A 115,343-nucleotide genomic window follows, 5' to 3' on the forward strand; every position below is an offset into this window, starting at 1 on the left:
AGTAGGGTATCCGGCGCTCCGTGATTGATGTAATCAGAGTGCGACGTACAAATCTCAGTACAGAAATCATCGTCGAACCCAAACTGTGAAATCAGCTGATCGTTGTTATTGTTTTTCACTCTGAAGTGAATATGTATAGCTCGGCTGGCATACCAGCCAGGGAAACAAGTGGCAAAGTTAACCCGGCCACTGCTGTCTGTCACAGCAATTCCCCGGAACCAGCGTGCTTGCAGCGCTTCGGCATCATTACCGGTACAAAACGAGGAATTAAAACCGTTGGTATCGGAGCTACCCGTTGTATCACCGGAGTAGATACCTTCCACATCACAATGCCAAACCTCAATTTCATAACCTACCAGCGGATTACAGCTGGCGTCGGTGAGTTGCAGGCAAAGCTGCATTGGCAGACCGGTTTGCCCTTCTGAAATATCATCCAGGTAATCAGAATCGAAATAGCATGGACCTTCTGTTTGCTGCCCGGTGAGTTGCACCGTACAGCTCGCGCTATCTTCAAATATGCTGTCGTCAGGAAAACTGGCGGTCATGGCATCGGTACCACCACTCAGCCAGCTACCGTTGTCTGCCGTTACCGTGGTGCCCGTGCTGGTTCCTCCGGTTCCTGTGCTTGTGCCACTTGACCCCGTTGCTGTAGAGCCCGATGAAGATGCGGCTGTAGAGCCGCTACCACCGCCACATCCTGCAAGCATCATTACCGGTGCCGCAGCGGCAAAAGACGCCAGTTTTTTTAGTGTCTTTCGTCGTTCTGTGAGTATGCCTGACGAGGGTTTAGTAAAATCTTTAGATTGCGTCATGGTGAAGTCCTGCCTGTATATAAATACGCTTGAATATACTGTGTTCGACAGGAATTTCGCGCTGTTGTCCGAATTTTTACCAAACCTTTACCCAGACTGAATGCGTCTTTACCTGTATCGCTTACACCCTTATAAACCAGCGTTTTTTATACAACCACCAGGTTGGGATGAACATCACTAAAAGAAAACAAATGGCAAACACCAACGAGGCATTGTAGGGGGAGAAATGCGACAGGAAATACTGCTCGAAAAAATAAGATTTAAGCGGTTTTCCGTGAACAGGGATCATAAACAACAAGCGAGCGACAATGCCCGAGAGCATAAAGAAAAACAGGCTGTTGCAGCCAGCAATCAGGAAGGGTTTTGTCCATACGTGCTTGCCGGAACGGTTCAGTGCCACCTCAAGCAACGCCAGCAGTAACATAGAAAGCCCGGCAGTAATCAACACGAAGCTTGGGCTCCATAGTGCTTTATTCACTGGGATCCACAGTACCGCAACTAACCCAAGAACCAGAGTTGCGATTGCGGGCAACCAGAGCGATTTTCTGCCAGCGCCATTCACCTGCGATTGCTGTAACCAGTTACCGCCTATAACCCCGAAAAGACAACTGGCCACCGCTGGAAGCGTGCTTAGTAAACCCTCCGGGTCGAAGGGAAACGGGGTGGCACCGCCATAATAAACATGATGCACACCCAGTACATTGGCATCCAGCCAGGCAGCAAAACTGTTTCCGAACAGCCAAAGCCCCTGATACACCTCGCCGTCGTTACCGTGGTAAGGGATAAACGTCATCATCGCCCAGTACAGCAGCAATAAACCGATGCACCAGACAATATATTGACGAGCAGGCACATACAGCACCAGCAAAGCGGTAAGCAGGTACACCAGCGCCAGGCGCTGCAGTACCCCCATCACCCGAACATTCATAAATCTGTCTGCGAACCAGTTAAATTCACTGCTGTAGGGGTTATAGAAGAAAAGTGCGAGAAACAATCCGCAGGCAAACAAGATAGCACTTCGACGGAGAATGCCTGGAATAATGGCCGTTCGCTCGCTGCCAAGTTGTCGTCTCACACTCAGCGCCAGCGATGCCCCCATCGCAAAAATAAATAATGGAAACACCACGTCAGTGGGAGTTAGCCCATGCCACTGCGCATGTTTCAGAGGCCAGTAAATGGTCGCCCAGCTTCCGGGGTTGTTTACCAGCACCATCATCACAATGGCTATGCCGCGAAATACATCCAGCGATTTAAGTCGGTTCATGGGTTATCTGACTGCCTTGCCTGCCGCGCACCGCAGTGGGCGGAACTTCCTGTTTACATCAAAAGTCACTGTGATAATTTGTTGATTATCTTTGTGTTCGTTATTGGTTTGAATCGATGTCGCTTCCGCTCTGGTTTTCCCGCTCCCTATTTATGCTGCTCTCAGCAGTGGCCATGTTCGGGTGTGCGGGGCAATATCAGCAGATGCCATCGAAAAACGTCGGAGAGCGAATAAAACTGGTGGTCATTCACTATACCGCAATAGACTACCAGAAGAGTGTACACACCCTTGTCGACGAAGGCGGCCTCAGTTCGCACTATCTGGTTACCGACCCTAACGATGCCAGTTTCGACGGCGATAACGCAAGCGTTATCCAATTGGTGGATGAATCCCGGCGCGCCTGGCATGCAGGAAAAGGACAATGGCAGGGCCGCAACCATCTTAATGACACCTCAATAGGCATTGAAGTGGTTAATGTGCCGCACTGTGAGATCTCTGCCGAATACGCCAATGCCCCCGGTGAACACCGCCGACATCGTTTATGCACTTATCCGGATTATCACCCGCAACAAATTGAACAAATCATCTCCCTGATGCAGGGAATACTTCTTCGCAACCCCGATATTACCCCCACCGCCATTGTTGGTCATGCTGACATCGCCTTCAGTCGTAAAAGCGATCCGGGGCCGCGTTTTCCTTGGTATCAGCTTTACCTTGCCGGCATAGGTGCCTGGTACGATACCGCCGAATTAAAGCAACACTGGGAGCAGTTTACCCCTGCATTACCCTCGGTAGGCCTTATGCAAGCTGCACTGCAAGCCTATGGCTATGGCGTTGTAGAAACCGGTATTGCCGATGAACAAACCATTGATGCGTTATTCGCTTTTCAGATGCATTTCGTACAAGACAACGTGAGCGGCACCCTCGACAGTGAAACGGCAGCTACGCTATTTGCACTGCTGGAAAAATACTTTCCGCAAAAGCACCGCAAGTTGATGGCACGATATACCAACGAACAACAACGACTGGCCGCGGGCGCGGCAGAACCGCAGGTAAAGCTGGGGCAAATTGATGCCGTGTTCCCACAACAAGATCGCTCTACCCGCACCGAGGTGAACGACAAGCTTGGTTTTAAAGCCTTCAAAGGTCGGGGCGAAATGCTACTGACGCCTGCCTCCACAACTCAGGCGCAGATAAAGATAAACGGGGAATTGCTTACCCTCGACGACCCGCTTGAAGCCGGACAAACCTATGCCTACTCGCTGCAGCGACGCACGCACACTGGCACGAATACCTTTGAGCTTGTAGCCCTCAGTGCACAAGACGATACCCTGCAAGTTGTCATTCCCTGGCCCGTGCTTACCGATGCCACGCAGAAATGGCAAAGCAAATTTACAGAAGTCGATAAGCTGATTAATCAGGATATTGAAGACGGTTTTCCTGGTGCCGTTTTACTGGTTATAAAAGACGGCCAAATAGTAAAGCGCACGGCCTACGGCAACGCACTTAAGTTTAATGAAAATGGGCAGCCACTCGCTAATCCGCAGCCTATGATGCCAGGTACATTATTTGATGTGGCTTCTAACACCAAAATGTTCGCCACCAATCTGGCGCTAATGAAGCTGGTGAGTGAAGGCAAGCTGAATGTGGACACGCCGCTTTATCATTATTTACCGGAATACACCGGTGATGGGCGTGAAGCGCGTACTGTACGGGATTTACTCAGTCATCACTCTGGCTACGGCCCGGAGGTGCGCTTTTTCGAACCCGGTCCAGGCCGGATGGCGAAATTTAAATCCAGAGATAAGCAGCACACCTCAACATTACTGACCACCGCTGTGCCGTTTCGTGAAGGCAATCGCCAACACACCGCTTATAGCGACACCAATTTCATGCTGTTGGGATTACTGGTTGAACGCATCACCGGTATGTCGCTCGACCGCTATTGCGAGCAATTTATTTATGCGCCACTTCGACTGAACCACACCCTGTTCAACCCGCTGGAAAAAGGCATACTGCCATCCCAGATTGCCGCCACAGAAATCAACGGCAACTCACGCAGTGGCCATATTACCTTCCCGGGTATTCGCACTCACACACTCAGAGGTGAAGTGCACGATGAGAAAGCCTGGTACAGCATGGGCGGCGTGTCGGGTCATGCCGGGTTGTTCTCTAACGTAGACGACTTCGCCGTGCTCATGCAAATGCTGATTAATGGTGGTGGCTACGACAAAGTGACCATGCTGGATAAAGACACCCTGTCGCTGTTTACCGCACCGTCTTCAGCAAACCCGGGCTTTGGCCTGGGCTGGCGCCGGGCAGCAGACGGACGTAACCGCTGGCATTTCGGCCCGTATGCCAGCAGCACGGCCTTTGGACATACCGGTTGGACTGGCACAGCAACCGTTATAGATCCGGCACAGAATTTAGCCATTGTGTTGTTCACCAATGCCCGTCACACACCGGTGGAAAGCACTGCTAATGGCGGACTTACATTTGCTGGCAGTCAGTTTGAAACCGCAGGCTACGGCAGTGTTATCACGCGCATTTACGAAGCCTTGCTGAATCACTAAGTAAGGAATGTGGGCGTTCAGAAAGACTCACCAATAAAAAGACTGGCGATAGTCACCAATTGTCAGGTACGCTAACTCTATTCCGTAAAAGGAAATATTCACTCTGCCCGTGGGTGTGAAAACACGCTCTGTGTTCCCCGCGTTCGGCAACACATATAAAAACGAAAATAATTGCAGGATCACATATTCATGGATTGGGTTTCAATCATCCCTCCTCTTGTCGCCATCTTGGTGGTGTTCTGGAAAAAAGAAGTCATCATGGCGTTGCTGTTGGCTGTACTTTCAGCCGAAGCGCTAATCTTACTGAGTGTGACCGGCGATACATTGGCCTTGGCGCCGATTCATGCCATTGAACGCACCATTGATGTGGCTTCCAGCCCGGGGAATACCCGCATATTGATTTTTTCTGTACTGGTGGGCGCCCTACTGGCTTATATCCGTGATTCTGGTGGTGTTACCGCCACCGTGGAGTGGCTAACCAGCCGAGGCATCGCTAAGAACAAACGCCAGGTGGGTGGGCTTACCATGTTTACGGGCATCGCCGTGTTTATTGAATCAAACCTGAGTGTACTTACCGCTGGTATCTTTGCTCGGGGCCTGTTCGACAAGTACAAAATGAGCCGTGCGCGTTTGGCCTATATTATCGACAGCACCAGCGCCCCCGTCTGTATTCTGATTTTACTGAATGGTTGGGGCGCTTTCGTGCTCAGCTTGCTTGATGGTTACGAACTCGAACAAAGTTCAGCAAGAATTCTGTGGGGTACGGTGCCACTCAACTTTTACGCCCTGATTACCCTGGCGATTGTGGTGTACACCATTGTAAAAGACAAAGTGCATGGTCCCATGGCAAAAGAAGAAAAAGCCATGAGTCACCTTGATACCGTGCTCAACAGTGAGCCGGCCACCAAAGCCCGTTTCATGGTTGTGCCATTGCTCACCATGGTGGTAAGCATGGTGGGCTTCATGCTCTGGACCGGCAACGGCGTACTCGCCGACGGTAGCGGCAGTAAATCCGTGCTATATGCCACGGTATTGGCAACCGCGGTGGCTTATTTCCTGTTAATTCTGCATAAACGTTTTAACCATCACCAGGCGGTTGAAATTGGTTTTAAAGGAATGGGCGAGCTGCTGCCACTGGTCACCATAGTGTTGCTTTCGCTAACATTAGGAGCCAGCCTGAAAGTACTGGGTACCGGCGTATTCGTAGCGGGACTGGTTGGTGAGTACTTACCGCTGGTACTGATTGTACCCATGCTTTTCATCGCGGGTGCCATTATGTCGTTTACCACCGGCACTAGCTGGGGTACTTTTGCGATTCTGATCCCCATTGGTGTGCCTTTGATCCAAAGTCTGGGCCTGCCACCATCACTTGTGATTGCCGCCATTCTCGGCGGTGGCGTGTTTGGCGACCACTGTTCACCCATTTCCGATACCTCTGCGGTATCTTCCCTTGCAGCTGGCTGCGATTTGCTCACGCATATTCGCACTCAATTGCCCTATGCACTCACCGCTGGCGCGCTGACACTGTTAGCCTATGTTGTCGCCAGTATGATTATGATTGGATAACTTCATGCGAATAGTTCTGTTAAGTCTTCTGCTGTGCGTCGTCACGGCCTGTTCCCAGGAAAAAGTGCCCGCGGCAGATATCACGCCACCGGTTATTACGAGTCAACAGGCGGTGTCGATGCCAGACACCTTCGCCGCTGACGCCGCCATGACGGTATTAAATGAAGGTGGTACAGCAGTTGATGCAGCGATTACTGCGCAATTCGTGCTGGCGGTCACCTTCCCTGAAGCTGGCAACATTGGCGGTGGTGGCTTTATGACCATCTACATGGACGATGAAGCGGCGTTCATGGACTACCGTGAGATGGCACCGGCTGCGGCTCACCGCGATATGTACCTGGATGAAAATGGTGATGTGAAAACCGAAGAATCGCTGTTTGGCGCTAAAGCGTCAGGTATTCCGGGTTCTGTAGCTGGCATGTGGGAAGCCCATCAACGCTTCGGTAAACTGCCGTGGAAACGCCTAGTACAACCTGCGGTTGACCTCGCTAAAAACGGTTTTAATGTACCTGAGAAACTCGCCGACCACATTACCCGTTACATGGCCCGCATGGAAGAACAAGGGATCAGCAGCAACTTCGAGCAATTCTTTGGTGAAGCAGCGACAGCGGGTGTGCTGTTTAAACAACCCGAGCTGGCTGCCGCCATGGAGCGTATTCGCGACCAGGGTAAAGATGGCTTCTACGAAGGTGAAACGGCGCGCCTAATCGCTGAATTCATGGCTGCCAACGGCGGGCTGGTCACAGTGGCCGACTTACGTAGCTATCAAGCTAAATGGCGCTCACCAATTGTCTATCCATGGCAAGACTACAAGCTCATTACTGCGCCACCACCCAGTTCTGGTGGTGTAGCGGTTGCGCAGTGGATCAGCATGCTTAATGAAGTTCTGAAGCAACAGAAACTGCCAGACCAAAATAGTACTGCGTACATCCACTTGATGTCTGAAATTGGTAAGCGGGTTTTTGCTGATCGCGCTGAGTACATGGGCGACCCGGATTATGTTGAAGTACCCGTTCAGGCGCTGATCGATCCTGAGTACATTCAGGCCCGTGCCAGCGAAGTAAACCCTGACGCTATATCAGTGACTGAAGAAGTAAAGCCCGGTTTATATGAGAGCCCGGATACCACGCACTTCTCGGTGATGGATAAATGGGGCAATGCCGTGGCGAACACCACTACCATAAATCTGTCTTTCGGTTCAGGTGTCGTGGTGGAAGGCGCTGGCTTCCTGCTCAATGACGAGATGGATGATTTCAGTGCTAAAGCGGGTGTGCCCAACTTCTTCGGTGCCATTGGCGGTACCGCGAACGAAATTCAACCCGGCAAGCGCATGTTGTCGTCGATGACGCCGACCATTGTACTAAAAGGCGAACAAGTGAAGCTGGTGACAGGCTCGCCTGGCGGTACAACCATTATCTCATCGGTGGCACAAAGTATTCTTAATACGCTGTTTTTTGATATGACAGCGGAAGAAAGTGCCAACAGTCCGCGCTTTCATCATCAATTGTGGCCAAAAGACACCATCGCCTATCATGAAGGTTTAGATGCTGCTGTTGTTTCTGAACTTGAAGCCATGGGTTACACCATGAAGCAAAGTAACTTTGGTGATGTACATCTTATCAAGCGCACCGATAACGGGCTGGAAGCGGCGTCTGAGGCACGCGGACGCGGAAAGGCGATGGTAGAGGAAGCGCCTCTCGACTGAGAAGGCGCTAGCAGCTTTTTGCCTTACACAGCAAACAGCTGTGATAACGATTTAAACGCCTTAAATTCCAGCGCATTTCCGGCGGGATCGTGAAAGAACATGGTAGCCTGTTCACCAGGCTGCCCTTTAAACCGCACGTAGGGTTCAATAACAAACGCCGTACCCGCAGCTTGTAGCTTATCTGCCAGTTCCTGCCAGTCTTCCATATCCAGCACCACGCCAAAATGCGGCACCGGTACAGCATGACTGTCTACTGGGTTATGTTGCGGCGCAGAAGGCATTTCATCAACACAATGGGTTACCAACTGGTGGCCGTAAAAATTCCAGTCGATCCAACGTGTATCACTACGACCACGCTCGCAGCCCAAAAGCTCACCATAGAAAGCGGCAGCAGCCTCGAGATCGTTCACAGGAATAGCCAAGTGAAAGGGTTGTGGCATATGAGTTCCTTATAATAATTTCTTTAACAGCCAGAGTTTCCAGCTTGAATACGGCGCATAGCGAACTTTCACGTCCATCTTTGTTGAGCGGTGCATAACGCTTTTTAAATGCGAAAAAGTATCGAACCCGTACTGGCCATGATAGCGCCCCATACCACTGGTTCCAACACCGCCAAACGGTAACTTCTGGTTAGCCATAAACATCATGGTATCGTTCACGCACACGCTACCCGCGGTGGTTTTTGCCAGTACGCTGGCTTCGGTTTTATCGTTTTGCGTAAATAAGTAGAGTGCCAGGGGTTTTGGGCGGGTTACTACGATGTCGCAGGCCTCAGCCATATCCTCTACGGTAAGCACCGGCAGAATAGGACCGAAAATCTCCTGCTGCATCAGGTCACTGTCGTAAGACGGATTTAATACAATGGTGGGCGCGATTTTAAGCCTTGTGTCATCGGTTTCGCCGCCCGCCACAATTTGCATTTCATCGAGAAGTTTGCTCAATCGCTGAAAGTGGCTCGCGTTTACAATTCGCCCGTAGTCGTTACTGTTTATCGGCGTTTTACCATACTGATTTTCAATTTCCTGACGCAAGGCAACCATCAGTTCATCCGCCACTGATGAAGCCACCAGCACGTAATCTGGCGCAATACAGGTTTGCCCGCAGTTCATCCACTTGCCCCACACAATGCGTCGTGCGGCAATAGCAATGTCACTTTGCTCATCGACCAAACAGGGGCTTTTGCCACCAAGCTCTAACGTTACGGGCGTAAGATATTGGGCAGCAGCCGACATGACAATTTTGCCAACCACTTCACCGCCAGTATAAAAAATATGGTCCCAGCGCATGGCTAACAAAGCCTGAGCTGTCTCTTTTCCACCTTCCACCACAGCAATGGCTTGCTCGTCGAGATACTGAGGTATCAGCGTTGCGAGTAAGGCAGAACAGGCGGAAGACAACTCACTGGGCTTGAGTATCGCGCAGTTACCTGCTGCCAAGGCAGCGATAAACGGCGCCAATATCAACTGAAGCGGATAATTCCACGCCCCGATAATCAACACTGTGCCCAGTGGCTCCGGCAACAGATAGCTTTGACCGGGTTGCGCTGCCATCGGCGTCGAAACCGGTCTGAGCTCAGCCCAGTGTTGCAAATGCTTGAGGGTGTGGCGAATGTCTGACAACAAAAAGCCTATTTCGGCTGTCCAGGCTTCCGTTTCCGACTTATCAAGATCGTCATTCAGTGCCTGGATAAGCGCAGGTTCATTGTCGCGAAGCATTTTCTCAAGTTGCTTAAGCTGTGCTTTCCTCCATGCCAAATCACGGGTTTTACCATGGCTGAATGTCTTCTTTAAACGGCTGTACACCGCGTCGATATCTTGAGCGGGAAATGAGTAGGCACTTTCGGTCATGCACAATTCTCCGGTTTCAGACTTTTCGTTGTTTCCGATCCCACTTTACTGTATCGGGAAATTGTCTTTCCAGTTAATTTTATTGGCGCAGAAACAACAAAGCCTGCTCGATGAGCAGGCTTTGACTATTTACATGACGTTTTTCGCTTACGCGTCATATGGGTGACGCAGAACGATTGTCTCGTTACGATCAGGTCCTGTGGATACGATATCTACCGGAACACCGGTGATAGCTTCAAGACGAGCGATATAGTTTCGCGCTTCCTGAGGCAGCTTGTCATAATCAGTTACGCCAAACGTGGTTTCTTTCCAACCCGGCATTTCTTCATAAACAGGCGTTACCAGGTCGTAACCATCGGCAGCCATTGGCGGTACGTCTTTCACGTTACCGTCGGCATCTTTATAACCCACACAAATTTGCAGCGTATCGAGGCCATCCAGTACGTCCAGCTTAGTCAGACAGAAACCGGTAATGGAGTTAATTTGAACGGCGCGTTTCATCGCTACGGCGTCAAACCAACCTGTACGACGCTTACGGCCGGTGGTCGCGCCAAACTCGTGACCTTTCACACCAAGGTGCTCGCCTACATCGCAATCAAGCTCGGTAGGGAAAGGACCAGAACCTACACGTGTAGTGTACGCTTTAACGATACCCAGTACGTAGTCTAGTTTCAGTGGACCAAAACCCGCACCCGTCGCAACGCCACCTACAGTGGTGTTGGAAGAGGTAACGTAAGGGTAAGTACCGTGGTCGATATCAAGCAGTGTACCCTGTGCACCTTCGAACATGATTGGCAAGCCAGCTTTATGGGCTTTGTCCAGTTCGTCAGTCACATCAACAACCATCGCTTTTAAGATGTCGGCTACAGCCAATGCTTTTTCGAGGGTTTCGTCGAAATCAACAGCAGGTTCGTTATAGTACTGCGTCAGTGTGAAGTTATGTACATCCAGCACTTCTTTCAGTTTGGCAGCGAAATCTTCTGCATTAAACAGGTCGCCAACGCGCAGACCACGACGAGCAACTTTATCTTCGTAAGCCGGACCAATACCACGACCGGTTGTACCAATCGCTTTCGCACCACGCGCTTTCTCGCGGGCAACATCAAGGGCAATATGGTAAGGCAGGATAAGCGGACAGGCTTCGCTGATTTTTAAACGTTCACGCACTGGAACACCACGCTCTTCAAGCATTGTGATTTCAGTCATTAGTGCGTCCGGGCTAAGTACCACGCCGTTACCAATGATGCAGGTAACGTTATCACGCAGAATACCGGAAGGGATTAAGTGGAGGACAGTTTTTTCACCGTCAATAACCAGTGTATGACCGGCATTGTGGCCGCCCTGATAGCGAACCACGTATTTTGCGCGATCTGTTAACAGGTCAACGACCTTACCTTTACCCTCGTCACCCCATTGAGTGCCGAGTACCACAACGTTCTTTGCCATGAATCTAGTGTGTAAAAAAATTAGGCGGGGATTCTACCAAAGATCTCGCCTGTTGATCATCTGTTTTATGCGCAAAAATAAGACAAGCTGGCTCTTAGCCATATTATTTTTGTATAAATTAACCTAAGCTCAATGGGATAAGACCAAAAGAGTTAATTTGTAAAGCGGGGAAAATCTGCTATATCAATAGTGTAGTTCACCTTTAAAGGACTAAATCATGAGATTCCCGCTACAGGGCCACTATGCCCTGGACATTTCCGGTAATCTACTCGAAATATTCGCTACCGGCGCTTGGAATAAAGCCACTGCCGAGGCGATGACAGAAGATATGCACCGGCTTGCGCAGACAATGCGCGGTGAGCCCTGGGGGGCAATTATTGATGGACGGCGCTGGGTGTTATCTACGCCCGATTGTCAGAATGTGCTGGCTGCTGCCATCAAGAAGAATATTTCTATGGGAATGACACATTCGGCTTATGTGCTAGAGCCGGGTATGGTCAAACGCGCTCAGATTGAACGAACGCACCCGCACCTTAGAACCGAACTGGCCGATCCTGGCTACGAGCGCGCTTATTTTACCAGCTACTTTGAAGCATTGTGTTGGCTGGAACGCAATGGCTTTACACCTTACCAACCAATAAACGATAATCAGTAAAGTAAGCTGTAGACTTTTCTGCGATACTCAGACTTCAAGCTGTCGCCATCGGGCAATGCATTCACCATATCCAGCATCAACTTTTTCGCTTCACCGAAATTCAGATCCTTTTGCAATACCGAGAAAAGCAGCGACAAGGCTTCAGCCGATTTATGTGCCTGTTGCAGTTGAACCGCCAGTTCAACTTTAACCTGCAGATTATCTGGCTCCGCTTCTACCTGCGCGGTGAGCTGCTGAATTTCCGGCGACTCTGCCGCCTGTTCTGCCAGTTCTACTTTACCCAGCATGGTCTGGTAGCGGCTGTCTTGATCCACCATGGTGATGGTTTCCAACAGGGTTTTCGCCACATCAATTGAACCCGTTTCGATTAAGCAATCGATATACATGTACTTCGCATTCACGTTGCTTTCGTTAAGCTCGAAAGCCTGTTTCGCAAACGGAAATGCAGCGGCATAGTCACCTTCATAAATGGCTTCACCGGCTTTTGCCAAAAACTCGTCTTCCGGATTTGGCAGATACTTACTCAGGAACTCGCGAATTTGTTCTTCGGCCTGGGGGCCTGCAAAACCGTCGACTGGCTGGCCGTCTTTAACCACCATCACGGTTGGTAGGCTGCGAATGCCAAACTGCGCTGCCACTTCCTGCTGACGGTCACAGTCAACGCGCGCCAGGATTAAATTATCGCGATGTTCGGAAGCGATTTTGGCGAGTATCGGAGACACCGCTTTGCTCTCTTCACTCCACTCGGCCCAGAAGTCGACCAGGACGATTTTCTCTTTGGAATCCATCAGGATCACCTGCTGAAAATTCTCCGGAGTAATATCAACTGTATTGTTCGCTACTAAATTATCCATGCGTATTTCGCCTGTTAAAACATTTGCTCAATGATATGGGTGCGCAAGTCACAAAAGCAAGACTGACAAGCTTGCTCATCGGCGTTACACTGAGAATCTTATTATCTCAAACGGTACTTGCCTTTATCTATGTTGCCGCAACTAAAAATTCTTATCATTGAAGATTCAGCAGAACTGCTGGAACAACTTGCCACCAGCATTCGCTCTACCACGGAACTGTTCGATCGCCCGGATATCGAACTCACGGTTGTTGAGGCTGACAGGGTCCAGAGCGCACTGGAAATTGTTCACAATGATGGTGATATTCAGGCTGTTGTTTTCAGCTGGGACACCGAGGTGAAAGCCTTCGAGATTGGCGAGAGCGGCAACGGCAAGGTGCAGAACAATGCCGTAGTGATTGAGGCGATTAAAAACATTCGCCCTGAACTGCCGGTTTACGTGCTGGGTGATGCCATCAAAGGCCTGGACATTGTAAACCAGACCACGGGAATGGAGTCGTTCTTTTACCGCAACGACATTATTTCCGATCCGGAATCTATTTTAGGCTACATCATCAACGATTTTGATGACCGCAACGAAACCCCGTTCTGGACCGCCTACAAAGAGTATGTACTGGAAGCCAACGATTCCTGGCATACGCCGGGGCACAGCGGCGGCGCGAGTTTCCGTAACTCACCGTATATCAGCGATTTTTACCGCTTCTTCGGCCGCAACGTGTTTGTCAGCGACTTGTCGGTGAGTGTGGATTCCCTAGGTTCACTGTCAGACGGCACCCATGCGATTGGCCGGGCCCAGTCGGCATTGGCGACGACCTTTGAAGTACGCCACTCTTATTTCGTCACTAACGGCTCGTCTACGTCGAACAAAATTATTCTGCAAACCCTGCTGCGAGAAGGCGACAAAGTAATTGCCGACCGTAACTGTCACAAGTCGGTGCACTACGGCATTGTGCAGGCCCGCGCCATGCCGGTGTATCTGGATAGCGTATTTAATCCGGATTTCGGTATTTTCTCACCGCCGCGTTTGTCTCAGCTAAAAGAGCTAATTGAAGAGAACCAGGATGCCAAACTGGTGGTGCTTACCGGTTGTACCTATGATGGCCTGCTCACAGACCTGCGTCAGGTGGTAGAACTGGCACATTCCTACGGTATCAAAGTATTCATCGATGAAGCCTGGTTCGCCTATTCGCTGTTTCATCCGCAGTTGCGTCCTTACTCCGCCATTTACGCTGGCGCGGACTACGTGACGCACTCGGCACACAAAGTGGTTTCAGCGTTTTCTCAGGCCTCGTTTATTCACGTGAACGATCCAGATTTCGACGAAGACTTCTTTAAAGAAATCTACAGTATTCATACCAGTACCTCGCCGAAGTATCAGCTAATAGCCTCGCTAGACGTGTGTCGTCAGCAACTGGAAATGGAAGGCTACAAAATTATTAACGAGTTGCTGAGCAATGTGGCGGAACTGAAAGAACAAGTTGCACGCTTCAGCCGCATTCGCATTCTGGAAGCCAAGGATTTTGCCCAGGCATTTGATCATTTTGAGCAGGATAACATTGGTCATGACCCGCTGAAGATCCTCATCGATGTGTCTGCGCTGTCGTACTCTAACCAGGAAATTCATCGCTTCCTGATGGATGAAGTGGGCCTGGAAATTGAGAAGTTCACCCACAGCACCATTCTGGTTCTGCTGACCCTTGGCGGTATGCGTTCGAAGATAGTGCGTTTGTACAATGCACTGAAGAAGCTGGACCAGGGCAAGGCAAGCCTGAATCGTAGCAAGAGCCGACCGGCTATCCCTTCGAGCATTCCTGCCATCAGTCTGGAAATGCTGCCTTCCACGGCCTTCTTTGGTAAGCGCGAACCAATCCCCTGGCAAGAGAGTGCGGGTCGCATCGCGGCAGGTCTGGTAACGCCTTATCCACCGGGCATTCCGCTTATCATTCCCGGCCAGCGTATTTTACAGGAACACATTGATTATCTGCGTTCGCTGGCCAGCCAGAAGCTGACCATTCAGGGGCTGTACGACGGCGAACTGTATGTGCAGGCGAAACCTGAGTAACGACTCAATGAAGTCAGTACAAATAAAAACACCGCTCAATTGAGCGGTGTTTTTTGTATTTTCCTAGCGAGTTATTTCGCTGGACTCACTTTCAGCAGTTTGCCATCTGGCGAGTCTGTCAGCATATAGATATACCCTTTAGGACCTACAACCACATCGCGAATGCGCTCTTTACGGTCGCGGAAATACTCAGTTTGTTCACCAGGTTTACCGTTATCCATATCGACATGGCGTAAGTGGGTGAATTTTAGCGAACCCACTAATAAATCCCCTTCCCACTCAGGAAACTTGTCACCGTGATAAAACGCCATACCGCTGGGTGCGATAGATGGGTCCCAATACAGCACAGGCTGTTCCATGCCTTCCATTTCAGTTTTATCAGAAATAATGGAGCCGCTGTAATCGATACCGTAAGTGATCACCGGCCAGCCGTAGTTGTTCCCCTTGCCCAGCAGGTTGATTTCGTCGCCGCCCTTCGGACCATGCTCCATTTCCCACACCGCGCCAGTCTGCGGGTGAATAGTCAGGCCCTGCACGTTGCGGTGGCCGTAGCTATAGACTTCAGGCGCTTTACCGTCGGTAAACGGATTATCTTCCGGCACCGAACCATCAGGCCAAATCCGCACCACTTTACCCAGATGATTATCCAGATTCTGGGCTTCTTTCATATGTGCATAACGCTCGCCCAAACTCACGAACAGATGACCATCGGCATCGAACGCCAGTCGGCAGCCAAAATGGAAACCGTTATCCACCAGCGGATACTGGGTAAAAATATCTTTTACGTCGGTCAGTGCATCGCCCTTGAGTACAGCACTGCTAACACCAGTACTGCTGCCGCCGTCGCCCGGTTTGCTGTAACAAAAGTAAATTTTATTGTTCTCGGCAAAATTTGGATCTGCGGTTATGCCAAGCATTCCGCCCTGCCCCGATGCAACCACCTCAGGCACGTTTTTTAGCGGTGCACTCAGGCCCGCCTTGTTATCGTAAGTGCGGATATTGCCTGGTCTTTCGGTGATAACCAATTTTCCGTCAGGTAAAAACACCATGCCCCAAGGGTTTGTCAGCTCGGTAGACAGTTCTTCGATTTTCAGATCTGCTGCCTGAACTGAAAAAGCTGTGCCCAGCACAGAGGCCAGGCACAGTGAATATTTCCATGTTTTTTTCATGTACTGTTTCTGTCGTTTTACGACAGCCTTATTGAGGTAGCGTCGCTCGTAACATCCATGCGGTTTTTTCATGTACACGCATACGGTCTGAAACAAGGGCAACCGAAGATTCATCATCTGCATCTTGTGCCAGTTTCAGCACACTGCGACACGTTTTTACAACAGCCTCATGGCCTTGTGTCAGTAAGCGTACCATTTCAGTGGCTTCAGGCACACCCTCTACCTCAGCAATCGAGCTTAGTTCGACAAACGCCTTGTAAGTTCCTGGTGCGGCCACGCCCAGCGTTCGAATACGCTCTGCAATATCATCAACTGCTGTCGCCAGCTCGGTATAGTGTTCTTCAAACATCAGATGCAGTTCGCGGAATTGCGGACCGGTTACGTTCCAATGGAAATTGTGAGTTTGCAGATACAATGTGTACGAGTCAGCTAATAACTTTTTTAAGCCTTCCGCAACTTCCTGACGGTCGCTTTCTGAAATACCAATATCGATTTTGCTCATTTTGATCTCCTGACCAGTGCTTAAATTTGATGCTTTGAATTTGATGACTGAATTATAAATCCAAATTAAAGATTAAATCACGCAGAATTAATCGATTAAAAGGATTAAAGAATTCAATCAGTGATGATGCTTACCCATTGCGTCATCGTCACCACTGTCGTCTTTAACAGGCACTTCCAGCGATTGCTGGCTGCCATCACTAAAATGCAGCGTAAGGGTAAATGAGGTACCTGGCTCAAGACCTTCTTTCAACCCCACAAGCATAATGTGCTGGCCGCCGGGCTGCAGCGTGGCGTGTCCGTGAGGTTTCAGTTCAATGCCGTTTTCCAGCTCACGCATTTTCATCATGCCTTCAGACATCGTGGTGGAATGAATTTCAGCGCTGGCAGCAACGGCCTCAGGCACGCTAACGGAAACCAAAGTAAGCGACTGCTGTGAATGATTCATCAAGGTGGTATACACAGCCCCGGTTTCAGCCATGGGAAAAGTAGCTCGGGCCCAGGTGTCGGTAAAGTGAATGGAAGCGTTTGCCAGCACCGGCAAACTTAATAAAAAAACAAAAAAGCCTGTAATTCCACGATAGGTTAACGTCACTATGCACTCCGTGCGTCATAACAAAGTTATTACATCATAGATGAATAGCGATTTTTGGCAATGTATGGGGTTTGATTTACTGCAAGGAATGCAAAGATAGAAGCAATGTTGCGATTTGAATACACGCTCAAGTCTTTTTTTAAGATAGGGGGTGCGCTTTAGCTTCCCTCAACCTATTATTCAGAGGAAAGCTAGGCGCACTGCTGGACTCAGGTTATAAGAAAAGAAAAATACCAGTCGTTTTCCAGCGGCATATCGAAGGCGTGTTGTCCTTGCTGCTTCATTATTTCTACTGAGTTCTCGAATGTGTCCCTTTGCTCATCGTAAGGCACAACCTGCTCTTTGCGATACGTGTATTTATAGGAAACACCGTCACCACCTAAAACATTTGCATAAAAGCCAACGATCAGTGAACACTGTCCCGAAGCGTTGGCTTTATACTTGAGATCATAAGCGCCCATTTCGCTTAACAAATTATCTAAAGTATCAAGTCGGTATTCTGCGGCGATTTTTTCAGGATTATAGTAATAACTGCCGTCAGCGTATTTTAGCGGCGTATCAGTTTTACCCAATTCACATGCCGCAACGGCCGTTTGCCGGAATGCATCCTTGTGTGCATAGAAATTCTCTTTCATCTCGGTGAATGACGGGTTTCCCTCACAAGCAATGAGACAGAATGACGCGCTCAACAACAGTATTTTTTTAAAAATATTCATATCAGATTCGCTTAATATCAGTGCGGTTCAAACCAGCAATATGTAGGAAAGCCAGATTGTCTAAAGCACCAATTAGTGCCGTTTATAATAACGCCAGGTGTAAATGTTGACGGTACAGGCGTGCCTTCACCTCCTCCACCAGTACCCGGATTCTGAGACCCGGAAGATCCGCCAGTCGTTTCCATATCAATACATGAAAGCGACGACGATGAGGACTGGTTATTCAAGAAGACTTCATCATGATAACGAATCGCCCGTGTGAGCATTGCTGTATCTTCGGGTGGATCACCTTCGTTCATGGCAAAATTGACTGCAGCTTGTGTCGCCGACTCGAAATTCCACTCACCTATGGTCGTTCTAGCTTGATAAGCTGCGGAAAGCCGATGTATGGCGCTTTCACTGTACCCCATAGCTCGCAAACTGATGGCGTACAAAAAATTTCCCATCTCGGCATTCCCTGAGTATCTGGAGTTTTGACCATGCGCGAGATCGAGAGCCCCCCCTTCTTCATGCAAGCTTATCGATCGAAAGACGGTCGCAGCTATATTTGTTATTGGGTTAGGCAATACAATGTCAATCTTTTCCTTCCACAAGTGAGTATCGCGAAGAAATTGATTAATATCCATCTCATTACCCTGAGCATCTACAGGCGGAGATGTAGGAGGTCTGTTGCCATCATTACATTGACTAGCCTCAGAAACACTGTCTACTGAATAAAAATCATAATTAAAAGAGTTAGCTGGTGAAGGCTCAGATTGAATAACACAAGTTCGGCATATAGGAGGTGGAGTAATCTTCTCTTCAGAAAAATGAGATATATAAATTAGTGATTCTTCTGCTTCGTAATTGTAATCACTAAAAATTTTAAATTTATTAATAACCCCTTGGGTGAAAGGGATGATCTGGATATCAATACTTGTACTAAAACGTGTATTGAGAATTTCTGCAATCGGCGGCGAATTTGCTAAAACACTTTTTTCCAGAATCACTGTTCCATCCGGAGTTTTAACTATGACCTTATAAGCTGAATTGTGAAAAAAACTTGGGTCAGCTATAAAACTCGTTTTTTGGGGATTAATATTGCTTATTCTCACACACTTCGCATTCATTTCTGTTTGAAATTTTGCAGATGTGTTTGGAACAACATTATCACACGCTTCGGTAAATCCGATTACACACAAATACAATACAATACAATACAATACAATAAGTTTCTCATAACTAATCCTTGTTTCTAAATCCTAGAATTAATATATTGGATTTAATTTTTAAAGTACACAACTATTATTCTAGTGTTTACTTCCTATTCCCATGGGGGGGATTAAATAGAAGTACGGGTAAAAAGCATAGAATCGTTAATTAAATTGCAACTGGACAGTTGTAAGTGTGTGCGTTGACAGGAGCTAGTGGGGAATAAACTCGTCCGCTAGTCAGAGGGAGCAAATGTGCTTATGAAAAACCAGGAAGTGACAGGGAGAGAATGGTGCCGACTGCCGGAATCGAACTGGCGACCTACTGATTACAAGTCAGTTGCTCTACCAACTGAGCTAAGTCGGCACACTCTCTAAAACTCGCTGCGAACAGCGGATGCGTATTCTAGCGATAGAAGCCCGGCTGTCAAGCTTCTATCTGTTTTAATTTACGCGCTTCTTTACCCAGCTTAGGAAAATACTCGTTTGGCACGTACTGACACAGTGCCTCAAGTTTCTCGCCCAGCGCGTGATAAGAATCAGCAGTCACGTTGATGTGACCCATTTTACGCTTCTCACGCACTGTTTTACCGTACCAGTGCAGATGACACCCAGAAATTTTCAGCAGATCCCGGGAGAAACTACTGCAACCGATAATATTCACCATAGCACTCGGACCACGGGCACTGGTATCACCTAATGGCAAGCCAACCACTGCACGCAAATGATTTTCAAACTGGCTGGTATCGCTGCCACTCATACTCCAGTGACCAGAGTTGTGCACGCGAGGCGCTAACTCATTAACCAACAATTCGTTGCCACACTGGAACATTTCTACCGCCAGTACACCCACGTAGTTCATGCCTTCTGCCAGCACCCGGAAAATCTCTTCGGCTTTTTTCTGCAGGGCTTCCGATACATGAGGTGCAGGCGCAACAGATACATGCAGCTGGCCTTGGTGGTGCAGATTTTCTGCCAGCGGATACACTTTGATATCGCCGTCTTTGTCGCGCACGCCAACTAAAGAAAGCTCGCGGTCGAAATTCACCATTTGCTCAACCACCAGCGGTACCGCGGTTAGATCCAGGTTGCTTAGCGCCTGCTTGATTTCTGGTAACTGACCTTCATCCAACAAACGCCACTGGCCGTAACCGTCGTAGCCGTCACGGCTGGCTTTGATAATCAGTTTATCGCCCAGTGCAGATACACAATCTTCCAGCTCATCGATGTAAGTCACAACCTGATGGGCGGCATTAGGCACATTCAGCGCGTCCAGCAGGCGCTTTTCGCGCACTCGGTCGGCCCCCACCAGAATGGCATTCATTGAGGGATACAGTTTTTCTGTTTTACTGGCTTCTTCCAACAAACGCTCGGGAACGTGTTCAAATTCCACCGTCAGTGCATCAGCCGACTCAATTGCCTGTGCCAGACTGGTGTCTAGAGGACGCTTACTAACAGGGTGTACCACGGTATCGTTACCGACATCTACAGCCTGCACTTCAATACCTAGCGGGCAACCCGCCAGATACATCATTTGCGCTAACTGACCTGCGCCGTATACCAATACTCTCATGCATCAAGCTCCAGATTACCGTTGCTCAGTACTGTTTCTGTTTGTGTTTTTCTAAAGGCAATAACCGCATCACGCACAGCTTCGTCTTGCAGTGCTACAACCTGCGCTGCTAACAGACCCGCATTCGCCGCACCCGCTTCGCCAATCGCCAGCGTGCCTACTGCAACGCCTTTCGGCATTTGTACAATAGACAGCAAAGAATCGATACCGTTAAGGGCTTTGGATTTTACCGGGCAGCCGAATACAGGCAGGTGAGTGTGAGCGGCAATCATGCCAGGCAAGTGAGCAGCACCGCCCGCTCCTGCAATAATACAGCTGAATCCCATTTCATGGGCAGTTTCTGCGAAATCCACCAACAGGTTTGGTGTACGGTGAGCAGACACCACTTTCGCTTCGAACTCAACGCCAAAAGATTTAAGCATTTGTGCCGCATTTTGCATCGTCGGCCAGTCAGACGTAGATCCCATGACAATAGCAACTTTAGCCATCGTATGACTCCCCATGGTTTTAGACTTTGAATAGACCCCTACCGGTTATTTTTCAGGCAGCTGGATCAGAAAGCACGCGATTTTAGCACAAAATCTGATAATACCCACTAAACCTGCGACGATAAGGGTTTAATAAATGAATCCATAAGGATATTTTATTACTATAAATAGTTATTCTGTCTTCTAAAGCAAGAACCGTGGAGTTTAAATGCAATCATTAACGTTTCGTCTGCTGGAAGTATTTCAAAGTATTGTAGACCACGGTTCTATCACTGCTGCCTCTTCTGCGCTTTCACTTTCTCAGCCTACTGTATCTCTGCAATTAAAAAAGCTCAGCGGTATTGTGGGTATGCCCTTATTCGAACAAACCTACGGCCAGCTTAAAATGACCGAGGCCGGTGAAGCGGTGTATCAATGTGCGCAGGAAGTGCTGGGCTCACAATCGCGACTTGAAAGTCAGATTCATGCGCTTAAAGGGGTAGAAATCGGCACATTAAAACTGGCTGTCGTCACCACAGCAAAATATGTGGTTCCGCCTATCCTCAGCCCGTTTTGCAAACAGCACCCCAATATTGAAGTGCGTTTTATTGTGGGTAACCGCGCGGATATTATCGATCGCATGCGCCACAATCGTGATGATGTCTATATTTTTAGTCAGCCACCGCAGGATGACAACCTGGTTTGTACGCCATTTTTGCAAAACAAGCTGGTTGTTATTGCTCCCCCCGACTACGACGGGCCTGATAACTGTGATCTAAAAGCCCTTATGGCTCATAAATTCTTATTACGCGAATACGGTAGCGGAACACGTCGCGCGATTCAGGATTACTGTGATTCCAAAGGACTGGTATTTCCCAACTCTATGATTATCGAAAGTAACGAAGCAATTAGACTTGCCGTTACCTCCGGGCTGGGACTTGCCATTTTGTCTGAACATACATTGGCACACACACCGCCAGACAGTGTGAAGGTGCTGAAGGTAAAAGACTTTCCTCTGGTGAATCACTGGCAAGCTGTGACGGTAAAGCACCGTCAAATTAGTCTCGCGGCACAGGCATTTCAAAAGGCATTACTTAACGTGGAGTAAGCAAATGGCAAAAACCGGGGTTGAAGAGGTTCTCGGCGAACTCGTTTCCGACGTACAGGATTTTCTTAAACGAGACGCTTCAGCAGGTATCATTCTCATGGGCGCTACGATTCTCGCCCTGGTTATCGCCAATACCGGCCTGTATGGTCAGTACAACGATTTTCTGGCCATGAAAGTCACCGTTGCTGCCGGTAGTTTCGAAATTGATAAGCCTTTGTTGTTGTGGATTAACGACGGCCTGATGGCCATATTCTTTTTCCACGTAGGGCTGGAATTAAAACGGGCCGTGACTGAAGGCGGTCTATCACACCCTAAAGACATTGTCCTTCCCGCCGCTGGCGCTATCGGAGGTATGGTTGTTCCGGTGGCTATTTATCTCGCGCTCACCTGGGGCGCAAAAGATGCCATGGAAGGTTGGGCCATTCCCGCTGCCACTGATATCGCTTTTGCGCTTGGCATCATGGCGCTGCTGGGCAGTAAAGTACCTGCCAGCTTAAAAATATTCCTGGTTACATTGGCCATCATCGACGACATTGGCGCCATTGCCATTATCGCGCTGTTTTATACCGATAACATTTCTGTTTCGGCGCTCATTGTAGCTGCGGTTTGTATCCCTATTTTGTTTTGGATGAATCGTCGCAACGTTACTGACATTCCCCCCTATGTATTGATTGGCCTGGTATTGTGGGCGGCCATGTTGAAGTCGGGTGTTCATGCCACATTGGCCGGTGTTGTTCTGGCGGCTTTCATACCCATGCGAGATAAAAAAGACGCGAGCTATTCACCGGTAATCCGACTGGAGCATAGCCTTAACAGCAGCGTGAGTTTTGTGATCCTGCCACTCTTTGCGTTCGCAAACGCCGGGATTAATTTCGCCGAGATGGAAGCCGATGCACTCACCCACCCGGTTACCATTGGTGTGTTCTTTGGTTTGATTATTGGTAAGCAACTCGGCGTGTTTAGTTTTTCATGGCTATCGGTAAAACTTGGGTTTGCAAACTTGCCCGATGATTTAGATTTTAAACACATTTATGGCTGTGCGTTGCTTTGTGGTGTGGGCTTTACCATGAGTCTGTTTATTGGCTCTTTGGCATTTGGCGGCACCGAGAAAGCGTTTGATGAAAGGCTAGGTATTCTTGCTGGCTCATTGGTTTCTGGCCTACTAGGCTACCTGGCGCTTTATTTTATGGGCAACCCCAATAAGAAATCAGCCAAAGATGTTCAGCCACCGGTAGAACCGCAATAAGTTTGGTGAACATAGGCCAAAACGTTCGTCAACTCCCGGCGCTTGACCGGTTTACTTAAATAAGCATCCATTCCGGCCGCCAAACAGGCGGCCTGATCTTCAGCAAACGCATTTGCCGTTAATGCCACGATGGGAGTGCCGGACTTTTCGCTGGTCCAGCTTCTGATTTGTCGGGTCGCCTCGAAACCATCCATTTCAGGCATCTGGCAGTCCATCAACACAATATCAAATCTCAGTTGCCTCAGCGCCTTGAGTGCTTCGAGCCCATTTCTCACTCGTACACACTTCACTTGCTGACGCTTAAGCATGTCGATAACGATTTGCGCATTAATATCATTGTCTTCAACAACCAGAATACGCAAGCCATCTGGCAGTTGTAGCTCCGTTGCAGCAGATGGGGCGACCTCGCCTTTCACTGCGGTTAACGGTAGCACTACCGTAAAGCGAGCGCCCTCACCCGGCGTAGAATGCACCGTTATCTCGCCATCCATTAGCTCAACCAGTTTGCGCGTAATGGCCAGCCCCAACCCCGTGCCGCCATATATGCGGGTAATCGAGGAGTCGGCCTGCGCAAACTGTTCAAACACCGTTTCAATTTTATCTTCTGCGATGCCTACCCCGGTATCTTCCACAGACAGTGTAAGGGTATTTTCATGGAAACCAACATGGAGATTTACCGACCCTTTGTCAGTGAATTTCACTGCATTGCTGAGCAGATTATTCACGATCTGACTCAGCTTACCCATGTCACCCGACACCGCTTGTGGCAGCGGGCTGGTACAAATAAATGACGAAGACAGCCCTTTTAACTCAGCAGAGGTTTGATGCAAATGGAAATTCGCTTCGAGCACCGCCTGAACCGAAAACTCCACGTTCTCTACCTGTAGTTTGCCAGCCTCAATTTTAGACCAGTCGAGAATACTATCGAGGATCATCAGCAGATTGCTGCCAGACTGGGAAATTAACGAAACACGACGTTGAATATCGTTAGTGAGATCTCCATCGAGTAAGTTTTCACAAGAGCCAATAATGCCGTTCATGGGCGTGCGAATTTCATGGGACATATTCGCCAAAAACTGCGACTTCGCCACGTTGGCTGCTTCGGCTTCTCGCAGCGCCAAAGCAAGATGGCGAGTTTTCTCTGCCACACGACTCGACAGAGTTTTATTCATCCCCGCCAGTTCATCGTTGAGATGGCGCTGAGTCTCTCGGGCGGTATCCAAATCAAGATAGGCATCGAGTAGGCGCTTTTGCATGCGCTCGAATGCCGTTTCAAGGGATTTGAGCTCAACAATGGGTAGCCCTTCATGTTCACGCTGTACAAGCGATTTTTGCTTAAGATCAAAAGCCTCGAATTGCCTGACCAGATTTAACAACGGCTTATTCAGCATAATTGAAATCGCCGCGCCCGCTATTAGCCCGATAATGGCGAATATCAGCAGCAAATTCACCACCGTCACCAGAGACTCGTTGGTCAATGCGAGGAAATTTTTGTAGTTGAACAGTAACCGTACGCGCCAACCAAACTGTTGTACGTCGCTGGTCTGAACTAACCATTTTTCATTGTTGAAATGCACAAATTGCTGACAACTTTCAGCACACTGCGCTACCAGCGAGCGACTTAATACATCGAATTGCAGAGCAGATGAGGCATAAACAATATTATTTTTACTGTCTTCAACCACAATATTGAAGCCGTTAATGGTTGTCGCCTCAAATTGATCAAACGCGTTGAGTGACAACGACCCTTCAACGATACCCGCCATGCCGCCTTGGGAATCTAAAACTGGGGCCGACATCGCAACAATGGGGTCGCTACCAAAACCTTTACCAAGAAATGCATTGGAGACGAAAGGACGAGGATCGCGTTGTACCGCCATAAAATAAGGTCGGCCAGACACATCGACCATACCAGACGCCGCGGCCTTCTCTACTAATCCCTCTGGCCAAGCGTGAGTAATGATGCCGCGACGGTCGGCGGTGAGAAACGTGAGAAACGCACTGCGCGAGTCAGCCAAAGAAGACAGGATTTTATCCGTTTGCTGATTACCTTGTTCAAGTGGAGAAGGGAATACTGTTAACGCCTTGCCGGCAAACGCAATGGCATCAAGATTGTCTTTCAGGAAATCGTTGACCTGTGACGCCATGACATTGGTGCGCTGCGTCATGTAAAGATCGATACGATATTGCTGCCTTAACTGCTGTTGATGAATAAACGCATAACTGACGCAGAGTACCGCGAGAAAGAACAGCGCACTGAAGCAGTAAGCCAAAAAATATTTGAAGTTGATGTGGTTGCGAAATGCCCCCGCTGCCGATTTCATGTGCACAAAAGCAAACACCAGATGAGCACTGAGAATAGATGCTAATAAGCAAAAACAGGTTACCGATACTGCGGTAAACGCAACGTTGGGCAGTTGTTGATATACGAACCAATACTCGGCAAGCAACACCAATACTGCCGCAGGAGTGTATACGCCAATACCGATTTTGAGAGGGGTGAATAGGTCGCGCTTTGGCGATGCGGCAAGCACCACAGGCAGCCCCATCACAATTAACAGCGCCGGCGTAATCGGATGAAGCACCAATAATGGTGCCACCACCAACACGATGGCCGGCAACGCAACCGTGAAGGGTAGACTTAAAGCAATAAACGCAGCAATAGGCAATCCTAATGCTGTCATTCCATCACTGATAAAGGGTGCAGGTAAACAATTGAGGCCAGCACCAATCACTATCAGTGCTAACCATTTTGCAATGTGAGATAAACGCATTTACCAATGACTCTACTACTTCGTCAATGAAACCTAGTTGGCTTGATGCATGTAATCCAGTGTCATATTTGTAAGCAATTTAACACCTAATTTCATTCCCTTGTCATCAACGTAAAACTCTGGCGTGTGGTGAGCAGGCGCATCGGCTTCCGGCACATCCAGAGGTTTACCCCCAACCCACAGAAACAATCCCGGCACCTGCTCCTGGTAGAAAGAAAAATCTTCCGCACCCGTCACCGCTTTTGCCAACACCGCACCGTCTTCTCCGGCAGTGCGCTGCAAGGTGGGCAGCATTTGTATGGTCAATTCAGGATCGTTATAAGTAATAGGATAGCTGTAATCCAGCGGCAGTGTTAACTCGGCTTCGGCGCCCATGCTGTCGGCGATGCCTTTTACCTTTCGCTCCATGGCTTCGTAAACATGTTCACGGGCTTTTTTATCTAACGTGCGTATTGTCCCAACCAACTCGACTTCCCTTGGAATAATATTAGAGCGGTTGCCACCGTGGATGGAGCCCACCGTCACTACCGCAGCATCGTCGATAAGTTTAATCTCTCGGCTAACGATGGTTTGCAGCGACATCACCATTTGCGCCGCGGTAACAATGGGATCAACACTTTTCCACGGATAAGCGCCGTGGGCCTGTTTACCATGAATAACAATTTTGAACGGGTCGACGGCGGCCATTGCACCGCCGGGCTTGTAGCTTACTTTATCAATATCAAGGCCGGCGCTGATATGCAGACCAAATACCACATCCACATCAGGGTTCTTCAGCACGCCTTCTTTCACCATTACTTCCGCGCCACCCATCTCTCCAGGAGGTGCTCCCTCTTCAGCAGGCTGGAAGATAAATTTAACCTGTCCTCGCAGCTCGTCTTTCATATCGGTAAGAATTTTTGCAGCCCCCATCAACATAGCCATGTGGGTGTCGTGGCCGCAGGCATGCATCACTGGCACTTCCTTACCGTTGTACTCCCCTTTCACTTTAGAGCGCCATGAGAGATCGTTTTCTTCTGGCACAGGTAATCCATCCATGTCGGCACGCAAAGCCACAACCGGACCGGGCTTACCACTATCTAACACAGCAACCACACCGGTTTTTGCAACGCCAGTTTGAACCTTAAGCCCCAGCCCCTTCAGATATTTGGCCACATATTTTGCGGTGTCGTACTCGCGGTTAGACAATTCAGGATGTTCATGAAAATGATGACGCCATTGAATGACATCTTTTTCGATTGCATTCGCGGCTTCGGAAACATCCGTTTTAGCGTGAGAAAATGAAGACAGTGCCAGAAGTACGGCAGCAGAGAGAAGCTGAGTTCGCATATTATTATTCCTTTTGTGTGTGGAATAACCCTATCTCAGTCAGGCTTATTTTGGAAATAAAAAAAGCGGGATATCAATCCCGCTTCTTGTATTCGATTAACCGTTGGAGTTAGCTTTTTTGGCGCTTCATCGCATCGAAGAATTCGTCGTTGGTCTTCGTCATCGACAGCTTGTTGATGAGGAATTCCATTGCGTCGATTTCTGACATTTCGTGAACAATCTTGCGCAGGATCCACATTTTCTGCAGTTCTTCCTGGCTGGTAAGTAACTCTTCACGACGGGTACCTGAACGGTTGAAGTCGATAGCAGGGAATACACGTTTCTCTGCAATCTTACGGTTCAAGTGCAGTTCCATGTTACCTGTACCTTTAAATTCTTCGTAGATGACTTCGTCCATCTTCGAACCGGTATCGATCAATGCCGTGGCGATGATGGTAAGGCTACCGCCTTCCTCAACGTTACGTGCAGCACCGAAGAAGCGCTTTGGTTTATGCAGTGCGTTTGCATCGACACCACCGGTCAGTACTTTACCAGATGAAGGAATAACGGTGTTATAGGCACGCGCCAAACGAGTAATCGAGTCGAGCAGGATAACAACATCCTTTTTGTGCTCTACCAGACGCTTGGCTTTCTCGATAACCATTTCAGCAACCTGTACGTGGCGGCTTGCAGGTTCATCGAAGGTAGAAGCAACCACTTCACCACGCACCAGACGATGCATCTCGGTAACTTCTTCCGGACGTTCGTCAATAAGCAGAACCATCAGTTCACATTCAGGGTGATTCGCCGCAATAGATTGCGCGATGTTCTGCAGTAACAGTGTTTTACCGGCTTTAGGCGGTGCAACGATAAGGCCACGCTGACCTTTACCGATAGGTGACGCTAAGTCCAGAACGCGAGCAGTAATATCTTCTGAAGAGCCATTACCACGTTCCATACGCAGACGATCGGCAGCATGCAGAGGTGTAAGGTTTTCGAAGAGGATTTTATTGCGGGAGTTTTCTGGTTTGTCGAAATTGACTTCACGGATTTTCAGGAGGGCAAAGTAGCGTTCGCTATCTTTTGGCGGTCTAATTTTCCCTGAAATCGTATCACCGGTGCGGAGGTTGAAACGTCGAATCTGGCTCGGCGATACATAAATGTCATCGGGGCCGGCAAGATAGGAAGAATCCGCTGAGCGCAGGAAGCCAAAGCCGTCCTGCAAAATTTCAAGCACACCATCACCGAAAATGTCTTCGCCGCCTTTAGCGTGGTTTTTCAGAATTGAAAAAATGATGTCTTGTTTTCTGGCGCGAGCCATGTTTTCCAGGCCCATTTCTTCGGCCAGGGCAACCAACTCGCTGATTGGTTTATTCTTAAGTTCGGTTAAATTCATACTGGTGGGTCTTTGTGCTTGAACTTCGCTTATGGGACTTTAGCCCCTAAATTAAAAAAAGTTGGAATAGAGTTTGTCCGGAAGAGGACATAAGCAGAACGCTGCTCGGTATGAGCGTATATGCAAACGTTAGCACCTTAACGAAGAAGCGTCCACTCTTTTTGCCCTAAATGTTAAAAAAACTTTAAATCTACATCTAGCGCACATTTGGTGAGAATATAGCTTAGCCTATCGCTGTAATTTCGCTATTGATATACATCATATTTACGTTGGCTGGATCAAAGCGATGCATCAGAAACAAAAAAACCTGCTACATGGTGCAGCAGGTTTTTAGCTTTTCCTGTGTGGAAAACGCGCTTACAGATTTTCGTTCAGGAACTCGGTAAGTTGCGTTTTAGACAATGCACCTACTTTTGTTGCAGCTACATTACCGTTTTTGAACAGCAGTAAAGTAGGGATGCCACGAATGCCATATTTTGGTGGCGTTTCATTATTTTCATCGACATTCAACTTACCAACTGTTAATTTGCCATCAAACTCGGTCGCAACTTCTTCGAGAATTGGTGCGATCATTTTACAAGGGCCACACCACTCGGCCCAGAAGTCAACCAGCACAGGGCCGTCAGCATTGATTACATCTGCTTCAAACTTGTCGTCAGTTAACTTGATAATTTTGTCGCTCATTCTTTTCTCCAATATTTGGTCTGCTGCTGATTTGTCTCAGCTTTACCATTAGTGTTATAAGAAACCGTTTTTTAATGCAAGCACAGATAAGCTATAAGCTATGCAAACAACACATTTAACCGAAACACATTTTTCCGACTTGCCCATCAATACCAAAGTTGTTGAGGCATTGAAGTCAGCAAATTTCACGCATTGTACGCCTATTCAGGCTCTTGCATTGCCCCCCCTTCTTGAAGGTCTGGACATAGCAGGTCAGGCGCAAACCGGGACCGGCAAAACAATGGCATTTCTTGTCGCAACTTTCCACCATCTGCTGGAAAAAGCGCAAAACGACGCCAATAGTCAAGCTGGCCCACGAGCCATTATTATGGCACCTACCCGTGAACTTGCGGTTCAGATTTATAATGATGCCAAGCCGCTCAGTGAGCACACCGGACTTTCACTTGGTCTCATTTATGGGGGCGAAGGATATGAAAGTCAACGTGAATCACTGCAAGAAGGGGTAGATATTATTATTGGTACGACAGGGCGCATCCTCGACTACTATAAACAGGGCGTGTTCACTCTCGAGAATATTCAGGCCGCAGTGCTTGATGAAGCCGACCGCATGTTCGACCTCGGCTTCATTAAAGATATCCGCTTCTTATTCCGCAGAATGCCTGCCGCCACAAAGCGTTTGAGTATGCTGTTCTCTGCCACGCTGAGCTACCGTGTGCAGGAATTGGCGTATGAGCACATGAACAATCCCACCCATGTGCAAGTTGAGCCAGAGCGCAAAACAGCCACACGGGTTTCTGAAGAATTGTTCTACCCGTCAGACGAAGACAAAATGTTACTGCTGCTCACGCTTTTAGAAGAAGAATGGCCAGATAAAGCTATTGTTTTTGCTAATACGAAAAGTGGCTGTGAACGTGTAAACGACTGGCTGGCTGCTGATGGCCATCGTGTTGGTCTGTTAAGCGGCGATGTGCCACAGAAAAAGCGCCTGTCGATTCTGGAAGATTTCACCAAGAATAACCTCGACATTCTGGTTGCAACTGACGTTGCTGCCCGTGGTCTGCACATCGATAAAGTGACACACGTTTTCAACTACGATTTGCCAGACGATGCGGAAGATTACGTTCACCGTATTGGCCGTACAGGACGCGCAGGCGCCAGCGGCACGGCGATCAGTTTTGCTTGTGAAAAGTATGCGCAGAATCTGCCTGCCATCGAAGCATACATCGAGCATGCTATTCCGGTCACTGAATTCGACCGTACCGCATTGCTAGACGATGTCACCACGCCGAAGCCTCGTCGCCGACGCAATCCGGGCAACCGCAACAACTCCCGTAGAGGCAATAATCGCCGCGGTGGGAATAACAGCGGTAATTATAAAAAATCTTCGAACTAAGTGTTTATGCAGCCAGAACTTCAACACGATACTACGGTTGACGGCGAGTATTATGCCGCTGTTGATTTAGGCTCAAACAGCTTCCACATGGTGGTGGTGCATGTCGTTAACGGCAGTGTGCAGATCATCGGAAAAGTGAAGCAGAAAGTGAGACTGGCTGCAGGTCTTAATGACCAAATGGAGCTGGATGACGTTAGCATGGAACGGGGCTGGCAATGCTTACAGACCTTTGCAGAACGGCTCCAGGACATCCCTCGCTCGAATATTCGCGTTGTCGCCACCGCTACCTTGCGACTGGCTGTGAACGCCGCCGACTTCATCCTTAAAGCCGAAGAAATTCTCGGCCACAAGCTGGAAGTGATCAGTGGAGAAGAAGAAGCCCGTCAGATTTATCTTGGCGTGGCATACACCTCTGCAAATCAGGGCAATTCCCTGGTTATTGATATTGGCGGCGCCAGTACTGAAATTATCATTGGCAACGACATGCACCCCATTCATCTGGTGAGTCTGGATATGGGCTGTGTCACCTTCATGGAGCGTTACTTTCCAAAGGGTGCAATTACGGCTGAAAATTTCGAAAAAGCGCAATACGAAGCAAACAAGCTGCTTGATACGGCAGCAGATACCTTCCTGTGTTTCGACTGGCATAATTGTTTAGGCGCTTCGGGGACACCCCAGGCGATCACCGAAATTCTGGTGGCCCAGGGCATCAGTGACGCCATTCGTCTGGATTATCTCTACGACCTTCGCCAGCAATGTATTGATTGCCAACACATCGACTCCCTTACCATTAAGGGCCTGGAAGATGCTCGTAAGCCTATTTTCCCCAGCGGCCTGGCAATACTTATCACGTTGTTCGAACGCTTGAAAATTCGTGACATGAACATTTCCGGCGGCGCACTGCGGGAAGGTTTAATTTACGGAATGTTGGATAATCTGCAGGAAAACGACCGTCGCAGCCAAACCCTCAACAGCACCATGAAGCGATATCATATCGATCGCCATCATGCTGAGGCGGTACGCGGGTTAGCCCTTCGCTTGTGCCATCAGTTGTGTGCCCAAACCAGTTTGTGTCACCTGGATACCGAAGCCGTACTGGGTGCGGCAGCAACGTTGCACGAAATTGGCCTGCACATCGAATTCAAAAAGCACCATGAACATGGTGCCTATATTCTTTCTTACATCGATTTACCCGGCTATACCAAACTTCAGCGGGTTGCTATTCGTGACTTGGTGAAATGCCACCGCCTGGCTATCAAATCAGAGACGTTTACGCACTACCACGAAGAAGTCCGGCCGATGCTAGAAGGGCTGCTGAGGGTGTTACGAATTGCGGTCGTGCTGTGTCTGCGCCGTCAGAATAAACACATTCCGGAAGTAGAGCTAAAAGTGACAGAAGATAGCTGGACCCTGCTGTTTCCAGATGGCTGGCTAGCGGCGCATCCGTTAATCAACGCGGAACTGGCCAATGAAGTGTGGCTACAGCACCGCGCTGGCTGGAAGTTAATTTGTAAGTAAAGGCGGGCGCCTTTACTTACTTTCCAGTTTATTTATTTTGTAATAGCTTTGCCGCTTGCGGCGCAAAGTAAGTCAGAATCCCGTCTGCACCGGCACGTTTAAACGCCAACAACGATTCCAAAATAACCAGTTCTTCGTTTAACCAACCATTGGCAAATGCCGCCTGATGCATGGCATACTCACCACTGACCTGATAGGCAAAAGTAGGCACGTTAAACTCGTCCTTACAGCGACGTACAATGTCGAGGTATGGCATACCGGGCTTCACCATGACCATGTCAGCCCCTTCCTGCAAATCCATCGCGATTTCATGCAAGGCTTCGTCGCTGTTGGCCGGGTCCATCTGATAGGTTTTCTTATTGCCACCCTTGATATTTGCAGCAGAACCCACCGCATCTCTAAACGGCCCATAATACGCAGACGCATATTTTGCTGAGTACGCCATAATGCAGGTATTGTGATAGCCATTCTCTTCCAGAGCAGCACGTATAGCGCCGATTCTGCCATCCATCATGTCTGAGGGTGCAATCATGTCTGCACCCGCCTCAGCGTGCGACAGTGCCTGTTTGACTAACACATCAACGGTGACATCGTTAATCACGTAACCAGCATCGTCGATAATGCCGTCCTGACCGTGCACAGTGAACGGATCGAGTGCAACGTCAGACATCAGCATTAACTGAGGAAACGCTTTTTTCAGCGCGCGCATGGCTTGTTGGGCAAGTCCTTCAGAATTATATGCCTCGCTGGCACACTCCGTTTTCAATTCCATAGGTGTTACCGGAAACAATGCCAGCGCAGGAATGCCCAACGCCACCCACTCTTCTGCCTGTTCAACCAGCAAATCAATAGACAAACGATCGACGCCCGGCATGGATGGCACGGCTTCTCGTTGGCCCTCGCCCGGTAACACAAAAACCGGGTAAATAAGATCGTGAACCGTGAGTTGGTTCTCTGCAACCATATCCCGTAACGCGTCCTGACTTCTTAGTCGACGCATTCTCTTTGCCGGGAAAGGTGAAAATGTCATGATTGTTCTCCAATATATGATTCAGCGACCACCTGATTACGGCCATTCTCTTTGGCCTGATAAAGCAGATCGTCAGCGTACTTCAGCAGTTCAAGTTCCTGCGCCTCGCGCTCGATGATTGCACTTGCCACACCGGCACTCACCGTAATGGGAATGGCTTCCCCTTCAACATAAACCGGCTTTTCAGCAACCAACATGCGCATGGTTTCGATAACCTGACGAGCGCCTTCAGAATCCGTGTTTGGCAAAATAATGCCGAATTCCTCGCCGCCATAGCGGCACACATCATCCGACGAACGCCGCAGTGCTGATTGCAGCAGGTTCGCCACGTGACAAATACACGCATCACCGGCGGCGTGCCCGTGGCGGTCATTAATGGCTTTGAAGTGGTCGATGTCAATCATTGCGAGACTGAGCACCGTTTGTTCACGACGACTGCGCCGCCCTTCAGCGATAAGTCGCTTATCAAACTGCCTGCGATTTCGAATGCCGGTAAGAGAATCGATACTGTTCAGTCGCTCCAGTTCCTGGTTCGCTTCGGAGAGTTCCCGTAACGCGATTTCAAGTTCAAGGGTGCGCTCTTGCACCTTGTATTCTAATTCGTCAGCGTACTGCTGCTGAATGGCAACCAAGTCTTCCTGCGCCTGAGCAGAAACTTTCTGCTGCTCAATCAAACTTTGCTGAGAAAAATCGGCCTGCTCTCTTTGTATTCGGTAGCTGATAGCCACGATGAATGTCAATAGCAGGGTTTCTACTAACGCCCCTAGCATTAACAGATAATTGGATAGCACCGGGGCACTGAAAAGGCCCAGATTGTCGAGACTGGCAGAGAAGCCGCTGACCAGCAATATGCCCCATGCGAATGAATAATAGCGCGCAATGATATTACCCTGACGCGCCAGTAAAATTCCCACCACAAAGATGAACGTTACCACCACCGCCAGCATCACCAGGAATACCTTTATGAGATAGGTATAGGGCAAAATCAGGCTTATAAATATATTCAAACCAAACAGCGCACTCATGATTTTTAACGCCCTGTCCATCCAACCGGAATAGTCTTTCACCTTCATTAGCAGTCGGGAAAACAGAATTGCGAACATGATGGCGGCATTAGCGAAAATCGCCACGGCTCGTTGTTCAAACCATTCCCAGTGTGGCCACAAGTAAGCAAACGCCTGACCGTTGAGTGCCGCCAGCGTGAGCGATAACGACACCACGTAACAGGTGTACAATAAAAATGGTGCGCTGCGGGTAGTCAGAAACAAGAAGAAATTTGTCGCGCCGATGGCCAACAAGATACCGTAAAAGCAACCTAACAGGTGACTCAACATTGAGGTATGTTCAATAAACTCTGTTTTGTGCCACAGCCTGACCGGCAAACGCAGTACGCCAGACGTTCTGACTTCGAGATACACGGTGAGCGCATCATAGCCATTTGGCACAGGAAACAGCAGGCTAGGATGCTGAATCACCCACTCATCGAAGGGCAGCGCATCACCGCCATTAAGTTCGAGGACGGTGACACCGGTTTGCGGTACTTCGTAGCGCACCGTAAGGTGATCGATCAACGGATAGGCCACTTCCAGTAACATGCCTTCAGAATCGGCCTGTAAGTCACTCAGCGTAAAGCGAAATTGGTGGGGGCGATTATCCATGCCCAGATTGACCGGATTCGCTAACGGCGTCCACTCTGCATCAACACCGGGCTCATAGGGGGTCGTTGTGGTGTAGACGAGGTTTTCGATACGCGATTGCTGCGCATCAACATTGGTAAAGGGTTTTACAACAACTAAAAACAGAACAACAACGACCAGCGTTATAGCGATAAGCCACGCGTCATTTCGGCGGTTCGTTCCCACGTCTATCTGCATTCGATTTATTACCCGGCTATATTAAACAACCTGCAAGTATTAGCATAACTGGTTTGAGCAATGTCTTCAGCGCTAATTTCCAGCAAATCAGATAAGTAACAGCCAATTGACGGCAGAAAAGCGGGCTCATTATTTCGTGCCCGAGGACGATGATGCTTTGGAAACAGGTACGGCGCGTCAGTTTCTACAATTAATTTTTCCAGCGGCAGTGATTTCACCGCTTCGCGAAGCGCCTCTCCGCGTTTCGGGTCACAAACCCAGCCGGTAATGCCGATATGAAGCCCACGTTGTAAATAGGCCTGCATGTCTGAGGTTTGCCCGGTAAAGCAGTGCGCGATACCCTTCACCCCAGCCGCCTCTTCATCCAAACACTGAAGCTGAAGTGCATGGGCATCTCTTTCGTGCAGGTAAACGGGCATTTGATGTTTTACAGCAATTTGTAACTGCCTGCGGAAAACCCGTTCTTGCACGTCTCTTGGTGAAAAATCTCGATTGAAGTCGAGCCCGCATTCGCCAACAGCCACAACACCTTCACCACCAAGATAATCCTCTAGCCTGAGAAAATCATCGTCTGTCATTACCTTTGCATTATGTGGGTGACAACCAATGGTATAAACAACATGTTCGGGGAAACGGATATGCAACGCACGGGCTGCGTCCCATTCGGCGGGTTCGGTGGTAATAGCACAGAGTTTATCAACGCCAGCGTCAACAGAACGAGCTATTACCTCTTCTGCGTTGAATCGCCCATCGAGCAGATTCACGCCAGCGTCGAACCACTTCATGTTACTTGATTCGGCGAACGTTTACGCGGCCACTTCGACCTTCTTTAGTGAGGTAAAACGCGTTCATAAAGCCACGCTCAATGGTGATGCCATCGCCAACTTTCATTTTATAGTTCGCTGATTCACCGTTTTGACGCCATACCATGCCGTTATCCAACGTAATGATAAAATCACCGCGCGGCGAGCTAGACACTTCGGTCACAGTGGCAGACATGGATTTTTGCAAACTTTCGGTGTTCATTTCCATGCCGAATGATGGGCCTTGCTGGGGCGCACTGGCAGCTTGCGTGTTGCTGCTAGCGGGGGCGCTTGTAGACGCAACAACCGGCGCCTGAGCCGGTCTTGCGTTAGCCACATCGTCGACAGACTGGTCAGCACCAGCAAAAATGTTCATTGACTCTGCTACGTTATCAAAGCAGATCAAACGCTTCAGATCGTTACTTTCATTGCGACATTCCTGCATGGCTTCAACAACAGTTTCAGCCTGAGAAACAGACGATACGATGGTCAGTAATACGGCGCCAGCAATGCGGACGGTGTTTTTCATTGTTATTCCTTATTCTGTCATCAAAATATTAGGCGTTTTGTTTGCGAAACTTACGCTGAGCCAGAGGTGCTTTCTTCTTCGTCTTCTTCATCGCGGTCAGCTTTGCCCGCATAGAACGCGCCGAAAATTACGCCCACCTCAAACAAGATCCACATTGGAATAGCCAGTAGCGTTTGAGAAATGACATCGGGCGGCGTGAGCAACATACCCACCACGAACGCAGCAACGACCACATACGGACGTTTCTCTCGTAGCGTTTTGGCATCAGTGACACCCGTCCAGCACAGCAAAATAATCGCAATAGGGATCTCAAACGACACCCCAAACGCAAAGAATAATTTTAGTACGAAGTTCAGGTAACTAGAGATATCGGTACTTACAGTCACCCCTTCAGGGGCCACGCTGTTAAAGAATGCAAAGGCAATGGGGAATACCACGAAATAGGCAAACGCCATACCGGCATAAAACAACATTGTGCTGGAAAACAACAAGGGAGCGACTAACCGCTTTTCATTTTTGTACAACCCCGGTGCCACGAATGCCCAGACTTGATACAACACATAAGGGATAGCAATGAAAAACGACAGCACCAAGGTGAGCTTAAACGGTGCGAAAAACGGTGATGCTACATCCGTTGCAATCATCGAGGCGTTTTCCGGCATGGTTGCCAGCAGAGGATCGGCTAACAGACGGTAGAGATCCTGGGCAAAATAAGCCAGACAAAGAAACACCAACAATACACTTGCCAGTGCGCGCAATACGCGACTACGCAGCTCTATGAGGTGCGAAATGAGAGAGTTAGCGTCAGACATTTACTTCTTTTTATATGGTTCCTGCACGGACTTAGCAGCGTCTTTGAGTTCATCAACGCTTTCTTTCAGTTCCGGCGATAAATCTTTCAGGCCCTGTTGCTCAGCCTTTTTCAGATTTTCATGCAGTTCATGGACACGTAACTGATGCTCAACTTCCTGTTTAAAGCCGGTTGCCATGTTACGTACGCTTCGTACACTTTTGATGGTGGAGCGCATTGCACCGGGAAGCCGCTCAGGCCCCAGTATCAGGAGCGCCAGCACTCCAATCACCAGTAGTTCCCAAAAGCCAATGTCAAACATTAGGATTTTTCTTTAACGTCTGCCTTGGTTTCTGCTTGCACAGACTTCGCGTCAGTTTTTTCTTCTACGCGCTTTTCCTGTGTAAAGTCAGCATCAGATTCTTCGTCTGTCACCGCCTTTTTAAAACCTTTTACGGCACCGCCAAGATCAGAACCGATACTCTTTAAACGCTTGGTACCAAATAACAGAACAACAATTACTAAAACAATCAGCAACTGCCAAATACTAATTCCACCCATAAAAATCTCCTTTACATCAAGGCGTACAGTATGCCACCGCAATAAGAACCTTTCACGACATTATTTTCAATTGTGAGGTGAACCGTTTCATCTTTACGTTTTTATACCTACAGCAAACAAATTAATCCCTCACAAAGCTTTGACGGCAAGCACTTTTCGCTTCATGCTTAAATTACAGGGATAGCAACAGAGACAATTTATGTCGTGTTTAGTTCTGCTTGTAGGAACTGCAATGGCAAGTGTGAGTGCCACTGATGTTGAGCGGCCCGACACAGCATCAACCACTCAGGCTGACGTACAAGACGAGCAATTATGGATAGACGACTGGCAACAAAAGCTCACGTCTTCAATGGATTATACCGCCGGACAGCTCGACAGCTTCTTCGCACTTGAAGGTAACGACGCGTACAAAGATGCCAGAGCATCTGGCAGGGTCAGTCTTGGCTGGGAACCGCGCTCCAGGCAGCTTGACGATATGGAGTTACGTTTTCGCGTACGGGTAAAACTACCGGCATTACAGGATCGGGTAGACCTGGTTCTCAGTGATAACGAAGATACCGATAACGAAACCACCATCAGAGCAGCCCGCGACCCGATTCAGCGGAATCGCGACAATACCACTATCGCCTTACGCTACCGCACCAGTGACAATTCCAGAATCTCATACCGTCTTGGTACTGGCAGACGAGGGCAAATTTATGCCAAGGCCCGTTATCAAGACGTGGCACCCATCAATGACAATTTGGGTCTGTTTTACGATGCAGAAACCTATTACTACAACCGTGACCAACTTGGTGCTGAGATAGGCGCAACCTTTCAGTACTTAAGCGATGAAGACCACGTTTTTCGTTTCAACAACCGCTATTACTATCGTGACGAACATCACGAATGGCTGTGGCGCCATGAATTCCAGTACTTACAACCGCTCACCACACAATCTGCCGCCATTTACACCTTGTTCACTGAAGGTATGAAAAGACCTGACGACGAACTTAAAGAAGTGTACGCCAGCTTTAAATACCGTACTAACCCAACACGGGATTGGCTTTTCTATGAAATCGAGCCCTTTGTGTTGTGGCTCAGAGATGAAGATTTTAAACCGTCATGGGGACTGGCTATGCGTGTTGAAGTGTATTACGGGCGCGGCACCTAAACACCAGGCACAAAAAAACCGGCTTGAGAAAGCCGGTTTTCATCTGCTGTGAAGCGGGTTTATGGTCTTAACGCACGCTCACCACGAGCCAGACCACATACGCCAGTACGTGAAGATTCGATGATCTCTGCACATTCCGCCATGGTTGAAGCAAATGCATCTAACTTGTCGGAGGTACCGGTCAGTTCAATGGTGTAATTACTGCCGTTCACATCAATAATGCTGCCACGGAAGATGTCGCTGGTGCGCTTTACTTCCGCACGGATGGCATCGGTGCGGGTAGCGACTTTAATCAGCATCAGTTCACGCTCAACATGAGCGCCGTCGGTTAAATCGACAACTTTAAGCACATCAATAAGCTTGTTTACCTGCTTAGTAATTTGCTCAATAACTTTATCATCACCATGAGTCATGATAGTCAGACGTGACAGGCTTGGGTCATCAGTAGGCGCTACGCACAGCGAATCTACGTTGTAACCACGTTGAGAGAAAACACCCACGATACGTGACAGTGCGCCCGGCGCGTTTTCCATAAGTACAGATATAATTCTTTTCATTAGGTTCGCTCCGTTTTGCTCAGGCGCATGTCGTCCATTGCTCCGAATTTAACCTGCATCGGATAGACGTGCTCGTTCTGGTCTACTGCAATGTCCATGAATACCAGTCTGTCGGTATAGCTGAAACATTTTTCCATCGCGGCGTCGAGTTCATCGAGGCGATCCACTTTAATGCCCACGTGACCGTAAGCTTCTGCCAACTTCACGAAGTCCGGCATTGAATCCATATAAGAATGTGAGTGGCGACCTTTATAAATCATGTCCTGCCACTGACGAACCATGCCCAGTGCGCGGTTGTTCAGTGAAATAATCTTAACTGGCAGGTTGTACTGCAAACAGGTGGCGAGCTCCTGAATATTCATCTGAATACTACCGTCGCCGGTAACACAAACAGACACGGCATCAGGATGCGCAAACTGTACGCCCATAGCAGCAGGTAAACCAAAGCCCATGGTGCCCAGGCCACCAGAGTTGATCCACTGGCGAGGCTTTTTGTACGGATAGTACAGCGCAGCAAACATCTGGTGTTGACCAACGTCAGAGCTCACATAAGCATCACCATTGGTGTGCTTATACAGCGCTTCAATAACCTTCTGCGGTTTGATTACCGTATCGCCCTGCTCGAACTTCAGACATTCGCGCTTGCGCCACTGAGTAATTTGCTGCCACCAGTCGCTAAGCTTTTCTTTCTGACCAGAGAAATCTTTTTCAGCCAGTTGCTCAAGGATTTGATCTAACACTTTATCTATGCTGCCAACCACCGGAATGTGCGCATTCACGGTTTTAGAAATCGACGCAGGGTCGATATCAACGTGAATAATTTCAGCGTGAGGACAGAACTTAGAAACGTTGTTTGTTACGCGGTCGTCAAAACGCGCACCCAGCGCAATAATGCAGTCTGAGTTGTGCATAGTTTTGTTGGCTTCCAGCGTACCGTGCATGCCCAGCATACCCACGAATTGTTCGTGTGTGCCTGGCATCGCGCCCAGACCCATTAAGGTACAGGTTACCGGTGCATTCAGCTTTTCAGCCAGTTCAATTACTTTACCAGACGCGTCACAGGCAACTGCACCGCCGCCTACATACATCACTGGACGCTCAGCTTTCAGCATCGACGCGACAGCTTTCTTAATTTGCTTCATATGACCCTTTTCGGTTGGGTTATATGAACGCATTGCAACGGATTCAGGGAAAACATAGGGATGTGATTCCTGAACGTTAACGATATCTTTTGGTAAATCCACTACAACCGGACCCGGACGGCCAGAGTTAGCGATGTAGTAAGCCTTAGCGATGGCTTCAGGGATATCTACGGCGCGTTTAACCAAAAAACTGTGCTTAACAATTGGGCGCGAGCAACCCACCATGTCAGTTTCCTGGAAGGCGTCTTCACCAATCAGTGAAGATGGCACCTGGCCAGATAACACAACCATCGGAATAGAATCCATGTAGGCTGTGGCAATACCGGTAATGGTATTCGTTGCACCTGGACCTGAAGTGACGAGGACTGTGCCGGTTTTGCCAGTTGAACGTGCATAACCATCCGCCATGTGGGCGGCCGCCTGTTCGTGACGTACGAGGACATGCTTGACACTATCCTGCGCAAACAGCGCATCATAAATGTCGAGTACGGCACCACCGGGGTAACCGAATACATGTGTGACTCCCACATCTTTTAGCGCTTCAACCACCATGGCAGCGCCTGACATCATTTTCACAGTCAAATCTCCTGTTTTATTGGATTTGTGTCTCGAAACCTTTCTTAAATTGTGTGCGGATTATACCGTAGCGCGGACTATAACGAAGGAGTTAGAAAGATTAAACAAAAAAATCGACAAAAGTGAGATATATATCCCAATATATAGAATAAATAGGATGAATATCCGCAAATAGGTTAAATTGCGGCCAAATATAGGATATTAAGCCGCATTTTTAGTACTTAATCGTCATCGATGACAATGTCGTCGTCATTCGACGAATTATTATCATCATCCGAATCAACCAAAGCGAGTTTCTTGGAGCCATAAATAGAAGCGGCTTTTGGACGGTTAATTCGTTTCTGATATTTCAGCCAGACTTTCTCTTCTGAAGATTCTGGCTCTACCTGACCATGCGCCACTGCAATATAACGTATATCCTGATCGGTTTCCGGCGCAATTTTGCCATCAACCAGTGCGGCGATCACACTACCACTTTCGGACAGAATTTTCGCTTCTTTTATCGAAAAATCCCCCGAGCGCGCAAAACCATACGGATAATTTCTTTTGTCCATAAATGGCTTCTTCACCAGACTTTCACGAGATTCGTTGGTCATAATAAAACCTGTTTGAAAATATGCTTAACGATGTCGACAACCTGCCTTTCAGCGGGTGTGAAAAACTACAATAAAAAATGCGTGAACACGCTACACAAGAAATAGATTTTATAGCCCCAGATGTCAAACAAAAAAAGCGGCAAAAGCCGCTTTTAGCAATATCTTCATTTAACTGTCATTTTTTGTGTGGGATCCAGGCCCAACACATCTCGCAAATCACCGGTTCGATGCCATTTTCGTCAGTCACTTTAACCGCAACCATCACCTCCCCCTTCTCTTGCGAGTGCATGAGTGCAATTTGTTCATCAGTTAGCATCGCTTCAGCCTGCATATCACCTTGCGCTCGCTTCACATATTGGAGGTTCATCGATTTGATTAGCGGCAGCTTATCACCGGGTAAGTTAACGCCAACAATAAAACCCGTTGCCGATTCGGCTAGCAATGCCATGGCTGCCGCATGAACACTTCCAATATGGTTTTGGACTTTTTTGCGATTTTTAACGTGAAAGGTGACCGATTTGAGATCAGAGCCAAGAATATCGAGCTTCGCCGTGCCGGCCAATTTAACTTTGTGGCGGAACATGGTGGTCATTAGCCAACGACTAACGCCAGCAGGAAAGCGGTTGGCTTTTAAAGCAAATTCACGGAGGGCATTTTTTCTCATAGTTCTGACTTCACGATCTGGTTAGACCAGTAAGACTACATGAAGTCAGAACAAAATCAAGTCATCCGACCAGACGAAACCTGTTCAGAGAAATTGCCGATTAGGAGCCAAAAATAACAACCAGCAATGCAACCACTGCCCCAACACCCGCAATTTTAAGCCCTTCTTTAAACACAGGCACTTTTGGCAGAAACATCAGAAACGCCGACACAACAAAGAACAACAGACCTAATCCAAAGAAAATGTTGAGTAAAAACAGCGGACTATTAGTGGTGGCTTTGTGCAATTTCACTAGCTTGCTAAGCACCAACGGATAATCTTTCTTAGTGACTTCGGCGTTACCGGTTTGCTTATCGTAATAACCTCCCGGAAATTCAATACGATCTGCAGTCTCAGCAGCGACGCGGAAGCGCTTCATTCGCAACTGCTGACCCAGCGCATCACCGTTCAGGCCCGGAGCCAACTGATGCTGCTCGGTTTGTTCATATTTGAGGAAATCTGTAGTGCGGAATATCAACAGTACGCCACTGACGGCGTAAATAAACATGATGCCTGCCAGGAAAAATCCTAACCAACGGTGATATTTGCGAAATGCGTTATGAAACTTCATCGATGCCATAGTGTTATTCTCTCAAAGGGTCAGCTGCAATGCTGCCTTCGTTATTATTGTGAGTTCGCCTGACTGGTCTTGGCCAGCGCTTATCAACGTGTAACGACATAAAAAAAGGACCTGACAGGTCCCGGTGATACGCGCTACTTTATTTATATTAATCTAATTGCATGTCTGAACCCAGCACAAATATGCGATATACAGACTGGTGATAACAACAAAAACATGCCAATAGCGTAAAAGCCATCTGGTAAATGCAGTGTAGACTTCGATGAAATTTTAAGAGGTATTACAAAAGAGAGATTGGAGCGGGAAACGAGATTCGAACTCGCGACCCCGACCTTGGCAATCACTTCGTGACGAGGTACGTGCTCTACCAACTGAGCTAATTTATTCTGATATTGAATTATCTGGAAGAAATTGGAGCGGGAAACGAGATTCGAACTCGCGACCCCGACCTTGGCAAGGTCGTGCTCTACCAACTGAGCTATTCCCGCGTAAAGATTGGTACGACTGAGGGAGAATTTGGAGCGGGAAACGAGATTCGAACTCGCGACCCCGACCTTGGCAAGGTCGTGCTCTACCAACTGAGCTATTCCCGCGTACATATGCAGTCTAACTTAAGAGGTAGTTAGTACTCAATCTCGACTTGCCAGAAATTGGCAATCACTTCGTGACGAGGTACGTGCTCTACCAACTGAGCTATTCACGCATAACAAATTTTCAGTCAACTTCCGGTAAGAGGCTGTGCCCTTCTCGAAAGTGGTGCGCATTTTACAAAAATATTGGCAATGCGCAACACCTATTTTGAATTTTTTTGCAGAAAGTGGATTGTTTGCTTAAATAGCAAACACCTTTTCCCGATAGTACTGCAATTCCGCGATAGACTCACGAATATCGTCGAGTGCCAAATGCACGCCTTTTTTAGTAAATCCGTCGAGTAGTTCTGGCTGCCAGCGTTTTACCAGTTCTTTAATTGTGCTCACGTCGATGCTGCGATAATGGAAGTACTCTTCCAGCTCCGGCATATACTTCACCATAAAGCGGCGATCCTGACCAATGGTGTTGCCGCATAAGGGCGATTTACCCGCATCAACGTACTCATTCAAGAAAGCAATAGTCTGGCGAGCAGCTTCTGCTTCACCCACAGAACTGGCGCGGCAGCGTTCGGTTAAACCACTGTTACCGTGAACACGTGTGCACCACTCATCCATACCATCTAAGATCGCATCTGGTTGATGAACAGCGATAACCGGACCTTCAGCCAGAACGTTTAATTGCGCGTCGGTTACAATAGTGGCAATTTCCAGCACTTTACAGGTTTCCGGGTCGAGTCCTGTCATCTCCATATCAATCCACACCAGATTGGTATCGCTTTTTGTCATTCTAGTTTCCTCGTCTTTAACATGGCACAGCGGCCAGACACACGGTATCATTGGCCAAGTATACGTTAACTTTGCAGGAAATCGTGGCAAAAAAACCGAAACTGACACAACGGCAGAAGCGACAGGTTGCAGCCAACCGCGCCCGCCGTCTAAATGATAAGGGCGGCAATCAGAAAAACGCGATTGATGCCAGTAAACTGATCCCCGGCCGGGTTGTTGGTCGCTTTGGTAAGCATGCCGATGTTGAAGATCAACAAGGTAATGTTTCCCGCTGCCATATCCGCCGTACCATCGAATCCGTGGTATGCGGTGATGACGTGCTGTTTGACGCCGGTGACGATAACGACAGCGGTGTTAGCGGCGTTATCGAAATTGTACAGGACCGTCGTTCCATACTCACACGTCCCGATTATTATGATGGCGTGAAGCCCATTGCTGCGAATATTGATCAGATCATTGTAGTCAGTGCGGTAAAACCAGAACTGTCGACGAACATCATCGACCGCTACTTGGTGGCCTGTGAAGAAATTGGCATTCCGCCGATCCTTATCCTGAACAAAATCGAATTGCTCAGTGATGAAGAATTTGAAAGTGTGAAAACCCAACTCGCGGTTTACGAAGAACTTGGCTACTCGCTGATTTATACCAGTTGTAAGCGCAGTGATGGACTTAATGACCTGAAAGCCTGCCTGAACGACAAAGTCAGCGTGTTTGTAGGTCAGTCCGGTGTAGGTAAGTCGAGCATCATTAACCAAGTATTGCCTGATGCCGATGAACTGGTTGGCGAAATCTCCGATAATTCTGGCTTAGGTCAGCACACCACCACGGCTGCGAAACTATTGCACTTCCCTGAAGGTGGCGACCTCATCGACTCGCCTGGAGTGCGGGAATTCAGCCTCTGGCACATGCCGGTTGAACAAATCACCTGGGGTTTCGTGGAATTCCGCGACTACCTGGGCGGCTGTAAATTCCGTGACTGCAAACACATGAACGATCCCGGCTGCCTTATCCGTGAAGCCGTGGAAGAAGGCAAAATCAGCACCGCCCGCTTCGGCAGCTATCATCGAATCCTCGCCACCATGGATGAACAGCGCCCCAGCTATACCAATCCGTTCTGATGCAGGGTTGGAAACGGGAAGCCCGCGGATAGGGGACGGTGCTGCCTGAGTGAACCGTCTGCCGCAGGGATGCGGCAGCCGAGGCCCCATGGATGGGTTTACGCCGTGTTCGCGAAGGCAGCACCGTCCTCTGTCCAGAAGGGCTTTCCGTTTCAAATCCTTTGCCGCTTATATCAAACACTGATGGTCAATAACGGGAAAGTGCATCCACTTGTTAACAACCTGGTGTACAATCCCACGCGACAGAAACTAGATAACTATTATTTTTCGGAGTGCCCGTGCTGGACTGGTTCAAGGTTAACCTACAATATATTTTGCCCAAGCATCTTTTATCCCGCCTGGTTGGCAAGTTTGCCGCAGCTGAGGCCGGTGGCGTTACAACGGCGTTTATCAAATTCTTCATCAAGAAATATAACGTTGATATGAGCGAGGCGCTGTACCCGCATCCTGAGCACTATAAAACCTTCAACGAATTCTTTACCCGTCAGTTGAAGCCGGAAGTTCGTACCATTGCTGAAGGCGATGACGTTATCATTCAAGCCGTAGACGGCGCAGTGAGTCAATTTGGCGATATCCGTCAAGACAGCATTTTTCAGGCAAAGGGTCACGACTACAGCCTGACTACCTTGCTCGGCGGAAAACCTGAACTGGCTAAGCAGTTCAAAAACGGTAAGTTCGCCACCATCTATCTTTCACCAAAAGATTACCACCGTATTCACATGCCTGTTGAAGGCACGCTTACCGATATGGTGTACGTACCCGGTGAATTGTTCTCAGTAAACCCACTGACAGCAGAAAATGTTCCCGGTCTGTTCGCCCGCAACGAACGTGTGGTTGCTTTATTTGATACGCCAGTGGGTAAGATGGCTATGGTGCTTGTGGGTGCAACCATTGTTGCCAGCATAGAAACCGTGTGGTCTGGTACCGTAACACCGCCTACAGGTCAAAACGTGCAGCACTGGCAGTACGACGATGAAGCTGCCGTTACACTGGCGAAAGGCGACGAAATGGGTCGTTTTAAATTAGGCTCAACCATCGTGGTGTGTTTCGAAAAAGACGCCATCGATTTTGAAGATATGGAGCCGGGTATGACTACCCGACTTGGTGAAGTATTTGGTTACGCGAAGGCAGGCAAATCCGCTTAAGCATGGATCCTGTCAAGCGAAGTCTGATAACGCTTCATATTACCGTTATCCTGTTGGGAGGCACCGGCCTCTTTTCAAACATCATTCCGCTGAGCGCTACCGATATTACTTTCGGGCGCTCGGTTTTCGCCTGTATCAGCCTTGCTCTGTTCATGCGCTTCGCTGGCGAAACCTTTGCGCTGAATAATAATAAAGACTACGGCATCGCACTGCTGCTGGGCGTATTGATGGCCGTGCATTGGGTGACTTATTTTGCCGCCATGCAGTATGCCGGTGTTGCCGTAGGCATGATTGCGCTATTTACTTTCCCGGTGATTACCGTACTTATCGAACCGTTTTTCGAGAAAATCCGCCTGGTATGGCAGGACTTTTTCAGTGCAATTACGGTCTTCATTGGCGTAGCACTGCTGGTTCCAGAAATCTCGCTGGAAAACGACACCACCTTGGGCGTGGCTATTGGAATTTTCTCTGCAGTGCTCTATGCCTTGCGCAATCTGATTCACCGCCAGCATTTCTCTCATTATTCGGGCGCTAAAGCCATGTCCTGGCAAATACTGGTGGTCATCGCCTGCTTACTTCCGGTAATCAGTGATGGCCTGCCAGAGGCCTCCGGTAGCACCTGGCTAATGCTGATGATACTTGGTTCTATGTTCACCGCGGTGCCTCACGCACTGGTCGCCAACGCACTTATTCACCTGCGGGCAAAAACCTTTTCACTCATCGCCTGCATGCAACCAATGTATGGTGTTGTGCTGGCTATGCTAATCTTAGACGAATCTCCAGGCATCAAAGCACTGATTGGCGGCATTCTGGTTACGTCGGCCTCTGTTTACGAAACCATGAACGCCAGTAAGCTGCACAAACAGGAAGACTAAATGTTAGTACTCGCACATCGCGGGGCCAGCAAAGCAGCACCAGAAAATACCCTTGCCGCATTTCGTCTGGGGTTTGAAATGGGTGCTCATGGCCTGGAATTCGACACCTATCAGGTGGATGGTGAAATTGTGGTTATTCACGATCGCTGGCTTAACCGCACCACCAATGGCTCCGGCCGGGTGGTGGACCAAACGCTAAGCTATTTACGCTCATTGAATGCAGGGAACGGCGAGCCTATTCCGTTGCTGGTTGAAGCACTTCAGTGCCTACCTGAATCCACGTTATGTAATGTGGAAATTAAAGGCATGACAAATCCCGAAAGCTGGCTTGCACGCCTGCTGAAATGTTGTGACATCGCCCAGATAAGTCCCGACAGCCTGCTGATTTCATCATTTAATCACCGCTGGTTACTTAGCCTGAAGCAACTTCGCCCTACCCTCAAATTAGGTGCTCTCACCGCCAACATTGAATTAAACAGCTTGCGTTTTGCCAGTGAGCTCGCGCCGTGGTCGGTGAACTACGCCCTTGATACTATTGAAGAAACGGAAGTGAAGCGCGCCCATGAAGCGGGCTATAAAGTGCTGGTTTACACTGTGGATAACCCTGAGGATATGCTGTTATTGCAATCTTGGGGCGTCGATGGGATTTTTACCAACAAGCCAGACTTGGCATTGGTAACATTAAAGTAAATAGCGGTTTGGCTACTTAGCCATGTGCTGAGACAGCACCGTATTTCGACAGCAACGACACTGACGACATAAACGCATGTTGATCCAGTGCCCCGCCACAATTAACGCAGCACCCACGGTTATCGTCAGTGGTTCAAAATCATGACCAAACATGTCTTTAAACCAATAAATAACGCCGCCACAGAACAGTAAGCCAAGCGGATAGTATTGACCGTGATAGCGAACAGCACCGTTTATCAGCGCCACAGCACCAATTAGCATTGAGATGGTAAGAATGGTTCGCTCAAACCAGATCTGCGCGAAGATCGATGAACTTATAAGCGGAATTAAAGGCAGCAGCAGAGGTAGCGCTAGACAATGCAACGCACACAGGCTCGAGATCCAAATCCCAAGCCTGTCTAATTTTGTCGGGTTGTCGTTAACCTGAATTCGGGACATGTCGCCACTCGCCATCAAAAGGGACGTTATAATATAACAACCATGGCAAAATGCAAAACACCAATCCCGAATTTAAGATTAATTCGGCGCGACCAATGTGGCTTCCGTCGATGTTTCGGCTGCTTGCTGGGCCATCATCGTCGGTTCAGCGGGTTCGAATAGCGAACTGACTGTCGCCAACTCAATGCCCATTTCTCGCAATTCCGGTAACCGTCGCTGCAGAATCTCCATTGTCACCTTATGAGGATGACCAATGGCAACCGCTACGCCCTGCTCTCGAGCCAGCAACAACATGCGATCAAATTCCTTTTCGATGGCCTCATGTTGAATCACGTGATCAAGGAACACATGCCGCCTGGCCACAGGAATTCCCGCGTGTAATGCCGCTTCTTCCGCCACGGTTTTTACCGACGTGCGACTATCGACGAAGAACAAATCCCGGTTTTTAAGAATATCCATGAATGCGCGCATAGGGTTGAACATACTGGTCAACCGACTGCCCATATGGTTATTCACACCAATGGCATAAGGCACACTTTGCAGCGCCTTATCAAACAACACTTCCATCTGGTTTTCGTACATACCCACACGTAATCCGTCGACGCCCATGTCTTGGCCGTCAAAAGATTCCATTGGCATGTGTAACATAATATCCCGCCCCTGGGCATGAGCCAGTTCGGACATTTCAGTTGTCAGGGGAGCATCAGGTAGAATCGAGAACGTCACTTCTCTGGGGAGCTTAAGCGCCCTGTGATCAGAGTAGCGATGACCGATATCGTCTATGATCAAGACGATTTTTGGTTGGACACTAGCAGCCGCGACTGGAAGACAGAAGAGTGTAAACAGCACACCCCAAAACAACGCAAACCAATCACAAAACTGACGGTCAGTTCTTTTGAGAAAACAAATTTTTAGCAAGCGCACGCCTATTATAATTTTATAACCCGGGTAATCAGAATCACCGGTTGACAGCAATGGGCTTGTGGCTCACGTTTATTATTTTCAGACCGTGAATCTCACCTGCGCAATGCCTGGCGGCGGCACTAATTACTTCAGGTTTGGTTACCCGACTTCCATTTGGGCTGTATTAGTATTTATATCCATACATAACGAGCATAACAGCGATTTTATAAATTTGAAATTTCTGAAGCGATTTTTTTGCTATTTTTTGAACATTTTTTTATTGAAGAACAAATGACTAGGCCGGGAACTACAAATCCAACCAGCCTGCAGGACTTAAGGCTTTGCCTTTATGACGGATTTCAAAATAGAGGTTGGGGTAATTCTGTCCGCCACTCTGACCTACCAGAGCAATGGTTTCGCCATCGGCCACCCGATCACCGGCTTGTTTCAGAAGCGCCTGATTGTGGCCGTAAACACTCATATAACCTTTGCCGTGGTCGATAACAGTAACCAACCCAAACCCGCGCAACCAATCTGAATAGAGTACCCGGCCGTGGGACACGGCACGAACAGAACTGCCTTCGGCGCCTTCGATGATAATGCCTTTCCAGCGTACCTGCCCCTGACGACGAGAACCAAATAAATTACGCACCCGTCCAGATGCAGGTTTCAGTAGCTTGCCTTTAAACCCAGACAAACCTGCCAGTTCAGATTTTGCAGATTCAGCGCGGCGACGAGCATCTTCGATAGCGCGTACCAGGGCTTCCTCGTTCTGACGCAACTCATCGACTTTTGCAGCATCGGAAGCAATCTTCTTATTGAGCTTTGCGAGTGTTTGGGCGCGATCGTCTTGTCGCGCTACCAACACATTTTGTTGGGCTTTTTGTTCATCAAGCAATTTCGCCAGGGTGCTGGCCTTTTCTTCCAGTTGTTGATTTACCTTTATTAACCGCGCCACGTTTTCACGAAAACCATCAATCTCTTTGGCTCTGGCTTTACTCAGGTACTGATAATAGGTAAGCACACGTTCGAAGCTGCTGGCTTCGTCTTGGTAGAACAGCATTTTTGCGTAATCGTAGTTGCCTGCCATAAATGCACTTCGTAATTGGCTAGCAAGCATGGACTGTTGTTGCAGTATGGCTTTTCTAAGCTCGCCCTGTTCAGCTTCCAGATTGGCCTGCTGACGGCGATTATCTGCCAGTTGGGTGGTCGTATTATTCAGCGCCTTCGCCGTTGCGGCAATTTCAAGCTCTGACTTTTTTAGCGCATCACGCAGCTCATCGGCATCGGCTTTGTTGGCGGCTAGCGTTGCCTGACGGGCTTTCAATTCAGCCTGTAGCTCTGCCAGTTTTGCCTGCTGCTCCTGGGCCACTGCTGACAAACTGAAAAGTGCCATAAGTAGGGTGGCTACCTGCAACAACAAACGCAGCCGCCGGCGCGAACTCGGGGCGGTTTCAGCAAAAAGCAGACTAGGTTTTAGGGCGTTCAGACTCATTCTCACTTCAGGCCAATGGCGACATACTACAAACTCAAAGGCCATACTATATCAACAAGATAGAGGATTCATCTATCCCGATGCAATGGATGTCGCCGATGCAGGCTGGTTTCTACGTGTTTTTTCTATATACTTTGCAGTCGATTTTTAGTCTTCCATGTAACAAAAGGGTACGCTTAAATGGAACAGCTCGTAGAATTTGCCGGTAATAATATGCTGTTAGCCGGTGCGTGGGTCGTTATTGTCGCCATGTTGATTCTTAGTTATATCACCACTTTTACTTCTTCGGTTAAAGAGGTAAACACCCACGAAATGACTTTGCTGGTTAACAAGGAAGACGCGGTGATCTTCGATACCCGTCCGCAAAAAGAGTTCAAGGCTGGACACATTGTCGGCGCTCGCCAAATTAAACCGGAAGAAGTCCGCGCGAAAGATTTTAAAAAGCTTGAAAACGTGAAAGACAAACCCATTATTGTTGTATGTGCAATGGGCAACAGCGCCAGAGGTATTGCTGCGGCAATGGCTAAAGAAGGCTTTTCAAACGTAAAAGTGCTTCAGGGCGGTATGAACTCATGGACGTCTGCTGGCCTGCCTGTTAGCAAATAAACCGGCAAGACACAGGAGTTAACTGTGAGCAAGGTAGAAATTTACACAAAAGGGCATTGCCCTTATTGTCATCGCGCCAAAGCTTTACTGGCGCACAAAGGCGTGGAGTTCGAGGAAATTGCCATTGATGTGCAGCCTAAACTACGCGACGTAATGATCGAACGAGCAAATGGCGGCTGGACCGTACCACAAATCTTTATCAACGATACCCACGTGGGTGGATGTGATGATTTGTTTGCTCTGGAATCGCAACAAAAACTCGATGCGCTTCTTGCGCAATAATTAATAACTCGTTTCAACAAGAACGTAATAAGCATTCAGGAATTATCATGGCTGAAGAAAATCAGAACACAAACGGCGCAGAGGCAGGCCAGCAAGCCCCGGGTCCTCAATTAAACATCCAGCGTATCTACACAAAAGATATCTCTTTTGAGTCGCCAAATGCACCGGCAATCTTCCAGAAGGAATGGAAGCCTGAAGTTAAACTTGATATCGACACCTCAACCAACGTTGTGGGTGAAAACGCATTTGAAGTTGTACTGTCAGTAACGGTTACTGCGTCTATGGGCGAAGAAACTGCGTTCCTGTGTGAAGTGCAACAAGCAGGTATCTTCGTACTGGGCGCCGAACTGCCAGACCAAGCTAAAGCACCTATGCTGGGTTCTTACTGCCCTAACCTACTGTTCCCTTATGCTCGTGAAGCAATTTCAAACATGGTTAACCGTGGTACATTCCCTCCACTTAACCTGGCTCCGGTTAATTTTGACGCTATCTTCGCTGCTTACATGCAGAAACGTGCACAGCAGGCGCAAGAAGGCGGTCAGCAGCTAGACGCATAAGTCAGTGATGAACTCAGGTTCGGTAACTGTATTGGGGGCGGGGTCTTACGGCACCGCCCTCGCTTTTTGTTTAGCCCGTAATGGCAACCCAACGCTGTTGTGGGGACGAGACAAATCGCACATGGATGCATTGGCAAACGATCGGGAAAATGCCCGTTATCTGCCAGGCGCCACATTTCCCGATGCGCTCACCGTTGAGTCTGATCTGGAAACGGCTGTTGCAGCCAGTCGCGATATTCTTATCGTGGTACCCAGTCACGCTTTTAAGGCCCTGCTGGAAACCTTAAAGCCTATTTTACAGTCACAGCACCGTATTATCTGGGCCACCAAAGGTTTGGAACCCGGTTCAGGCAGACTACTACGTGACGTAGCTCTCGATGTGTTAGGCGAACAATATCCGCTAGCCGTGCTGTCAGGACCGACTTTTGCCAAAGAAATGGCTGCTGGCTTACCTACGGCTATTTCTCTGTCTTCGACCTGCGAAACGCTGGTTGATGATTTTGCCCGTAAACTCCATTGCGCCCGGTCGTTTCGTGTTTATAAAAACCCTGACTTCATCGGTGTGCAATTGGGTGGTGCGGTTAAAAACGTCATTGCTATCGGTGCTGGCCTGGCAGATGGTTTAGGTTTTGGTGCCAATGCCCGTACGGCGTTGATAACCCGTGGTCTGGCCGAGTTAACCCGGCTTGGGGTAAAAGTGGGCGCGCAACCTGAAACCTTCATGGGAATGGCGGGCCTTGGCGACTTGGTGCTTACCTGTACCGACAATCAGTCACGTAATCGCCGGTTTGGTTTGGCTTTAGGTCAGGGTAAAGACGTTGAAACGGCAATGACTGAAATTGGTCAGGTGGTAGAAGGCTACCGCAATACCGAAGAAGTGCATGCGTTGGCGAAAAAATACGAGGTAGAAATGCCCATCTGCGAGCAAATCTACGCCGTGCTTTATCATGGTAAATCGCCGAAAGAAGCGGCCTTTGCGTTGCTGGGAAGAGATTTAAAAAGCGAGTAATGACTCGCTTTTTTATCTCTTGTATCTGCCTTTTGCTTACTACAAGAAAGTAACTGCAAGTGACACTATGGGCGATTGGTAAGCTGAGGGCGTCCGCCTGCTTCTAAGTACACCGTTGATGCAGCTGCAAGGGATTGCTGATAGCTGGTGATCACAGTCAGTTGAGCCGAGAACCAACTACGCTGAGCACTCAGTAGATTCAGAAAATCAGTATCACCCGCTTTGTAGCGAATTTCCGCCAGCTTGTATAATCGCTCGTTATTTTCCAACGATATCAAATCGAGTTCATACGCAGCCTTTTGATACGTAAAGTTATCCAGCGCATCCAGCAACGACTGAGAAGCAGTGATGGTCGTAGCTCTGAAGTTATTCCAGGCCAGCTCGCGGTCGGTCGCCGCAATCTTTTTGCCCGCTTCAATTCTACCGCCATCGAATAATGTGGCCGCACTGCTCAGCGCCGCACCTACACTCCAGCCAGAAGCCAAATCGAGCAAATCATTCACCGACAAATCAGCACTAAAACTGAGCCCGGGTAACCCCTGAATGCCGGCCTGATACACGGCAATATCTGCTTGCTGCAACGTTACATCAGCAATTTGTACATCAGGGCGTTGCTTTAACACACTGGCGGGCTGATATAGACTGATTTCCGGCACTGCCATCGCCAGAATTGACTCTTCACTATTCACAGGTGTGAGTACCGCATCACCCAGTAATACAGCAATGGCCCGACGGCTCAGTGTCGCCTGATTGTTGAGTCGAAGTAGTTCGCCACGTGCAGTGAGCAGAGTATTCTGTTGCTGACTCACCTCAATACCCGATGCATCACCTTCTTCAAAGCGAATACGCACTAATTCATAGAGCTGGTCTGCCGCCTCGTAGTTCTTACGTGCAATTACCAAACGCTGCTGTAATGACAATAGGTTGAAGTACTCACTGGCTAAAAGGCCCTGAACCTGCAGAGCCGCGCTCCGTTGGGTAAAACGCTGACTATCAATGCCCAACGAGAGCCCTAACTGTGTTGCTTCACGACTTCCCCACACATCGAAGGTATAGCTCAGCCCCACGTTTCCTGAAGAACTACTAGAGGTATTTCCATCATCAAAGTCCTTGCCGGACCGCCCGCTAATACCTGCACTCACATCGGGAATATTATCGGCACGACTTTGTTCGAGGAGTAAAACCGCCCGGTCCACCCGCATACGGGCTTCTTCCAGGCTCAGGTTGTCAGCCATCAGCCGCGTCATGAGTTCATTTAACGGCGTAGAGCCGAACACCGTCCACCAGTCCTGCTCAACCGCAACCTGGCTATCCTCATCGGTGTAAAATTCGAAAATGTCCGGTGTTTGAATGTGCTCACGATAAGCCTGCTCGTTTGGTGAGTAAGCACAGCCCGAAAGCATAGCGGCCACTAGCAAGCCGACAGATTTATTGTTCATATTAATCCTCTGACAAGGCTTCTATAGGGCTAAGACGGGATGCTTTTAGTGCGGGCGCATAGCCGAACAATACGCCAACCAGCAATGAGGTAATGAATGCCAGCACGGGCGGCATCAAGGTATACGCAACGGAAATCGAAAACTGGGAAACGATGAGAATGACACCATAGCCCAGTACAATGCCCACAGCACCACCCAGAATACACACCACCCACGCTTCAATATTAAACTGCTTGAGAATATCTGCAGGCTTGGCGCCGGTAGCCATTCGCAGGCCTATTTCCCGCTTACGCTCTGACACGTTTACCAGCATGATATTCATTACGCCAATACCGCCTACAAACAGCGAGATTGCCGCAACTGAAGCTAACAGCCAGGTCAACGTATTTTGGGTTTCCGTTACCGCTTCCACGAGAGAATCAGTGGTGAACACCATCACATCTTCTGCTCCATGACGCTGTTTAAGCGTTTCCAACACCGCGTCTTTCACTTGTGAGGCAACATCAGAGCCCGATGCCTTAATGGTAATACCGCTTAAGTAATCACGGCCGAAAACTTTCAGTCGTCCGGTCGTTACCGGGATCAGTACTTCATCATCCTGATCGCTACCACCAGCGGTTGCGCCTTTTGATTTTAATACCCCAATCACCTGATACAGCGAGTTTGACATAAGTATGTACTTACCAACTGCTTGCATTTTATCTTCGAAAAGAGTTTCAGCAACGGTGTCACCGATCACCACGACGGGTGCGTAATTCCTCACATCTTCCTCAGTGAAAAATACGCCTTGGGCTATTTCCCAATCTTTTACGTGAAGGTAATCCGGCGTGGAGCCTTTAATCCGACCGGAAAAGTCGTTTTCACCATAGCGCATGGTATTTCGGGAAGAGCGCTCGGGAGCAACGTACATCACTCCAGGGATGTCTCTCAATGCATCCGCATCGGCCAGCGTTAACGTGGCAACGTCGCCCGAGTTACGCATATTTCGCCCACCCGGACGCACAGAAATAAGATTGGTACCAATGGCTTCAATGCGCTTGAGTACATCTTGTTTACCGCCCTCGCCTATGGCCATCATCGTCACCACGGCAGCAACACCAATAATGATGCCAAGTAGTGTTAGCAGAGTACGAAACCAGTTAAGCCGCAAAGAAGAAAATGCCATGCCGAGCGCGGCAGCGCCGGAAATACTTCGAAACGCCTGAACAGCGCCCTGCGTGCTCTCTTGGGGTGTCTCTTCCGGTACAGCTTCGCCGCTGTCCGATACGATTTTTCCATCCAGCAAATGCACCTGACGTTCGGCATGTTCTGCCACGGCAGGATCGTGGGTGATAAGAATTATGGTAACGCCTTCACCATGCAGCTCTTTAAGCAACGCAAGCAATTGCTCGCCACTGGCTGAGTCGAGGGCACCGGTTGGCTCATCGGCAAGAATAACCTCTGCACCGTTAATAAGCGCCCTGGCAACGGAAACCCGTTGCTGTTGCCCCCCCGACATCTCACCAGGTCGGTGCTCAAGGCGATCGCCTAAGCCCAATCGGGTCAACAATTCTGCGGCCCGCTTTTCACGTTCTTGCTTGTCGGTATTACTGTAAATGGCAGGCAGTGCCACGTTCTCAATGGCGGAATGGCTGGCCAGTAGCTGATAACGCTGAAACACGAAGCCGAAGGTTTTTAAGCGCAGCGCCGACAGCTGTTCCTGCGTCAGTGAATTAACGTTGTGCCCGTTGATGGTGTAACTACCCGCAGAAGGTGTATCCAGACAGCCGAGAATATTCATCAGCGTGGATTTCCCTGAGCCAGACTGACCCATAATGGCAACAAACTCGCCCTTACGGATTGTCAGTGAAATTCCATCCAGTGCACGAACTTCAGTGCCTTCCGTTTGGTAGCTACGCACCACATTATTGAGTTCGATGAGAGAAGGCTTACCCACGAGGCATCCTCGGTGGTCCGCCATCCGGGCCGCCAAAACCGCGCTGGCGTTCCTCACCACTTACCGCAGCAGAGCGCTGACCGGAAGCGATTTCGTCGCCTTCGTTGATACCGGAGAGGATTTCAGCCTCGGTACGAGTTGTCACGCCCACAGTCACAGGCTTGCGAACCATTTCGCCATTTTCCCTGACAAGGACAAATTTTCTTCCCGGTGGTCCTCGCAGCGCCCCTAGAGGCACAACTAAGGTATCCTCCTGCTTTTCTTCAATGAAAAACACCTGAGTGGTCATGGAATCCATAAGCACGCCATCGGGGTTTTCAATATCAATGAGTACCTGATACAACACAACATCGTTAATAATGGTTGGGGTAGGAAGTACCTGACGAACCGTAGAGTGATATCGTTTTTTGGTGTTGCCAATTGTCGAGAAGTAAACCGGCATGCCGCGATAAATTGACTCTACATCGGCTTCTGACACCTCGGCCCGCAAGGTCATGGTAGTCAAATCTGAAATTTGCAGTAGTTCCGGTGCATTTTGATTGGCGTTCAGGGTTTGGCCCTGACGCACGGCGATGGAAGCAATAGTCCCGCTGATAGGTGCATAGATACGGGCAAACCCTAATGTCACTTTGTCCCCCGCCAGCGACGCCTCGTTAGAGCGAATTTGTGCAGAACTGGCTTTAATCCGTGAATCCAGTACTTTCACATCAATGCGACTACTGATAGCCACATCTTCACTTACCGCATTTTGTTCGAATAGATTGTTGTTGCGTTTCTCTCGCAGAATGGCCAGTTCACGTTCCGCCTCAAGCTGGGCTAACTGCGCTCTCATCGACTCGAGTGCTGCTTCAGCATTCTGTACCTGCGTTTCGAAAACGGTAGCATCAATATCTACAAGTACCGCTCCCTCTTTAACCACATCGCCTTCTTCAACGTGAATTTTTTCAACCTGACCCGAAACCTGCGCACCGACTACTACATAATGCTTAGGTTCTAATTGGCCGGTAGCAATAATGCTTTTTTCGATTGTGCCTTTTTGGGCTGTCGAAAACGTTGTTGATTCAGTAGCACTGGAAGATCCAGAAAGGGAAGTCCAAAGTTGATATGCAGCCGCAGCGATAATAATGGCTGCCAGTAACCATATTAGCGACTTGATGGATCCTTTTGAAAACACAGTCTTTCCTTATAATTAAAACTCTAAAATACAAAAGCCCGCAGTCATATACCACGGGCTTTGCACAACTTAACATTTCCAAACATTGGTTGTAGATGAATGCACTATTATAAGTGTTTTACTATCTTGACCTGCGTGGCATTTAATACTTCGAATATCTTTTGCTTGGCTTCTAATGTGTCTTCCAGTTGCGCACTTAGCGCCTGGAGCACTGCTTCTCTGACCTTATTTTTGTCGTTTTCATAACCCGGTTCATCAGGGTTAAGTGATACCAATAGTAATTTGGAATTATTGACATCTTTTGAGTGTGCCATATAGCTTTTACGATACGTCAGTAAAATACTGCGCACAGATGCTTGCTGCTCTGCATCCAGGGCAAGCTTAACTGTCATATCTAGTAAACTGCTTTCTGTATCTACAGGGTTAAATCCGGCGATAAGAGGGAGACGCTCACCATTACCTTTCCGGTTCTGACCACGAACAACCGCGTCGCCATCTTGACGCTGATTCCGCCCTCTTGCTGCCCCACTCTCGCTTGCAGACGAAATGCTCTGGTTTCTTCCAGCGTTATTCCCTGCTTGCCCGGAATGATTGCCAGTTGCTGCATTGGTTGCGCCATGCTGCCCTGTAGCGTTTGCCGATACCGGTGCCAACCAATTTATTGCTATCACACTGCAGATTACACTGACCAGTGCCGATAAAATTAAATGCTTCATATTACTTCCTAAGATCACCTTTGGGTATGGCACTGCCCCTAGCACTCAGTGCCGTTACATTTTTCTTCAGCTTTTTTTCGTATTTGGATTTTTTCATGACAAAACTGGTTACCCCGGCCACGGTCATTATCAATGCCAGGCTCATTATCAAAAGCATAACCAGCAGGTAATAAGGCGTGATCCCCCGTCCGGTATGCAAAGGCAATATCATCTGATAAATCTTCTGCCCCAGAGTGTGATCAGCAAACGTTTGTGTAGCGACCACTGCAGCCGAGCCGCTATCAACAAACACATAACTGCCGGCAAGACCAAGCCAATCGCCTTCGGTTGCAAATCTGAATTGCATTGTGCCAGCCAGGCTGGCGGCAGCTCCACGAGCCCGGGTCGCCCCAACACTGACTAACTCTGCTCCCGGAAATTGCTGCTTAGCCAGAGTAAGACTTTGTTCCCAATTACCTCCCGTATATACAGGCGCATGAACTACGGGTTTGATGGGGGAATCGGTAAGCAAATTCTGCGCTACGCTTCGATACGTGATAGCTGCACCGGTTAATGTGAAGAGCAAAACAAAAACAACGGTAACGATGCCAGAAGATAAATGGGAAAAGTACCAGGCTGATATTTTAGTCGATGCTGGCACCAGCCTGGAAAATTTGAATGTACGACGTTGAAACCACCACATATAAATGCCGAGCACACTGATCAGTGCAGCGCCAAGACCACACCATGCAACCCATTCTGCGCCGCTAAGCCCTGCATATTCAGTTCGACCAAGTAGAAAATTCCGATGTATTCTCAGTACAAACGGGAAGAATCCGTCGCGGTCTGAAACGTTGTGAGCGACTTCCCTGAGTGTAAATGGGTCATACCAGTATGTCTCTCCCCGAAGCACCACCCTGAATAACGGTGACGACTCAGAAGGGAAATATATTGACCGGGCCTGCGGATGCTGTGTGATAAGCGCAGCAAGCCCGGCAGACAAAACTGAGTCGGTGATTTTAGTATACTCATACCCGAAGGTCTTTTCAGTTTCGAGGTAATCGTCGAACCCAGTTAGTAATCCAGTAAAAAGGGTGACGGCAAAAAATACGCCAAGTGGAAAGCCAATCCAGCGATGGAGCGTGGTAATAAGTTTGTGCATTGTGGTGTTATGCCTGCTTTAAGACCATGCGGTAAAGTCGGCTTTTTCAGAGTGAAGAGCCGACTTTACCTTTCAGGGAAAGAGCGTAAAGGTATTAAAAGCTGTACTGCACAGTGAGCTTAATATTGCGCCCAGGCTGATACGTGGTCACATCAATCGCATCTCCGTTTTCATCAACCCCCTCGGTTATTGCCCGTTTGGCGTACAATTTATCGAACAGGTTAGCTACCCGCAGTTGTACCAGAAAGTCATCGGTAACCTGATAGGAGCCAAACAGGTCCACAATGGTGTAACCTTCGCGACGGCGTTCAATGTTACGTTGCACGTACTCTCGATCATCACGGTTTGTGATATCGACACCAACACGTGACTTACCATCGAGCAGGTACATACCTGCTGATGCATTTATAGATGAAGGAGCGATATCTGCAAGCTTGGCTCCTGTACTGTCTGTTCCGTCCATATTCTGCGCAGTCAACGCGGCAAAATAGTCATTGCTGGTGTAGTTCACAGACAATTCAAAACCATCAATTTCTGCGTTGTCGATGTTCTGAAACTGGCTGACAATGACAGTATCGATAGTGCCATCGTTACCTACATCGGTTTCGTACGTCCCGGTCTCCTGTGAGCTAATCAGATCTTCAACATCATTGCGAATATAGCCAAACTGGAAGTTAAACTGATCTTCAGAAGAGAACAAACCGCTACGGTTATAGCGAACTCCGGCTTCCCAGCTGTCAGATGTTTCACCTTTCAGTGATTCGTTGGGCAGCAGTTCAGAACAGCTTCGACGACCGCATATCGCTTCAGGGTCACCGCGTCCGTAGGCTTCGTGAACAGAAGGACTACGGAAGCCTTGACCAACAACAGCATATAACGTGAGTCCTTTTGCTGACGTTTCTTCAAGTGGAGCCCAGCTCAGGCTCACTTTTGGTGAAATTGCAGATTCATCAATGGAGGAACCGTCATTTTCATTTTTAAAGTTGTCGTAACGAACACTCCCGACGACTTCAAGGGTTTCTCCAATGTATACCGTATCGCTCAGGTAAATACCGTACTGGGTGCGCTCCCGCTCAATTGGGTTACCATCATTACTGGTATAGGCGGTCAGTACATCATCATTGGTGTAATCCACGCCGTAGCGGAGCTGATGAATCACGTCATCACTCTGAATAAAGTCGCTGATATTTTCGAATTCGAAATACGTTGTATCTACGCCCCACTCTGTCGCGTCATCGCCACCCACAGTCTGCCTCCAGCGATTGGTCGATGTTGTTGAAAAGCGGGTTCTGAGGTTCAGGTACTGATTATCTTCAGGATTAAACGCGTACATCACGCTAGACGTTTCCTCCGTTACCTCTGTCTCACGCGGGTCGCTGTATGCGCCACTGCCTGACGTGGTGCGAGCAATGTATTCTTTTTCGTTACGCTGGTACGAGGCTTCTAAGCGCTGCTCATCAGTTGGAGTATATACAGCCTTAAACAGTCCGTTTATATCTTCAGTACCTGTTGAACCTTCAAGGGTTTCACGTCCTTCGCCGTCTTCGTATGGGTCTGTATCACGACGAACGAGAGTCGTAGACACTGCAAACTCTTCACTCAGACTCTTTGCCGCATCAACACTGAGATAATTACTCTGGCCGTTGGTTTCGATTCCGGCGCGCAGATTTACGCCATAATCCTGACCTTGTTTAATCACGTCTTCCGGGTCTTTAGTTTCAAACAACACTACACCGCCCAGAGACCCGTTTCCGTAAACGTTTGACGCTACGCCAGGTACAACGGTGATGCTTTTATACATGTCAGGCTCTATCCAGGTGCTTCCGGCCCCACCATGTCTTACCTGACTAAAATTCTTTGGTGCACCTTCCACGCGAACACTTATTTGATCCTGCGAAAAACCGCGAATGTAAATCAAAGAGCTTTGCGGGCCACCTTCCTCATCAATTTGAATGCTGGTGGTTTTTCTCAAGGCGTCAGCCAGCGTTGTGGACTGTTGCGCGCGAATATAGTCGTCAGTTATCAGTTGTGCGCCCTCAGATGCGCCTACGCGCTGGCCGTCAACTGCAACAACTTTATCCGCCTCAGACACAGTTGCCTCAACTTCTACTGTTGGGAGTACTTCTTCCTGTGCGAACGTTGACGCCGCAACAAACCCTAGTGCGAGTGTGATTGCATTTAACTTCATGTTGTTACCTAGTTGAGTGAGTATTTAATGGGTACCGTCAAAGTGGACGGAAATTTTGAATGTAATGACGCAACGGGGGCGGGTAGCTGCAAACCGACAAACAGTTTTTCTGTACTGCTGTTGAGGTGCTTGCTTTTGGCACGCCGGAGTAGCCGAAAACTCTCAATTTTGCCCCGCTTATTAACGACAAACTTGACGGTTACCACACCTTCCGCTCGCCGAATTCGCGCTTGCTTGGGATAAACCTTTTGAGCGTGAATAGCTGAGAACACCGTTTCTTTGTAGTTTGCCCATTCGGAATCGGTAATGCCGCTGCCGCCTAAACTGTCATAATTCTGCCCATCGCCTTCCTTTGCCTCCAGCGCTGCTTGTTGTATACCAGCAGATAAAGCCTGAGGGGGAACCTCAGGAAAAGGCTGTGTTTCTGAAGATTGATTATCTGCAGGGCTGCGGTCTTCATTTGCAGTCTCTTGCATGACAAGCTCTTGTCTGGGCGCTTCGGTTTGAGGCTGCTCTTCTACTTCTGGTTGGTTAGCAGCTGGTTTTTTTTCGACTTCCAAAACCGCGTTTTCCTGAATGTCAGCGGCTCGCTTTCTGCTCGAATCTGGCAGATTTTCGATAGCCGATTCTGATAGCTTGTCAGATTTATCACGGTCGCCTAATGCGTCGTTTTCTACAGCAACGACGTCTGTGACAGGTTCATTATTCTGAGGTTGCTCACTAATCACATCACGCTCAGGCTGCGCACTGTCAGGAGAAGAAGGTTCACGAGCAATCTCCATTATTGTAGCTGAGTATTCTGGCAACGATTTTCCTGCCCGGGCTTTTTCCCCGCTACTTTCATCGTTCAACCCCATAACGATGAAAATTGCTGCGTGCAACGCCATTGAACCTACTATGAATTGAGTTTTCATGGCAGAACCTTCTCTGTCACTACCGCTACTTCACGGATGTCTGTAGCACTTAGTTTCGCCAGAGCCTGGTTCAACACCTTGCCTGTCACATCTCCATCGGCAAATAGAACAACAGGTGAAGGCGCTTCTTTAATTAACTCTGCGTCGCTTACACTTATTCCACGCCAAGTTAATTCACCAGCCACATCCAGGTACAACCAATCGTTGGGATCTGATTCGATAGCGCGTTTCTCAGCGATTTGCTCTGGGGGTACAATGGCAGGCACCGCTGATTTCTGCATTTTTCCCGTCATAAGAAAGAAGATGAGTAAGAGAAAAACCACATTAATTAACGGTAAAACGGGTTCGATACCTGGTCTGGCCGGTGGTTTCGCCGTAAGCGGATTGAAATTCATTTCGCATTCCCCTCCGGCAAAGGCACTTCAATGGCCAGAGATACATCAGAGAAGTGTTCGCTTAACTGGTCATAGCGAGACATGACATGTTGCAGCGCTACATCATCGCTATACCCGAGAACAATTCTTGAAACGCTGCTTTTTCCCAATTGACTGAAAAGTTCATCGCAAGGCTGCACGACATTCTGATATTTGCACTGAACCGAGGACTCAACGACTACTTTGGCAACGCCATCCTTTTTAACGCCGGTAGAACGGGTACTCGAAAGTTTGATGTCATTTTGTTGAAAGCTCTGAAACTGCATCACCAGCATGAAAAAAATCAATAAGATGAATACCACGTCAATTAACGGCGTGAGTCCGATTGATGGTTTTTTTGATGCTTTTGAAACAAGAGCTGTCATGATCAGCTCCTGCTCACTTTGTCTATGATGTAGCGATTAAGCAGCGCTGCGGAATTCTCGACTTTCTTATCAAGATAATGCCATGCGACAAGAGCGGGAATAGCGACGATGAGACCAGCAGCAGTGGTGAGCAATGCCTGCCAGATACCATCAGCAAGAAGCGAGGGATCGATCTGTCCTTCTACCTGCGAAAGCGTAGCAAAGGCTTCAATCATGCCAAGTACGGTGCCTAGAAGACCAATAAGGGGGGCTGCAGCTGCCACAACTTCCAACGGACGCATGGTCTGTCGGAATGCCGTAAGATGCTCAAAGGCTATGGAAGACAGTCGTTCCTGCAGAGAATCGGCCTTATAACCTGATTTTGTTGCAGCTTGCTCAAGGGCGTGAACGACAGGGTGCTGCGCCGCAGCAGAAGTTGAAACAGGCGCATTAATTACAGCCGCGCGGCTTTGCAGTAAAAGCCAGGCAATGGTAGCCAGTGAATAGACCGAAAGTAGAATGAGAATCCATAGTACCCATCCACCTGAAAAAATAAGTTCCATACATCCCCCAAAAAAGGATGCTAATGATAATAATTCTCACAAGTATTTCAATATAAGTGAGGTATACTTTCGTCTAGAATTTTGAAGGTTTTGCTACCGCGCGCCATCGTAGCCAAGCTGACGCCAGCTTTCGTACACAAAAACAGAGACGGCATTAGACAAGTTCATGCTTCGGCTGTCTGGCAACATAGGAATACGAACACGCTGCTCTGGCGGCAGTGACTGAATAAAATCATCCGGCAATCCGCGAGTCTCCGGGCCAAAAATTAGTGCGTCACCCTTTTGATACTGCACGTCACTATGAAAAGCTTTTCCCTTGGTAGTACAGGCAAATATACGTTGCGGCTGCTGTGTTTCCAGGTAGGCATTGAGATCGGCGTGGCGCTTAACATCAGCAAACTCGTGGTAGTCCAGACCGGCCCGACGTACACGTTTATCATCCCACTCGAAACCTAGAGGCTCAATTAAGTGAAGTGCAAATCCTGTATTCGCACACAGTCGAATTATGTTGCCAGTGTTAGGGGGAATTTCAGGCTGGAAAAGTACTATATCAAGCATTCTGGGATCACGGTTGCATACTAGGGGAAGCAAGGATAAAGCGTGATACGCGGGTTAACAAGCCCACAGTGGAACGGGGGAAGAAGTTCCTACCTGTGAGCCATTTTGGTGCAACGGGCTTTTACAGTGCGTTAAGTACCCGGTTTGTTTGTGCCATAGCGGCCCAGCGGCGGGCTTTGCGCTGTGATACAGGACTACTGGCAAATTTTGCCAGACGGTCTGAAAGTGGGCTAAAAGTATTCACTGAATGACCATAAACAGATGATAAATCAGTATTTACTGGCGCTTCTAATTTCATAGTTCGAAGAAAATCATATTTTTGCATTATTTCTGCCTTATGCCGCTACTCTATGGGCGGTCTCACTGTCGTCTGAATTTCACAAAGTGAAGACACAACGTAGGGATTTCTTCACTCTATAGACTTTAGTAGTGCATGAGCCATACCGCAATTTTCTGTGTAATAAATATTTCATTAAAAATGCTTGGCGATCAGGATCTTATAGAAAAGTATGAGAAAGGCACCTTTCTAATCTACATGTGAAAAGCACTACATGGTGTGAAAATCAGAGACACTTTTGTAAAAAAGTCCTGGTATTGGACTCATCGACTAGGCGAGAAAATCGAAGATAGCCTGGAATGTATCGTTGCGAATATCGTCTTTTTCGATAAACAACTCGTGGTAAGCCCCTGGTAACGATTTTGCCGTTACCGCTTTCAACTTCTGCGCTACCCGCATCTGCCGTCGATTATCAACCACCGTATCGCTCCCTGCGCTCAGTAACAAACAAGGTTGATTAAGTTCACTCGCTCTCGACTCGATAATATCTATCGCGTGCAATGCCGCGCGAAGCCAATGAATAGTAACGCCACCCAATTGCAACGCCGGTTGTTCTGCGTAGAGCATTCTGAATAAACGATATCGGATACGGCTGTGGGTTAAATGGTTGTTTTCAAAAACCGGGGGCAGATAGTCTTTTTGACCAACAAAATAATCTGTGGCTAAGCCTGCCTTAGTAAATTTGCGGGTAAAGTGGTTTAGCAATTGATTCGCCAGCCAGCGCGGTAATGCCGGGCGAATACCAAACATGGGCGAGCAAAACACCAGCTTATCAAAGTAATCTGGATGCTCAAGTGCGGTGAGCGCACCAATTGCACAACCCATGCTGTGTCCGACAAGATATCGCGGGCCCTTAGGTTGAAGTACTTTCACCTTTTGCTCGATAAACGTTTCCATGTCAGCGACATACTGATCGAAGTGCTCTACATAGCCCTGGTGGGGGTTTTCCGTCATCCGCGAAGATAGCCCCTGTCCGCGATGATCATGAATGAATACCGCATAGCCATGGTGAAAGAAGTCGAACACCACTTCTTGGTATTTCAGATAGGCTTCAATACGACCACTGGAGATAACCACGGTCCCCCGGGCATTCTGCGGAACGCTATAGGCATACGCCAAACGAATGTTATCTGCGGTTTTTAATGTGCCGGTTTTAACATGGCGCTGCCAAAAGTCGGCAATAACTTGCGGTTGAACCGTTAATTGGTGTTCTGAGGAGAGTTTCCGTTCCATTACTTCTGCCCGTCCATCGGCACGGCTATGGATACCGCGAGGCCACCGGACGTATTTCGGGTTGCGTGAATCTCGCCATGATGCATTTCCACTGCCGCTTTTGCAATGGCCAGGCCCAACCCAACACCACCGGATTCTCTGTCGCGGGCAAGGCTTGCTCGGTAAAACGGGGAAAAGATAGATTTACAATCTGCTTCATCGAGGCCCGGCCCGTCGTCGCTCACAACGACTTCCCAATCGGTATCGGTAACCGTAAAACATACCGACACGCAAGACTCGGCATAACGAATGGCATTGCGTATGACGTTTTCCACCGCACTACAAATCATCGTATGGTTAACCACAATCTTGGCACTTGGAAACGGTGACACTTCGACTTTTTTTCCATGATTACCCGCCTCGAAGGTCGCATCAGCCAGCGTACTTTGAAACGCTTCTTCCAGAGAAAGAGAATCAAATTGCGGCACCGCTGACTCAGCACGGGTCAGAGTAAGCAATTGGGCCACCAGAGCCTCCATGCGCTCTGCTTCACGTTCAATTCGGCTAAGTGTCGCCGGGTCGACATCCTGCTGGTGAGCAATCCCCAATGCCATCTGTAATCTGGCTAATGGCGAGCGTAACTCGTGAGAAATATCGGCCAACAAACGCTGCTGGCCCTGCCACATTTTTTCTAGCTGACTGGCCATGGCATTAAAATCGCGGGACAGCTCGCCAAGTTCGTCTCTGCGTAATGCGGGCTTTTCGACACGGGCTTTCCAGTTTCCAGTCGCCAACGCCTTACTGCTTTGTTGCAATTGTTTAATCGGTTTAACTAGCGAGCGGGCAAACAGATATGAAAGCACAATGGTAATTACCAAAGCGATACATAGAAAATAGATAATGGAGATTTCACCCGTTGGTGGCCCATTAGGTCGCATCATAAAAAGGGCAATCTCTTTTGACCCTACACTGAGCTTTACCGGTCCCACGGTTTCGAAGTTTCTGCGGATTAAAGACAGAGGTGAAGGTTGCTCTGACAGGCGTTCTATGTCTCTTATTTCATCAGGGTGCATAGGCGGCCCTGCATGCCGAAGGATGTTCCCGGAAGCGAGATCGACACCAATAATGTGATGACGGTTTATCCGATCAGCGCGCCGCACCATTTCCTTCAAACTGAGCGCTTCATTACTGTTTTTTGCCATCGACAAAATGGCATCACGAGCCTCGTTAAGTAAAACGATATCCTGGCCTTTTGGCGGACTAATCTCGACATTATCAGTAAAAAAATTCACCGCATAAAAGGTAGTAACCGCCGTGAAAATAAAGGTTATCCAGAACCACAAAAACAAACGCCCGACAACGCGCCGGGCTGGGTTAAACCGGGAGAACAGGGTCATGAAGCGAGTCTTAATAAATATCCTGAGCCACGGATGGTTTTGATTTTTTCATCGCGGGTCGTTTCTGACAGCTTTTTACGCAAGTTACTCACATGCATATCGATACTACGGTCGAACGCCTGCAGCTTTTTACCCAGCACCTTTGAACTGATTTCTTCTTTTGTAACCAGTTGACCGGCATTCACCATTAATAAATGCAGAATTGCAAATTCGGTGTTGGTTAACGTTAAGCTTGTATTATTGCAGGCAGCAACTTGTCTGCTCACACTCAGAGAAATGTGATTAATTGCCAAATCCTGCTGCTGACGCATTTGCCCGGATAACTCAAGGCGACGGAATATGGCTTTTATTCTTGCCAAAAGCTCGCGATGATTAAACGGTTTTGGCAGGTAATCATCGGCTCCCAGCTCTAACCCTAAAATTCGATCAAAATCATCGCCCCTGGCGGTAAGCATCAATACCGGGGTAAGGTGACTGATTCGGAGCTTTTTCAACACCTCAAAGCCGTCCAGCTGCGGCATCATCACATCCAGCAGAATAAGCTCAAAGGTTTCACCCGATGTTGCCAGACGCAGACCTTCCACGCTGTCGTTCGCCACAGTCACAGCATAGCCAGTAGCTTCCAAATAAGTACGAAGCATATCGGTTAACTCGTGATCGTCGTCAATAATCAGAATGGGCTGATTTGTCGCTGGGGCGACCATGGATCTTTCTCCTACGTGTTGCGAGCGTGCATAACGCTGACTACCTGCCGATGACATAGCGCGCAATACCGACATGGAAAAAACGGCCTGAGTCATTATTATAGTCTCCAAATTCTAGGTGATAAGTTTACCTGATAGAGACAACGCAAAAATCCATTCGCCAGAAGCTTTACGCAAGCTTTACATTGCAGCGCAGTGCAACCGGCCAGTACTTCGGTTTAATCAGTACTCCGGTTTAAAAGGTAAATAATCCTCGGCAAAGAAAAGCGGCGAAGTAATGATGAGGTCAGCAGTCGCTGACGAACACGCTACAGGAACATTCCACACAGAGCATAAACGTAGTAACGCTTTCACATCAGGATCATGAGGCGCAGGGTTTAACGGGTCCCAGAAGAAAATGAGCGCGTCTAACTTACCCTCAGCAATGAGTGCCCCAATCTGTTGATCGCCTCCTAATGGCCCGCTTTTGTATCGGGTAATGGCAAGGCCTGTGTCATCGGAAATGAGTCCCCCGGTTGTTCCGGTGGCCACCAAATCACATTTGCGCATGGCTTCGATATGGGCATTTACCCAGGCAAGCAATTCGGCTTTTTTGTGGTCGTGCGCAACCAACGCAACCGTTTTTCTATTCATTTTATTGTCCTATTTATACTAACGTCTACAGGCCAAACCAGTAGCACACCGGATTAATGCCAATACCTTGTTGTCAAATGAATGTCACAGATTAACGATTTACTATATCACGAAAATTAAACAGCCAGATACGATGAAATATTTATACATATTTATTGCATATTTATTCCATGCGAGTAGAATTGGCAACGGTTTAGTAATCTCTGCGTAATTCGACGTGTGCTTTTTTGGGTCTGCCTGGACCTTCCCGCACACCTCCACGACAGAGAATTTAACAGGACACACTCATGAATCAACCAACCAGCAAGCCCCTATGGCTGGCTGAAAAGGTAAAACAGTTTAGCTCTCCCCTGGCTGGCTACACACAGCACAGCGAACACCGACGATCCGGTGTAGACTTGCTTTTGCGGTAGCGCACTTTTTACCTTTGTAGGCGAGTAAACAAAACAGTATCCCTTACTCGGTTACAAAGGTAGAAAGTGTTTTTTTTCCCTCACAAACTTAATTAAACCATTATGTTGAAAGTAGCTATTATCGGAGCCAGTGGTTACACCGGCGCACAACTCGTTGACTTGGTTCACCGTCATCCGGCAATGGAACTGGCGGGTACCTTTGTTTCTCAAAACAGCGCCGATGCAGATAAACCGATCTCTGCAATTCACGGCCAGTACGCGCATCTAAGTCAATACACGCTAACACCTATCTCAGACGATACTCTGATCACCCTTGCCGAATCCATGGATCTCGTGTTCCTGGCAACGCCCCATGAAGCCAGCCATAACTGGATGCCAACACTGAGCAAAGGTAAAGCAAAAGTACTCGACTTATCCGGCGCATTCCGCATCAAAAACACCGAGGTATTCGAGCAGTTTTACGGCTTTAAGCACACTGCTACAGAATGTCTCGACAAAGCGGTTTATGGGTTGGCCGAGTGGTATGCCAGCGATATCGCTGCAGCAAGCATCGTTGCTGTGCCTGGCTGCTACCCCACCGCATCATTATCAGCGTTAAAACCACTGGCAGAGAACAACCTGCTCGACAGTGCGGTACGCCCGGTCATTAACGCTGTATCTGGTGTTAGCGGTGCGGGTCGCAAAGCCGCCCTTGCCAACAGTTTTTGCGAAGTGAGCTTGCAAGCCTACGGTGTATTGGGGCACAGACATACACCGGAAATTGAAGCCTGGCTGGGTACGGGTGTTATTTTCACTCCTCACCTGGGTAACTTTAAACGCGGCATTCTGGCCACGGTTACCGTAAAACTGAAACCCGGCGTGACTGCAGAGCAACTCAACAGCGTTTATCAGAATGCCTACACGGGTAAGCCGATTGTGCGTCTGCGTGAAAGCTTCCCGAAACTGGATGACGTGGTAAATACCCCCTTCGTGGATCTTTACTGGAAGCTGGATGAAACCTCCGGTTACGCGGTAATCACCAGCGCTATTGATAACACGCTAAAAGGTGCAGCTTCACAAGCCATGCAGTGTGCGAACCTGATCAGTGGCTTACCCGTTTCTGAAGGGTTGGTAGCGCAATGAGCTTATCTCCTATTGTAATTAAAGTGGGTGGTGCGCTGCTGGAAGACGAACAGGCAGCCTTGTCATTGCTCACCTCTGTGGGTGAAGTCATGAAAACCCGTCCGGTGATCATCGTACATGGCGGTGGTCCGCTGGTTGAAACCCTGATGGCCGCGCTGAATTTGCCTAGCCAGAAAATTGATGGTTTGCGGGTAACGCCTGACGAACATATGCCCTATATCTGTGGCACATTGGCAGGCAGTGCCAATAAATCCCTTTGCGCCTTTGCCATTCGCAGTGGCCTGACACCCGTTGGCCTTTCATTGCTGGACGGCGGCATGGTAAGTTGTGAGCCGCTGGACGAGAAGTATGGCGCGGTAGGTGTACCTGCAGCCAATGATCCAACATTGCTGAAGTCACTGACCAGCCAGTCACTGCTGCCAGTGGTGAGCTCTATCGGCTCAAGCGACAGCGGTCGTTTACTGAATATTAACGCCGATCAGGCGGCGACGGTTATTGCGCAGCTGGTAGACGGTGAACTGCTTTTACTGTCTAACGTTAAAGGCGTACTCGACGGCAATAAGCAGCTGATTGCTGAATTAAATCAACAACAAATCGATTCATTGGTAGATGATGGCGTTATTACCGATGGCATGAAAGTGAAAACCGATGCCGCTTTATTAGCGGCCGCATCACTGGGTCGTCCGGTGACGATTGCCAGTTGGGATGCCAACATCAACACCATTTTAAATAAGGATACCGGTACGCGCGTTGCGCCATAGCCGTATTGAGGATATTGACCATGAAACAGGATTTATTGTCCTTTGCTAACTGGACACCCGAAGACACGAAGGCGCTGCTAGATTTAGCCGTAACGATTAAACAAAATCCAGCGAAATACAGCCAGGTACTGGCGGGCAAATCTGTTGCCGCCCTGTTTGAAAAGCCGTCTCTGCGTACCCGCGTAAGTTTCGACATTGGTATTAATAAACTGGGTGGCCACATGGTCTATCTGGATGTTCAGGGTGGCAAACTGGCTGGTCGTGAAGACAACGTCGATACCGCTGCGAATCTGGCGTGCTGGGCAGACGCTATTGTTGCCCGTGTGTTCTCACACAGCACCCTGGAAGACTACGCCAAAGCGGCGAAAGTACCGGTAATTAATGCGCTGTGTGATAAATATCACCCGTGTCAGGGTTTGGCAGATTATCTCACCATGTACGAGGCGTTCGGCAAAACCGAAGGCTTAACCATGGCTTACATCGGCGACGGCAATAACGTCACGCATTCTCTGTTAATCGTAGGCGCACTGCTTGGTTGTAATCAGGTTGTGGTAACCCCACCAGGCCACGAAGCCGATCCTGAAATTGTTGCGCAAGCGCAAGCCATTGCCGACAAGACTGGCGTTAAAATTGTGCAGAGCAACGATATTGATGCAGCAATCGGTGCAGACGTGCTTTATGCTGACACCTGGCTGTCAATGGGCGACGACACGCCACTGGAAGCCATCAAAGATAAATTTATGCCCTATCAGGTAAATGAAGCCCTGATGGAAAAAACCGGCGCAAAATATGTGATGCATTGCCAGCCTGCTCACCGTGATCTGGAGATCACCGGTTCCCTCATCGACAGCGAACAATCGTTGCTGATGCAGGAAGCAGAAAACAGAATGCATGCACAAAACGCTATTTTGACCAAACTACTAAGTTCCTAAGAGGACAGGTTTTAATGAAAAAGAACGTGAACAAAGTTGTACTCGCTTACTCTGGCGGGTTAGACACCTCGGCCATCATTCCTTGGCTGAAAGAAAACTATGACTGTGAAGTAGTGGCGTTTGCTGCTGATGTGGGTCAGGGCGACGAAGAACTGGAAGGCCTGAAAGAAAAGGCCATCGCTTCTGGCGCCAGTGAATGTTACATCGTTGACCTCAAAGAAGAGTTTGTTAGCGAGTACATCTATCCAACGCTGACTACCGGTGCGATTTACGAAGGTGAATACCTGCTGGGTACGTCAATGGCACGCCCTGTTATTGCCAAAGCGCAAGTTGAAGTTGCCCGTAAAGTGGGTGCCGATGCACTGTGCCACGGTTGTACCGGTAAAGGTAACGACCAGGTTCGCTTTGAAGGTACTTTCGCTTCACTGGCACCTGATCTGCACGTTATCGCGCCATGGCGTGAGTGGGACATGGTTTCCCGTGAAGATCTGCTGGCTTACCTGGCTGAGCGCAATATCAAAACCACGGCTTCTGCGACCAAAATCTACAGCCGTGATGCAAACGCATGGCACATCTCCCACGAAGGTGGTGAGCTGGAAGATCCATGGCAAGAACCTACCAAGCAAATCTGGACAATGACAGTTGATCCAGAAGATGCACCTGACCAAGCAGAACGTGTCACGCTGTCTTTCGAAGAAGGTCGCCTGACTAAAGTCAATGACGAAGCGCTTTCGCCTTACCAGGCACTGGTTAAACTGAACACTATCGCTGCTGCACACGGTGTGGGCCGTATCGATATCGTTGAGAACCGTCTGGTAGGCATGAAGTCTCGTGGTTGTTATGAAACGCCAGGAGGCACAGTAATGGTTGCAGCGTATAAAGCGCTGGAAACCATGGTTCTGGACAAAGCATCACTGAAATACCGTGAACAAATCGGCCTGGAATACTCACACGTAATGTATGACGGTCGCTGGTTCACGCCGCTGAACGATGCCCTGCTGGCTGGCGCTGCGTCTTTCGCTAAGCGCGTAACCGGTGACATCGTTGTGAAGCTTTACAAAGGTCAGGCTACTGTAACGCAGCGTCGTTCTCCTAACAGCCTGTACTCAGAAGACTTCGCCACATTCGGTGCTGATGACGTATACGACCAAAGTCATGCTGAAGGCTTTATCCGCCTGTTCAGTCTGTCTAGCCGTATCGAAGCACTGAAAAAGCAACAGCAGTAAGGAGACTATCATGGCATTGTGGGGCGGCCGCTTCGCGGCAGGCAGTAGCAACATGTTCCGGCAGGTGAATGACTCCCTGCCCTTCGACCGGGTAATGGCAGCGCAGGATATCCAGGGCTCTATTATTTGGTCTCGTGGTCTGAAGAAAGCAGGCGTTCTGTCGGAAGACGAACAGAGCCAGCTGGAAGCGGCGCTGTCAGAGCTTAAGGCGCTGGCAGAAAAAGGGGAGCTGGATTTCGACGCCAGCCCGGAAGAAGATATCCACAGCTTTGTGGAAGCAGCCCTCATCGACAAGCTCGGCGATATTGGCCGTAAGCTTCACACTGGCCGCAGCCGCAATGACCAGGTAGCAACAGACTTCCGCCTGTGGGTTCGCGAACACGTAGATTCACTTAAGGCTGATCTGAAGTCATTAATCCGCGCCCTGCTGCAGACGGCTAGCCGTCATCAGCAGGCGATTATTCCTGGCTACACCCACTTACAGCGGGCGCAGCCAATTCATTTCGCACATTGGTGTCTGGCCTATGTGGAAATGTTCAAACGCGATCTCTCGCGGATGAAAGATTTAAAAGCACGGATGAACCAGTGTCCGCTGGGCTCTGGCGCACTGGCCGGTACGACCTATCCGGTAGACCGCGACATGCTGGCAAAAGAGCTTGGCTTTAATTCACCGTGCCTGAACAGCTTAGATGCCGTATCAGACCGTGACTTCGTGCTGGAACTGCTGTTCTGCGCGTCTACCAGTATGATGCACATTTCTCGCATGGCGGAAGACCTGATTTTCTATAACTCAGGTGAAGCTGGCTTCCTGCAACTGGGCGATTCCGTGACTTCAGGTTCCTCACTGATGCCACAAAAGAAAAACCCGGATGCGCTGGAGCTGATGCGCGGTAAATGTGGCCGTGTATTCGGTAGTCTGCAAGGTCTGCTGGTAACCATGAAAGGTTTGCCACTGGCTTACAACAAAGACATGCAGGAAGACAAAGAAGGCGCCATCGATACCGTCAACCAGTGGCACATCTGCCTGTGTATTGCTGTTGAAGTGCTCGACTCTTTGTCGCTGAATGAAGAACGCTGTCGTGAAGCCGCTGCCCAGGGTTACGCTAATGCTACTGAGCTTGCTGACTACCTGGTAGAAAAGGGCATTCCATTCCGCACTGGTCACGACATCGCCGGTAAAGTGGTTCTGGCTGGTATCGAAAAAGGCTGTGCCATCGAAGATTTGCCGCTGGCCGACATGCAGGCCATCTGCGATAAAATCGAAGACGATGTCTATCCGGTACTGCAACTGGAGTATGGCGTCAACAAACGTAATATTCTTGGTGGCACCAGTTACGAAACAGTGACCAAAGCACTGTACACCGAACTGGAAAATCTGGATAAGCTGGGGTAACGCAAAAAATGGTGTTAGCCCATCATGACGGCATCAAGTTATTCCGTAGCTCACTGCCCTACATCAATGCACACCGGGGTAAAACCTTTGTACTGATGTTTGGTGGTGAAGCCATTGAACAGAGTAATTTTGCCAACATTATCCATGATATAGCATTGCTGGCGAGCCTGGGTGTTCGCCTGGTGCTAGTGCACGGTGCCCGCCCTCAAATTGATGAGCGGGTAAACCTTCGCGGCATTGAAGGTCGTTTTCACGACGATATCCGCATTACCGACAAACAAACGTTGGAATGTGTGAAAGATGCAGCGGGCTCGGTGCGTAGCCATGTGGAAGCATTGCTCACCATGGGACTGCCCAACTCCCCTATGCACGGTGCGCACATCCGTGTGTGTACGGGTAACCTGGTGGTTGCCAAGCCAATGGGTGTACGCGGCGGTATCGACTACGAAAATACCGGGCTGGTACGTCGTATTGATACAACCGGTATTAACGACCACCTGAACGATGGCTCAATCGTGCTGCTTTCGCCTATGGGATATTCCACTACAGGTGAAGTGTTCAATCTGTCTCATGAAGACGTTGCGACGCAAGCCGCCATTGCACTGAAAGCAGACAAAATTATCGTTTTCTCTAAAGACGACGGTATTCGTCATAACGATGGCAAACTGCTTCGTACTATCGAGCGCCCTCAGTTAGAAGAACTCGTCTTTAAAAATGAGATTGAAACTGAGCATACGGTACTTAGCGCGCTGACAACCAGCGTGGCTGCGGGTATACCTCGGGCACATTGTATTAGCTATGAAACCGATGGTGCATTATTACAAGAATTGTTCACCCGTGACGGTGCTGGTTCGCTGGTACTAGAACATCATTATGAACAGTTACGTGGTGCAACCATTGAAGACGTTGGCGGTATTATTAACCTCATTAAGCCACTGGAAGAAAGTGGTGCACTGGTAAAACGCTCCAGAGAACGTCTGGAAAACGAGATCAACCAGTTCATCATTATCGTTCGTGACGGTATGATCATCGCGTGTGCCGCATTGTATTTGTACCCGGAAGAAAGCAAAGCTGAACTGGCTTGTGTGGTAACTCACCCGGACTATCGTGGTAAAAACCGCGCCGAGCGCATTCTCGACGAGGTTAAACAACGGGCACTGGATGCGGGTATTAATACCCTGTTCGTTCTGACGACACTCACGGCTCACTGGTTTTTGGAACACGGCTTCCGTGCTGCCGATCTCGGTGAACTGCCTCAGGCGAAAAAAGAGCTGTACAACTTCCAGCGCAAATCGAAAATTTTTACCCTCGAGCTGTAAATAGCTTATAAGCACAGTTTGCTTTTGCTGACTGTGCTTTCTCTCTACTTGAAGCCACGCAGCGAAATCCATCCTCCTCGCCCTTCTGCAACGAAAAAAGCAAAAGATAATCATTCTCATTAATGCTAATATCTGGCCGCGTGTTAATCACTCGTACTTTTTTCTTATTTTTGTCGTCAGTTATTTTCCACATTCCAGGTTAGTACCATGTTTTCCAGACTTTTGTTTTTATGCTTCATCAGCTTTTCTTTACTCGTAAGTCCCCTCTTCGTCGTGGCGAAACCAGATATGACTATCAAAACCGGTAAAACGGTGGCCGATACCGGTGCTGAAGGATATCGGTTTGTTCGCTTAACCCTGTCACGGGAAGACACCATCCAGCATCGCCAAATCGATTACCGGGTCAACCTTGCTATTCCGACGACACCTGCACCTGATGAAGGTTTTCCCCTTTTGATAATGTTAGATGGCAATGCTGCCTTAATGGAAGTCAATGCAGACTTGCTGGCACAGGTGTCAAAACGCGCAGGCCCCCCGCCCGTACTGGCATTTTTGGCCCATGATAACGACTTACGGATAGACGGTGATGCCCGGGCCTGGGACTACACGCCTGCGGTTTCCGACGCGCAGCTTAGTCAACGTGAAAAGCGTCCCGGCAGATCCTACGGTGGTGCCGATCAATATTTAGCGTTTATCACTCATGATGTGGTTTCAGCAATTTCACAACACACCCAAATTAATATGCAAAAGCGCGGGCTATGGGGGCATTCTTATGGCGGCCTTTTTGTCCTGCACGCTTTGTTCACCCAGCCCGAAGGTCTTGCATTCTACGCACCCGTGGACCCATCGCTATGGTGGGGAGAGGGCTACATTCTGAAAGAAGAGAAGTCTGCTACAAACACATTAAACAGCACTCAGGGCAAGTCACTGTTTGTGGTGACGGGTTCCGGTGGCGACAAGAACCGCTCGCATAAAGACCGAAACGATCCTGCACTGGCGGCAATCTATAAGGCTAGAGAAGCTGTTCCGGGCGATGAAATATCCAGGCTAGTTGAACGTGTGAACGCGAACAACGTAAACGCGAAGCATATTACGCTATCCGGACTTTCCCACGGTGCGACATTGGGAGCGTCTCTGCCTGAGGTCTTCGCGGCGTTTTCTGAATTCACCCGAAGTAACAATTAATCAAGTTCCTGCTTCGTGGATATCTTCAGTCAATTTCTGGTGCTTCCAGAGTTTGCGGATAGTGTTCAGGTTCACTGCAATCAAGGTCATCTCAAGCAAGGTGGTGCCAATTGAACCAACCAGAATATTGTTGGTTAACCAGCAAAATGCACCAATGAGAAAACCAATTCGCATAGCAATGCCACGCAAACAGAATACCGCGTAGGTACCCACGCAGCTACCAAGAATGGGGAACATGTCTTTCCAGGATTCGGCCAGCCAAAACCCCCATGCGAGTGTGATGGCAATAAACACCATCGCTACAACAGGAGAACCGGTTTTTAACGACAAGCCGGTTCGGACCACAGACAGCAGCGCACTAACCGTCGCAGTCATGGCCCCCAGCAAATAAAAATGAAAAGCATGGTTGATGTTCATGATCACCATCAGAATTTTGAGACGGCGATCGTCTTTCTGATAGAAACACAACATGCCCAACACAAAGCTTAGTAAGCCCACGGCCTGGGCAAAGTTAAATTCGGGAAATGTCATCAAAAGGGGATTAGCGAAGCGATGTCATCAAAGTATCAGGGAAGATGACAAGGTGCAAACACAGTGTCTGAGGAGTGCAATTACACTAAGAGACATCGCTGCGCTAAAAGGGAAGAAAAGAGCGGACACTCCTTTGCCCGCAAACAGGCTCAATTGTCAAAGTTGACGGTAACTACTTCGTTAGCAGCAACACTGACTTCTTTAACAGTTAAAAACGTAAAATCGTAGCCATCGTCGGCTTCCGGATCATCAAAATTCGCCAGGCAAGTAAGTGCCAGGGTGTAATCACCCGCTTCGAGGTAACCTACGCCATAGGTCATCTCGTCCGATGTTTCATCGGCGTTTACGGTAGCCGTGGCGATAGGACGAAATTCAGTATCAGTCGCACTGGGGTCGGCGTCATCGCCTAAGGAATCTGGGTCAAGGCCAATGCCTTCAAACACATAAACCGCATTGCCCTGGGTGTAGTCTGTCTTAACTGCACAATCAGGATGAGTGACTACGCCTATATCAACTTTACCTTCAACACTGCCGGCTTCACTGTTATCCACCAAACGAATACCACGAGGTTTAAGAAATACTTCTTCCTGGCCTACCGGATTCACCAAGCTCTTACGCAAATCGAATTCAACGGTAAACGTTTGTTGCTCATTAACCTCTGCCGTGAATCCATCCAGCTTCACTTCACCACTTGGAACAGAAAGCGGGTACGTGCCATCCTGCATTACTACGTAACTTTGTTCCAAAATCGGGATCCGCACCTGCGTATACACGCCAGAAGGAATGTCTATACCATCGATAATCGATTTGTATGCCGTGCCTTGCAGTTGTAACAGGTCGACCTCTAAGGGCAATCCGTCTTCTTCGGTAACATCAATCACCACTGGCTCGCCATCGCCAATCAACTCTACGGTATCGAAATACACAATGACTTCACGGGCAAAATCTACTGGCGCGTCGGACACGTTAAGCGTGAAGTTTGTAACGAACTCTTCAGTATCATTCGCCGTGGTGTCGCTGCTGCCACCACCGCCCCCGCACGCTGCAATTAACAGGGAGGATGAAAGTAGTACTGCTGGTACTCGGCAACGTCGTATGCCCTTAGTAATTCGGCTTTGAATTGTCGTGGCCTTGATAGGCAGGGTTGCTTTCATCATCATCTCCGTTGAGGTGGTCCGTGGTCGACGCTTAAAAGTAAACAATCTAAGCGGCTATTACTTATGTGCTTCCATCAACACATACTACAAGTGCTTATATCAAGGGTTGTGCCAGTTGATTATTTTTCTAATAAAACAACACCTTAATTAATAATCGAGATTAGTAAGTTAGATTTCGCTTTCATTCTTGTTGCGAACTGCCGACAGTTTTTCCTGAAAACTGAATCAACAGACGAATAACAATGCGCGGCGGTGATTTCTTCAACGAATCAGACTGGAATTTTAAAAGACTGGTGGATTTACAGGCAGGATAAATCTTCAAATCAAAGACTTACGAAAATTGTGATGCAGTGACTTTGTCACTAATTAACGACATGGCAATATTCGGGACAAAAAAAGCCGTGCAGTGCACGGCTTCCAATTCGGTAAGACAATTAGATACTGGTACGTTTGTACGGACGATATTCCGCTTCCCAGAAGTTGTCTTCGATCTTTTTGATCAGCACGTCATCAGAAATTTCTAATGCCAGATCCTGTTTCATCGCGACCTTGGCCACCGCAAAGGCAATCTCTTTACTGAGTCCCGAAATAGCAGTGAGTGGCGGAAGTAATGAACCTTCACCGGTGTTTGCGATGGGTGATGCCGAAGCCAGCGCGTTACTGGCGGCCATCAGCATCTCATCGCTGATAAGCTTGGCTTTACTAGCCAACACGCCAAGGCCAATGCCCGGGAAGATATAGCTGTTGTTACACTGGGCTATTGGATAGATTTTGCCCTTATATTCCACCGGCTTGAACGGACTGCCCGTGGCAATTACCACTTCGCCATCGGTCCACTCGATCACCTGCTCAGGACGGGCCTCAACCTGTCTGGACGGGTTACTCAGCGGGAAGATGATGGGCAAGTCACAGTGACTCTTCATGGCGCGGATAACCTGCTCGGTGAACAGACCCGGCTGACCGGATACACCAATCAGTACATCAGGTTGTGCACAGTGCATCACATCCAGCAGTGAAGGATACTGACCTGAGAATTTCCAGTCAGCGATATCCGACTGAGAATGCTGTAGCTTCTGCTGGAAGTCACGTAAGCCTTCCATGCCTTCCGTTATAAGACCAAAGCGGTCAATCATGAACACCTGGCGGCGTGCCTGTTCGTCAGACAAGCCTTCCGACACCATCTGTTGAATCAGCATTTCGGCAATACCACAACCCGCAGAACCGGCGCCAACAAACACCACTTTCATCTCCGAGAGCTTACGTTCCGTTGTGCGACATGCCGCCAGAATGGTACCCAGCGTGACCGCCGCGGTTCCCTGGATATCATCGTTGAAGCAGCAGATTTCGTTGCGGTAGCGTTTAAGTAATGGCATGGCATTGGGTTGCGCGAAGTCTTCAAACTGAATCATCACTTCCGGCCAGCGACGTTTGACGGCTTTAATGAACATGTCGACAAACTCGTCATACTCTTCCTGGCCAATACGCGGGTGACGTGCGCCCATATACATTGGGTCGTTCAGCAGTTTTTCGTTGTTGGTGCCAACATCCAGCATCACGGGCAATGTATACGCCGGGCTAATACCACCACAGGCGGTATACAGCGACAGCTTACCGATAGGAATACCCATACCGCCAATACCCTGGTCGCCCAGGCCGAGGATACGTTCACCATCGGTTACCACGATAACTTTCACCTTACGCTTGGTTGCATTGCGCACGATATCATCGAGTTGGTGGCGCTCTTCCCAAGAGACAAACAAGCCTCGGGAACTGCGGTAAATATCGGAGAACTGTTCGCAAGCATCACCTACTGTAGGGGTGTAGATGATAGGCATCATTTCTTCAATATGCGACTGGATCAGGCGATAGAACAAGGTTTCATTGTTGTCCTGGATAGCGCGCAGATAGATGTGCTTATTCAGTGCATCGCTAAAAGAGCTGTATTGCATAAAGGCTCTTTCAACTTGCTCATCTATAGACTCGTATCGTGGCGGTAATAATCCGGTCAGGTTAAACGAAGCCCGCTCACGGGCTGTAAACGCGCTGCCTTTATTCAGCAGCGGCGTTTCCAGCAATGAAGGGCCAGAGTGAGGGATATATAAATATCGGTTGGAATCGTCTGACATTGCTTATCCGATTTATAGTTTTTTGGATTGTTGCCCGCCCCTATCTTCTCGCCTAAAAGATATCTTCCGGGGTGGGCGCGGTATTCTCTTCATCCTGAGCAGGATCGACAATTTCATCGTCAAGCACATACACCTTCGGTTCTGTGCCCTGCGCAAAATATTCGAATAGTGTCGTATGGTCTGTCCTTCTGGTCAACTTCCCAGTGGTACGATCTATACGAACGCGGACCACTCCATCAGGAATGGCCATGGGTTCTTCAGGTACGCCATCAAGCATATGCTGCATAAATCGTATCCATGTTGGCTGCGCAGCCTTAGCACCATCTTCGCCACCAATCATTGCGTTACCCAGCCAGTTAAACTTCTCTGGATTGCGATTTATCAAATTCTGGTTACGGGTGGCACGGCCAAGGTTTCGGTTCATGTCGTCAAAACCCACCCAGGCGGTGGCGATGATGTCGCGGTGGAAACCACTAAACCAGGTATCCCGCGCATCGTTAGTGGTACCGGTTTTCCCGGCTAAATCGTCACGCTGCAGAATATTTCTTGCCCGCCACCCTGTACCCATCCAGTACGTTTTCTTGTTCCAGCTGCCGTTGGCACGCACACCAGTACGCATCATATCGGCTACCAAAAACGCGTTTTGCGAACTAATAACCTGAGGCGCAGACGGTTTCACTTTACTGCCGGCTTCACTGAGCTGCACCGCGCCCCCTAAACCTGCATCAGCGTTAAGCTGGGCTTCCAGCATGGCTTCAAGGTTTTGTTCCTCGCCATCACGACTTTGTTCACCATCCTCGGTGCAAGGATTACAGGCCCACTTAGGCGTTGCCTGCCAGAGGTTTTCGCCCTGTTCATTTAGCACACGGTCGATGAAATGAGGGGTAACCAGATAGCCGCCGTTCGCAATTACCGACATTCCCCGTACTACTTCCAATGGGGTATGGGAGCCGGAACCCAGCGAGACGGTTTCATCGTTTGGCACTTCATCCAGTTGGAAACCAAACTTGGCAATATGTTCTCGGGCTTGTTGCAGACCCACACCACGCAGTAAGCGCACTGACACCACGTTCTTTGATTTACCCAGCGCCACACGCATTCGAATTGGGCCATCGTATTCCGCGGGTGAATTCTGAGGACGCCAGGCAACACCGGTGGAAGCATCCCACTGATTGATCGGTGCGTCGTTGATAACCGAAGCCAGTGTGTAACCGCTCTCGATGGCGGCAGAATAAATAAACGGCTTGATGTTAGAGCCAACCTGACGCTTAGCCTGGGTAGCACGATTGAACTGGCTTTGGTAAAAACTATATCCACCCACTACTGCCTGCACGGCACCGTTGTGAGGATTAAGCGCAACCAGTGCGCCACTTACTGTAGGTATTTGAGCAATGCGCCATTTGTCTTCCTGTAATCGGATATAAATTACCGCACCCGGGGTGACGATATCCGACGCAGTTTTGGGGTCATCACCTTGACGTGAATCGGTGATGTAAGGGCGAGCCCAGTCCAGGCCTTCCCATTCGATTACCCGCTCAACGCCATTTAAGTCGGTAACGGTTATCGAAGGCTCCAGTTCTGATTCCGGCGTAGGTGGGTCGAATACCTGAGTGACAACCGCTGGAACCAGCGGATGAAAATGAGGAATGGCATCCAGTGCCTGCTTAATTTCATCCGGCGTCCACAGCTTGTTTTCGTCAGTGGGCGCATTCTCGCTTACTTCCACATGCTCGTCGTCTTCATCGGCTTCCGGTTTACCCCAAAGCCAGGTTATCGGGCCGCGATAGCCATGACGTTCGTCATAATCGTGAAGATTGCGTATTACTGCTTCTTGCGCGGCTAATTGCGTATCGGCAGGCGCCGTCGCATAAACTTGATACCCCCCAGTTTCTGCCTCTTCCTTACCGTAAATTTCAACCATTTCGTTGTAGATAAGGTCTGCCAGATAAGGGGCATCCAGATCGATTTCTGCACCATGTTTACGAGCGGTCACCGGCTGGCTGGCGGCCTCATTGAATTCTGCCTGAGAAATAAACTCTTCATCCAGCATACGCAGCAGAACAATGCGACGGCGTTCCACAGAGCGTTCTGGGCGACTCACTGGGTTGAGTACTGAAGGTGCCTGCGGTAAACCGGCAATGGTGGCGATTTGCGCTAAACTTAATTGTTTTAAGTTTTTACCATAATACACCTGAGCGGCGGCACCGAAACCAAATGCACGGTGGCCTAATTCAACCCGATTCAGATAAAGCTCGAGGATTTCATCTTTTGTGAGCACTTGCTCCATGTGGATGGCAATGAATATTTCTTTAATTTTACGAATAAAGGTTTTGTCGCGGGTAAGGAAGAAGCCCCTTGCGAGCTGCATAGTGAGCGTACTGGCGCCCTGCTGCTTCTCTCCGGTAAGCACCAAATTTACAGCAGCACGGGCGACACCAATGGGGTCAATTCCGTAATGTTCGTAAAAACGGCTGTCTTCGGTAGCAATGACCGCCTGAATGAGTTTTTCGGGTACATCCTCAAGTTTTACTGGGATCCGCCGTTTAACTCCATACTGAGAAATTAATTTACCGTCATAGGTATAAATTCTCATAGGTGTCTGCAGACGAACGTCCTTGAGGACAGTAACACTCGGCAGGTCAGGTTTGATATAAAAATAAATGCCTGCAAGTGCCGCCACGCCTAGCGTGCCGCCTATCAGGGCTAAAATAAATAGGGTTTTGATATACTTCACGAAGTTTACATTACCAAGAGTGTTACGCCGATTGATGTCAAAAATTTATACCTATGTACCTGTGTGAGAACCATACAGATTAAATATTTTGCGTTACATTCTATTTTAAAGCATTAATTTTGAAATTTCGGACGCCAGCAAATGAAATCGCTGTTTAAGAAAAAGCTGCCACCTATTGTGGGCCTTGACATAGGCACTCGTCAAATAAAAGCGGTGTTAATTGAACGCACGGCCAAGGGCTTTATGTTGCAGGCTTTTGCGTGCGAATCGATTAATAAACGTGCATTTAACGAACGAGAGATTAAAGACTTCGACGCGGTGAGTCTGGCGCTTAAGAAAATAAAGAAAGCATTAAAGACAAAAGTTAAGTCTGTTTCCATCGCTGTTGCGGGTTCCTCGGTGATCAGCAAAGTCGTGCCCATGGACCCAGAACAAAGTGACTTCGAGTTAGAAGGCCAAATCGAAATCGAAGCCGATAGCCTTATCCCTTACCCGTTAGAAGAAGTTTATCTAGACTTTGAAGTACTCGGCCCAAGCCCAACGCATGCAGGCAAAGACAGCGTACTGTTAACTGCTGCACATAAAGATCTAGTAGACAGTCGAATTACTCTGGTAAGAGAAATTCCATACGAGCCGAAAGTGGTCGATATGGAAGTCTACGCGCTCAGTAACGCGTTGTTTTACTTTCATCCGCTGGAATCTGAAGAGGAACGCGTGTGCTGTATTAATCTTGGCGCTTCGTTGCTGCAGCTTTGTGTGTGGCAGAATGGCGAAGTGATTTACACCAAAGAGCACGCCTTCGGCACCAATCAGCTTATTCAGGACCTTGCAGCCATTAATATGCTGGAGCCCGACGAAGCAGAACGTCAGGTAATGGAAGGTTCACTGCCGGGAAACTGGCAACAAGATACCCTACCGATTTTTGTTGCGAACCTACAACAGCAAATCCTCCGTGCAATACAAATGTACGTTTCAACACTGCATGCGCAGAGACCAGAAAAAATTGTTTTATCGGGTGGTGGTGCAACCATTCCGGAACTGGTTGATGGCCTACGTCAAGACCTGGGAATGGACGTTGAAGTTTTCAATCCTTTTGACGGTATGACAATTAATCCTAAGCTCGATCAGGAGCGCTTAATGAAATTGGCTCCACAGTTAGTAACAGCTGCAGGTTTAGCCAGTCGGAGCTTCACTGAATGGCACATATAAACTTTCTGCCGTGGCGTGAAAAGCTTCGCCAGCAGCAAAAGCAGCACTACATTATTGTTACCGCGTGTATCGCCGCGTTTGTTGGCGCAGTGTTTTGGACCGTGGGACAAATCATTGATATTCAAATTAACAACCAGAACTCCCGCAACAACTATCTTAAACAAGAAATTAATGTTCTCAATAATCAGATAGCAGAAATCCAAAGAATCAAAGAAAGTAAAAAAGCCATTGAGCAACGTATGGCGCTTATTGAACAACTGCAAATTAGCCGCAACATTGCCCCCTCGGTGTTCGATGAACTTGCCAGATTAGTACCGGCGGGCGTGTCTTTCAGAACAATGAAGCGGCGCGGCAATAATATTGAAATTCAGGGGCTCAGCGACTCAAATAACCGGTTATCTGATTTTATGCGCCGCCTTGAAAACTCGGCGGTATTCACCGGCGGTGAGCTGTCGTCGATTAAGGCTGATACCTCAGCCACAGACGCAGTAAGCGATTTCACCCTTAAATTTACCATCAGTCCTAAAGTTGCGCCGGTGATTCAGCAGCCTAAAAGCGGAGACGCAAAATGAGTTTTGATGTCAGTAAATTAAAAGAACTCAACGAGCTGGATTTCGAACAGGTCGCCATCTGGTCTAAAGAAGTCAAGATTGTCGTTGTTGCATTCGTCGTCATTGTGGTTGGCGCGCTGAGCTATTGGTTCATTGTTAAACCCAAACTCCCTATTCTGGAAAGAGCGCAAATTGAAGAACAGGAGTTAAAAGGTCAGTTCCAGGCTAAATATCGTATTGCGGTGAATTTGAACTCCTACATTGCCCAGCTCAAGCAAATTGAAAACGACTTTAAGTCGATGCTGCGCTCGTTACCTACCAGCAATGAAACACCGGGATTACTCGACGACATCACCTATGTTGGCACCACGTCGGGGCTCACATTTAAGCTTCTAAACTGGCAGCAGGAAGTCCCGAAAGAGTTCTACACTGAACTGCCCATTGAAGTGGAAGTATCTGGTGGCTATCACAATTTTGGTGAGTTCGTGTCTGAAATAGCCGATCTGCCGCGAATTGTAACCCTGCACGATTTTGAAATTACCCATGAGGGCGACCGTCTGAACCTGCAAATGCAGGCAAAAACCTACCGCACGTCTCTGACCGGCAAGGAAGGAGCGAAACAGCCATGAATAGAAAGATACAGCGTGTCATTTTTCTAACACTTTCGCTTGGCTTGGTTAGTGCATGTAGCCCTAGAATTGACGATTTAATAGCGTATACTCAACAGGTTAAAGCAACGACCACCGCGGTGGTCGAACCGTACCCGGAATTTAAGCAGCAACCGGCCTTTGAATATACCGCATCTTCATTCAGAAGCCCGTTTGCTCGTCCGGTAGATAGAAGCTCCCCGGTGGTGCAGACAACCAAAAATAATTGTTTGCAACCTGATTTTGAGCGCAAGAAAGAACCGTTGGAAAAGTATGGTCTTGATTCTCTGACGTTATCTGGCACATTTTCTACCCAGGGTATACGCTGGGTATTGTTCAAGACTAACGAAGGCAATCTGTTAAAGGGCCGTGTTGGCAGCCATTTAGGACTGTTTTTCGGAAAAATAACGTCAATCAACGACGAATCTATCAATATTGAACAACTGCTACCCGACGGAACGGGATGCTGGCAACGAGAAAAAACCACGCTGTCGATGAGCTCGTCAGCAGGAGATAATAACAATGTCTGAGCGTTACATTTTCAATAAAACACGCCTTGGTCGGAACCACAAATCGTTGTGGCTGGGTAGCTCTGCGATTGCCCTGGTAATGCTTAAAATGCTGTCGGCGCCAGTGATGGCTCAGGAACAGGAAACTGTGCTGCTCGATCCTTATGCTGAAGCAGAAAGAATATTCACATCTACGCTGAATAATATCGATTTCTCTCGTGAAGCCGGTAATTTAGCGGTAACCACCATCGAATTCGATAACGATAAGTTTTCCCCTCAATTACTTGAAGCGCAGGGAAAGCTCACTATCACCTTGCCTAAAACCGAATTAGGCGACAATCAGCTGGTTGAATTAGATGTTGTTCAGTTTGGTACTGAAGTACAGTCTATTGAAACCTTTCAGGATGCCGATAGCGCCAGCCTGGTGATTAGCTATCAGGGCACGGTATTAGCTCGCCATCGCAAGCAAGGCAATACCCTTCGCATCGAAATTCAGCCAATGACTGAAGAAGAGCTTGCGGAGCTGGATAAAGACCCAGAATACTCAGGCAAGCCTATTTCTTTGGACTTCCAGGACGTACCTGTTCGTCAGGTATTGCAAATTATCGCCCAAACCAACGGCTTTAACCTGGTGACTACCGATACGGTTACCGGCAATGTCACTATTCGTCTTGAAGGCGTGCCTTGGGATCAGGCGCTGGCAATGATTCTAAAAATCAAAGGCCTGGATAAGCGCATGGAAGGCAATATTCTGCTGGTCGCCCCAGCAGAAGAACTGACTGCCCGTGAGACCGCACAGTTGCAGTCGAGCAAGCAAGTGAAAGACCTCGCGCCGTTAACGACAGCCAACATCACCGTTAATTACGCGAAAGCTGAAAGCCTCGCGCAAATTCTGAAATCCGCAGATGGCGGCATTCTTTCCGAACGCGGCTCCGTAACAGTAGACGACCGAACCAATACCTTGTTGTTAAAAGATAATCAGGCATCTATCGATGAAGCCCGTGAAGTGGTGAACGCGCTGGATATTCCGGTTAAGCAGGTTTTAATTGAATCACGCATGGTAACAGTGCGAGATAACGTAGACGAAGCCTTGGGTGTACGCTGGGGCTTCACCAGTACAACCAGCGATGGCGCGGTTTCCGGCTCCATTGAAGGTGCAGATTCTGCAGCAAGCGGAGTACTGCCTACTATCGCCAATCGCATGAACGTAAACCTGCCTGTGTCGAGTGACAACGCGGCACGTATTGGCTTTCAGATCGCCGATTTAGTCGATGGAAATATTCTCGACCTCGAACTATCTGCGCTGGAATCTGAAAACAAAGGGGAGATTATTGCGAGTCCGCGCATTACGGTTGCCAACCAACACGAAGCGTATATCGAGCAAGGTACAGAAATTCCTTACGTTCAGGCTGCATCGAGTGGCGCAACCTCGGTGGAATTTAAGAAAGCGGTGTTAAGTCTGAAAGTCACCCCGCATATTACACCGGATAATCGCATCATTCTGGATCTAGTGGTAACGCAAGATACCCGTGGGGAAACGGTAGACACCTCCACCGGCCCGGCTGTCGCTATCGATACCCAGGAAATAAAGACTCAGGTGTTAGTCGATAATGGAGAAACCGTGGTGCTTGGTGGTATTTTCCAGCAAACCAGTACGTCCGACGTATCTAAAGTACCCTTGTTCGGCGACCTGCCCGTGGTGGGAAATCTGTTCAAGCGCAATGCTTCTATCTATCAGAAGCGAGAGTTATTGATTTTTGTAACACCTAAAATTGTGGCGGAATCACTTTAATAAATCCCCGACTTCTCATGCACGTCAGGTTCGTACGCGAACCTGACGTTGTTGTTTTCGGCGCTAACGCGCTGATTTCAAAGTCTATCGATTAAAAGTGCAACAAAACTTGCATCCCGACGCCGTAAACTGAGATAATCCCGCTCTCGAAATTAAAGCGAGGTTCAAGAGTTGTATCTGTTGGCGAAGTGAACGGGTACAAGTGAATGGGTAGCATGGCAGGTAATACCGCTGCCCCAAACAGAATAAAAGTTGTGATATAAGCAAATATGGCTGAAAAACGTAATATCTTTTTAATTGGCCCCATGGGTGCTGGTAAAAGCACCATCGGCAGACACCTTGCAGACGAACTTCACCTAGATTTTTTTGACTCCGACCAGGAAATCGAGCGCCGCACTGGTGCAGATATCACATGGATTTTTGACCTGGAAGGTGAAGAAGGTTTCCGCAAGCGCGAAGAAAACGTCATAAACGATCTTACGGACAAACAAGGTATCGTGTTGGCGACGGGCGGTGGCTCTGTAACGAACAAAGCTGTACGTAACCGTTTATCTGCACGGGGTATTGTAGTTTATCTGCAAACCACCATCGACAAACAAGTAGCTCGGACTCAGCGCGACAAACGTCGTCCTTTACTGCAAAAAGGTGATCCTGAGCAAATCCTGCGTAATCTGGCGGATGAGCGCAACCCTCTGTACGAAGAGGTTGCTGACTATATTGTTGATACCGATGATCAATCTGCTCGCGCCGTTGCGAATCAGATTATCAGTAAAATCGGACTATAAAATCTATCTGTGAAAAATAGGGAGCTGCGTGATGTCGATGTTAACTGTAGAGCTCGGAGATCGTAGCTACCCCATTCATATAGAAGCAGGTTTACTTTCTAAACCTGCCGTTCTCTCTCCTTACATCAAAGGCCCACTTGCCGTTATTGTCACCAATGACGTGGTTGCACCGCTCTATCTTGATAAAGCCAAAGCGGCCTGCGGCGATGTGCAAATTGAAACCATCATCATCCCCGATGGCGAAAAGCATAAATCTCTAGAACAGTTCGGCGTTATCATGACCCGCCTGCTGGAAATGAATGCTGCCCGCGATACTACCCTCATTGCTTTGGGCGGCGGTGTAATTGGTGATTTATGTGGTTTTGCAGCGGCCTCATACCAGCGTGGTGTGCCGTTCATTCAGGTGCCCACTACCCTGCTGTCTCAGGTTGATTCCTCCGTTGGCGGGAAAACAGCGGTTAACCACCCTCTTGGCAAAAACATGATTGGTGCATTCTATCAGCCTGTTTTTGTTGCTATTGATACTGACACCCAGGCTACCCTGCCAGCCAGAGAATTTGCTGCCGGCATGGCGGAAGTGATTAAGTACGGCATCATTTATGATAAAAAATTCTTCAAGTGGTTGGAGGATCATGCCGATAAGCTTAAAACACTGGAAACAAAAACCCTGAGCGAAGCTATTTTTCGCTGTTGCGAGATTAAAGCCGACGTGGTGGCTAAGGACGAGCGAGAAGGCGGATTACGTGCCATACTCAATCTAGGTCATACGTTCGGTCACGCCATCGAAGCAGAACAGGGATACGGAAATTGGTTACACGGTGAAGCAGTAGCGGCTGGTACAGTAATTGCGTGCAAAGCTGCACAAGCACTTAACTGGATGGATGCGTCAGAAAGCCGACAGGTCACTGCATTGTTTTCTGCATTTGACTTACCTGTCGATGGTCCTGACACCATGGACAAAGACGCGTATATGAAACATATGCGTCGGGATAAAAAAGTCGAGGCGGGGAATATTCGCTTTGTCATTCCCCAGGGTATTGGCCACGCTGTAGTGACGAAAGACGTCAGCGATGAGATTCTAACCGACATTCTCAGCTAAGCTGACGGCATTATCGAAACTATTCCAATTTGTTTCCGTGTCGTTAAGTGCGCACACTTGTAATCAGCTGAGGGCATAAAAGTGCAATCTGAATTGCATGAACGACTGGAATATCTGGTCAACTATTCTTCACAACTCATTTTTGTCAGTGGCGACTCTGCCGCGCAGCAGAAGAAAACGCTGGAATCATTTGTATTCCAGCAACATGACGAAACTGAAATTGCGTATGTCACCGCAGATCCCATTATGGAACTCGCCGACTACCGCAGACAGTTGTGCAGACAGCTTCTTGGCACGCTGGTTGGTAGTTACACCAGGCCTCTGAACGAGTTACTGGCTGGTCTCAATGAACACGTTGGGCCAATTCTAATCACTATCACCCAGGCCGAGTATATTCCTGACTCCCTCTTGCAGGAGTTATGGGATCTTGTGCTTCAAAGTCGCTTTGCAGGTAACAAGCAGCACCTTAACGTATTATTGTTTGGTGAGTCTTCATGGGCGGAACGCGCTAAGAAATGGCTGCCAGCGAAAAACACAGATACGCCTCTGCTTATAAGTAGTCAATCAGTGGCAACTCAACAACCTGGCTCAGAGTTAGATAAGATGATTGAGAACCGACGTAAGGCTTTTCACGAGCATGTAGCTAAACGGGATGGCTACGATGGATACATGGAAACGCAGAGTACAAGTCTGCTTAAAAAGCCGTTATTTATCACACTGATGATCCTGTTACTTTTATCCATTTTCATTGCAATCGTTTACTGGCAATACAGAGACGATATTGACGCCCTATTTTCGCCGATTGACCAGAATCGACCACCGTATACTACCGCGGTTAAACCAGGCTCTGCATTTAACGAATTAGCCAATGAAGAAGCAGAGGGAACACCCGCTTCTGATCAGCCTGTGGTTTCCTGGGACGATGCAGTAGCGTCTATTGATGACAACGACAGCGCACAGCCAGCTGAGTCTGCAGAAACAGAAAGTGAAGACCTGCTGAGCTTTATTGAAGATGTTAGCGCCGATCCAGAAGCTCGCTCAGGTAACGTCGATGATAAAGACGTGGTAAACAATGCACAAACCCGAGCAACCAGCACGGTTCCCGAAGAACCGATGGCCGCTTCAGGTTTCGACAATTTGATTACCGGAACGAATAACAGCACATCAAACGGTACATCCGCGTCTACATCGGGAAGTCGCGAACCTCGTGAACAATTCACAGCCTCTCAAATAGAAGAGCTGCCTTTGAGTCGTCGAAACTCTGAATCACGAGCCGCCGTCGCCGCTGCGCTGTCTGGGCAGACGAATTCATACAGAGAGCCGGTTGTCGAAGCCCCTGTTGAAGAAGTGCCAGCAGAGGAACCAGTAGCAGAAGCGCCTAATGCAGCGGAATTAGCGGATGCAGAGCCAAGCCCTGAAGAGGCTGATTTAGAGACGCCAGCGATAACGCCGTCACAACCGGAGCCCGTGCAGGTAGCTAAGACAGAACCCGCGCAACCTATCGTTACACAACCCCCTGTTACTCAAACCCAGGAAGAAGCGCGCAACGAGCCCACTCGTGAAGTTATTCAATCCCGCGATAGTTCAATGAAGAGCATCGCAGCGAGTAGCCCTAATTATGATAACTGGGAGTTAGTAAATAACATTAACCCAGACGACTACATCATTCAGCTTGCTGGCTTAAAAGATGAAGCGCTGATGCAGGAGTTCATTGAAGACAATTCAATGGAAAGCTTTATCTGGATTTATCGCACCAACCGTTACGGTGGGAACTGGTTTGTTGTGCTGTTTAATGACAGGTTCAGTACTTTTTCTGAAGCCAATGCAGCCATTAAGTCCATCCCGGCATTTCAGGGTAGCGAAAAGATATTCATCAAGCGCGGTAGAAACGTAATTGAAGAAATAGAAAAGGTTTTTCCTTAATGGCAGTAGCGATTTGGGTAGACGCCGACGCATGTCCGGTAGCAATTAAAGAAATTCTGTTTAAGGCCGCGCCGCGCACCCAGACAACGGCCACCTTTGTGGCTAATCACGGTATCAAAGTTCCTCCTTCCCCCTGGCTTAAGCGTCTTCAGGTTGAAAAAGGCTTTGATATCGCCGATAACGAGATTGTTCAACGTGTCGGTGCCGGAGATCTGGTTGTCACCTCAGACATCCCCCTTGCCGATGAGGTTATCGCAAAAGGTGCTGAAGTGGTTACTCCTCGAGGTGAACAACTCACCCGTGAGAACATCAGGTCGCGACTCAATATTCGCGACTTCATGGATACGATGCGAGCAAGTGGCGTCCAAACGTCCGGGCCGCCCCCATTGTCACAAAAGGAACGGCAGGCATTTGCAAATGTGCTAGACCGTTTCTTGGCAGCAAATCGCCACTCCTAGCTTCTTCGCTAAAACTTATTAAATAGCCGCTTTCTTAACCCTATTCGCTGTTAAATGCAGCGGTTGTTACATTCCAGGTTGTCGGGATCGATGATGACAGATACAATCATCATTGGTTCTTTGTTTCCGCTGTTCAGACCGCGATAACTCAGACCAAATTTCTAATAACATCCTATAACACGTTAAAAACGTGGTGTGCGCGTGGGTAATTTTCAGACAGCATGATGCAAAAAAAGAACCGGGCCTTTTTGAAGTGGGCCGGCGGAAAATACAGCCTGGTAGAAAACATCAATGCCAAACTCCCTTCGGGCAACAGACTCATCGAGCCTTTTGTCGGGGCGGGTTCTGTATTTCTGAACACCGACTTTAAGCGCTATCTGCTGAATGACATTAATCCTGATCTGATTAACCTGTATAACTTTCTGAAATCCCAGCCTGATGCCGTGATTCATGATGCGTCGCGATTCTTCACCGATGCTCATAATAATGAAGAAACCTACTACGCTTTGCGCAAAGAGTTTAACGACACCAGCGATGAATATTATCGGGCAATACTCTTTTTATATCTGAACAGACATGGCTACAACGGTTTGTGTCGATACAGTTTAGCGGGGAACTTTAACGTTCCTTTCGGCCGCTATAAAAAGCCGTACTTTCCAGAAGAGGAAATGCTGTATTTTTCAGAGCGTTCGCAAAAGGCGGTGTTTACTTGTCTGCCCTTCGAGAAGGTGTTTAGCCGTGCGCGCCGTGGCAACGTAATTTACTGCGACCCACCCTATGCACCGTTAAGCAAAACAGCCGCTTTCACCAGCTATGCAGCCAAAAGCTTTGGTCTGGAAAGTCAGCACCAATTGGCCACACTCTCTATCAGGGCGTCGTACAAGCGTGGAATACCAGTGCTGATTTCTAATCATGATTTGCCGTTAACGCGCAATCTTTACGCGAATGCAGACATTTCTGAATTGTCAGTGAAACGTTCGATTAGTCAGAATGGGGCAACCAGAAAACCGGCTTCAGAGTTGCTGGCATTTTTTGCGCCGAATCCAGACCTCCCGCCACCTAAGCCAAGAAAGCGAAAGCGCAAACCTGCGTTTAGAACCACTAATTCAAAATAAAATTGACCAAGCCTGCCAATGCAGCAATGAGTAGGCAAACAAACAACACGCCAATAACGATGTACCCGGTGAGTTTTCCGCCATTGAAGTCGCGTTCATAATTTTGCTGACTCTGCACACCAAACGCGCTGGCGAGTACGCTTAGCAGCATCCCTCCAATGCCTGGAGAACGAGGTTTTTCATCCATATAGCGGATTACTGCCCTTTAGACGACGAGAAATTGCTTTCCGAATTACCGTATAGCAATTCGAGCAAATCAAAGAAGTGTAATTGATAAGAAGAGGATTTACCCACCGCCCATTCCAACCAACTAATTTCTGGCGCGAGCAATGCTGAACACTGAGACGCAGGGTTAGTCGCAGCAGAAGGCTGCATTTGGTAGGTGGTGGCGCTTTCTGTACCCAAGTCGCAAACGACTTGCGATACTGAAGGAGGGTTAAAATATGCAGCCGAAAGCATTATGGCTGCGCCGATAAAAGCACCAAGTGGCTTTTTCGCGCAGGGACGCTTTGATTGAATCGGTTTGTTCTGTTCCATGACCATCACCGTCGGCTAAAAAGTAACCTTATTATAATCATAAACAGCAATCTAACAAGCTGTACTTTGTATTTGTTAAACCAGCTTAATATAAAAAACCCGAAGCCGAAGCTCCGGGTTTTCACACTCAACGTTAGAAATATTTTCGGTGAGACTTACAGCTCGAAGTCTACGCCGTAAGCAACAACGAATTTGATTGAATCGTTGTCAAAGGCATCTGCACCGGTGTCATCCAGGTCAGTACCAGTGATTGCAAAGCTGAAACCGTCTTTCGCGATAGATACTGCCCAGTCAGCGTAACCATCTGGAACACCGTTGAACGCTTCAGCGAAGTCACCTTGGTGATAACCTACGTGCAGACCCAGCTCAGCACCGCTTGCTACAGGCATTGCATAGTCAAGAGAAAGGTAAGAAGCTTGCGCAAAACCAAAGTCTTGGCCTTCACCTTCGTCGGCTTCAGTGTTAGCCAGCAGGTACAGAGACGCGCTGAAACCTTCGTAACCGATAGTACCGTAGATTTCACCGAAATCGAATTCAGCAACAGAATCGTAGTTGTAGTACAGGTAACCTACATCGTAAGTAAAGCCTTCAGCTTCACCAGAAAAACCGAAATACAGATCGTGCTCATAGGAGTAAACGTCGTCTGCACCGTAGTTTACGTTAGATACCCAAGTACCTGCGTAAAAGCCACTTTCGTCGGCGTAGTCGATACCACCTTGTACAGCTGCATCGTTAGTGGTTTGTGTAAGACCACGCCAGATGTAGTTGTTTGTTACACTTACGTTCGCACTCAATTCTGCAAAAGAAGGCGCAGAAGTTAATAAAGCAGCTGAAGATACTGCAACAGCCAGTAACGTTTTTTGAATGGAAGTTTTCATGTGTTCTCCGTTGGATTTATATAATTGTGTACTTAACTTGAGATTCTGTCTTATTGTTCTTTTTAATCTTGTCAGTAATAGGCAAAAGTGATGCCTAACTGGTTTTTTCGACGAAAAAATGAATAACTAACTGAAATCAATGAATTTTAATTCACATTTTCGTGGAACGTGAAGACGGTGTAAATCTTTAGCACCAAGATGGGTCGCACCAGGGAAAAGCAAAATCACCAAATTGGTGCATCGACGCAGAATGTGCGTTAGAACAGGAAAAAACTTCGGTAATTGACTGTGGGCAATCTAAGTCAATTGACTTAAATAGGCGTACGTTATAGCCAATACAGCGGGAAAACAGATGCACCACAAGACATCAGCATCGGCCCACGGTATCATTCAAACCGCTTCCTACCGTTTACAGGGTATCAACATGAAGAACTTCCTCATTGCTCCTTCTATTCTTTCAGCGAACTTTGCCAAACTGGGCGAAGATGTAGATGCAGTGCTCGCTGCTGGCGCGGACGTTGTGCATTTCGATGTCATGGACAACCACTATGTGCCCAACCTCTCATTTGGCCCGATGATCTGTGAAGCGTTGCGTAAACACGGTGTCACAGCCCCTATCGACGTACATCTAATGGTATCGCCAGTAGATGACCTTATTGAGAAGTTTGCTGATGCCGGTGCCAGCTACATTAGCTTTCATCCAGAAGCGTCGCAGCATATCGACCGCTCTTTGCAGCTCATCATAGATAAAGGCTGTGAACCAGGCCTGGTATTTAACCCGGCTACGCCGCTACATTATCTCGATCATGTTATCGACAAACTTCATCACATTCTTATCATGTCGGTGAATCCAGGTTTTGGTGGGCAAAAATTCATTCCATCTACCCTGGATAAAATCAGACAAGTAAAGCAGCGGATAGAAGAAAGTGGCAAAAATATCCGAATTGAAATTGACGGTGGGGTAAAAGTCGATAACATTCGTGCCATTGCCGAAGCGGGAGCAGATATGTTTGTTGCCGGTTCCGCCATTTTCAACGAACCCGATTACAAAGTTGTTATTGACCGCATGCGCGATGAACTGGCAGCAGCGCAAAACAACTAACACGCATTACAGCAGGTACAGGTAATAAAATGAGCAACAAACCAATCGTATTAAGCGGCTGTCAGCCATCAGGCCAACTTACCATCGGTAACTACATGGGCGCACTTAAGCAGTGGGTTTCTATGCAGGACGACCACGAATGCTTATATATGCTGGTTGATTTGCACGCGATTACCGTGCGCCAGGAACCTGAAGCCCTGCGTGAGGCATGTTTAGATGGCCTTGCTCTGTATCTTGCTTGCGGCATCGATCCTGAAAAAAGCACGTTGTTCGTTCAGTCTCACGTGCCAGAACATGCGCAGTTGGCGTGGATCTTAAACTGCTACACCCAAATGGGTGAATTAAATCGCATGACGCAGTTCAAAGATAAATCCGCCAAAAACGTCACCAACATCAATGCGGGCCTGTTCACCTACCCTGCACTCATGGCAGCCGATATCCTACTGTACCAGGCGAACCAGGTACCGGTTGGCGACGATCAGAAGCAGCATTTGGAACTGGCCCGAGACGTGGCGACCCGTATGAACAATATTTACGGTGACATGTTTGCCATTCCAGAACCTTTTATCCCCAAGTTCGGTGCGCGTATCATGAGCTTGCAGGAGCCGGCCAAGAAAATGTCTAAGTCGGACGACAACCCGAAAAATTTTATCGGTCTGCTGGAAGATCCGAAAAAACTGACCAAGAAAATTAAAAGTGCTGTTACCGATTCTGATGAACAGGCACGCATTTACTTCAACACCGAAGAAAAGCCAGGTGTTTCCAATCTACTTACTTTGCTGTCTCTCGCGACTGGGCGCTCTATCGACGAGTTGGTACCAGAATATGAAGACAAGATGTACGGGCATCTCAAAGGCGATGTCGCAGAAGCCGTAGTTTCACTGCTTGAGCCTGTGCAAACTCGCTTTAAAACGCTACGTGAAGACCGCGCTTATCTTGATGAAGTGATGAAAAAAGGCGCTGAGAAAGCCTCAGCCCGTGCAGCAGTTACACTGGATAAAGTGTACAACTCACTCGGCTTTTTACCGCGTCCGCGCTAAGCCACCTTTTACATATGGGATCAGCCAGTGTTGTTATTAATTGATAACTTCGATTCCTTTACCCACAACCTGGCCCGTTACTTTACGGAACTGGGCCAGGAAGTCAGTGTGGTGCGTAATGACGCCATCACACTGGCTCAGATCGAAGCAATATCTCCAGATTACCTTGTGCTATCGCCGGGTCCCTGCACGCCAGACGATGCCGGTATTACGTTAGCAGCCATCAAACACTTTGCCGGTAAAATTCCTATGCTCGGTGTTTGCTTAGGCCATCAATCTATCGGTCAGGTATTTGGCGGCACAGTAACCCGTGCAGACAAAGTCAGGCACGGAAAAACTTCACCACTTTATCATCGTGAAAGCGGGCTGTTTGAAGGACTGCCCCAAGGTTATGAAGTAACCCGTTACCACTCTCTGGTTATCGAACCTTCTACGCTGCCTGACACATTGCAGGTTGATGCCTGGTGCGAGGGACAAAGCGGAAAACGAGAAATCATGGCCATAAGTCATCAATCGCTTCCGGTTTGGGGGGTGCAGTTTCACCCTGAATCGTTACTGACAGAACATGGGCATGCAGTGCTGCAACGCTTTTTATCTCTAGCTTCATAATTTATCTTGCATAAATCGCTCAAAAAGCTAAAAAAAAACGCTATATTGGTCGATAAATGGGTACGATTAGAGTTATAGGTTTGTTGTCATGCTCTCACACCCAATACCCGAGAACAGCAAAAGTTGGTCAAATATCCGTAGGAACTTACTTGCCGTGAATGAAAACTCCGACAGTCTCCCTCCTGTATCTGAACGGTTTGATAACCTGCTAATCGACGCTGCTCGTGTATCTGAAATGATGGGCCGCAGAAGTCCGGGTGAGGTTGCCTTTGCCCAGTCGGAACAGGGTGATGCCAGACGACAGCTACTGCATGTTGAAAAAGTTGCCATTGAGAATAAGCAACTACAGCAAAAAACCGAAGCCAGCCTTATTGACCGCGTAAATGCAGAAGTACACCAGCACGTTTTTGATCTTATTCGCGGCGAAATTGAAGACGCAGAAACTGTACTCTCATCGGTTCTCGGTTTAAGTGAAGATGTGGCACCTTTGCTGGATGTGCTCTCGGTTCGCGCAACATCCATAACCCGTATCGAGTCACACGCCAGTGCATTACCTTGGCTTTACGATGACTTAATGGCTATCGTTAACACGCCTAAATTCAGACGTAAGGATTCCCGAGGAAAAATCATTCCTGTGGAAACCATGCGCACCGCATTGAGTTTTATCGGCATTGAAAACCTCAGATTGTTGATACCGGTATCGGTACTAAAACGAGCACTGCCTAAAATCACCGATCCTTACCCGGAAATTAAAACCCGGCTTTTAAAGTATGGCGAAGCCATTGGTTTATCCATGCGGGCGTTAGCTGACGATTACGGCGTGTCGCCGCACGAAGCTTTTACCATCGGTATCTTTTCCCAACTCGGGCGCAGCACTATTGCTCGGCTTTATTTCAAAGCCTTTGAGCAGGCAAAACTTTCACTGCTCAGAGAAGCTGAAATCGCCAGAAACGCACCACTGCACACCGCGATGCAGAAGGCGCAACCGTCGGCCAATTATCTTATTGCAATGCAAGAAGAACTCGCCCCAGCATTAACGGCTAAGCTCACCACAGCCATGGGTTTTAAGCGATTACGAATCGCACTGCCATTTACTGAAATTGCCGAACAAGATAAACACCCACATGACGTGACTGAACTGCTGAAAAAAGCCCAGGCTTACGCCTCTATCCGCATGTTACATCAGGGCAAATTCCTTGAGAAAAGTGAAATTCCGCTGGCACTGCACAAAACAGGTTTTGTTCGCAGCGAACGAGATGTTTTGAAGGTGACTGAGCTGTTCCAGCTTCCTCTCATCGATGATGATAAGATTTGATAGTGCCTTTTTAGTCCAAATCTGCGCACTTTTTAGACAAAAGCGTTCCAGCATATAAAGTTTTTTAGTGGATATTCATTCAAGCCAGTGCGTATCCACAACCTATACTAAGCTCACCACGGCCGGTTTCTGTTAGCTTGTTAACAAATTGCATCTCTTTCTGCTTAGCCTCTGCATGCTTATGCACTTTTTATGCAAAATGAGCTAAACCCCTCTAAAAATAAGGCCTTGAGCGGAACCCGCCGAGGTTACAAAGCGTCTTATTAGTGGCATACTGATAAGCTAATTCGTACTTTTCGCATCCAGAACTGATTCGCATACAAGCTTGTTTGCACCGCGGATGCCCGATAAAAGAGGTAACTGTAATGAACGTAACTCGCGCAACCTTCGACGAGGTCATGGTCCCTAACTACAACCCAGCCAACATGGTGCCGGTACGTGGTGAAGGCTCCCGCGTGTGGGATCAGGAAGGCAATGAATACATCGATTTCGCAGGCGGAATTGCGGTAAATGTACTGGGCCACTGTCACCCTGCTCTTGTCGGTGCATTAACAGAACAGGGCAACAAACTCTGGCACTTGTCTAACGTTTTCACTAACGAACCCGCATTACGTTTGGCGAAGAAACTTACCGACGCTACATTTGCAGAGCGCGTTTATTTCGCGAACTCAGGCGCCGAATCTAACGAAGCGGCACTGAAACTGGCTCGCCGTTATGCGTTGGAAAAATTTGGTGAAGATAAGAACGAAATCATTGCGTTTAACCAAGGCTTCCACGGCCGTACGTTCTTTACCGTAACAGTTGGTGGTCAGGCAGCGTATTCGGATGGATTTGGTCCTAAGCCAGGCGCGGTTCTGCACTGTGACTACAACGATCTGGAAGCGTTTGAAAAACTGATTTCTGAAAAAACCTGTGCAGTGATGATGGAGCCATTACAGGGCGAAGGCGGCATCATCTCTCCTGATGCAGACTTCGTTAAAGGCGTACGTGAATTGTGTGACAAGCACAATGCACTGCTGATTTTTGACGAAGTACAGTCGGGTGTAGGCCGTACAGGTCAGCTTTACGCTTACATGGGTCTGAATGTAACCCCTGATATTCTCACTACGGCGAAATCGCTAGGTGGCGGCTTCCCTATTGGCGCTATGCTGACAACGGCTGAAATTGCTGCGCATTTGAAAGCCGGTACTCACGGAAGTACCTATGGCGGTAACCCGCTGGCCTGTGCTGTTGCAGAAGCCGCACTCGACGTGGTGAATACCCCAGAAGTACTGAACGGTGTGGTTGAGCGTGAGAATCTGTTCCGCGAATTATTGGGCGAAATCAACGACAAATATAACGTGTTCTCTGAAGTGCGTGGTAAAGGTCTGCTGTTAGGTGCCGCCCTTAATCAAGACTATGCAGGTCGTGCCCGTGACTTCCTGGTTGCCGCCACAAATGAGAAACTGATGTGTTTGGTTGCGGGTGCCAACGTGGTACGTTTCGCGCCCTCACTGATCATCACAGAAGAAGAGATCCGTGATGGTATGGCGCGCTTCGAACGTGCAGTTGCCAATGTAGTTAACGCCTGAATTTAGGCTTGCGAGTAAGCAACTATGCATATCATTCGCCCAATCAACAATAACGACTACGACGCGCTGAATAACATCGCTGTTGAATCCGGTATTGGCTTTACCTCCTTGCCGGTGAACGAAACGCTGCTGCGCAAAAAAATTGCGCGGGCTGAAAAAGCGTTCTCCGAGCAAGTTACCCAGCCCGGCAATCAGTCGTATCTGTTTGTGATGGAAGATACCGTCACCGGTACTGTTGTCGGTACCACCGGTATCGAAGCCGCGGTTGGACTGGATGACGCGTTCTACCACTACCATTTGGGTAAAGTGGTGCACGCCTCCCGGGAATTGAATATCCACAACACGGTGGATATCCTCTCTGTGTGTAACGACTACACCGGTGTGACAGAAATCTGCACCCTGTTCCTGCGCGAGCAGGCTCGGGGCGGCGTGAACGGCCGTTTTCTGTCTAAAGTTCGCTTTTTGTTTATGATGGAACACCGTGAACGGTTCTCAGAAACCATCATCGCAGAAATGCGCGGTGTAAGTGACGAGGAAGGGAAATCGCCGTTCTGGGCGTGGCTAGAAGAGCATTTCTTCTCGCTGGACTTCCCTACCGCAGATTATCTTACCGGCATTGGCAATAAACGTTTTATTGCTGAACTCATGCCTAAATATCCTATTTACGTTAACTTACTGAGCAAAGAAGCCCAGGCAGTCATAGGTCAGGTTCATCAGAAAACCCGTCCTGCATTAATGCTGCTGGAAGAAGAAGGTTTCAGTTGCCGGGGTTACGTGGATATTTTTGATGCTGGCCCCACTGTGGAAGCTAACCTCAGTCATATTCGTACCGCTCAGATGAGCCGTAAACTGCCGATTGTCATCGATGATCAAGGTGCAGCTCAGGGCGGTCAAACTTGCTATATCATCAATACCTCTGTAGCTGATTTTCGCGCCGTTGCCACCGACTTGGCGGTTAGCGAAGATCGCGGTGTCGCCGTGATCTCACGATTAGCTGCAAAGGCACTTAATATAAACGAAGGCGACATGGTGCGATTCGCACCGGTCAGTTTTCGAGACTAACGACAGGACAATTTCATGCAAACTACGCACTTTATTAACGGTGAGTGGGTCGCTGGACTAGGCCACGCTCTGAAATCAATCGATCCAGCCAAAGATCAGGTTATCTGGGAAGGTCAGGCAGCCACGGCAGAGCAGGTAGATAATGCCATCGAAGCCGCCCGTAACGCACTGACCGACTGGTCATTCCGCAGTTTTGAAGAACGCCTGACTATCATTAAAAGATATGGTGAACTGCTGGCGGAACACAAGCTAGAATTAGCCAAGCTGATTGCCCGCGAAACCGGTAAGCCTGAGTGGGAAACAGCAACCGAAGTCGGCGCGATGACCGGCAAGATCGGTATTTCTGAGAAAGCCTATCACGACCGCACCGGTACGGTTGAAAACCCAATGCCAGTAGGTCAGGCATTTATCCGCCACAAGCCTCACGGTGTAGTCGCGGTATTTGGCCCTTATAACTTCCCTGGCCATCTGCCAAATGGTCACATTGTGCCTGCGCTCATGGCGGGTAACACCATCGTATTTAAACCTAGCGACCTTACTCCAGCCGTTGCTGAACTGATGGTTCAACTGTGGGAAAAAGCCGGTTTACCAGCAGGCGTACTGAACCTGGTTCAAGGTGAAGTAGAAACCGGTAAAGCACTGGCAACTCATGCGGGTATCGACGGTCTGTTCTTCACCGGTAGCTCGCGTACCGGCAAAATTTTGCACGAACAGTTTGCCGGTCACCCCGGTAAGATCCTGGCGCTGGAGATGGGCGGCAATAACCCGCTTATCGTTAAAGATGTGGCCGACACCGATGCAGCGGTGCACGATATCGTGCAGTCAGCCTTTGTCACCTCAGGCCAACGTTGTACTTGTTCTCGTCGTCTGTTCCTGCCAGAAGACGCCGCTGGTGATGCTATTCTGTCTCGTCTGATTGATGTGACAAAACAAATTAAAGTGGGTGAATACGACGCTGAAGATCAACCATTCATGGGCGCAATGATCTCTGCCAAAGCAGCAAAAATGATGGTCGACGCGCAAGCTGAACTGGTCAATCTTGGTGCCAATGTGTTGCTTGAACTCACGCAACCGGAAGCAAATAAAGGTTTTGCTACGCCGGGTATTATCGATGTGACCAGCATTCTTGCCAGTCTGCCGGATGAAGAGCATTTTGGTCCGTTATTGAAAGTGATTCGTTATAGCGACTTCGACGCCGCCATTAAAGAGGCTAACAACACCCGCTACGGTTTGTCTGCAGGCTTCCTGGGCGACAGCGAAGAAGATTACCGCTATTTCTTCCAGCGTATTCGTGCCGGTATTGTTAACTGGAACCGTCCAATTACAGGTGCAAGCAGTGCTGCTCCATTTGGTGGTGTGGGCGAAAGCGGTAACCATCGTGCCAGTGCTTACTATGCTGCAGACTACTGCGCCTACCCGGTAGCGTCTGTAGAACTGGACAAAGTGACCCTGCCTGGCTCGTTGAGCCCAGGTCTGACGCTGTAAACCAATAACAAGGACACAGACTATGCATACTAACGTAGATACGTTGTTTGCCCGCCTCTGGGACAAGTATGTCACTATCACACCATCAGCGCATAAAATTCATGCGCTGTTGGTCGGCGAAGAAAACGGTGACGACATCGTCAACGACCACGTCGCCTTTCGTACCTTTAACCTGGATAAAACCCGCCTCGACAAGTTGGCGGCGCATTTTCTGGCGTTAGGTTACGAAGAGAAAGGCCAGTACGATTTTGAAGCTAAAAAGCTCGATGCCAAGCACTTCGAACACCCGGACGATACAAAGCCAAAAGTTTTTATCAGTGAATTGCGGGTAGGCGAATTATCGCAGCAGGCGCAGAACATCATCAGCCGTCTGGTTGAGCAGATGGATGGCGAGCTGGTGACGGCGGAAACCTTCCTGTATTCAGGCCCACAGTGGGATTTATCGAAGGAAGACTACGACACCCTGCTGAACGAATCAGAATACGCAGCCTGGCTTGCGGCATGGGGTTTTCAGGCCAATCACTTCACAGTTAGTGTTAACCACCTGAAACAGACCCAGTCACTGTTTGATGTGAACACGTTGCTGAAAGAAGCTGGTTTTGTACTGAATACGTCTGGCGGCGAGATTAAAGGTGGTGAGGATGTGTGCCTGGCCCAGTCTTCCACCATGGCTGACAAGGCCGACGTGAAAATGGGTGATGAAACCCTGCAAATTCCTTCCTGCTTCTATGAGTTTGCACAGCGCTATGCTATGCCTGATGGCAAGCTGTACCAGGGGTTTGTAGCCGCGTCAGCAGATAAAATCTTTGAAAGCACGAATGCCCGTTAAAAGTCTGTCTCTTTAGGTAGTAGCTTTTAGCTCAGTAAAGAACAAAACAGCGGCTAGCCTTTAACCGGATAGCCGCCGTTTTTTTATTCGCCGCCGCAATCATTCTACGGAGGGGTGCATAGGAAGCCGTAAAATAAACTCACTGAACTGCGCGGGCTTATCAAAATAAAATCCCTGCAGCAGGTTCACATTTGCCTCACGAAGCAGGGGCAGATATTCAGCAAGCTCTACCCCTTCAATTACCGTGTGTATGTTTAATTGCTGCAACATGGCTATGATTCCCTGAAACAGCGCCAATGCCTTTTTGTTATAGTGAATATCTTTAAGCAGACTTCTGTCGAGTTTTACGGTGTCGAAATCGAACATTTTGAGATAACTCAGAGCAGAAAACCCACTGCCGAAGTCGTCCAGCGCGAGTGAAAAGCCACTTTGTCGCAAGGCATTCAATGCAGCCAGAGCGCGTTCTTCATTTTGAATGAATATAGATTCGGTTAGCTCAATCTCAATTAAGCGGGGCGGAATATTCCGGTTAAAGCAGATTTCAGAGGCTTCGGCAGGAAACAAAGGATCGAGTAATTGACTTGCACTTATGTTTACGGCCAGCGGAACGGTAAGCCCATGTTCTGCCATCACTTCCAGATAATCGCAGGCGCGGGATAGCGCCATCAAGCCAATCTGAAAGTCCAACTGATTTGCCTCCGCCAAGGGGATAAAAACGCCAGGCGACACATTGCCGTGCATGGCAGAATGCCAGCGGCACAACATTTCACCGGATTGCAGTACGCCCTTAATGTCGTATTTGCCCTGCACGTAAAAATCCAGCCGTTCTTGCTCAATGGCCTTGCGCAAGTCAGACAGTAAACTCACCTGGGCTTTCATGCTTTCCCACAAGCCCTGCTGATAAACATTGGCCCGCCCTTTACCTGCCATTTTCGCCTGGTACATTGCTGCGTCAGCATTTTGTATTAGACGCTCTATGCTTTCTCCATCATTCGGGTAGGAGGCGATGCCCACACTGGCAGACAATCGAAGTTCAGTACTGGTCGACATGATCTGCAATGATTCGATGCCGCTGATAATATATTCGCTGATGTCCATAGCCGTGTCTTCGCCACACGTGGGCAAAACAACAACAAATTCATCCCCGCCCCAACGAGTTACGATAGTGCCTTCGAGCCTAATCCTCTCGAGAAGCCTTGCCACACTACGAAGGCAATCATCACCCACTTCGTGTCCAGCACCATCGTTTACCAACTTAAAGCCATCAAGGTCGATAAACAGTAAACTGAACGCTTTTTCTTCCTGCAGTATGTACTGCAACGACTCGGTTAGACCGTTGCGATTATTGAGGCCTGTGAGATCATCGTGCATCGCCATCTGCCGTAAACGGTTTTCGTTAAACTTACGTTCAGAAATGTCGCGGATGGTGGCAATCACATAAGGCCGTTTTTGATACTGACTTTCAAATCGGGATAGCGAAACATCCACAGGAATTTCTCGCTCATCCGGTGTGATCAAAATACTCTCGAAACGGCTTTGAGAACCTGAAACTGAGGCAAAATGCCGGGCAGAATCTACCAGCATAGAGGGAAGCGAAGTGCCGATAAGCCGTTGCTTATCACCTGCGCGCAACATACCAACAAAGGCACCATTGCATTCGGTTATGGTGTAGTCGCTGGCAAGTACCAGCATGGGTTCGCGCGAGCTGGCAAAGGCGGATGCCATCAGATGAAAGGTTTGCTCAACTTCCCTTTCGCTCGTTATATCGCGGGTTGTGCCAACGATATGTACCGCTGAACCAAATTCATCTCGTTCAAGAACCCGCCCGCGCAAACGCATCCACATAAACTGTTTTTTGCGTTGAAACCGAAACGAAAACTCAAGACGGTCTTCACCTCCGTGCAGCACAATTGCCCATTGCAACTGGAGTTGGCTTAAATCTTCGTCGTGAATTTTTTGCAGTAAATCGAAGGGGTTACTTTGCCATTTTGACTCACGTGCAGAACGCAATGAAAAGGTGCGGATAGTGATCTCGTCGCAGTCAGCCTTCCATTCCCAGTAAGATTCCTGAGCGGCCCACATAGCCAGCCGTAAGCGACTCTCCGTACCTTGGCTTTGTTGTAACGCATCAAAAAGTGCCTCACTCTTTTCATTCAAGAGGCTTTCTGCCTGCCCTCGAGCGGCCTTTTCTCTGCTTAGGCGACGCTGTAGCGCTGCAATTTCCTTTTCTGCATCACGTTGAGACACGTCTTCATTCCACTGTTATTAAAAACTCGTAGGTGTGTGGTTTATCCGATTTAGTGGTTACCCGATGTATTTTCTGACCAAAGTATTCCGCTGCACCGTCCATTAATCCTTCAGCCAACGGCGCTAACTCACGCACTGAGTAGTATTCCAACACCATGGTATTCTCGGTGCGTGAAACGACAGTGAATGTAGGTAAATCGGCATCAGGATAAAGCTTTCTCACCTGAACATGGATATCGTTATCTAGCACGCTCAGTGCATCTAATAGATTCTTGCTTCCGGACATCACCTGCCCGTGCGACTGCGCTAAGCGGCCGAACAGGTAATAGCCGAAACCGTGAAGCAGTTCTTCAGGTGGCTTGCCGGTTTTCGCCACCAGCACGCCAAGAATCTTCTGCATCTCACTGAACGGGTAATACCCCACGGAGGTATATGCACCATCGTTATCCAGTTCAGCTTCGGTGATTACCTCATCGGCAAATTCCGGCGACACATTTTCTTCAAGCATTTCTATCAATGTTGTAAAAACAACCCCAAGCATACTCAGACCCTTTTAAAACTGTCTGAATTGAGTTTAGCCGAATGTTGGCGTTCAACAACTCATAGGGGCCGGATATTCAGTATGTTTCTCCATCACAGGTTAAGAAATACTACTCCTGATTTTCTTCTGGTTGTGCGCCTTTAGGCAATTCAACCACCACTTCATCAACGCGCTGTAAGCCCCGTGGAAGTTTATTACCCCGACGTCCACGTTCACCGTGATAGTGCTCGAGGTCCGATGGCGACAGCGTCATACTGCGTTTACCGGCCACCACTTTCACAGAAGCGCCTTCTGGCACTACGGCGAGTGCACACACATATTCTTCACGGCTTTTCGCCTTGGCAGACGGAATATTAATAATCTTATTCCCCTTACCCTTCGACAAACTCGGCAAGTCGCGCAGTGGAAACAGTAGCATGCGGCCTTCGTTTGAAATGGCCAGACAGAAATCGGATTCAATCAAGTTTACCCGCTGCGGCGTGATCACTTTTGCGGCGGTAGGCAAACTCAGGAAAGCCTTACCCGCTTTGTTTTTACTGATCATATCAGCAAATTTGCCAACAAAGCCGTAACCAGCGTCAGAGGCAATCAGGTAGCGCTGTTCTTCATCCCCCATCAGCACATCGGTGAATTGCTCGCCACCCACTACGCTGAAACGCCCGGTAAGCGGTTCGCCTTGACTACGGGCAGACGGTAAACCATGAGCATCGCAAGAGAAGGTTCGCCCGGATGTATCGAGGAACACCGCGGGTTGGTTGCTACGGCCTTTGGCGCTGGCAAGATAGCCATCACCCGATTTGTAGCTAAGCCCTTCCGCGTCCACATCGTGGCCTTTGGCACAGCGCGCCCAGCCTTTTTCAGACAGCACCACAGTAACCGCTTCAGACGGAATAAGTTCTTTTTCAGACAGTGCTTTGGCTTCGCCCCGCTCTACCAGCGGAGAACGGCGGTCATCGCCGTACTTTTCGGCATCTTCAAGAATTTCTTTCTTGATAAGGGTTTTCAGGCGACGATCTGAACCCAGCAGAGTTTCTAGCTTCTTGCGCTCTTCTTCCAACTCATCCTGCTCACCACGAATTTTCATCTCTTCCAGCTTGGCAAGGTGACGTAGTTTCAGTTCGAGGATGGCTTCGGCTTGTTTATCTGAAAGCTCGAAGCGTCGCATGAGTTCCGCCTTCGGATCTTCAAAGGTACGGATAATCTCAATCACTTCGTCGATATTCAGGAAGGCAATCATCAAACCTTCAAGAATATGTAAACGGGCCAGTACTTTATCTAAGCGATATTGCAGACGGCGGGTAACCGTGTCTTTACGGTAAACCAGCCATTCGGACAGAATCGTACGCAGATCTTTGACCTGCGGACGACCATCCAGACCTATCATGTTCAGGTTTACCCGGTAGCTCTTTTCCAGATCCGTGGTAGCAAACAAGTGCTGCATTAACTGTTCAGTGTCGACCCGGTTAGAGCGCGGTGTGATCACCAATCGGCAAGGATTTTCATGGTCCGATTCGTCTCGCAAATCGCTCACCATGGGCAGCTTTTTGGCCTGCATCTGACCAGCAATTTGTTCCAGCACTTTCGCGCCAGAGGCCTGATGAGGCAATGCGGTAATAACGATGTCGCCATTCTCTTCTAAGAATACCGCACGCATTTTTACCGAGCCACGACCGGTTTCGTACAGTTTACGAATATCACTGCGAGGGGTAATAATTTCGGCATCGGTGGGGAAGTCCGGGCCTTGTACATGTTCAAGTAGGTCGGATAATTCGGCTTTGCTGTTATCCAACAGCAATGCGCAGGCATTTGCCACTTCACGCACGTTATGCGGCGGAATATCGGTGGCCATACCCACTGCGATACCAGTTACGCCGTTAAGCAGAATGTGTGGCAAGCGCGCAGGCAGGTTTTTTGGCTCGTTCAGTGTACCGTCGAAGTTAGGTACCCAGTCAACGGTGCCTTGTCCCAATTCTCTAAGCAGCACTTCACTGAAGCGTGACAAACGGGCTTCGGTATAACGCATGGCTGCGAACGACTTGGGATCATCCGGTGCACCCCAGTTGCCCTGTCCATCCACCAGCGGATAGCGGTACGAAAACGGCTGCGCCATCAGCACCATGGCTTCGTAACAGGCGGAATCGCCGTGTGGGTGGAATTTACCCAATACGTCACCCACGGTTCTGGCGGATTTTTTATACTTGGCGGTAGCCGATAACCCCAGGTCAGACATCGCATAAATAATGCGTCGTTGAACGGGTTTTAAGCCATCAGAAATATGTGGTAGCGCCCGATCCATAATAACGTACATGGAATAATTGAGGTAGGCGTCTTCGGTAAACCGGCGCATCGGCAGCTGCTCAATACCGTCCCGGTTGATAATAATGTCGTCGCTCATGCGTTCTTTTCGTTATGTAGATGATTCACTGCTTTTGAGCCATTGTGAGCCAATCAATGCCGAAGCGCAATATGCCGGAAGGCGGTATGCCTGCATAAGCGGAATTTCACAATTGAAACTAACCGACGATGACGATTTGAACGACTTGCTGGCAGTTTCACGTTCACTCTACACTCGCGTATAGGACAGAACAAAATGACCAAGGAACCTATGCCTGCTCGCCATCTTATTAAGCTCAGTCTTTTGCTTGCCGCTACGCTGCTTTTCGCGTGTAGCTTTAACACCCGCAACACTCAGCAGCAAATGGTAAATACTCAGCCAGCACCAACACCACTTTATCGTGACCCTATATACGACGGCGCGGCCGACCCCACGGTCATGTGGAACCCTCAAACCAAAACCTGGTTTATGTATTACACCAATCGACGAGCCAATATGCAGTCTCCAGATGGCGTAGAGTGGGTGCACGGCACGCCCATTGGCATCGCAGAATCGTCTGACGGCGGTGTCACCTGGAAATACAAAACGGATGCGGTTATTCACTACCCCACAACATCACCGGATGAAATAACCTACTGGGCACCGGATGTATTTTTCGATGGTACGCAATGGCACATGTACCTCACCATTGTGCCCGGCATATTTAGCGACTGGAAACATCCCCGCACCATCGCCCACCTGACCAGTTCAGATATGCTCGAGTGGCATTATCAGTCCACGCTGTCACTGGCAAATGGGAAAGTGATTGATGCCGATGTGATTGCTCTACCAGAAGGTGGCTATCGCATGTTCTACAACAACGAACCTGACGGTAAATCAGTGTATTTTGCTGATAGTGAGGATTTGTTTCATTGGCAAGACAAAGGCAAAGCGGCCCTGGCTAGCCGTGGCGAAGGCCCGGTGGCATTCAGCTGGCGAGGATACTGGTGGCTAATTGTCGACGCATGGCGGGGATTAGCGGTATACCGTTCTGATGATCTCATGCAGTGGCAACAACAACCCGGATATCTGCTAGGCGAACCGGGTATCGGCAAGGATGACGGCATCAATGGCGGCCATCCCGACGTGGTTGTGGAAAACGGTCGCGCCTACTTGTTCTATTTCACCCACGGTGGCCGCATTGGAGACAACGCCAATAAAGATAACGTTGAGTCACGTCGCAGCAGTATTCAGGTGACGGAGTTAATCATGAATGACGGCAAAATTTCCACCGACAGAAATGCGCCCACCTTCATTACGCTACCTGAAAAATAAAACCCTCGGTTCATATGTGAAATTAATCCTTCATAGTTGTTTACGACATGTGAACAGGCGTGATTGAATTTAACCGACTTATTATTAATCATGATGTGAAATCTATGCGTTCTGACTTTTCTTTAATCAAGGTGTTCAAGACCCTGACCGCTGTCAGTGTACTCACCACTGTTATTGGTTGCTCGCAAACGCAAGAAAACCATGACGTTCAAGCACAGGTAGATTATCCCGCTTATCTGTTTGCCTCTTTTCGCGGCAACGGAGAAGACGGCTTACATCTGGCTTACAGCCGAGACGGCCTTAACTGGACTGCGCTGAATAACGATGAATCGGTGCTGCCCCCCACCGTAGGCACAAAGCTTATGCGCGATCCCACGCTTATTCGCGGCGTGGACGGATTTCACATGGTGTGGACATCAGGTTGGCAGGATAACGGCATTGGTGTAGCCCACTCACAGGACTTAGTAAATTGGAGTGACCAGCAGTTTGTACCTGTAATGCAGGATTACCCTTCTGCAAGAAATGCCTGGGCGCCAGAAATCATCTGGGACAACGATGCGCAAAACTATCTGATTTTCTGGGCAACTACCCTTCCAGGCACTTATCCAGACACCGAAGCGAAAGCGGATAAAGGCTGGGATCACCGCATTTACGCCACCCACACCGCTGATTTCAAAGCATACTCAGACACTGAACTGTACTACCAACCCGACTTCAACGTCATTGATGCGACAATCACACCGGTAGATAACGGCTATGTCATGCTAGTTAAAGACGAAACGCGATATCCGGCTGCGAAGAGACTGCATGCCGCGTTCAGCGATTCAATCTCCGGCTTCTGGAGTCTGGATGCAAAAGCGTTCTCGCCTGATGGATTATGGGTGGAAGGCCCCACCGTCTTGCCGTTCACGCTTAACGGTGAACAAGGCTACATGGTGTACTTCGATGCCTACATGAATCATCAATTTGGTGCCATGTTCACCAAGGATTTCAAAGCCTGGGAAGATAAGACGCCCAGCTTGAATCTACCCACAGGCACCCGCCATGGTAGTATGCTAGGGGTGACCGAAGCAGAACTACAACAACTGATTAACGCATACGGCGACAACACCACGCATTTTACCCCGGCGCAACTTCAGGAAGTTTGTACCGGTGAGCCTCTCTCCTGCCAGCTATCAGCGAGTTCCGGTAACTATGGTGTAGCAATCACCTCCAGCAGTAAATACTCATCTGTTTATGCCGAAAGCCGTCGACTGATGTATGCACCGGAAGTTGCAGAGCAGAGTACACCAGTGCTTCATCTTGCAGTGAACGTGCGCGATGCAGAGGGCCAACCGATACAGGATATCGACGAGCCCAATGTGGATGGTCTTAATGTAACTCTGACCCAACCGCTCAGCGAAATCACCGGCATTGATGTAACGAAGAAAGCACACACCCGTTCGTTGTTCATTATTGGCGACTCCACCGTAGCCGACCAGACGCGCCAATGGCAGAAGCCTGCAGAACAACGCTACAGTGGCTGGGGACAAATGCTACCTGCCTGGTTCGGCCCTACCATCACCGTAGTGAACTACGCCGACAGCGGCGAAGGTACCGAGGCGTTTTCTGTTCCAGATGGCGTGCTTTGGCAGCAAATGGCGGGGCAGATCCAGCCAAATGACTGGGTGCTTATTCAGTTGGGTCACAATGACAAGAAAACCTCCAGAGGCGACTATGTAAACCGCATGAATGGGTTGCTGGAGACCATTATTGGAAAAGGCGCGCACCCGGTGCTGATTTCCCCCATGATCAGAAACCACGGCATTGAACTAAGCGAACAGCATATTTACGGCGACCTCGTACTACGCAATGAACTTCCCGAAATCGCCAAGCAGAATCATGTGCCATACATCGATTTAATGTCGGTGACCAATGACTGGGCCAACAAGCTTGGCCAGAAAAACGCGCAAACCTTTTTTGTAGAGAAAGACAAAACCCACACAAACCAACAGGGCGCACTCACCTTCGCCGGTTTTATCATTGAGGAAATCAAACGCCAGCAGTTACCACTGACACACTATTTACGTGCAACGGCTAAACAAGGAACAGGTCAGTAACCATGAATTCATCACAGCATTTTCGTTTTCTTACGTACTTTCTATTCTCGTTGTCAGCAATATTAATGTTGAGCGCATCAGCGCACAGTAAAGAAGCCGAAACACTTTCACCCGCCACTATCTTTATTGCGGGAGACTCTACCGCTGCCACTTATACGAATGCCGATCATCAGGGCTGGGGCGCCATGTTCAGCGACTTCTTTAATGAAAGCAAAGTCCGTATCGACAACCGTGCCCGTGGCGGCCGCAGTACCCGCACATTCATCGCCGAAGGACTCTGGCAGAAGCTCATAGACGATATCAAACCCGGCGATGTGGTGCTTATCCAGTTTGGCCACAATGATGCCAGCCCGGTTAACGACGACTCCCGCGCCCGCGGCACCATACGTACCACCGAAGATGATTACCGCGACATTCATAACCTGCTGACCGATAAAGATGAACGGGTGTATTCCTTCGGCCACTATATTCGCCAAATGGTTAGTGACGTACGCAAAAAAGGCGGTGTGCCTGTGTTGCTGTCGCTCACCGTGCGTAACATCTGGAAAGGCGAGCGTATCGAACGGGGCTCCGGTGAATATGGCGGCTTCATGCATTCACTGGCGATGGAGCTGAATACACCGTTTATCGATGTGACTAATGCTGCCGCCGATGAGCTGGAGGCACTGGGCATGGAAAAGACCGCTGCCCTCTATCCCAAAGATCACACCCACTTTCATACGGAAGGCGCGAAGCTTCACGCCCGAAAAGTAGTGGCTGCGATGAAAGGCCTGCGCCCTGCGCTGCCCGACGACTATTTCTCTGCCGAAGGCAAGGCTGTGGATGCCTACGGTTGGACTTTTGTGAACCTGCCCGTAGTGCAAAACCCGTCACTGCGCAGTGTATTCACTATTGGTGATTCAACAGTACGCAATGGCCGTGGAGACGGAAGTAACGAACAGTGGGGCTGGGGCGACTTTATTCATGAGTTTCTGCCGAATGCAAACGTGAATTTCGTGAACCGTGCCGTGGGCGGACTCAGCAGTCGGACTTTCATTACCGGCGGCCACTGGCAACGGGCCCTGAATATGATGAAACCCGGCGATATATTGCTGATGCAGTTCGGGCACAACGACGCCGGTGCGCTGAACGATGATTCGCGGGCACGGGGCACCATTCGCGGCACGGGCATGGCAGAAGAAACCATCGACAACATGCTGACGGGCGAACAGGAAACCGTGCACTCCTACGGCTGGTACCTTCGCAAGATGGTGGGTGAAGCAAAAGCTCGCGGTGTTATCACCGTGATCTGCTCACCCGTGCCTCGTAAGAAATGGGAAGAAAACGGCTTCCGCATTGCCCGCGCTACAAATAGCTACCCGCAGTGGGCAGAGCGTGTAGCCCGCAGCAGTCAGTCTGGCTTTATTGATTTACATGAGCTTGTTGCTAGCGCTTACGATGGGAAACCTCATGAAGAAATCGATGGCTATTTCGGTGATGCGCATACCCACACCAGTGAGACTGGTGCGCGGATGACGGCAGAAATTGTCGCTGAACGCCTTAAACCCATGTTGGGGCTGTAACGATGAAAGGTGTGAATATAGGCGTACGCGCCCACGATTTCGCCCCTGGCACACCAGAGCAAGTTGCCGATGATCTTAGCCAATATCCCATTTCCTGCGTGCAGTTGGCGCCATTAAAATCGTTTCCCTATCTTGAAGAAGAACCGGCACGATTAACAAAAGCCTATGCCCAGAGAACCCGCGATGCGTTTGCCGCTAAAGGTTTACAAATTGGCGTGCTCGGTTGCTATATCAACCCAGTGCACCCAGATCCGGCAAGCCGAGAAGCCTCGCTAAGCTGGTTTGAAAAACACCTGGAACTGGCGGCTTCCTTCGGCTGCAATATCGTGGG

The 115,343-nt window shown here is 48.8% G+C and carries 106 protein-coding genes and 3 tRNA genes (2 of these 109 only partly in view); 47 read left to right on the plus strand and 62 right to left on the minus strand.

Features of this window, described 5'->3' with window-relative positions:
* Together ACXAFQ_RS11695 and ACXAFQ_RS11700 are read right to left on the minus strand one after the other, a co-directional pair.
* On the minus strand, nucleotides 1-812 hold the 5' portion of the coding sequence (locus ACXAFQ_RS11695) for a dioxygenase family protein (protein ID WP_474822007.1). It extends 109 nt beyond the left edge of the window; 812 of the gene's 921 nt are visible here — the first part of the coding sequence; it begins with the start codon at nucleotides 810-812; the stop codon falls past the left edge of the window.
* A 121-nt stretch (nucleotides 813-933) separates the two neighbouring features.
* Nucleotides 934-2,076, minus strand: a complete 1,143-nt coding sequence (locus ACXAFQ_RS11700) for an acyltransferase family protein (RefSeq protein WP_474822010.1) — start codon at nucleotides 2,074-2,076, stop codon at nucleotides 934-936.
* Between the two features lie 116 nt (nucleotides 2,077-2,192).
* Between ACXAFQ_RS11700 and pbp4b the strand changes: the two genes are divergently transcribed.
* The 3 genes from pbp4b (at nucleotide 2,193) to ggt (ending at nucleotide 7,920) form a co-directional block, all read left to right on the plus strand.
* On the plus strand, nucleotides 2,193-4,649 hold the full coding sequence (pbp4b, locus tag ACXAFQ_RS11705) for a penicillin binding protein PBP4B (protein WP_474822013.1): 2,457 nt from the start codon (nucleotides 2,193-2,195) through the stop codon (nucleotides 4,647-4,649).
* A 189-nt stretch (nucleotides 4,650-4,838) separates the two neighbouring features.
* Complete coding sequence (locus ACXAFQ_RS11710; RefSeq protein ID WP_474822017.1) at nucleotides 4,839-6,215, plus strand: Na+/H+ antiporter NhaC family protein; 1,377 nt, start codon at nucleotides 4,839-4,841, stop codon at nucleotides 6,213-6,215.
* Nucleotides 6,216-6,219: 4 nt separating this feature from the next.
* A complete protein-coding gene (ggt, locus tag ACXAFQ_RS11715) occupies nucleotides 6,220-7,920 on the plus strand; it encodes a gamma-glutamyltransferase (RefSeq protein WP_474822019.1) in 1,701 nt (566 codons plus the stop codon).
* A 23-nt stretch (nucleotides 7,921-7,943) separates the two neighbouring features.
* On the opposite strand, the gene ACXAFQ_RS11720 is transcribed toward ggt, so the two are convergent.
* The 3 genes from ACXAFQ_RS11720 to ACXAFQ_RS11730 all read right to left on the minus strand — a co-directional run bounded on the left by ACXAFQ_RS11720 (nucleotide 7,944) and on the right by ACXAFQ_RS11730 (nucleotide 11,213).
* The gene (locus tag ACXAFQ_RS11720) at nucleotides 7,944-8,360 is read right to left on the minus strand and encodes a VOC family protein (RefSeq protein WP_474822021.1); all 417 of its coding nucleotides are present in this window, start codon (nucleotides 8,358-8,360) and stop codon (nucleotides 7,944-7,946) included.
* Between the two features lie 9 nt (nucleotides 8,361-8,369).
* On the minus strand, nucleotides 8,370-9,767 hold the full coding sequence (locus ACXAFQ_RS11725; RefSeq protein ID WP_474822025.1) for an aldehyde dehydrogenase family protein: 1,398 nt from the start codon (nucleotides 9,765-9,767) through the stop codon (nucleotides 8,370-8,372).
* Nucleotides 9,768-9,914: 147 nt separating this feature from the next.
* A complete protein-coding gene (locus ACXAFQ_RS11730; RefSeq protein ID WP_070126580.1) occupies nucleotides 9,915-11,213 on the minus strand; it encodes an adenylosuccinate synthase in 1,299 nt (432 codons plus the stop codon).
* Nucleotides 11,214-11,430: 217 nt separating this feature from the next.
* Here ACXAFQ_RS11730 and ACXAFQ_RS11735 point away from each other — a divergent pair, with 217 nt between their 5' ends.
* The gene (locus ACXAFQ_RS11735; RefSeq protein WP_474822032.1) at nucleotides 11,431-11,868 is read left to right on the plus strand and encodes a hypothetical protein; all 438 of its coding nucleotides are present in this window, start codon (nucleotides 11,431-11,433) and stop codon (nucleotides 11,866-11,868) included.
* Here the strand turns inward: ACXAFQ_RS11735 and ACXAFQ_RS11740 are convergent.
* A complete protein-coding gene (locus tag ACXAFQ_RS11740) occupies nucleotides 11,862-12,722 on the minus strand; it encodes a tetratricopeptide repeat protein (RefSeq protein WP_474822036.1) in 861 nt (286 codons plus the stop codon). The two genes, ACXAFQ_RS11735 and ACXAFQ_RS11740, sit on opposite strands and share 7 nt — an antisense overlap.
* Before the next feature lie 129 nt (nucleotides 12,723-12,851).
* Here ACXAFQ_RS11740 and ACXAFQ_RS11745 point away from each other — a divergent pair, with 129 nt between their 5' ends.
* Nucleotides 12,852-14,783: an aminotransferase class V-fold PLP-dependent enzyme gene (locus ACXAFQ_RS11745; protein ID WP_474822040.1), complete on the plus strand. Its 1,932-nt coding sequence runs from the start codon at nucleotides 12,852-12,854 to the stop codon at nucleotides 14,781-14,783.
* A gap of 71 nt (nucleotides 14,784-14,854) precedes the next feature.
* Here ACXAFQ_RS11745 and ACXAFQ_RS11750 read toward each other — a convergent pair whose 3' ends face one another.
* The 8 genes from ACXAFQ_RS11750 to purE form a co-directional block, all read right to left on the minus strand.
* On the minus strand, nucleotides 14,855-15,952 hold the full coding sequence (locus ACXAFQ_RS11750; RefSeq protein ID WP_474822044.1) for a PQQ-dependent sugar dehydrogenase: 1,098 nt from the start codon (nucleotides 15,950-15,952) through the stop codon (nucleotides 14,855-14,857).
* 28 nt (nucleotides 15,953-15,980) lie between these two features.
* Nucleotides 15,981-16,454: a Dps family protein gene (locus tag ACXAFQ_RS11755; RefSeq protein ID WP_474822048.1), complete on the minus strand. Its 474-nt coding sequence runs from the start codon at nucleotides 16,452-16,454 to the stop codon at nucleotides 15,981-15,983.
* A 117-nt stretch (nucleotides 16,455-16,571) separates the two neighbouring features.
* Nucleotides 16,572-17,048, minus strand: a complete 477-nt coding sequence (locus tag ACXAFQ_RS11760; protein ID WP_474822052.1) for a copper chaperone PCu(A)C — start codon at nucleotides 17,046-17,048, stop codon at nucleotides 16,572-16,574.
* Nucleotides 17,049-17,257: 209 nt separating this feature from the next.
* The gene (locus ACXAFQ_RS11765; RefSeq protein WP_474822054.1) at nucleotides 17,258-17,764 is read right to left on the minus strand and encodes a hypothetical protein; all 507 of its coding nucleotides are present in this window, start codon (nucleotides 17,762-17,764) and stop codon (nucleotides 17,258-17,260) included.
* A 17-nt stretch (nucleotides 17,765-17,781) separates the two neighbouring features.
* Nucleotides 17,782-18,858 carry a polymorphic toxin type 44 domain-containing protein gene (locus ACXAFQ_RS11770; protein WP_474822057.1) on the minus strand — a complete coding sequence of 359 codons (1,077 nt, stop codon included), beginning with the start codon at nucleotides 18,856-18,858 and terminating at the stop codon, nucleotides 17,782-17,784.
* A 387-nt stretch (nucleotides 18,859-19,245) separates the two neighbouring features.
* Nucleotides 19,246-19,321: transfer RNA gene (locus tag ACXAFQ_RS11775), tRNA-Thr, on the minus strand.
* 60 nt (nucleotides 19,322-19,381) lie between these two features.
* The gene (locus ACXAFQ_RS11780) at nucleotides 19,382-20,527 is read right to left on the minus strand and encodes a 5-(carboxyamino)imidazole ribonucleotide synthase (RefSeq protein ID WP_474822061.1); all 1,146 of its coding nucleotides are present in this window, start codon (nucleotides 20,525-20,527) and stop codon (nucleotides 19,382-19,384) included.
* Complete coding sequence (gene purE / locus ACXAFQ_RS11785) at nucleotides 20,524-21,015, minus strand: 5-(carboxyamino)imidazole ribonucleotide mutase (protein WP_474822065.1); 492 nt, start codon at nucleotides 21,013-21,015, stop codon at nucleotides 20,524-20,526. The genes ACXAFQ_RS11780 and purE overlap by 4 nt, the downstream gene beginning before the upstream one ends.
* Before the next feature lie 208 nt (nucleotides 21,016-21,223).
* On the opposite strand from purE, the gene ACXAFQ_RS11790 reads away from it, so the two are divergent.
* Together ACXAFQ_RS11790 and nhaA are read left to right on the plus strand one after the other, a co-directional pair.
* Complete coding sequence (locus ACXAFQ_RS11790) at nucleotides 21,224-22,102, plus strand: LysR family transcriptional regulator (RefSeq protein WP_474822067.1); 879 nt, start codon at nucleotides 21,224-21,226, stop codon at nucleotides 22,100-22,102.
* Nucleotides 22,103-22,106: 4 nt separating this feature from the next.
* Nucleotides 22,107-23,348, plus strand: coding sequence for a Na+/H+ antiporter NhaA (gene nhaA / locus ACXAFQ_RS11795; RefSeq protein ID WP_474822070.1), 1,242 nt, complete (start codon nucleotides 22,107-22,109; stop codon nucleotides 23,346-23,348).
* On the opposite strand, the gene ACXAFQ_RS11800 is transcribed toward nhaA, so the two are convergent.
* From ACXAFQ_RS11800 to trxA, 4 genes are all read right to left on the minus strand, one after another.
* Nucleotides 23,324-26,122: an ATP-binding protein gene (locus ACXAFQ_RS11800; protein WP_474822074.1), complete on the minus strand. Its 2,799-nt coding sequence runs from the start codon at nucleotides 26,120-26,122 to the stop codon at nucleotides 23,324-23,326. The genes nhaA and ACXAFQ_RS11800 overlap by 25 nt on opposite strands.
* 33 nt (nucleotides 26,123-26,155) lie before the next feature.
* Nucleotides 26,156-27,451 (minus strand): amidohydrolase, encoded by a 1,296-nt coding sequence (locus tag ACXAFQ_RS11805; protein ID WP_474822078.1) that lies wholly within the window; start codon nucleotides 27,449-27,451, stop codon nucleotides 26,156-26,158.
* Nucleotides 27,452-27,560: 109 nt separating this feature from the next.
* Nucleotides 27,561-28,826: a transcription termination factor Rho gene (gene rho, locus ACXAFQ_RS11810; protein ID WP_474822082.1), complete on the minus strand. Its 1,266-nt coding sequence runs from the start codon at nucleotides 28,824-28,826 to the stop codon at nucleotides 27,561-27,563.
* Nucleotides 28,827-29,183: 357 nt separating this feature from the next.
* Nucleotides 29,184-29,510, minus strand: a complete 327-nt coding sequence (gene trxA / locus ACXAFQ_RS11815; protein WP_070126567.1) for a thioredoxin TrxA — start codon at nucleotides 29,508-29,510, stop codon at nucleotides 29,184-29,186.
* 100 nt (nucleotides 29,511-29,610) lie between these two features.
* On the opposite strand from trxA, the gene rhlB reads away from it, so the two are divergent.
* Together rhlB and ACXAFQ_RS11825 are read left to right on the plus strand one after the other, a co-directional pair.
* Nucleotides 29,611-30,903 carry an ATP-dependent RNA helicase RhlB gene (rhlB, locus tag ACXAFQ_RS11820; RefSeq protein WP_474822087.1) on the plus strand — a complete coding sequence of 431 codons (1,293 nt, stop codon included), beginning with the start codon at nucleotides 29,611-29,613 and terminating at the stop codon, nucleotides 30,901-30,903.
* 6 nt (nucleotides 30,904-30,909) lie between these two features.
* Nucleotides 30,910-32,421 carry a Ppx/GppA phosphatase family protein gene (locus tag ACXAFQ_RS11825; protein WP_474822089.1) on the plus strand — a complete coding sequence of 504 codons (1,512 nt, stop codon included), beginning with the start codon at nucleotides 30,910-30,912 and terminating at the stop codon, nucleotides 32,419-32,421.
* A 28-nt stretch (nucleotides 32,422-32,449) separates the two neighbouring features.
* Here ACXAFQ_RS11825 and hemB read toward each other — a convergent pair whose 3' ends face one another.
* The 7 genes from hemB to tatA are packed head-to-tail and all read right to left on the minus strand — an operon-like array spanning nucleotide 32,450 to nucleotide 38,008.
* Nucleotides 32,450-33,451, minus strand: coding sequence for a porphobilinogen synthase (gene hemB, locus ACXAFQ_RS11830; protein WP_474822092.1), 1,002 nt, complete (start codon nucleotides 33,449-33,451; stop codon nucleotides 32,450-32,452).
* Nucleotides 33,448-35,325, minus strand: coding sequence for a sensor domain-containing diguanylate cyclase (locus ACXAFQ_RS11835; protein WP_474822096.1), 1,878 nt, complete (start codon nucleotides 35,323-35,325; stop codon nucleotides 33,448-33,450). Before ACXAFQ_RS11835 ends, hemB begins: the two co-directional genes overlap by 4 nt.
* 8 nt (nucleotides 35,326-35,333) lie before the next feature.
* Nucleotides 35,334-36,110 carry a TatD family hydrolase gene (locus ACXAFQ_RS11840; RefSeq protein ID WP_474822099.1) on the minus strand — a complete coding sequence of 259 codons (777 nt, stop codon included), beginning with the start codon at nucleotides 36,108-36,110 and terminating at the stop codon, nucleotides 35,334-35,336.
* A 1-nt stretch (nucleotide 36,111) separates the two neighbouring features.
* On the minus strand, nucleotides 36,112-36,657 hold the full coding sequence (locus tag ACXAFQ_RS11845) for a hypothetical protein (RefSeq protein ID WP_474822103.1): 546 nt from the start codon (nucleotides 36,655-36,657) through the stop codon (nucleotides 36,112-36,114).
* 50 nt (nucleotides 36,658-36,707) lie between these two features.
* On the minus strand, nucleotides 36,708-37,469 hold the full coding sequence (gene tatC, locus ACXAFQ_RS11850; RefSeq protein ID WP_474822107.1) for a twin-arginine translocase subunit TatC: 762 nt from the start codon (nucleotides 37,467-37,469) through the stop codon (nucleotides 36,708-36,710).
* On the minus strand, nucleotides 37,470-37,769 hold the full coding sequence (gene tatB, locus ACXAFQ_RS11855; protein ID WP_070126560.1) for a Sec-independent protein translocase protein TatB: 300 nt from the start codon (nucleotides 37,767-37,769) through the stop codon (nucleotides 37,470-37,472). It abuts the gene before it with no gap.
* Complete coding sequence (gene tatA / locus ACXAFQ_RS11860; protein ID WP_070126559.1) at nucleotides 37,769-38,008, minus strand: Sec-independent protein translocase subunit TatA; 240 nt, start codon at nucleotides 38,006-38,008, stop codon at nucleotides 37,769-37,771. Before tatA ends, tatB begins: the two co-directional genes overlap by 1 nt.
* A gap of 232 nt (nucleotides 38,009-38,240) precedes the next feature.
* Between tatA and ACXAFQ_RS11865 the strand changes: the two genes are divergently transcribed.
* Nucleotides 38,241-39,161: a hypothetical protein gene (locus tag ACXAFQ_RS11865; protein ID WP_474822110.1), complete on the plus strand. Its 921-nt coding sequence runs from the start codon at nucleotides 38,241-38,243 to the stop codon at nucleotides 39,159-39,161.
* Between the two features lie 59 nt (nucleotides 39,162-39,220).
* Here the strand turns inward: ACXAFQ_RS11865 and ilvN are convergent, their stop codons facing one another.
* The 8 genes from ilvN to orn form a co-directional block, all read right to left on the minus strand.
* Nucleotides 39,221-39,718 carry an acetolactate synthase small subunit gene (ilvN, locus tag ACXAFQ_RS11870; RefSeq protein WP_070126557.1) on the minus strand — a complete coding sequence of 166 codons (498 nt, stop codon included), beginning with the start codon at nucleotides 39,716-39,718 and terminating at the stop codon, nucleotides 39,221-39,223.
* Nucleotides 39,718-41,436 carry an acetolactate synthase 3 large subunit gene (locus ACXAFQ_RS11875; RefSeq protein ID WP_474822113.1) on the minus strand — a complete coding sequence of 573 codons (1,719 nt, stop codon included), beginning with the start codon at nucleotides 41,434-41,436 and terminating at the stop codon, nucleotides 39,718-39,720. Before ACXAFQ_RS11875 ends, ilvN begins: the two co-directional genes overlap by 1 nt.
* 221 nt (nucleotides 41,437-41,657) lie before the next feature.
* Nucleotides 41,658-42,032 carry a MaoP family protein gene (locus tag ACXAFQ_RS11880; protein ID WP_474822117.1) on the minus strand — a complete coding sequence of 125 codons (375 nt, stop codon included), beginning with the start codon at nucleotides 42,030-42,032 and terminating at the stop codon, nucleotides 41,658-41,660.
* A gap of 175 nt (nucleotides 42,033-42,207) precedes the next feature.
* The gene (locus ACXAFQ_RS11885) at nucleotides 42,208-42,696 is read right to left on the minus strand and encodes a DUF4442 domain-containing protein (RefSeq protein ID WP_474822121.1); all 489 of its coding nucleotides are present in this window, start codon (nucleotides 42,694-42,696) and stop codon (nucleotides 42,208-42,210) included.
* 100 nt (nucleotides 42,697-42,796) lie between these two features.
* Nucleotides 42,797-43,315 (minus strand): PepSY domain-containing protein, encoded by a 519-nt coding sequence (locus ACXAFQ_RS11890; protein WP_474822125.1) that lies wholly within the window; start codon nucleotides 43,313-43,315, stop codon nucleotides 42,797-42,799.
* Nucleotides 43,316-43,727: 412 nt separating this feature from the next.
* Nucleotides 43,728-43,803: transfer RNA gene (locus ACXAFQ_RS11895), tRNA-Gly, on the minus strand.
* Between the two features lie 29 nt (nucleotides 43,804-43,832).
* Nucleotides 43,833-43,908, minus strand: a tRNA-Gly gene (locus ACXAFQ_RS11900).
* Nucleotides 43,909-44,145: 237 nt separating this feature from the next.
* Nucleotides 44,146-44,691 (minus strand): oligoribonuclease, encoded by a 546-nt coding sequence (gene orn / locus ACXAFQ_RS11905; protein ID WP_474822129.1) that lies wholly within the window; start codon nucleotides 44,689-44,691, stop codon nucleotides 44,146-44,148.
* A gap of 83 nt (nucleotides 44,692-44,774) precedes the next feature.
* On the opposite strand from orn, the gene rsgA reads away from it, so the two are divergent.
* From rsgA to ACXAFQ_RS11925, 4 genes are all read left to right on the plus strand, one after another.
* Nucleotides 44,775-45,809 (plus strand): small ribosomal subunit biogenesis GTPase RsgA, encoded by a 1,035-nt coding sequence (gene rsgA, locus ACXAFQ_RS11910; protein ID WP_474822133.1) that lies wholly within the window; start codon nucleotides 44,775-44,777, stop codon nucleotides 45,807-45,809.
* A 278-nt stretch (nucleotides 45,810-46,087) separates the two neighbouring features.
* Entirely contained in the window at nucleotides 46,088-46,954 is an 867-nt protein-coding gene (asd, locus tag ACXAFQ_RS11915; RefSeq protein ID WP_474822137.1) for an archaetidylserine decarboxylase, read from the plus strand.
* Between the two features lie 2 nt (nucleotides 46,955-46,956).
* On the plus strand, nucleotides 46,957-47,829 hold the full coding sequence (locus ACXAFQ_RS11920; protein WP_474822141.1) for a DMT family transporter: 873 nt from the start codon (nucleotides 46,957-46,959) through the stop codon (nucleotides 47,827-47,829).
* Nucleotides 47,830-48,519 (plus strand): glycerophosphodiester phosphodiesterase, encoded by a 690-nt coding sequence (locus ACXAFQ_RS11925; protein ID WP_474822144.1) that lies wholly within the window; start codon nucleotides 47,830-47,832, stop codon nucleotides 48,517-48,519.
* A gap of 12 nt (nucleotides 48,520-48,531) precedes the next feature.
* On the opposite strand, the gene ACXAFQ_RS11930 is transcribed toward ACXAFQ_RS11925, so the two are convergent.
* From ACXAFQ_RS11930 to ACXAFQ_RS11940, 3 genes are all read right to left on the minus strand, one after another.
* Nucleotides 48,532-48,957: a MerC domain-containing protein gene (locus ACXAFQ_RS11930; protein ID WP_474822146.1), complete on the minus strand. Its 426-nt coding sequence runs from the start codon at nucleotides 48,955-48,957 to the stop codon at nucleotides 48,532-48,534.
* A gap of 78 nt (nucleotides 48,958-49,035) precedes the next feature.
* A complete protein-coding gene (locus ACXAFQ_RS11935; protein WP_474822148.1) occupies nucleotides 49,036-49,746 on the minus strand; it encodes a divergent polysaccharide deacetylase family protein in 711 nt (236 codons plus the stop codon).
* A gap of 421 nt (nucleotides 49,747-50,167) precedes the next feature.
* Nucleotides 50,168-51,256: a murein hydrolase activator EnvC family protein gene (locus ACXAFQ_RS11940; RefSeq protein ID WP_474822472.1), complete on the minus strand. Its 1,089-nt coding sequence runs from the start codon at nucleotides 51,254-51,256 to the stop codon at nucleotides 50,168-50,170.
* 279 nt (nucleotides 51,257-51,535) lie between these two features.
* Here ACXAFQ_RS11940 and ACXAFQ_RS11945 point away from each other — a divergent pair, with 279 nt between their 5' ends.
* The 4 genes from ACXAFQ_RS11945 to gpsA are packed head-to-tail and all read left to right on the plus strand — an operon-like array spanning nucleotide 51,536 to nucleotide 53,809.
* Entirely contained in the window at nucleotides 51,536-51,961 is a 426-nt protein-coding gene (locus tag ACXAFQ_RS11945) for a rhodanese-like domain-containing protein (RefSeq protein WP_070126546.1), read from the plus strand.
* A gap of 24 nt (nucleotides 51,962-51,985) precedes the next feature.
* Entirely contained in the window at nucleotides 51,986-52,243 is a 258-nt protein-coding gene (gene grxC / locus ACXAFQ_RS11950; protein ID WP_474822150.1) for a glutaredoxin 3, read from the plus strand.
* Between the two features lie 47 nt (nucleotides 52,244-52,290).
* Nucleotides 52,291-52,800, plus strand: a complete 510-nt coding sequence (gene secB / locus ACXAFQ_RS11955; protein ID WP_474822154.1) for a protein-export chaperone SecB — start codon at nucleotides 52,291-52,293, stop codon at nucleotides 52,798-52,800.
* A 7-nt stretch (nucleotides 52,801-52,807) separates the two neighbouring features.
* Nucleotides 52,808-53,809, plus strand: a complete 1,002-nt coding sequence (gpsA, locus tag ACXAFQ_RS11960) for an NAD(P)H-dependent glycerol-3-phosphate dehydrogenase (RefSeq protein WP_474822476.1) — start codon at nucleotides 52,808-52,810, stop codon at nucleotides 53,807-53,809.
* Nucleotides 53,810-53,874: 65 nt separating this feature from the next.
* Here the strand turns inward: gpsA and ACXAFQ_RS11965 are convergent, their stop codons facing one another.
* The 16 genes from ACXAFQ_RS11965 to ACXAFQ_RS12040 all read right to left on the minus strand — a co-directional run bounded on the left by ACXAFQ_RS11965 (nucleotide 53,875) and on the right by ACXAFQ_RS12040 (nucleotide 69,499).
* On the minus strand, nucleotides 53,875-55,248 hold the full coding sequence (locus ACXAFQ_RS11965; RefSeq protein ID WP_474822157.1) for a TolC family protein: 1,374 nt from the start codon (nucleotides 55,246-55,248) through the stop codon (nucleotides 53,875-53,877).
* Nucleotide 55,249: 1 nt separating this feature from the next.
* On the minus strand, nucleotides 55,250-57,184 hold the full coding sequence (locus ACXAFQ_RS11970) for a MacB family efflux pump subunit (protein ID WP_474822159.1): 1,935 nt from the start codon (nucleotides 57,182-57,184) through the stop codon (nucleotides 55,250-55,252).
* Complete coding sequence (locus ACXAFQ_RS11975; protein ID WP_474822163.1) at nucleotides 57,177-58,358, minus strand: efflux RND transporter periplasmic adaptor subunit; 1,182 nt, start codon at nucleotides 58,356-58,358, stop codon at nucleotides 57,177-57,179. The genes ACXAFQ_RS11970 and ACXAFQ_RS11975 overlap by 8 nt, the downstream gene beginning before the upstream one ends.
* A 107-nt stretch (nucleotides 58,359-58,465) precedes the next feature.
* Complete coding sequence (locus ACXAFQ_RS11980; RefSeq protein ID WP_474822165.1) at nucleotides 58,466-59,074, minus strand: hypothetical protein; 609 nt, start codon at nucleotides 59,072-59,074, stop codon at nucleotides 58,466-58,468.
* A 1-nt stretch (nucleotide 59,075) separates the two neighbouring features.
* Entirely contained in the window at nucleotides 59,076-60,215 is a 1,140-nt protein-coding gene (locus ACXAFQ_RS11985) for a PepSY-associated TM helix domain-containing protein (RefSeq protein WP_474822169.1), read from the minus strand.
* A 94-nt stretch (nucleotides 60,216-60,309) separates the two neighbouring features.
* Nucleotides 60,310-62,403 carry a TonB-dependent receptor domain-containing protein gene (locus tag ACXAFQ_RS11990; protein ID WP_474822172.1) on the minus strand — a complete coding sequence of 698 codons (2,094 nt, stop codon included), beginning with the start codon at nucleotides 62,401-62,403 and terminating at the stop codon, nucleotides 60,310-60,312.
* An 8-nt stretch (nucleotides 62,404-62,411) separates the two neighbouring features.
* Nucleotides 62,412-63,317: a TonB family protein gene (locus tag ACXAFQ_RS11995; RefSeq protein WP_474822177.1), complete on the minus strand. Its 906-nt coding sequence runs from the start codon at nucleotides 63,315-63,317 to the stop codon at nucleotides 62,412-62,414.
* Complete coding sequence (locus tag ACXAFQ_RS12000) at nucleotides 63,314-63,712, minus strand: ExbD/TolR family protein (RefSeq protein ID WP_474822179.1); 399 nt, start codon at nucleotides 63,710-63,712, stop codon at nucleotides 63,314-63,316. The genes ACXAFQ_RS11995 and ACXAFQ_RS12000 overlap by 4 nt, the downstream gene beginning before the upstream one ends.
* On the minus strand, nucleotides 63,709-64,116 hold the full coding sequence (locus tag ACXAFQ_RS12005; protein ID WP_474822182.1) for an ExbD/TolR family protein: 408 nt from the start codon (nucleotides 64,114-64,116) through the stop codon (nucleotides 63,709-63,711). The genes ACXAFQ_RS12000 and ACXAFQ_RS12005 overlap by 4 nt, the downstream gene beginning before the upstream one ends.
* 2 nt (nucleotides 64,117-64,118) lie before the next feature.
* The gene (locus ACXAFQ_RS12010) at nucleotides 64,119-64,658 is read right to left on the minus strand and encodes a MotA/TolQ/ExbB proton channel family protein (RefSeq protein WP_474822184.1); all 540 of its coding nucleotides are present in this window, start codon (nucleotides 64,656-64,658) and stop codon (nucleotides 64,119-64,121) included.
* 93 nt (nucleotides 64,659-64,751) lie between these two features.
* Nucleotides 64,752-65,216, minus strand: a complete 465-nt coding sequence (trmL, locus tag ACXAFQ_RS12015; protein ID WP_474822186.1) for a tRNA (uridine(34)/cytosine(34)/5-carboxymethylaminomethyluridine(34)-2'-O)-methyltransferase TrmL — start codon at nucleotides 65,214-65,216, stop codon at nucleotides 64,752-64,754.
* 121 nt (nucleotides 65,217-65,337) lie between these two features.
* On the minus strand, nucleotides 65,338-65,541 hold the full coding sequence (locus ACXAFQ_RS12020) for a hypothetical protein (protein ID WP_474822191.1): 204 nt from the start codon (nucleotides 65,539-65,541) through the stop codon (nucleotides 65,338-65,340).
* Between the two features lie 282 nt (nucleotides 65,542-65,823).
* Nucleotides 65,824-66,786: an alpha/beta fold hydrolase gene (locus ACXAFQ_RS12025; protein ID WP_474822194.1), complete on the minus strand. Its 963-nt coding sequence runs from the start codon at nucleotides 66,784-66,786 to the stop codon at nucleotides 65,824-65,826.
* Nucleotides 66,786-68,162 carry an ATP-binding protein gene (locus tag ACXAFQ_RS12030; RefSeq protein WP_474822198.1) on the minus strand — a complete coding sequence of 459 codons (1,377 nt, stop codon included), beginning with the start codon at nucleotides 68,160-68,162 and terminating at the stop codon, nucleotides 66,786-66,788. The genes ACXAFQ_RS12025 and ACXAFQ_RS12030 overlap by 1 nt, the downstream gene beginning before the upstream one ends.
* A complete protein-coding gene (locus ACXAFQ_RS12035; RefSeq protein WP_474822480.1) occupies nucleotides 68,159-68,866 on the minus strand; it encodes a response regulator in 708 nt (235 codons plus the stop codon). The genes ACXAFQ_RS12030 and ACXAFQ_RS12035 overlap by 4 nt, the downstream gene beginning before the upstream one ends.
* A 222-nt stretch (nucleotides 68,867-69,088) precedes the next feature.
* Nucleotides 69,089-69,499 carry a methylglyoxal synthase gene (locus ACXAFQ_RS12040; RefSeq protein WP_474822203.1) on the minus strand — a complete coding sequence of 137 codons (411 nt, stop codon included), beginning with the start codon at nucleotides 69,497-69,499 and terminating at the stop codon, nucleotides 69,089-69,091.
* A gap of 515 nt (nucleotides 69,500-70,014) precedes the next feature.
* Between ACXAFQ_RS12040 and argC the strand changes: the two genes are divergently transcribed.
* The 7 genes from argC to ACXAFQ_RS12075 all read left to right on the plus strand — a co-directional run bounded on the left by argC (nucleotide 70,015) and on the right by ACXAFQ_RS12075 (nucleotide 77,850).
* Nucleotides 70,015-71,034, plus strand: coding sequence for an N-acetyl-gamma-glutamyl-phosphate reductase (gene argC, locus ACXAFQ_RS12045; RefSeq protein WP_474822208.1), 1,020 nt, complete (start codon nucleotides 70,015-70,017; stop codon nucleotides 71,032-71,034).
* On the plus strand, nucleotides 71,031-71,795 hold the full coding sequence (gene argB / locus ACXAFQ_RS12050; protein WP_070126533.1) for an acetylglutamate kinase: 765 nt from the start codon (nucleotides 71,031-71,033) through the stop codon (nucleotides 71,793-71,795). Before argC ends, argB begins: the two co-directional genes overlap by 4 nt.
* Before the next feature lie 20 nt (nucleotides 71,796-71,815).
* On the plus strand, nucleotides 71,816-72,727 hold the full coding sequence (locus ACXAFQ_RS12055) for an ornithine carbamoyltransferase (RefSeq protein ID WP_474822212.1): 912 nt from the start codon (nucleotides 71,816-71,818) through the stop codon (nucleotides 72,725-72,727).
* Between the two features lie 14 nt (nucleotides 72,728-72,741).
* Nucleotides 72,742-73,953: an argininosuccinate synthase gene (locus ACXAFQ_RS12060; protein WP_070126531.1), complete on the plus strand. Its 1,212-nt coding sequence runs from the start codon at nucleotides 72,742-72,744 to the stop codon at nucleotides 73,951-73,953.
* A gap of 10 nt (nucleotides 73,954-73,963) precedes the next feature.
* Entirely contained in the window at nucleotides 73,964-75,346 is a 1,383-nt protein-coding gene (argH, locus tag ACXAFQ_RS12065) for an argininosuccinate lyase (protein WP_474822217.1), read from the plus strand.
* Between the two features lie 8 nt (nucleotides 75,347-75,354).
* Nucleotides 75,355-76,665: an amino-acid N-acetyltransferase gene (argA, locus tag ACXAFQ_RS12070; protein ID WP_070126529.1), complete on the plus strand. Its 1,311-nt coding sequence runs from the start codon at nucleotides 75,355-75,357 to the stop codon at nucleotides 76,663-76,665.
* A 288-nt stretch (nucleotides 76,666-76,953) separates the two neighbouring features.
* Nucleotides 76,954-77,850 (plus strand): alpha/beta hydrolase, encoded by an 897-nt coding sequence (locus tag ACXAFQ_RS12075; RefSeq protein WP_474822221.1) that lies wholly within the window; start codon nucleotides 76,954-76,956, stop codon nucleotides 77,848-77,850.
* Here the strand turns inward: ACXAFQ_RS12075 and ACXAFQ_RS12080 are convergent, their stop codons facing one another.
* The 4 genes from ACXAFQ_RS12080 to ACXAFQ_RS12095 all read right to left on the minus strand — a co-directional run bounded on the left by ACXAFQ_RS12080 (nucleotide 77,851) and on the right by ACXAFQ_RS12095 (nucleotide 84,398).
* A complete protein-coding gene (locus ACXAFQ_RS12080) occupies nucleotides 77,851-78,381 on the minus strand; it encodes a YgjV family protein (RefSeq protein ID WP_070126527.1) in 531 nt (176 codons plus the stop codon). It lies immediately after the preceding gene.
* Nucleotides 78,382-78,530: 149 nt separating this feature from the next.
* A complete protein-coding gene (locus ACXAFQ_RS12085; protein WP_474822228.1) occupies nucleotides 78,531-79,535 on the minus strand; it encodes a DUF4382 domain-containing protein in 1,005 nt (334 codons plus the stop codon).
* Nucleotides 79,536-79,972: 437 nt separating this feature from the next.
* Nucleotides 79,973-81,664, minus strand: a complete 1,692-nt coding sequence (locus ACXAFQ_RS12090; RefSeq protein WP_474822232.1) for an NAD-dependent malic enzyme — start codon at nucleotides 81,662-81,664, stop codon at nucleotides 79,973-79,975.
* Nucleotides 81,665-81,716: 52 nt separating this feature from the next.
* On the minus strand, nucleotides 81,717-84,398 hold the full coding sequence (locus tag ACXAFQ_RS12095; RefSeq protein WP_474822236.1) for a penicillin-binding protein 1A: 2,682 nt from the start codon (nucleotides 84,396-84,398) through the stop codon (nucleotides 81,717-81,719).
* Nucleotides 84,399-84,539: 141 nt separating this feature from the next.
* Between ACXAFQ_RS12095 and pilM the strand changes: the two genes are divergently transcribed.
* The 10 genes from pilM to ACXAFQ_RS12145 all read left to right on the plus strand — a co-directional run bounded on the left by pilM (nucleotide 84,540) and on the right by ACXAFQ_RS12145 (nucleotide 94,486).
* Nucleotides 84,540-85,607, plus strand: coding sequence for a type IV pilus assembly protein PilM (pilM, locus tag ACXAFQ_RS12100; RefSeq protein ID WP_474822240.1), 1,068 nt, complete (start codon nucleotides 84,540-84,542; stop codon nucleotides 85,605-85,607).
* On the plus strand, nucleotides 85,595-86,179 hold the full coding sequence (locus tag ACXAFQ_RS12105) for a PilN domain-containing protein (RefSeq protein WP_474822245.1): 585 nt from the start codon (nucleotides 85,595-85,597) through the stop codon (nucleotides 86,177-86,179). The genes pilM and ACXAFQ_RS12105 overlap by 13 nt, the downstream gene beginning before the upstream one ends.
* Nucleotides 86,176-86,787: a type IV pilus inner membrane component PilO gene (locus ACXAFQ_RS12110; RefSeq protein ID WP_070126521.1), complete on the plus strand. Its 612-nt coding sequence runs from the start codon at nucleotides 86,176-86,178 to the stop codon at nucleotides 86,785-86,787. Before ACXAFQ_RS12105 ends, ACXAFQ_RS12110 begins: the two co-directional genes overlap by 4 nt.
* Nucleotides 86,784-87,335, plus strand: a complete 552-nt coding sequence (locus ACXAFQ_RS12115; protein WP_474822250.1) for a pilus assembly protein PilP — start codon at nucleotides 86,784-86,786, stop codon at nucleotides 87,333-87,335. The genes ACXAFQ_RS12110 and ACXAFQ_RS12115 overlap by 4 nt, the downstream gene beginning before the upstream one ends.
* Entirely contained in the window at nucleotides 87,328-89,106 is a 1,779-nt protein-coding gene (locus ACXAFQ_RS12120; RefSeq protein WP_474822254.1) for a type IV pilus secretin PilQ, read from the plus strand. The genes ACXAFQ_RS12115 and ACXAFQ_RS12120 overlap by 8 nt, the downstream gene beginning before the upstream one ends.
* A 269-nt stretch (nucleotides 89,107-89,375) precedes the next feature.
* Nucleotides 89,376-89,891, plus strand: a complete 516-nt coding sequence (gene aroK / locus ACXAFQ_RS12125; RefSeq protein WP_070126518.1) for a shikimate kinase AroK — start codon at nucleotides 89,376-89,378, stop codon at nucleotides 89,889-89,891.
* A 31-nt stretch (nucleotides 89,892-89,922) separates the two neighbouring features.
* The gene (gene aroB / locus ACXAFQ_RS12130; protein ID WP_474822257.1) at nucleotides 89,923-90,990 is read left to right on the plus strand and encodes a 3-dehydroquinate synthase; all 1,068 of its coding nucleotides are present in this window, start codon (nucleotides 89,923-89,925) and stop codon (nucleotides 90,988-90,990) included.
* An 81-nt stretch (nucleotides 90,991-91,071) separates the two neighbouring features.
* Complete coding sequence (locus tag ACXAFQ_RS12135; protein ID WP_474822261.1) at nucleotides 91,072-92,913, plus strand: SPOR domain-containing protein; 1,842 nt, start codon at nucleotides 91,072-91,074, stop codon at nucleotides 92,911-92,913.
* Nucleotides 92,913-93,371 (plus strand): YaiI/YqxD family protein, encoded by a 459-nt coding sequence (locus ACXAFQ_RS12140; RefSeq protein ID WP_474822265.1) that lies wholly within the window; start codon nucleotides 92,913-92,915, stop codon nucleotides 93,369-93,371. Before ACXAFQ_RS12135 ends, ACXAFQ_RS12140 begins: the two co-directional genes overlap by 1 nt.
* A gap of 221 nt (nucleotides 93,372-93,592) precedes the next feature.
* On the plus strand, nucleotides 93,593-94,486 hold the full coding sequence (locus ACXAFQ_RS12145) for a Dam family site-specific DNA-(adenine-N6)-methyltransferase (protein ID WP_474822268.1): 894 nt from the start codon (nucleotides 93,593-93,595) through the stop codon (nucleotides 94,484-94,486).
* Here the strand turns inward: ACXAFQ_RS12145 and ACXAFQ_RS12150 are convergent.
* From ACXAFQ_RS12150 to ACXAFQ_RS12160, 3 genes are all read right to left on the minus strand, one after another.
* Entirely contained in the window at nucleotides 94,473-94,673 is a 201-nt protein-coding gene (locus ACXAFQ_RS12150; protein ID WP_070126513.1) for a DUF2970 domain-containing protein, read from the minus strand. The two genes, ACXAFQ_RS12145 and ACXAFQ_RS12150, sit on opposite strands and share 14 nt — an antisense overlap.
* Nucleotides 94,674-94,681: 8 nt before the next feature.
* Complete coding sequence (locus ACXAFQ_RS12155; RefSeq protein WP_474822274.1) at nucleotides 94,682-95,023, minus strand: hypothetical protein; 342 nt, start codon at nucleotides 95,021-95,023, stop codon at nucleotides 94,682-94,684.
* 155 nt (nucleotides 95,024-95,178) lie between these two features.
* Nucleotides 95,179-95,901, minus strand: coding sequence for a TorF family putative porin (locus tag ACXAFQ_RS12160; RefSeq protein ID WP_474822278.1), 723 nt, complete (start codon nucleotides 95,899-95,901; stop codon nucleotides 95,179-95,181).
* 424 nt (nucleotides 95,902-96,325) lie between these two features.
* On the opposite strand from ACXAFQ_RS12160, the gene rpe reads away from it, so the two are divergent.
* From rpe to ACXAFQ_RS12200, 8 genes are all read left to right on the plus strand, one after another.
* The gene (rpe, locus tag ACXAFQ_RS12165; RefSeq protein WP_474822484.1) at nucleotides 96,326-97,003 is read left to right on the plus strand and encodes a ribulose-phosphate 3-epimerase; all 678 of its coding nucleotides are present in this window, start codon (nucleotides 96,326-96,328) and stop codon (nucleotides 97,001-97,003) included.
* Between the two features lie 29 nt (nucleotides 97,004-97,032).
* On the plus strand, nucleotides 97,033-98,043 hold the full coding sequence (gene trpS / locus ACXAFQ_RS12170) for a tryptophan--tRNA ligase (RefSeq protein WP_070126510.1): 1,011 nt from the start codon (nucleotides 97,033-97,035) through the stop codon (nucleotides 98,041-98,043).
* Between the two features lie 27 nt (nucleotides 98,044-98,070).
* A complete protein-coding gene (locus ACXAFQ_RS12175; protein WP_474822283.1) occupies nucleotides 98,071-98,652 on the plus strand; it encodes an anthranilate synthase component II in 582 nt (193 codons plus the stop codon).
* Between the two features lie 154 nt (nucleotides 98,653-98,806).
* On the plus strand, nucleotides 98,807-99,967 hold the full coding sequence (locus tag ACXAFQ_RS12180) for an HDOD domain-containing protein (RefSeq protein WP_474822286.1): 1,161 nt from the start codon (nucleotides 98,807-98,809) through the stop codon (nucleotides 99,965-99,967).
* Nucleotides 99,968-100,332: 365 nt separating this feature from the next.
* Entirely contained in the window at nucleotides 100,333-101,538 is a 1,206-nt protein-coding gene (locus ACXAFQ_RS12185) for an aspartate aminotransferase family protein (protein ID WP_474822291.1), read from the plus strand.
* Between the two features lie 24 nt (nucleotides 101,539-101,562).
* On the plus strand, nucleotides 101,563-102,600 hold the full coding sequence (gene astA, locus ACXAFQ_RS12190) for an arginine N-succinyltransferase (protein WP_070126506.1): 1,038 nt from the start codon (nucleotides 101,563-101,565) through the stop codon (nucleotides 102,598-102,600).
* A gap of 15 nt (nucleotides 102,601-102,615) precedes the next feature.
* Entirely contained in the window at nucleotides 102,616-104,085 is a 1,470-nt protein-coding gene (gene astD / locus ACXAFQ_RS12195) for a succinylglutamate-semialdehyde dehydrogenase (protein WP_474822297.1), read from the plus strand.
* Between the two features lie 22 nt (nucleotides 104,086-104,107).
* Nucleotides 104,108-104,914: a 2-oxoadipate dioxygenase/decarboxylase family protein gene (locus tag ACXAFQ_RS12200; RefSeq protein WP_474822299.1), complete on the plus strand. Its 807-nt coding sequence runs from the start codon at nucleotides 104,108-104,110 to the stop codon at nucleotides 104,912-104,914.
* A 99-nt stretch (nucleotides 104,915-105,013) separates the two neighbouring features.
* Here the strand turns inward: ACXAFQ_RS12200 and ACXAFQ_RS12205 are convergent, their stop codons facing one another.
* The 3 genes from ACXAFQ_RS12205 to parC form a co-directional block, all read right to left on the minus strand.
* On the minus strand, nucleotides 105,014-107,161 hold the full coding sequence (locus ACXAFQ_RS12205) for a putative bifunctional diguanylate cyclase/phosphodiesterase (protein WP_474822301.1): 2,148 nt from the start codon (nucleotides 107,159-107,161) through the stop codon (nucleotides 105,014-105,016).
* Between the two features lie 4 nt (nucleotides 107,162-107,165).
* Nucleotides 107,166-107,702: a heme NO-binding domain-containing protein gene (locus ACXAFQ_RS12210; RefSeq protein ID WP_474822305.1), complete on the minus strand. Its 537-nt coding sequence runs from the start codon at nucleotides 107,700-107,702 to the stop codon at nucleotides 107,166-107,168.
* Nucleotides 107,703-107,811: 109 nt separating this feature from the next.
* Complete coding sequence (gene parC, locus ACXAFQ_RS12215; RefSeq protein WP_474822307.1) at nucleotides 107,812-110,097, minus strand: DNA topoisomerase IV subunit A; 2,286 nt, start codon at nucleotides 110,095-110,097, stop codon at nucleotides 107,812-107,814.
* A 195-nt stretch (nucleotides 110,098-110,292) separates the two neighbouring features.
* Between parC and ACXAFQ_RS12220 the strand changes: the two genes are divergently transcribed.
* The 4 genes from ACXAFQ_RS12220 to ACXAFQ_RS12235 form a co-directional block, all read left to right on the plus strand.
* The gene (locus ACXAFQ_RS12220) at nucleotides 110,293-111,351 is read left to right on the plus strand and encodes a hypothetical protein (protein ID WP_474822311.1); all 1,059 of its coding nucleotides are present in this window, start codon (nucleotides 110,293-110,295) and stop codon (nucleotides 111,349-111,351) included.
* A 59-nt stretch (nucleotides 111,352-111,410) separates the two neighbouring features.
* A complete protein-coding gene (locus tag ACXAFQ_RS12225; RefSeq protein WP_474822314.1) occupies nucleotides 111,411-113,450 on the plus strand; it encodes a GDSL-type esterase/lipase family protein in 2,040 nt (679 codons plus the stop codon).
* A 65-nt stretch (nucleotides 113,451-113,515) separates the two neighbouring features.
* A complete protein-coding gene (locus ACXAFQ_RS12230; protein WP_474822318.1) occupies nucleotides 113,516-115,012 on the plus strand; it encodes a rhamnogalacturonan acetylesterase in 1,497 nt (498 codons plus the stop codon).
* A gap of 2 nt (nucleotides 115,013-115,014) precedes the next feature.
* Nucleotides 115,015-115,343: the 5' portion of a sugar phosphate isomerase/epimerase family protein gene (locus tag ACXAFQ_RS12235; RefSeq protein WP_474822322.1), read on the plus strand. Its footprint extends 520 nt past the window's final position; the window shows 329 of its 849 coding nt (coding positions 1-329); its start codon is at nucleotides 115,015-115,017; the stop codon falls past the right edge of the window.

Source organism: Alteromonas sp. ABH2_165 (genome assembly GCF_056159945.1).

What these genes read in the sequence shown, in the direction of transcription:
- ACXAFQ_RS12115 (WP_474822250.1), top strand. Translation starts at nt 86,784, where the DNA reads ATGAATAGAAAGATACAGCGTGTCATTTTTCTAACACTTTCGCTTGGC.
- ACXAFQ_RS12000 (WP_474822179.1), bottom strand. Translation starts at nt 63,712, where the DNA reads ATGAATTTCAATCCGCTTACGGCGAAACCACCGGCCAGACCAGGTATC.
- ACXAFQ_RS12060 (WP_070126531.1), top strand. Translation starts at nt 72,742, where the DNA reads ATGAAAAAGAACGTGAACAAAGTTGTACTCGCTTACTCTGGCGGGTTA.
- ACXAFQ_RS11965 (WP_474822157.1), bottom strand. Translation starts at nt 55,248, where the DNA reads ATGAACAATAAATCTGTCGGCTTGCTAGTGGCCGCTATGCTTTCGGGC.
- ACXAFQ_RS11945 (WP_070126546.1), top strand. Translation starts at nt 51,536, where the DNA reads ATGGAACAGCTCGTAGAATTTGCCGGTAATAATATGCTGTTAGCCGGT.
- aroB (WP_474822257.1), top strand. Translation starts at nt 89,923, where the DNA reads ATGTCGATGTTAACTGTAGAGCTCGGAGATCGTAGCTACCCCATTCAT.
- argA (WP_070126529.1), top strand. Translation starts at nt 75,355, where the DNA reads ATGGTGTTAGCCCATCATGACGGCATCAAGTTATTCCGTAGCTCACTG.
- ACXAFQ_RS12120 (WP_474822254.1), top strand. Translation starts at nt 87,328, where the DNA reads ATGTCTGAGCGTTACATTTTCAATAAAACACGCCTTGGTCGGAACCAC.
- pbp4b (WP_474822013.1), top strand. Translation starts at nt 2,193, where the DNA reads ATGTCGCTTCCGCTCTGGTTTTCCCGCTCCCTATTTATGCTGCTCTCA.
- argC (WP_474822208.1), top strand. Translation starts at nt 70,015, where the DNA reads ATGTTGAAAGTAGCTATTATCGGAGCCAGTGGTTACACCGGCGCACAA.
- pilM (WP_474822240.1), top strand. Translation starts at nt 84,540, where the DNA reads ATGAAATCGCTGTTTAAGAAAAAGCTGCCACCTATTGTGGGCCTTGAC.
- ACXAFQ_RS11885 (WP_474822121.1), bottom strand. Translation starts at nt 42,696, where the DNA reads ATGAGAAAAAATGCCCTCCGTGAATTTGCTTTAAAAGCCAACCGCTTT.
- ACXAFQ_RS11720 (WP_474822021.1), bottom strand. Translation starts at nt 8,360, where the DNA reads ATGCCACAACCCTTTCACTTGGCTATTCCTGTGAACGATCTCGAGGCT.
- tatB (WP_070126560.1), bottom strand. Translation starts at nt 37,769, where the DNA reads ATGTTTGACATTGGCTTTTGGGAACTACTGGTGATTGGAGTGCTGGCG.
- ACXAFQ_RS12185 (WP_474822291.1), top strand. Translation starts at nt 100,333, where the DNA reads ATGAACGTAACTCGCGCAACCTTCGACGAGGTCATGGTCCCTAACTAC.
- ACXAFQ_RS12035 (WP_474822480.1), bottom strand. Translation starts at nt 68,866, where the DNA reads ATGGTCGCCCCAGCGACAAATCAGCCCATTCTGATTATTGACGACGAT.
- argB (WP_070126533.1), top strand. Translation starts at nt 71,031, where the DNA reads ATGAGCTTATCTCCTATTGTAATTAAAGTGGGTGGTGCGCTGCTGGAA.
- ACXAFQ_RS12150 (WP_070126513.1), bottom strand. Translation starts at nt 94,673, where the DNA reads ATGGATGAAAAACCTCGTTCTCCAGGCATTGGAGGGATGCTGCTAAGC.
- ACXAFQ_RS11980 (WP_474822165.1), bottom strand. Translation starts at nt 59,074, where the DNA reads ATGAAGCATTTAATTTTATCGGCACTGGTCAGTGTAATCTGCAGTGTG.
- ACXAFQ_RS11880 (WP_474822117.1), bottom strand. Translation starts at nt 42,032, where the DNA reads ATGACCAACGAATCTCGTGAAAGTCTGGTGAAGAAGCCATTTATGGAC.
- ACXAFQ_RS11750 (WP_474822044.1), bottom strand. Translation starts at nt 15,952, where the DNA reads ATGAAAAAAACATGGAAATATTCACTGTGCCTGGCCTCTGTGCTGGGC.
- ACXAFQ_RS11840 (WP_474822099.1), bottom strand. Translation starts at nt 36,110, where the DNA reads ATGAAGTGGTTCGACGCTGGCGTGAATCTGCTCGATGGGCGATTCAAC.
- rpe (WP_474822484.1), top strand. Translation starts at nt 96,326, where the DNA reads ATGAAGAACTTCCTCATTGCTCCTTCTATTCTTTCAGCGAACTTTGCC.
- aroK (WP_070126518.1), top strand. Translation starts at nt 89,376, where the DNA reads ATGGCTGAAAAACGTAATATCTTTTTAATTGGCCCCATGGGTGCTGGT.
- ACXAFQ_RS11985 (WP_474822169.1), bottom strand. Translation starts at nt 60,215, where the DNA reads ATGCACAAACTTATTACCACGCTCCATCGCTGGATTGGCTTTCCACTT.
- trpS (WP_070126510.1), top strand. Translation starts at nt 97,033, where the DNA reads ATGAGCAACAAACCAATCGTATTAAGCGGCTGTCAGCCATCAGGCCAA.
- ACXAFQ_RS11765 (WP_474822054.1), bottom strand. Translation starts at nt 17,764, where the DNA reads ATGAATATTTTTAAAAAAATACTGTTGTTGAGCGCGTCATTCTGTCTC.
- ACXAFQ_RS12210 (WP_474822305.1), bottom strand. Translation starts at nt 107,702, where the DNA reads ATGCTTGGGGTTGTTTTTACAACATTGATAGAAATGCTTGAAGAAAAT.
- ACXAFQ_RS12085 (WP_474822228.1), bottom strand. Translation starts at nt 79,535, where the DNA reads ATGAAAGCAACCCTGCCTATCAAGGCCACGACAATTCAAAGCCGAATT.
- secB (WP_474822154.1), top strand. Translation starts at nt 52,291, where the DNA reads ATGGCTGAAGAAAATCAGAACACAAACGGCGCAGAGGCAGGCCAGCAA.
- ACXAFQ_RS11725 (WP_474822025.1), bottom strand. Translation starts at nt 9,767, where the DNA reads ATGACCGAAAGTGCCTACTCATTTCCCGCTCAAGATATCGACGCGGTG.
- ACXAFQ_RS11710 (WP_474822017.1), top strand. Translation starts at nt 4,839, where the DNA reads ATGGATTGGGTTTCAATCATCCCTCCTCTTGTCGCCATCTTGGTGGTG.
- trxA (WP_070126567.1), bottom strand. Translation starts at nt 29,510, where the DNA reads ATGAGCGACAAAATTATCAAGTTAACTGACGACAAGTTTGAAGCAGAT.
- ACXAFQ_RS12005 (WP_474822182.1), bottom strand. Translation starts at nt 64,116, where the DNA reads ATGACAGCTCTTGTTTCAAAAGCATCAAAAAAACCATCAATCGGACTC.
- ACXAFQ_RS11740 (WP_474822036.1), bottom strand. Translation starts at nt 12,722, where the DNA reads ATGGATAATTTAGTAGCGAACAATACAGTTGATATTACTCCGGAGAAT.
- nhaA (WP_474822070.1), top strand. Translation starts at nt 22,107, where the DNA reads ATGGCAAAAACCGGGGTTGAAGAGGTTCTCGGCGAACTCGTTTCCGAC.
- ACXAFQ_RS11805 (WP_474822078.1), bottom strand. Translation starts at nt 27,451, where the DNA reads ATGCGAACTCAGCTTCTCTCTGCTGCCGTACTTCTGGCACTGTCTTCA.
- ACXAFQ_RS12010 (WP_474822184.1), bottom strand. Translation starts at nt 64,658, where the DNA reads ATGGAACTTATTTTTTCAGGTGGATGGGTACTATGGATTCTCATTCTA.
- ACXAFQ_RS12140 (WP_474822265.1), top strand. Translation starts at nt 92,913, where the DNA reads ATGGCAGTAGCGATTTGGGTAGACGCCGACGCATGTCCGGTAGCAATT.
- ACXAFQ_RS12110 (WP_070126521.1), top strand. Translation starts at nt 86,176, where the DNA reads ATGAGTTTTGATGTCAGTAAATTAAAAGAACTCAACGAGCTGGATTTC.
- ACXAFQ_RS11730 (WP_070126580.1), bottom strand. Translation starts at nt 11,213, where the DNA reads ATGGCAAAGAACGTTGTGGTACTCGGCACTCAATGGGGTGACGAGGGT.
- ACXAFQ_RS11790 (WP_474822067.1), top strand. Translation starts at nt 21,224, where the DNA reads ATGCAATCATTAACGTTTCGTCTGCTGGAAGTATTTCAAAGTATTGTA.
- ACXAFQ_RS11845 (WP_474822103.1), bottom strand. Translation starts at nt 36,657, where the DNA reads ATGAAAAACACCGTCCGCATTGCTGGCGCCGTATTACTGACCATCGTA.
- ACXAFQ_RS11800 (WP_474822074.1), bottom strand. Translation starts at nt 26,122, where the DNA reads ATGCGTTTATCTCACATTGCAAAATGGTTAGCACTGATAGTGATTGGT.
- ACXAFQ_RS12160 (WP_474822278.1), bottom strand. Translation starts at nt 95,901, where the DNA reads ATGAAAACTTCCATTCAAAAAACGTTACTGGCTGTTGCAGTATCTTCA.
- ACXAFQ_RS12040 (WP_474822203.1), bottom strand. Translation starts at nt 69,499, where the DNA reads ATGAATAGAAAAACGGTTGCGTTGGTTGCGCACGACCACAAAAAAGCC.
- ACXAFQ_RS12200 (WP_474822299.1), top strand. Translation starts at nt 104,108, where the DNA reads ATGCATACTAACGTAGATACGTTGTTTGCCCGCCTCTGGGACAAGTAT.
- ACXAFQ_RS12220 (WP_474822311.1), top strand. Translation starts at nt 110,293, where the DNA reads ATGACCAAGGAACCTATGCCTGCTCGCCATCTTATTAAGCTCAGTCTT.
- ACXAFQ_RS12025 (WP_474822194.1), bottom strand. Translation starts at nt 66,786, where the DNA reads ATGGAACGGAAACTCTCCTCAGAACACCAATTAACGGTTCAACCGCAA.
- rho (WP_474822082.1), bottom strand. Translation starts at nt 28,826, where the DNA reads ATGAATTTAACCGAACTTAAGAATAAACCAATCAGCGAGTTGGTTGCC.
- ACXAFQ_RS11925 (WP_474822144.1), top strand. Translation starts at nt 47,830, where the DNA reads ATGTTAGTACTCGCACATCGCGGGGCCAGCAAAGCAGCACCAGAAAAT.
- ACXAFQ_RS12030 (WP_474822198.1), bottom strand. Translation starts at nt 68,162, where the DNA reads ATGACCCTGTTCTCCCGGTTTAACCCAGCCCGGCGCGTTGTCGGGCGT.
- gpsA (WP_474822476.1), top strand. Translation starts at nt 52,808, where the DNA reads ATGAACTCAGGTTCGGTAACTGTATTGGGGGCGGGGTCTTACGGCACC.
- argH (WP_474822217.1), top strand. Translation starts at nt 73,964, where the DNA reads ATGGCATTGTGGGGCGGCCGCTTCGCGGCAGGCAGTAGCAACATGTTC.
- ACXAFQ_RS12105 (WP_474822245.1), top strand. Translation starts at nt 85,595, where the DNA reads ATGGCACATATAAACTTTCTGCCGTGGCGTGAAAAGCTTCGCCAGCAG.
- tatC (WP_474822107.1), bottom strand. Translation starts at nt 37,469, where the DNA reads ATGTCTGACGCTAACTCTCTCATTTCGCACCTCATAGAGCTGCGTAGT.
- ACXAFQ_RS11745 (WP_474822040.1), top strand. Translation starts at nt 12,852, where the DNA reads ATGTTGCCGCAACTAAAAATTCTTATCATTGAAGATTCAGCAGAACTG.
- purE (WP_474822065.1), bottom strand. Translation starts at nt 21,015, where the DNA reads ATGGCTAAAGTTGCTATTGTCATGGGATCTACGTCTGACTGGCCGACG.
- ACXAFQ_RS11930 (WP_474822146.1), bottom strand. Translation starts at nt 48,957, where the DNA reads ATGTCCCGAATTCAGGTTAACGACAACCCGACAAAATTAGACAGGCTT.
- ACXAFQ_RS11835 (WP_474822096.1), bottom strand. Translation starts at nt 35,325, where the DNA reads ATGCAGATAGACGTGGGAACGAACCGCCGAAATGACGCGTGGCTTATC.
- parC (WP_474822307.1), bottom strand. Translation starts at nt 110,097, where the DNA reads ATGAGCGACGACATTATTATCAACCGGGACGGTATTGAGCAGCTGCCG.
- ACXAFQ_RS11865 (WP_474822110.1), top strand. Translation starts at nt 38,241, where the DNA reads ATGGCAAGTGTGAGTGCCACTGATGTTGAGCGGCCCGACACAGCATCA.
- ACXAFQ_RS11780 (WP_474822061.1), bottom strand. Translation starts at nt 20,527, where the DNA reads ATGAGAGTATTGGTATACGGCGCAGGTCAGTTAGCGCAAATGATGTAT.
- ACXAFQ_RS11755 (WP_474822048.1), bottom strand. Translation starts at nt 16,454, where the DNA reads ATGAGCAAAATCGATATTGGTATTTCAGAAAGCGACCGTCAGGAAGTT.
- ACXAFQ_RS12055 (WP_474822212.1), top strand. Translation starts at nt 71,816, where the DNA reads ATGAAACAGGATTTATTGTCCTTTGCTAACTGGACACCCGAAGACACG.
- ACXAFQ_RS11920 (WP_474822141.1), top strand. Translation starts at nt 46,957, where the DNA reads ATGGATCCTGTCAAGCGAAGTCTGATAACGCTTCATATTACCGTTATC.
- ACXAFQ_RS11890 (WP_474822125.1), bottom strand. Translation starts at nt 43,315, where the DNA reads ATGGCATCGATGAAGTTTCATAACGCATTTCGCAAATATCACCGTTGG.
- ACXAFQ_RS12020 (WP_474822191.1), bottom strand. Translation starts at nt 65,541, where the DNA reads ATGCAAAAATATGATTTTCTTCGAACTATGAAATTAGAAGCGCCAGTA.
- ACXAFQ_RS12145 (WP_474822268.1), top strand. Translation starts at nt 93,593, where the DNA reads ATGATGCAAAAAAAGAACCGGGCCTTTTTGAAGTGGGCCGGCGGAAAA.
- astA (WP_070126506.1), top strand. Translation starts at nt 101,563, where the DNA reads ATGCATATCATTCGCCCAATCAACAATAACGACTACGACGCGCTGAAT.
- ggt (WP_474822019.1), top strand. Translation starts at nt 6,220, where the DNA reads ATGCGAATAGTTCTGTTAAGTCTTCTGCTGTGCGTCGTCACGGCCTGT.
- ACXAFQ_RS11825 (WP_474822089.1), top strand. Translation starts at nt 30,910, where the DNA reads ATGCAGCCAGAACTTCAACACGATACTACGGTTGACGGCGAGTATTAT.
- ACXAFQ_RS11735 (WP_474822032.1), top strand. Translation starts at nt 11,431, where the DNA reads ATGAGATTCCCGCTACAGGGCCACTATGCCCTGGACATTTCCGGTAAT.
- ACXAFQ_RS12090 (WP_474822232.1), bottom strand. Translation starts at nt 81,664, where the DNA reads ATGTCAGACGATTCCAACCGATATTTATATATCCCTCACTCTGGCCCT.
- astD (WP_474822297.1), top strand. Translation starts at nt 102,616, where the DNA reads ATGCAAACTACGCACTTTATTAACGGTGAGTGGGTCGCTGGACTAGGC.
- ACXAFQ_RS12155 (WP_474822274.1), bottom strand. Translation starts at nt 95,023, where the DNA reads ATGGAACAGAACAAACCGATTCAATCAAAGCGTCCCTGCGCGAAAAAG.
- ACXAFQ_RS11700 (WP_474822010.1), bottom strand. Translation starts at nt 2,076, where the DNA reads ATGAACCGACTTAAATCGCTGGATGTATTTCGCGGCATAGCCATTGTG.
- ACXAFQ_RS11995 (WP_474822177.1), bottom strand. Translation starts at nt 63,317, where the DNA reads ATGAAAACTCAATTCATAGTAGGTTCAATGGCGTTGCACGCAGCAATT.
- ACXAFQ_RS12080 (WP_070126527.1), bottom strand. Translation starts at nt 78,381, where the DNA reads ATGACATTTCCCGAATTTAACTTTGCCCAGGCCGTGGGCTTACTAAGC.
- ACXAFQ_RS11990 (WP_474822172.1), bottom strand. Translation starts at nt 62,403, where the DNA reads ATGAAGTTAAATGCAATCACACTCGCACTAGGGTTTGTTGCGGCGTCA.
- ilvN (WP_070126557.1), bottom strand. Translation starts at nt 39,718, where the DNA reads ATGAAAAGAATTATATCTGTACTTATGGAAAACGCGCCGGGCGCACTG.
- rhlB (WP_474822087.1), top strand. Translation starts at nt 29,611, where the DNA reads ATGCAAACAACACATTTAACCGAAACACATTTTTCCGACTTGCCCATC.
- ACXAFQ_RS12230 (WP_474822318.1), top strand. Translation starts at nt 113,516, where the DNA reads ATGTTGAGCGCATCAGCGCACAGTAAAGAAGCCGAAACACTTTCACCC.
- orn (WP_474822129.1), bottom strand. Translation starts at nt 44,691, where the DNA reads ATGACAAAAAGCGATACCAATCTGGTGTGGATTGATATGGAGATGACA.
- trmL (WP_474822186.1), bottom strand. Translation starts at nt 65,216, where the DNA reads ATGCTTGATATAGTACTTTTCCAGCCTGAAATTCCCCCTAACACTGGC.
- hemB (WP_474822092.1), bottom strand. Translation starts at nt 33,451, where the DNA reads ATGACATTTTCACCTTTCCCGGCAAAGAGAATGCGTCGACTAAGAAGT.
- tatA (WP_070126559.1), bottom strand. Translation starts at nt 38,008, where the DNA reads ATGGGTGGAATTAGTATTTGGCAGTTGCTGATTGTTTTAGTAATTGTT.
- ACXAFQ_RS12075 (WP_474822221.1), top strand. Translation starts at nt 76,954, where the DNA reads ATGACTATCAAAACCGGTAAAACGGTGGCCGATACCGGTGCTGAAGGA.
- ACXAFQ_RS11940 (WP_474822472.1), bottom strand. Translation starts at nt 51,256, where the DNA reads ATGGCACTTTTCAGTTTGTCAGCAGTGGCCCAGGAGCAGCAGGCAAAA.